General features: G+C 62.5%; 102 protein-coding genes and 2 pseudogenes (1 of these 104 cut by a window edge). 60 read left to right on the top strand and 44 right to left on the bottom strand.

Features of this window, described 5'->3' with window-relative positions; genetic code table 11:
* The 4 genes from IVB22_RS00515 to IVB22_RS00500 all read right to left on the bottom strand — a co-directional run.
* Nucleotides 1-106: the 5' portion of a DUF3551 domain-containing protein gene (locus tag IVB22_RS00515; protein ID WP_247515388.1), read on the bottom strand. 149 nt of this gene lie to the left of the window's left edge; 106 of the gene's 255 nt are visible here — the first part of the coding sequence; it begins with the start codon at nucleotides 104-106; its stop codon lies off the left edge, out of view.
* Nucleotides 107-209: 103 nt separating this feature from the next.
* Nucleotides 210-476, bottom strand: a complete 267-nt coding sequence (locus IVB22_RS00510) for a DUF3551 domain-containing protein (protein WP_247515387.1) — start codon at nucleotides 474-476, stop codon at nucleotides 210-212.
* Nucleotides 476-736: a DUF3551 domain-containing protein gene (locus IVB22_RS00505; RefSeq protein WP_247515386.1), complete on the bottom strand. Its 261-nt coding sequence runs from the start codon at nucleotides 734-736 to the stop codon at nucleotides 476-478. Before IVB22_RS00505 ends, IVB22_RS00510 begins: the two co-directional genes overlap by 1 nt.
* Nucleotides 737-888: 152 nt before the next feature.
* Nucleotides 889-1182, bottom strand: a complete 294-nt coding sequence (locus IVB22_RS00500; RefSeq protein WP_247515385.1) for a DUF3551 domain-containing protein — start codon at nucleotides 1180-1182, stop codon at nucleotides 889-891.
* A 303-nt stretch (nucleotides 1183-1485) separates the two neighbouring features.
* On the opposite strand from IVB22_RS00500, the gene IVB22_RS00495 reads away from it, so the two are divergent.
* From IVB22_RS00495 to IVB22_RS00480, 4 genes are all read left to right on the top strand, one after another.
* The gene (locus IVB22_RS00495) at nucleotides 1486-2223 is read left to right on the top strand and encodes an outer membrane protein (protein WP_247515384.1); all 738 of its coding nucleotides are present in this window, start codon (nucleotides 1486-1488) and stop codon (nucleotides 2221-2223) included.
* A gap of 940 nt (nucleotides 2224-3163) precedes the next feature.
* Nucleotides 3164-6673: a DNA polymerase III subunit alpha gene (gene dnaE, locus IVB22_RS00490; protein ID WP_247515383.1), complete on the top strand. Its 3510-nt coding sequence runs from the start codon at nucleotides 3164-3166 to the stop codon at nucleotides 6671-6673.
* Nucleotides 6674-6794: 121 nt separating this feature from the next.
* Nucleotides 6795-7091 carry a DUF2846 domain-containing protein gene (locus IVB22_RS00485; protein ID WP_247515382.1) on the top strand — a complete coding sequence of 99 codons (297 nt, stop codon included), beginning with the start codon at nucleotides 6795-6797 and terminating at the stop codon, nucleotides 7089-7091.
* On the top strand, nucleotides 7088-7354 hold the full coding sequence (locus IVB22_RS00480) for a hypothetical protein (protein ID WP_247515381.1): 267 nt from the start codon (nucleotides 7088-7090) through the stop codon (nucleotides 7352-7354). The genes IVB22_RS00485 and IVB22_RS00480 overlap by 4 nt, the downstream gene beginning before the upstream one ends.
* A 107-nt stretch (nucleotides 7355-7461) precedes the next feature.
* Here the strand turns inward: IVB22_RS00480 and IVB22_RS00475 are convergent, their stop codons facing one another.
* Nucleotides 7462-7701, bottom strand: coding sequence for a hypothetical protein (locus tag IVB22_RS00475; RefSeq protein WP_247515380.1), 240 nt, complete (start codon nucleotides 7699-7701; stop codon nucleotides 7462-7464).
* 12 nt (nucleotides 7702-7713) lie between these two features.
* Between IVB22_RS00475 and IVB22_RS00470 the strand changes: the two genes are divergently transcribed.
* Nucleotides 7714-8133: a CBS domain-containing protein gene (locus IVB22_RS00470; RefSeq protein WP_247515379.1), complete on the top strand. Its 420-nt coding sequence runs from the start codon at nucleotides 7714-7716 to the stop codon at nucleotides 8131-8133.
* A 123-nt stretch (nucleotides 8134-8256) separates the two neighbouring features.
* Here the strand turns inward: IVB22_RS00470 and IVB22_RS00465 are convergent, their stop codons facing one another.
* Entirely contained in the window at nucleotides 8257-8724 is a 468-nt protein-coding gene (locus tag IVB22_RS00465; RefSeq protein WP_247515378.1) for an aminoacyl-tRNA deacylase, read from the bottom strand.
* Nucleotides 8725-8964: 240 nt separating this feature from the next.
* On the opposite strand from IVB22_RS00465, the gene IVB22_RS00460 reads away from it, so the two are divergent.
* Complete coding sequence (locus tag IVB22_RS00460; RefSeq protein ID WP_247515377.1) at nucleotides 8965-11337, top strand: caspase domain-containing protein; 2373 nt, start codon at nucleotides 8965-8967, stop codon at nucleotides 11335-11337.
* A 340-nt stretch (nucleotides 11338-11677) separates the two neighbouring features.
* On the opposite strand, the gene IVB22_RS00455 is transcribed toward IVB22_RS00460, so the two are convergent.
* Nucleotides 11678-12007 carry an antibiotic biosynthesis monooxygenase gene (locus IVB22_RS00455; protein ID WP_256467354.1) on the bottom strand — a complete coding sequence of 110 codons (330 nt, stop codon included), beginning with the start codon at nucleotides 12005-12007 and terminating at the stop codon, nucleotides 11678-11680.
* A gap of 113 nt (nucleotides 12008-12120) precedes the next feature.
* Nucleotides 12121-13020 (bottom strand): LysR family transcriptional regulator, encoded by a 900-nt coding sequence (locus tag IVB22_RS00450; protein ID WP_247515376.1) that lies wholly within the window; start codon nucleotides 13018-13020, stop codon nucleotides 12121-12123.
* A 302-nt stretch (nucleotides 13021-13322) separates the two neighbouring features.
* Here IVB22_RS00450 and IVB22_RS00445 point away from each other — a divergent pair, with 302 nt between their 5' ends.
* The 16 genes from IVB22_RS00445 to lpxB all read left to right on the top strand — a co-directional run bounded on the left by IVB22_RS00445 (nucleotide 13323) and on the right by lpxB (nucleotide 29631).
* The gene (locus tag IVB22_RS00445; RefSeq protein ID WP_247515375.1) at nucleotides 13323-14321 is read left to right on the top strand and encodes a 30S ribosomal protein S2; all 999 of its coding nucleotides are present in this window, start codon (nucleotides 13323-13325) and stop codon (nucleotides 14319-14321) included.
* A gap of 133 nt (nucleotides 14322-14454) precedes the next feature.
* Nucleotides 14455-15381: a translation elongation factor Ts gene (gene tsf, locus IVB22_RS00440; protein ID WP_247515374.1), complete on the top strand. Its 927-nt coding sequence runs from the start codon at nucleotides 14455-14457 to the stop codon at nucleotides 15379-15381.
* 72 nt (nucleotides 15382-15453) lie between these two features.
* A complete protein-coding gene (pyrH, locus tag IVB22_RS00435; protein WP_247515373.1) occupies nucleotides 15454-16170 on the top strand; it encodes a UMP kinase in 717 nt (238 codons plus the stop codon).
* Between the two features lie 72 nt (nucleotides 16171-16242).
* Nucleotides 16243-16806 (top strand): ribosome recycling factor, encoded by a 564-nt coding sequence (gene frr, locus IVB22_RS00430; protein ID WP_247515372.1) that lies wholly within the window; start codon nucleotides 16243-16245, stop codon nucleotides 16804-16806.
* Nucleotides 16807-16848: 42 nt separating this feature from the next.
* A complete protein-coding gene (locus tag IVB22_RS00425; RefSeq protein WP_247515371.1) occupies nucleotides 16849-17604 on the top strand; it encodes an isoprenyl transferase in 756 nt (251 codons plus the stop codon).
* Nucleotides 17601-18443 carry a phosphatidate cytidylyltransferase gene (locus IVB22_RS00420; RefSeq protein ID WP_247515370.1) on the top strand — a complete coding sequence of 281 codons (843 nt, stop codon included), beginning with the start codon at nucleotides 17601-17603 and terminating at the stop codon, nucleotides 18441-18443. Before IVB22_RS00425 ends, IVB22_RS00420 begins: the two co-directional genes overlap by 4 nt.
* 3 nt (nucleotides 18444-18446) lie before the next feature.
* Nucleotides 18447-19670, top strand: a complete 1224-nt coding sequence (gene dxr, locus IVB22_RS00415; RefSeq protein WP_247515369.1) for a 1-deoxy-D-xylulose-5-phosphate reductoisomerase — start codon at nucleotides 18447-18449, stop codon at nucleotides 19668-19670.
* Between the two features lie 43 nt (nucleotides 19671-19713).
* Complete coding sequence (gene rseP, locus IVB22_RS00410; protein ID WP_247515368.1) at nucleotides 19714-20889, top strand: RIP metalloprotease RseP; 1176 nt, start codon at nucleotides 19714-19716, stop codon at nucleotides 20887-20889.
* Nucleotides 20890-21062: 173 nt separating this feature from the next.
* The gene (gene bamA, locus IVB22_RS00405) at nucleotides 21063-23606 is read left to right on the top strand and encodes an outer membrane protein assembly factor BamA (protein ID WP_247515492.1); all 2544 of its coding nucleotides are present in this window, start codon (nucleotides 21063-21065) and stop codon (nucleotides 23604-23606) included.
* Between the two features lie 139 nt (nucleotides 23607-23745).
* On the top strand, nucleotides 23746-24813 hold the full coding sequence (gene lpxD / locus IVB22_RS00400) for a UDP-3-O-(3-hydroxymyristoyl)glucosamine N-acyltransferase (protein WP_247515367.1): 1068 nt from the start codon (nucleotides 23746-23748) through the stop codon (nucleotides 24811-24813).
* Nucleotides 24813-25271, top strand: a complete 459-nt coding sequence (gene fabZ, locus IVB22_RS00395; protein WP_247515366.1) for a 3-hydroxyacyl-ACP dehydratase FabZ — start codon at nucleotides 24813-24815, stop codon at nucleotides 25269-25271. The genes lpxD and fabZ overlap by 1 nt, the downstream gene beginning before the upstream one ends.
* Before the next feature lie 146 nt (nucleotides 25272-25417).
* Complete coding sequence (locus IVB22_RS00390) at nucleotides 25418-26053, top strand: histidine phosphatase family protein (RefSeq protein WP_308200338.1); 636 nt, start codon at nucleotides 25418-25420, stop codon at nucleotides 26051-26053.
* Between the two features lie 234 nt (nucleotides 26054-26287).
* A complete protein-coding gene (locus tag IVB22_RS00385; RefSeq protein WP_247515365.1) occupies nucleotides 26288-26641 on the top strand; it encodes a hypothetical protein in 354 nt (117 codons plus the stop codon).
* 122 nt (nucleotides 26642-26763) lie between these two features.
* Complete coding sequence (gene lpxA, locus IVB22_RS00380) at nucleotides 26764-27567, top strand: acyl-ACP--UDP-N-acetylglucosamine O-acyltransferase (RefSeq protein WP_247515490.1); 804 nt, start codon at nucleotides 26764-26766, stop codon at nucleotides 27565-27567.
* A gap of 19 nt (nucleotides 27568-27586) precedes the next feature.
* A complete protein-coding gene (locus tag IVB22_RS00375; protein ID WP_247515364.1) occupies nucleotides 27587-28444 on the top strand; it encodes an LpxI family protein in 858 nt (285 codons plus the stop codon).
* Nucleotides 28445-28467: 23 nt separating this feature from the next.
* Nucleotides 28468-29631 carry a lipid-A-disaccharide synthase gene (gene lpxB, locus IVB22_RS00370; protein WP_247515489.1) on the top strand — a complete coding sequence of 388 codons (1164 nt, stop codon included), beginning with the start codon at nucleotides 28468-28470 and terminating at the stop codon, nucleotides 29629-29631.
* Between the two features lie 196 nt (nucleotides 29632-29827).
* Here lpxB and gltA read toward each other — a convergent pair whose 3' ends face one another.
* Together gltA and gltX are read right to left on the bottom strand one after the other, a co-directional pair.
* Nucleotides 29828-31132: a citrate synthase gene (gene gltA, locus IVB22_RS00365; protein ID WP_247515363.1), complete on the bottom strand. Its 1305-nt coding sequence runs from the start codon at nucleotides 31130-31132 to the stop codon at nucleotides 29828-29830.
* Between the two features lie 159 nt (nucleotides 31133-31291).
* Nucleotides 31292-32716 carry a glutamate--tRNA ligase gene (gene gltX, locus IVB22_RS00360; protein ID WP_247515362.1) on the bottom strand — a complete coding sequence of 475 codons (1425 nt, stop codon included), beginning with the start codon at nucleotides 32714-32716 and terminating at the stop codon, nucleotides 31292-31294.
* 141 nt (nucleotides 32717-32857) lie between these two features.
* On the opposite strand from gltX, the gene IVB22_RS00355 reads away from it, so the two are divergent.
* Nucleotides 32858-34540: a glutamine--tRNA ligase/YqeY domain fusion protein gene (locus IVB22_RS00355; protein WP_247515361.1), complete on the top strand. Its 1683-nt coding sequence runs from the start codon at nucleotides 32858-32860 to the stop codon at nucleotides 34538-34540.
* 111 nt (nucleotides 34541-34651) lie between these two features.
* On the top strand, nucleotides 34652-35044 hold the full coding sequence (locus tag IVB22_RS00350; RefSeq protein WP_247515360.1) for a nuclear transport factor 2 family protein: 393 nt from the start codon (nucleotides 34652-34654) through the stop codon (nucleotides 35042-35044).
* An 18-nt stretch (nucleotides 35045-35062) separates the two neighbouring features.
* Here IVB22_RS00350 and IVB22_RS00345 read toward each other — a convergent pair whose 3' ends face one another.
* The gene (locus IVB22_RS00345; RefSeq protein WP_247515359.1) at nucleotides 35063-35320 is read right to left on the bottom strand and encodes a hypothetical protein; all 258 of its coding nucleotides are present in this window, start codon (nucleotides 35318-35320) and stop codon (nucleotides 35063-35065) included.
* A gap of 452 nt (nucleotides 35321-35772) precedes the next feature.
* Here IVB22_RS00345 and IVB22_RS00340 point away from each other — a divergent pair, with 452 nt between their 5' ends.
* Entirely contained in the window at nucleotides 35773-38067 is a 2295-nt protein-coding gene (locus tag IVB22_RS00340) for a ComEC/Rec2 family competence protein (RefSeq protein WP_247515358.1), read from the top strand.
* Nucleotides 38068-38153: 86 nt separating this feature from the next.
* Here the strand turns inward: IVB22_RS00340 and IVB22_RS00335 are convergent, their stop codons facing one another.
* The 5 genes from IVB22_RS00335 to IVB22_RS00315 form a co-directional block, all read right to left on the bottom strand.
* Complete coding sequence (locus tag IVB22_RS00335) at nucleotides 38154-38411, bottom strand: hypothetical protein (protein ID WP_247515357.1); 258 nt, start codon at nucleotides 38409-38411, stop codon at nucleotides 38154-38156.
* Between the two features lie 58 nt (nucleotides 38412-38469).
* The gene (locus IVB22_RS00330; RefSeq protein ID WP_247515356.1) at nucleotides 38470-38886 is read right to left on the bottom strand and encodes a hypothetical protein; all 417 of its coding nucleotides are present in this window, start codon (nucleotides 38884-38886) and stop codon (nucleotides 38470-38472) included.
* Nucleotides 38887-39133: 247 nt separating this feature from the next.
* Nucleotides 39134-39835, bottom strand: coding sequence for a transcriptional repressor LexA (lexA, locus tag IVB22_RS00325; RefSeq protein WP_247515355.1), 702 nt, complete (start codon nucleotides 39833-39835; stop codon nucleotides 39134-39136).
* A gap of 212 nt (nucleotides 39836-40047) precedes the next feature.
* On the bottom strand, nucleotides 40048-41259 hold the full coding sequence (gene glp / locus IVB22_RS00320; protein ID WP_247515354.1) for a gephyrin-like molybdotransferase Glp: 1212 nt from the start codon (nucleotides 41257-41259) through the stop codon (nucleotides 40048-40050).
* Nucleotides 41260-41269: 10 nt separating this feature from the next.
* Complete coding sequence (locus tag IVB22_RS00315; RefSeq protein ID WP_247515353.1) at nucleotides 41270-41896, bottom strand: HAD family phosphatase; 627 nt, start codon at nucleotides 41894-41896, stop codon at nucleotides 41270-41272.
* Between the two features lie 131 nt (nucleotides 41897-42027).
* On the opposite strand from IVB22_RS00315, the gene IVB22_RS00310 reads away from it, so the two are divergent.
* From IVB22_RS00310 to IVB22_RS00295, 4 genes are all read left to right on the top strand, one after another.
* Nucleotides 42028-42330, top strand: a complete 303-nt coding sequence (locus IVB22_RS00310) for a hypothetical protein (protein WP_247515352.1) — start codon at nucleotides 42028-42030, stop codon at nucleotides 42328-42330.
* A gap of 54 nt (nucleotides 42331-42384) precedes the next feature.
* The gene (locus IVB22_RS00305) at nucleotides 42385-43548 is read left to right on the top strand and encodes an NADH:flavin oxidoreductase/NADH oxidase (RefSeq protein WP_247515351.1); all 1164 of its coding nucleotides are present in this window, start codon (nucleotides 42385-42387) and stop codon (nucleotides 43546-43548) included.
* Nucleotides 43549-43685: 137 nt separating this feature from the next.
* Nucleotides 43686-45020, top strand: a complete 1335-nt coding sequence (locus IVB22_RS00300; RefSeq protein WP_247515350.1) for a S41 family peptidase — start codon at nucleotides 43686-43688, stop codon at nucleotides 45018-45020.
* A gap of 175 nt (nucleotides 45021-45195) precedes the next feature.
* Nucleotides 45196-46362: a GAF domain-containing sensor histidine kinase gene (locus tag IVB22_RS00295; RefSeq protein WP_247515349.1), complete on the top strand. Its 1167-nt coding sequence runs from the start codon at nucleotides 45196-45198 to the stop codon at nucleotides 46360-46362.
* A gap of 100 nt (nucleotides 46363-46462) precedes the next feature.
* Here IVB22_RS00295 and IVB22_RS00290 read toward each other — a convergent pair whose 3' ends face one another.
* Nucleotides 46463-47149, bottom strand: a complete 687-nt coding sequence (locus IVB22_RS00290; protein ID WP_247515348.1) for a DUF4336 domain-containing protein — start codon at nucleotides 47147-47149, stop codon at nucleotides 46463-46465.
* Nucleotides 47150-47209: 60 nt separating this feature from the next.
* The gene (locus tag IVB22_RS00285) at nucleotides 47210-47695 is read right to left on the bottom strand and encodes an SseB family protein (protein WP_247515347.1); all 486 of its coding nucleotides are present in this window, start codon (nucleotides 47693-47695) and stop codon (nucleotides 47210-47212) included.
* Nucleotides 47696-47955: 260 nt separating this feature from the next.
* On the opposite strand from IVB22_RS00285, the gene IVB22_RS00280 reads away from it, so the two are divergent.
* Nucleotides 47956-48987, top strand: a complete 1032-nt coding sequence (locus IVB22_RS00280) for a hypothetical protein (protein WP_247515346.1) — start codon at nucleotides 47956-47958, stop codon at nucleotides 48985-48987.
* A gap of 100 nt (nucleotides 48988-49087) precedes the next feature.
* On the opposite strand, the gene IVB22_RS00275 is transcribed toward IVB22_RS00280, so the two are convergent.
* The 3 genes from IVB22_RS00275 to IVB22_RS00265 all read right to left on the bottom strand — a co-directional run bounded on the left by IVB22_RS00275 (nucleotide 49088) and on the right by IVB22_RS00265 (nucleotide 55878).
* Nucleotides 49088-49582 (bottom strand): hypothetical protein, encoded by a 495-nt coding sequence (locus IVB22_RS00275; protein WP_247515345.1) that lies wholly within the window; start codon nucleotides 49580-49582, stop codon nucleotides 49088-49090.
* Between the two features lie 9 nt (nucleotides 49583-49591).
* Nucleotides 49592-55408 carry an RHS repeat-associated core domain-containing protein gene (locus IVB22_RS00270; protein ID WP_247515344.1) on the bottom strand — a complete coding sequence of 1939 codons (5817 nt, stop codon included), beginning with the start codon at nucleotides 55406-55408 and terminating at the stop codon, nucleotides 49592-49594.
* Nucleotides 55409-55572: 164 nt separating this feature from the next.
* The gene (locus IVB22_RS00265; RefSeq protein WP_247515343.1) at nucleotides 55573-55878 is read right to left on the bottom strand and encodes an RHS repeat domain-containing protein; all 306 of its coding nucleotides are present in this window, start codon (nucleotides 55876-55878) and stop codon (nucleotides 55573-55575) included.
* Nucleotides 55879-56090: 212 nt separating this feature from the next.
* On the opposite strand from IVB22_RS00265, the gene IVB22_RS00260 reads away from it, so the two are divergent.
* Both IVB22_RS00260 and IVB22_RS00255 read left to right on the top strand, forming a co-directional pair.
* Nucleotides 56091-56993 carry a hypothetical protein gene (locus tag IVB22_RS00260; protein ID WP_247515342.1) on the top strand — a complete coding sequence of 301 codons (903 nt, stop codon included), beginning with the start codon at nucleotides 56091-56093 and terminating at the stop codon, nucleotides 56991-56993.
* Between the two features lie 1049 nt (nucleotides 56994-58042).
* Nucleotides 58043-59593, top strand: coding sequence for a Do family serine endopeptidase (locus IVB22_RS00255; protein WP_247515488.1), 1551 nt, complete (start codon nucleotides 58043-58045; stop codon nucleotides 59591-59593).
* Nucleotides 59594-59975: 382 nt separating this feature from the next.
* On the opposite strand, the gene IVB22_RS00250 is transcribed toward IVB22_RS00255, so the two are convergent.
* From IVB22_RS00250 to IVB22_RS00225, 6 genes are all read right to left on the bottom strand, one after another.
* Nucleotides 59976-62708 carry an EAL domain-containing protein gene (locus tag IVB22_RS00250; RefSeq protein ID WP_247515341.1) on the bottom strand — a complete coding sequence of 911 codons (2733 nt, stop codon included), beginning with the start codon at nucleotides 62706-62708 and terminating at the stop codon, nucleotides 59976-59978.
* A gap of 263 nt (nucleotides 62709-62971) precedes the next feature.
* Nucleotides 62972-63250, bottom strand: a complete 279-nt coding sequence (locus IVB22_RS00245) for a hypothetical protein (protein WP_247515340.1) — start codon at nucleotides 63248-63250, stop codon at nucleotides 62972-62974.
* Between the two features lie 108 nt (nucleotides 63251-63358).
* The gene (moaC, locus tag IVB22_RS00240; protein ID WP_247515339.1) at nucleotides 63359-63877 is read right to left on the bottom strand and encodes a cyclic pyranopterin monophosphate synthase MoaC; all 519 of its coding nucleotides are present in this window, start codon (nucleotides 63875-63877) and stop codon (nucleotides 63359-63361) included.
* A gap of 3 nt (nucleotides 63878-63880) precedes the next feature.
* Nucleotides 63881-64702, bottom strand: a complete 822-nt coding sequence (trpC, locus tag IVB22_RS00235; protein WP_247515338.1) for an indole-3-glycerol phosphate synthase TrpC — start codon at nucleotides 64700-64702, stop codon at nucleotides 63881-63883.
* A 17-nt stretch (nucleotides 64703-64719) separates the two neighbouring features.
* Nucleotides 64720-65733 (bottom strand): anthranilate phosphoribosyltransferase, encoded by a 1014-nt coding sequence (trpD, locus tag IVB22_RS00230; RefSeq protein ID WP_247515337.1) that lies wholly within the window; start codon nucleotides 65731-65733, stop codon nucleotides 64720-64722.
* Nucleotides 65734-65810: 77 nt separating this feature from the next.
* Nucleotides 65811-67712: a peptidylprolyl isomerase gene (locus tag IVB22_RS00225; protein ID WP_247515336.1), complete on the bottom strand. Its 1902-nt coding sequence runs from the start codon at nucleotides 67710-67712 to the stop codon at nucleotides 65811-65813.
* A 250-nt stretch (nucleotides 67713-67962) separates the two neighbouring features.
* On the opposite strand from IVB22_RS00225, the gene tpiA reads away from it, so the two are divergent.
* Nucleotides 67963-68715: a triose-phosphate isomerase gene (gene tpiA, locus IVB22_RS00220; protein ID WP_247515335.1), complete on the top strand. Its 753-nt coding sequence runs from the start codon at nucleotides 67963-67965 to the stop codon at nucleotides 68713-68715.
* Between the two features lies 1 nt (nucleotide 68716).
* Here the strand turns inward: tpiA and IVB22_RS00215 are convergent, their stop codons facing one another.
* Genes IVB22_RS00215 through IVB22_RS00205 form a run of 3 tightly spaced genes read right to left on the bottom strand, consistent with a single transcriptional unit; the run spans nucleotide 68717 to nucleotide 70218 of the window.
* Nucleotides 68717-69250 (bottom strand): N-acetyltransferase, encoded by a 534-nt coding sequence (locus IVB22_RS00215; RefSeq protein ID WP_247515334.1) that lies wholly within the window; start codon nucleotides 69248-69250, stop codon nucleotides 68717-68719.
* A complete protein-coding gene (locus IVB22_RS00210) occupies nucleotides 69250-69645 on the bottom strand; it encodes a hypothetical protein (protein ID WP_247515333.1) in 396 nt (131 codons plus the stop codon). The genes IVB22_RS00215 and IVB22_RS00210 overlap by 1 nt, the downstream gene beginning before the upstream one ends.
* Nucleotides 69646-69651: 6 nt before the next feature.
* The gene (locus IVB22_RS00205) at nucleotides 69652-70218 is read right to left on the bottom strand and encodes an XRE family transcriptional regulator (protein ID WP_247515332.1); all 567 of its coding nucleotides are present in this window, start codon (nucleotides 70216-70218) and stop codon (nucleotides 69652-69654) included.
* A gap of 226 nt (nucleotides 70219-70444) precedes the next feature.
* Between IVB22_RS00205 and secG the strand changes: the two genes are divergently transcribed.
* The 5 genes from secG to IVB22_RS00180 all read left to right on the top strand — a co-directional run bounded on the left by secG (nucleotide 70445) and on the right by IVB22_RS00180 (nucleotide 75274).
* Entirely contained in the window at nucleotides 70445-70831 is a 387-nt protein-coding gene (gene secG / locus IVB22_RS00200; protein ID WP_247515331.1) for a preprotein translocase subunit SecG, read from the top strand.
* Nucleotides 70832-70997: 166 nt separating this feature from the next.
* Nucleotides 70998-72629, top strand: coding sequence for a CTP synthase (locus IVB22_RS00195; protein ID WP_247515330.1), 1632 nt, complete (start codon nucleotides 70998-71000; stop codon nucleotides 72627-72629).
* A 184-nt stretch (nucleotides 72630-72813) separates the two neighbouring features.
* A complete protein-coding gene (locus tag IVB22_RS00190; RefSeq protein ID WP_247515329.1) occupies nucleotides 72814-73140 on the top strand; it encodes an NIPSNAP family protein in 327 nt (108 codons plus the stop codon).
* 92 nt (nucleotides 73141-73232) lie between these two features.
* Nucleotides 73233-74084 carry a 3-deoxy-8-phosphooctulonate synthase gene (gene kdsA, locus IVB22_RS00185; RefSeq protein WP_247515328.1) on the top strand — a complete coding sequence of 284 codons (852 nt, stop codon included), beginning with the start codon at nucleotides 73233-73235 and terminating at the stop codon, nucleotides 74082-74084.
* 14 nt (nucleotides 74085-74098) lie between these two features.
* The gene (locus tag IVB22_RS00180) at nucleotides 74099-75274 is read left to right on the top strand and encodes an MFS transporter (RefSeq protein ID WP_247515487.1); all 1176 of its coding nucleotides are present in this window, start codon (nucleotides 74099-74101) and stop codon (nucleotides 75272-75274) included.
* Here the strand turns inward: IVB22_RS00180 and IVB22_RS00175 are convergent.
* Complete coding sequence (locus tag IVB22_RS00175) at nucleotides 75271-75546, bottom strand: hypothetical protein (RefSeq protein ID WP_247515327.1); 276 nt, start codon at nucleotides 75544-75546, stop codon at nucleotides 75271-75273. The genes IVB22_RS00180 and IVB22_RS00175 overlap by 4 nt on opposite strands.
* 173 nt (nucleotides 75547-75719) lie before the next feature.
* Here IVB22_RS00175 and IVB22_RS00170 point away from each other — a divergent pair, with 173 nt between their 5' ends.
* The 3 genes from IVB22_RS00170 to IVB22_RS00160 all read left to right on the top strand — a co-directional run bounded on the left by IVB22_RS00170 (nucleotide 75720) and on the right by IVB22_RS00160 (nucleotide 78433).
* Nucleotides 75720-76187, top strand: coding sequence for a hypothetical protein (locus IVB22_RS00170; protein ID WP_247515326.1), 468 nt, complete (start codon nucleotides 75720-75722; stop codon nucleotides 76185-76187).
* Nucleotides 76180-77412, top strand: a complete 1233-nt coding sequence (locus tag IVB22_RS00165; RefSeq protein WP_247515325.1) for an HlyD family secretion protein — start codon at nucleotides 76180-76182, stop codon at nucleotides 77410-77412. Before IVB22_RS00170 ends, IVB22_RS00165 begins: the two co-directional genes overlap by 8 nt.
* Nucleotides 77413-77755: 343 nt before the next feature.
* The gene (locus IVB22_RS00160; RefSeq protein ID WP_247515324.1) at nucleotides 77756-78433 is read left to right on the top strand and encodes an HAD-IA family hydrolase; all 678 of its coding nucleotides are present in this window, start codon (nucleotides 77756-77758) and stop codon (nucleotides 78431-78433) included.
* A 60-nt stretch (nucleotides 78434-78493) separates the two neighbouring features.
* On the opposite strand, the pseudogene IVB22_RS41790 reads toward IVB22_RS00160, so the two are convergent.
* The 7 genes and pseudogenes from IVB22_RS41790 to IVB22_RS00130 form a co-directional block, all read right to left on the bottom strand.
* Nucleotides 78494-78668: pseudogene (locus tag IVB22_RS41790) on the bottom strand (NADPH-dependent 7-cyano-7-deazaguanine reductase QueF); the annotation flags it as partial.
* A gap of 12 nt (nucleotides 78669-78680) precedes the next feature.
* A pseudogene (locus IVB22_RS41785) lies at nucleotides 78681-78804 on the bottom strand (NADPH-dependent 7-cyano-7-deazaguanine reductase QueF); the annotation flags it as partial.
* On the bottom strand, nucleotides 78777-79334 hold the full coding sequence (locus tag IVB22_RS00150) for a hypothetical protein (RefSeq protein WP_247515323.1): 558 nt from the start codon (nucleotides 79332-79334) through the stop codon (nucleotides 78777-78779). The gene IVB22_RS00150 and the pseudogene IVB22_RS41785, both read right to left, overlap by 28 nt.
* A gap of 28 nt (nucleotides 79335-79362) precedes the next feature.
* The gene (locus IVB22_RS00145) at nucleotides 79363-80949 is read right to left on the bottom strand and encodes a M48 family metallopeptidase (protein WP_247515322.1); all 1587 of its coding nucleotides are present in this window, start codon (nucleotides 80947-80949) and stop codon (nucleotides 79363-79365) included.
* 171 nt (nucleotides 80950-81120) lie between these two features.
* Nucleotides 81121-81585, bottom strand: coding sequence for a preQ(1) synthase (gene queF / locus IVB22_RS00140; RefSeq protein WP_247515321.1), 465 nt, complete (start codon nucleotides 81583-81585; stop codon nucleotides 81121-81123).
* A gap of 55 nt (nucleotides 81586-81640) precedes the next feature.
* The gene (locus IVB22_RS00135) at nucleotides 81641-82015 is read right to left on the bottom strand and encodes a cytochrome c family protein (protein ID WP_247515320.1); all 375 of its coding nucleotides are present in this window, start codon (nucleotides 82013-82015) and stop codon (nucleotides 81641-81643) included.
* The gene (locus IVB22_RS00130) at nucleotides 82012-83004 is read right to left on the bottom strand and encodes a lyase (RefSeq protein WP_247515319.1); all 993 of its coding nucleotides are present in this window, start codon (nucleotides 83002-83004) and stop codon (nucleotides 82012-82014) included. Before IVB22_RS00130 ends, IVB22_RS00135 begins: the two co-directional genes overlap by 4 nt.
* A 176-nt stretch (nucleotides 83005-83180) precedes the next feature.
* On the opposite strand from IVB22_RS00130, the gene eno reads away from it, so the two are divergent.
* From eno to IVB22_RS00070, 12 genes are all read left to right on the top strand, one after another.
* On the top strand, nucleotides 83181-84464 hold the full coding sequence (gene eno, locus IVB22_RS00125; protein ID WP_247515318.1) for a phosphopyruvate hydratase: 1284 nt from the start codon (nucleotides 83181-83183) through the stop codon (nucleotides 84462-84464).
* 48 nt (nucleotides 84465-84512) lie between these two features.
* Nucleotides 84513-85649, top strand: coding sequence for a zinc-binding dehydrogenase (locus IVB22_RS00120; protein ID WP_247515317.1), 1137 nt, complete (start codon nucleotides 84513-84515; stop codon nucleotides 85647-85649).
* A 169-nt stretch (nucleotides 85650-85818) separates the two neighbouring features.
* Nucleotides 85819-86373: an NADPH-dependent FMN reductase gene (locus IVB22_RS00115; RefSeq protein ID WP_247515316.1), complete on the top strand. Its 555-nt coding sequence runs from the start codon at nucleotides 85819-85821 to the stop codon at nucleotides 86371-86373.
* Nucleotides 86374-86607: 234 nt separating this feature from the next.
* Nucleotides 86608-86925, top strand: coding sequence for a septum formation initiator family protein (locus IVB22_RS00110; RefSeq protein ID WP_247515315.1), 318 nt, complete (start codon nucleotides 86608-86610; stop codon nucleotides 86923-86925).
* Between the two features lie 209 nt (nucleotides 86926-87134).
* On the top strand, nucleotides 87135-88154 hold the full coding sequence (gene pdhA / locus IVB22_RS00105; protein ID WP_247515314.1) for a pyruvate dehydrogenase (acetyl-transferring) E1 component subunit alpha: 1020 nt from the start codon (nucleotides 87135-87137) through the stop codon (nucleotides 88152-88154).
* Nucleotides 88155-88255: 101 nt separating this feature from the next.
* Nucleotides 88256-89650, top strand: a complete 1395-nt coding sequence (locus tag IVB22_RS00100) for a pyruvate dehydrogenase complex E1 component subunit beta (protein ID WP_247515313.1) — start codon at nucleotides 88256-88258, stop codon at nucleotides 89648-89650.
* 6 nt (nucleotides 89651-89656) lie between these two features.
* Nucleotides 89657-89962 (top strand): DUF5076 domain-containing protein, encoded by a 306-nt coding sequence (locus IVB22_RS00095; protein WP_247515312.1) that lies wholly within the window; start codon nucleotides 89657-89659, stop codon nucleotides 89960-89962.
* Between the two features lie 2 nt (nucleotides 89963-89964).
* Nucleotides 89965-91311 carry a pyruvate dehydrogenase complex dihydrolipoamide acetyltransferase gene (locus IVB22_RS00090; RefSeq protein ID WP_247515311.1) on the top strand — a complete coding sequence of 449 codons (1347 nt, stop codon included), beginning with the start codon at nucleotides 89965-89967 and terminating at the stop codon, nucleotides 91309-91311.
* Between the two features lie 26 nt (nucleotides 91312-91337).
* Complete coding sequence (locus IVB22_RS00085) at nucleotides 91338-92003, top strand: pYEATS domain-containing protein (RefSeq protein ID WP_247515310.1); 666 nt, start codon at nucleotides 91338-91340, stop codon at nucleotides 92001-92003.
* A gap of 141 nt (nucleotides 92004-92144) precedes the next feature.
* Complete coding sequence (gene lpdA / locus IVB22_RS00080; RefSeq protein WP_247515309.1) at nucleotides 92145-93563, top strand: dihydrolipoyl dehydrogenase; 1419 nt, start codon at nucleotides 92145-92147, stop codon at nucleotides 93561-93563.
* Between the two features lie 47 nt (nucleotides 93564-93610).
* Nucleotides 93611-94852, top strand: coding sequence for a threonine synthase (locus IVB22_RS00075; RefSeq protein WP_247515308.1), 1242 nt, complete (start codon nucleotides 93611-93613; stop codon nucleotides 94850-94852).
* A 33-nt stretch (nucleotides 94853-94885) separates the two neighbouring features.
* Nucleotides 94886-95854 carry a tripartite tricarboxylate transporter substrate binding protein BugD gene (locus IVB22_RS00070; RefSeq protein WP_247515307.1) on the top strand — a complete coding sequence of 323 codons (969 nt, stop codon included), beginning with the start codon at nucleotides 94886-94888 and terminating at the stop codon, nucleotides 95852-95854.
* Nucleotides 95855-95863: 9 nt separating this feature from the next.
* On the opposite strand, the gene IVB22_RS00065 is transcribed toward IVB22_RS00070, so the two are convergent.
* Nucleotides 95864-98074, bottom strand: a complete 2211-nt coding sequence (locus IVB22_RS00065; RefSeq protein WP_247515306.1) for a lytic transglycosylase domain-containing protein — start codon at nucleotides 98072-98074, stop codon at nucleotides 95864-95866.
* A 577-nt stretch (nucleotides 98075-98651) separates the two neighbouring features.
* On the bottom strand, nucleotides 98652-99608 hold the full coding sequence (locus IVB22_RS00060) for a calcium-binding protein (RefSeq protein ID WP_247515305.1): 957 nt from the start codon (nucleotides 99606-99608) through the stop codon (nucleotides 98652-98654).
* An 896-nt stretch (nucleotides 99609-100504) separates the two neighbouring features.
* Between IVB22_RS00060 and ilvD the strand changes: the two genes are divergently transcribed.
* Nucleotides 100505-102229, top strand: a complete 1725-nt coding sequence (gene ilvD / locus IVB22_RS00055) for a dihydroxy-acid dehydratase (RefSeq protein ID WP_247515304.1) — start codon at nucleotides 100505-100507, stop codon at nucleotides 102227-102229.
* The gene (locus IVB22_RS00050; protein ID WP_247515303.1) at nucleotides 102216-103058 is read left to right on the top strand and encodes a tetratricopeptide repeat protein; all 843 of its coding nucleotides are present in this window, start codon (nucleotides 102216-102218) and stop codon (nucleotides 103056-103058) included. Before ilvD ends, IVB22_RS00050 begins: the two co-directional genes overlap by 14 nt.
* Nucleotides 103059-103154: 96 nt before the next feature.
* On the opposite strand, the gene IVB22_RS00045 is transcribed toward IVB22_RS00050, so the two are convergent.
* Nucleotides 103155-103655, bottom strand: coding sequence for a GNAT family N-acetyltransferase (locus IVB22_RS00045; protein WP_249804850.1), 501 nt, complete (start codon nucleotides 103653-103655; stop codon nucleotides 103155-103157).
* Nucleotides 103652-104443 (bottom strand): exodeoxyribonuclease III, encoded by a 792-nt coding sequence (xth, locus tag IVB22_RS00040; protein ID WP_247515302.1) that lies wholly within the window; start codon nucleotides 104441-104443, stop codon nucleotides 103652-103654. The genes IVB22_RS00045 and xth overlap by 4 nt, the downstream gene beginning before the upstream one ends.
* 203 nt (nucleotides 104444-104646) lie before the next feature.
* Between xth and IVB22_RS00035 the strand changes: the two genes are divergently transcribed.
* The 4 genes from IVB22_RS00035 (at nucleotide 104647) to IVB22_RS00020 (ending at nucleotide 110658) form a co-directional block, all read left to right on the top strand.
* Nucleotides 104647-105777, top strand: a complete 1131-nt coding sequence (locus tag IVB22_RS00035; RefSeq protein WP_247515301.1) for an efflux RND transporter periplasmic adaptor subunit — start codon at nucleotides 104647-104649, stop codon at nucleotides 105775-105777.
* Between the two features lie 3 nt (nucleotides 105778-105780).
* Entirely contained in the window at nucleotides 105781-108906 is a 3126-nt protein-coding gene (locus tag IVB22_RS00030) for an efflux RND transporter permease subunit (protein WP_247515300.1), read from the top strand.
* A complete protein-coding gene (locus tag IVB22_RS00025; RefSeq protein WP_247515299.1) occupies nucleotides 108903-109760 on the top strand; it encodes an amidohydrolase family protein in 858 nt (285 codons plus the stop codon). The genes IVB22_RS00030 and IVB22_RS00025 overlap by 4 nt, the downstream gene beginning before the upstream one ends.
* A gap of 421 nt (nucleotides 109761-110181) precedes the next feature.
* On the top strand, nucleotides 110182-110658 hold the full coding sequence (locus IVB22_RS00020) for a hypothetical protein (RefSeq protein ID WP_247515298.1): 477 nt from the start codon (nucleotides 110182-110184) through the stop codon (nucleotides 110656-110658).
* Nucleotides 110659-110787: 129 nt separating this feature from the next.
* Here the strand turns inward: IVB22_RS00020 and IVB22_RS00015 are convergent, their stop codons facing one another.
* Together IVB22_RS00015 and IVB22_RS00010 are read right to left on the bottom strand one after the other, a co-directional pair.
* Nucleotides 110788-111756, bottom strand: coding sequence for a tripartite tricarboxylate transporter substrate binding protein BugD (locus IVB22_RS00015; protein WP_247515297.1), 969 nt, complete (start codon nucleotides 111754-111756; stop codon nucleotides 110788-110790).
* 83 nt (nucleotides 111757-111839) lie between these two features.
* The gene (locus IVB22_RS00010; protein WP_247515296.1) at nucleotides 111840-112913 is read right to left on the bottom strand and encodes a tartrate dehydrogenase; all 1074 of its coding nucleotides are present in this window, start codon (nucleotides 112911-112913) and stop codon (nucleotides 111840-111842) included.
* Nucleotides 112914-113023: 110 nt separating this feature from the next.
* Between IVB22_RS00010 and IVB22_RS00005 the strand changes: the two genes are divergently transcribed.
* Nucleotides 113024-113929 carry a LysR family transcriptional regulator gene (locus tag IVB22_RS00005; RefSeq protein WP_247515295.1) on the top strand — a complete coding sequence of 302 codons (906 nt, stop codon included), beginning with the start codon at nucleotides 113024-113026 and terminating at the stop codon, nucleotides 113927-113929.
* The last annotated feature ends 126 nt before the right edge of the window (nucleotides 113930-114055 follow it).

Here is a 114055-nt window from a genome sequence, read left to right as displayed (position 1 = left end):
AGACATGCAGGCAGACCGGATATCCTCCGCCGTAGGTCTGGGCGCGCGCCGGCGCGGCGGCCGAAATCGTTCCGATTGCGAGAATTGCCAAAGCCAGAATGCGCATCAGAATCTCCTACGGAATTGGCGGCTGCGATCGGTCTGCATTTCCGTCTTGGCGCTGAAATAGGGATTCGCAGCGCAATATGCTCAAATCAAACAGAAAACGCTCAGTAGCCATTGTAGTACCGCTTGTAGCGGCGTGCCGACGGTCCTTGAGATGCAGGTGCGAAATACGGATTGATCACGCATTGCGCCGAGCGGCCCGAGGCCGACGCGTTGCATTGAGGCAGGGTGTAATAGGTACAGTCGTAATAGCTGATCCTGCCATAAACATGCAGGCAAACCGGAAAGTTGGGATCGTAAGTCTGTGCCTGCGCCGGTGTTGCGGCCGAGGCCGCTGCGATTGCCAAAATTGCCAAAGCCAGAATGCGCATCAGAATCTCCTTCGGGACTGGCGGCTGCGATCGGTCTGCATGTCCGCCCTGGCGTTGAAATAGGGATTCGCAGCGCAACTAGCATCCCGCCCGGAGGCGGTTGCCTGGCACTGCGCCAGCGACGAAAAACTGCAGTCGCCGGCACCGGCGCCGAAATCGCAGCCCTTGATGCAGTAGGGAAGCTCGCGCGCCGCCGCCGGCATCGCAACTGCTGCCGACACAGCTCCGGCCGCCATGAGCGCCAGCCATGCCCTTCGCATGCATCCTCCGCCGGTAGCCCCAAGAGTCTCAACTGGAAGCTTCACTGGAACCCTCAGCCGCTAACCAGACGATCCACCCACGCCCGCGTCAAATCACGTTCGCGCGTTGGATGTTCAGCGTGAGCATGCGGCGCGATAAGCCTCGGTAGCGCTCAGTATCTGCCGTAGCCGGGAGCGGGCGGCAGCGCGCGGCCGGGCAGCGGGCGATACGCTTCGGGCGGCGGTTCGCGCTCGCCGATATAATAGGGATTGGCGATGCAGTAGAGAAACCGTCCCGAAGCGGTTGCCTGGCACTGCTCGTAACTAGTGAAAGTGCAGTGGCTCAGCCCCGGATACTCGTTTCCCTGAAGGCAGAACGGATATCGGCTGCCGACCGCTTCGGCAGGCGCGGCGCCGAGTGCGGCCAATCCGCTCGCGGCCAGCACGGCTAGAATCACCTTATGCATTTCGAATCTCCTCATCGTACTTCCGCGCTTTGCCGGTTCCACTTTCATCGACACAAGCCGTACTCGCGTAGTCCCGTCAACCCATTCCACCCTGCAATACCGTCACAAAGTTGAATGTGAATTCTTTGCGGCGGGTTCCAGTGCAAAGTTTCGAAAAACGCCTGCAGCACAACATTAACTTGCGTTCACACTGCGGCCGTTTGATGTGCGTTGTTGCAGTGAGGTTACAGTAATTCGAACGAACGATGCTATGAGCAAGGCACGGCCTTGGGGGCTGTCAAAAACGGAACGGGAATAAAAAGAATGAAGAAGGTTTTGCTTGTTACTGCCAGTCTGATCGCGCTCGGCGCGACTGCGCCGGCTGTTGCTGCGGATCTCGCTGCGCGTCCTTACACCAAGGCGCCCCCGATGGTCGCTGCTGTGTATGACTGGACTGGTTTCTACATCGGTGCGAACGGCGGCTGGGGTTCGAGCCGCAACTCCTGGGATCTGGTTGGCTTTGGCCCCGAAGGCTCCCATGACTCGACCGGCGGAACCGTCGGTGGCCAGATCGGCTATCGCTGGCAGGCCGGCACGTTTGTGTTCGGCCTTGAAGCCCAGGGCAACTGGGCCGACTTCTCGGGCAGCAACACGAGCCTGCAGTTCCCGGCCTTCCGCAACCACACGAACGTCGATGCGTTCGGCCTGTTCACCGGTCAGGTCGGTTATGCCGTCAACAACGTCCTGCTCTACGTCAAGGGCGGTGCTGCAGTGACCTCGAACAGCTACCGCGTCACCAACGTTGTAGGCGGCGCGCTCGCTGGCGTCACCGGCGACGACACCCGTTGGGGCGGCACGATCGGCGCCGGCCTCGAATACGCCTTCGCCCCGAACTGGTCGGTTGGCGTCGAGTACAATCACCTGTTCATGCAGGACCGTACCTACAACTTCACCGACCCGGCCGGCGCTCCCTTCGGCACCGACCGCATCCGTCAGGACGTCGATCTCGTCACCGCCCGCCTGAACTACAAGTTCGGCGGCCCGGCGGTTACGAGGTACTGATTGCGCGCGACCTGCGACCAACAACGAAGCCCCGGGCATTGTCCCGGGGCTTTTTTGTTGCGGCGAGGAGCCGGTTAGCCTTCGCGAATCATCCGCGAACGCTGTCCTGCCTAGTTCGATTATGGCGCAGTTCCGGGGCTGGAAAACGGGCGGTTCCGGGCGCATATTTCGGGAATGGCGACAATTGTTCAATGCAATTGCGGCGCCGAGTACAGACGCACTGAAGAGAAGTTCTTGGTACCGCAAACGGGTGACGCGGTCTGCACGGTCTGCGGCGCTGCGCTGGAATCGTGGTTGGAGACCACCCACGTTCCCTCATACGAACTTATTGAACGTCCACAGACAGAAGGTGGGCATGACAAGCCACCCCATAAGCCCTAGCGACCCCAACCGGCTCGCCATCGCGATGCTGGAGCAGTGGAGCTAGCGAACTATAAGCCGGAATATCAATTCGTCGTCCGGCAACACGCTATCGGCAGAGCATTCCGTTGGGACATGCGCGGTGCGGCGCCGTGAGATCCGCCGCTAGGCCGTCACACAGGTCGAGAATTAACCACAGGGGTTATTCTTTAAGCTGACCCACTACCGCCGCTTGACTCCCAGAACAAAAAAGGAACAATGTTCCTCATATGTTCTCATATCGTAGGGAGTCGGACGATGTTGCGGATGTTCGTGGAAGAAGCGGCGGCGCTGGCGTCGATTACGCTGTTTGTCGCGATGATCGCGGTCTGGGCGCAGGTGATTCCGCAGCTTTGATGCGGGGGGCGGCCGACCCAAGCCGTCTAGCGGACGGGCTGGGGAAAAGCCGGATGGCGGGCGCAGAAGCTGCGTTCCGCGTGGACTCGGCAAGGCCAAGGCATCACCATTGCGGCGGCGAGTCGGTGCGCATCAGCGGCCGATGATCGCTCCCCACCATGATGCAAGAGCCCGTTAAGCGACCATGTCCAATGCCGGATTCGTTCATCTTCACGTTCATTCGGCATATTCGCTGCTGAAGGGCTCGATCAAGATCGCCAAACTCGGCGAATTGGCCAAGACGGACCGCCAGCCCGCGCTGGCGCTGACCGACACCGACAACATGTTCGGAGCGCTGGAATTCTCCGACAAGATGGCGGGCTACGGCATACAGCCGATCGTCGGCTGCGAGCTCGCTGTCGATTTCGGCGATCAGGACCCGAATGCACGCAATGCGCTGGCCTCAGCGCCGTCGCGAATCGTATTGCTGGCGGCGCGGGAGCGCGGCTACCGCAGCCTGATGCGGTTGAACTCGCGGGCGTTTCTGGAAACGCCGGTGCATCAATCCCCGCACATCAAGCTCGAATGGCTGGAAGACGATGCCGAGGATTTGATCGCGCTGACCGGCGGCCCCGACGGCCCGATCTCGCTGGCGCTGCATGCCGATCACGCAGCCCTTGCAGCCGCCCGGTGCGACCGGCTGGCGAGCCTGTTCGGCGATCGCCTCTATGTCGAATTGCAGCGCCACGGCATCGACAAGGAGCGCCGCGCCGAATCCGGCCTGATCGATCTCGCCTATGCCAAGGGATTGCCGCTGGTTGCGACCAACGAGCCATATTTCGCATCGAATGACGATTATGAGGCCCACGACGCGCTGCTCTGCATCGCCGGCGGCAAGCTGATCGCCGAGACCGATCGCGAGCAGCTCACGCCCGATCACCGCTTCAAGACGCGCGCCGAGATGGCGGTCCTTTTCGCCGATATCCCGGAAGCGCTCGCATCGACGATCGAGATCGCCGAGCGTTGCTCGTTCCGTCCAAAGACACGAAAGCCGATTCTGCCGCGTTTCACGGTCGGCGCCGCCTCGGGCTCGGACGCGGTGAGCGAGGAGGCCGCGGAGCTGGAACGTCAGGCCCAGGAGGGGCTCGCGCGGCGCCTGCAGGTGCATGGCCTGTCGCCCGGCACCACGGAAGAAGACTACGCGAAGCGTCTCGCCTTCGAGATCAACGTCATCAACCGCATGAATTATGCGGGCTACTTCCTGATCGTCTCGGACTTCATCAAATGGGCCAAGGCCCATAACATCCCGGTCGGTCCCGGCCGCGGCTCGGGCGCAGGCTCGCTGGTCGCCTACGCGCTGACCATTACCGATCTCGATCCGATCCGCTTCGGCCTGCTGTTCGAACGCTTCCTCAATCCCGAACGCGTGTCGATGCCGGACTTCGACATCGACTTTTGCCAGGACCGCCGCGGCGAGGTGATCGACTACGTGCAGCAGCGCTACGGCCGCGATCAGGTCGCGCAGATCATCACGTTCGGTACCTTGCAGGCGCGCGGCGTGCTGCGCGACGTTGGCCGCGTGCTGCAGATGCCGTATGGCCAGGTCGACAAGCTGACAAAACTGGTGCCGCAAAATCCGGCCGCGCCGGTGACGCTGGCGCAGGCGATCGAGGGCGAACCGAAGTTGCAGGCATTCCGCGACGAGGATCCGGTGGTCGCGCGTGCCTTCGACATCGCCCAGCGCCTGGAAGGGCTGACGCGCCACGCCTCGACCCACGCCGCCGGCATCGTGATCGGCGATCGCCCCTTGAGCGAACTGGTGCCGCTCTACCGCGATCCCAAATCCGACATGCCGGTGACCCAGTTCAACATGAAATGGGTCGAGCCGGCGGGGCTGGTGAAGTTCGACTTCCTCGGCCTGAAAACGCTGACCGTGCTCGACGTCGCTGTAAAACTGCTCAGGCAGCGCAACATCCACGTCGATCTGCCGACGCTGCCGATCGACGATGCTCCGAGTTACCAGATGCTGGCGCGCGGCGATGTGGTCGGCGTGTTTCAGGTGGAAAGCCAGGGCATGCGGCGGGCGCTGATCGACATGCGGCCCGACCGCTTCGAGGACATCATCGCGCTGGTGGCGCTCTATCGCCCGGGCCCGATGGCCAACATCCCGACCTATTGCGCGCGCAAGCACGGCGACGAGGAGCCGGAATATCTGCATCCGATCCTGGAGCCGATCCTGAAGGAGACGTTCGGCGTCATCATCTATCAGGAACAGGTGATGCAGATCGCGCAGGTGATGGCCGGCTATTCGCTCGGCGACGCCGACCTGCTGCGCCGCGCGATGGGCAAGAAGATCCGCGCCGAGATGGAAAAGCAGCGCGCGATCTTCGTCGCCGGCGCGGTCAAGAACGGCGTGCCGAAGGGGCAGGCCGATACGATCTTCGAGCTGCTCGCCAAATTCGCCGACTACGGCTTCAACAAGAGCCACGCGGCCGCCTATGCGCTGGTGTCCTATCACACCGCCTACATGAAGGCGCATTACCCGGTGGAGTTTCTGGCGGCGTCGATGACGCTCGAACTCAACAACACCGACAAGCTCTCGGAATTTCGCGCCGAAGCGCAGCGGCTCGGCATCAAGGTCGAGGCGCCGAACATCAACCGTTCGGGCGCCACCTTCGAGGTCGGCGAGAACACGATTTACTATGCGCTGGCCGCGCTGAAGGGGGTCGGCATCCAGGCGGTCGAGCAGATTGTGGAGGAGCGCAAGAAGGGCGCCTTCACCTCGCTCGCGGACTTCGCCGCGCGGGTCAATCCGCGCGCGATCAACAAGCGCATCATCGAAAGTCTCGCCGCTGCCGGCGCATTCGACACGCTCGAAACCAACCGCGCCCGGGTCTTTGCCGGCGCCGATGCCGTTCTCGCCGCCTGCCAGCGCAGCCACCAAGCCGCAACGATCGGTCAGAACGACATGTTCGGCAACGCCGCCGACGCGCCGACCATCATGCTGCCGCAGATCGAGCCCTGGCTTCCGGCCGAAAAGCTCCGCCGGGAATACGACGCCGTCGGCTTCTTCCTGTCCGGCCACCCGCTCGACGACTACGCGACGGTGTTGAAGCGACTGCGCGTGCAGACCTGGGCGGAATTCTCGCGCGCCGTCAAAACCGGCGCGACCGCGGGCAAGGTCGCGGCCACTGTCGTGTCGCGTATGGAGCGGCGCACCAAGACCGGCAACAAGATGGGCATCATGGGGCTGTCAGACCCGACCGGGCATTTCGAGGCGGTGCTGTTTTCCGAAGGGCTTGCGCAATATCGCGACGTGCTGGAGCCGGGGGCGGCCGTATTGCTGCAGCTCGGCGCCGAACTGCAGGGCGAGGACGTGCGCGCCCGGGTGCTGCATGCCGAGCCGCTGGATGACGCCGCGGCCAAGACCCAAAAAGGCCTGCGGATTTTCGTTCGCGACACCAAGCCGCTGGATTCGATCGCGCGACGGCTCAACATGCCGGAAGCTGCCGCGCCAAACGGTCTGGCAAAGGGCCTGCCGGCCAAACCTGCGCCCGCGCCATCGGGGGGCGCCGATGGTGACGTCTCGCTCGTCATCATGCTCGACCTCCAGACCGAGGTGGAGATGAAGCTGCCGGGGCGCTTCAAGGTCTCGCCGCAGATCGCGGGCGCGATCAAGGCGGTTGCGGGCGTGGTGGACGTGCAGACGCTGTAGGCCGTCGCGGATTTTGCAACCCCAAAGTGCAACGCGCTCGTTGCATTTTGATGACAACCTGTGATTTTGCGGGCGCGGAAACGCCAGCGCAGTTGCAACCATTTCGAGCTTTGGCTAGAGAATGGCCGGGGAATGGATTTTGGGGCGTAATGTGTTTTGGCGGGGCGTGGCGTTACTGATTTCGGTCTTGCTGCTGGGCGGCTGTGAGACCCAAAGAGACGGGCTGGATTACGCGGCGATAGCGCGGAAGGTGGGCCCGCCGAAAGCAGGGCACGCACGTATCGTGGTGCTACGCGAAAAAGGCTTTGGCGGCATCGTCGATGGGGCGTGGGACGTTCAGCTCGATGGAACGCCGATGATCGGCCTCAAGACCGGCACCTTCGCCTTCGCCGATCGTCCAAACGGCAAGCATGAATGACGGCTACCGAGGCCGCGTTCCCGGGCGTGACACGGCACGAAATCACGGCCCAGGCTGGCCAGACTCAATTCTTCGTGGCGCGGACAAGTAAGAGAAAAAACGCCATGATGGCCACCGCGGCCGGAACCGGAGGCGGATTGTTGGGGCTGGCGCTCGGCACCGCATTTACCTCGGGCTATGACAATCCCGGGCCGATCGACTTTTTTCCGCTGGACGAGGCGGCCGCGAGAACAACCATTGCGGAGCTGAAGCTGGCCCAATAGCGCCGGCCGTGGATAGGCCGGCGCGGCCTTGCCGTGACAGACCTGCATGAAGCCGTTGCTCCGGCCCGATGCGAACATGTTCGCCGGAAGCAACCGCTAGTTCTTGCTCATGCCGCCGCCGGAACGAACACGCGCAGGCGATGGCCATCGGGATCGGTTGCGACGAAGGTCGTGCCGAAATCCAAGCGCGTCATGAGGGTTCTTGAAGCAATGAAAATTTGCTCGGCCTCTTCTGGTTTCAAGAAGTTGTCATTGCTTTTGCGATGCCGTCCCGACTGATCCGTCGTATAGTCGTATCGAGGGGGAAACTGTTCTGCATCACGTGGATACCACTGAAATCGCAGCAACGGAGATCCGCCATGAAAGTCAAAGACGCGATGCACAAGGGCGTCGACTGGGTCAGCCCCGACACGCCGATTACCGAAATCGCGAAACTGATGCGAGCGCATGATATCGGCTGCATTCCGATCGGCGAGGACGACAAGCTGGTCGGGATGGTTACTGATCGCGACATCGTCTGCAAAGGGCTTGCTGGCAACGGTTTCGATGCCAGCCGCGCCAAGGCCAGCGACGTGATGACCGAAGGCATTCATTGCTGCCGGGAGGACGATGATCTTGCGAAAGCGGTGCATCACATGGAGACGCTGAAAGTCCGCAGGTTGCCGGTGATCAACAAGAACAAGCGGATGGTCGGCATGATCAGCCTGGGTGACATCAGCCATTCTACGTCAGGCGATTTGGTGTCCGGGTACGTGAAGAGCGTTGCGGCCCATCATTGAAGCGGCGGCCTCTTGCGATCGAATTCTCCCAAACGGCTCGCGCCCGTTCGACCGCGAACGGGTGCGGGGCGTCCTGCTTGAAGTCACGCGACCGCCGCGGCGCAGCCGGCGGCACGAGCGGCCTCAATCGTGCGTGCTGAAGTGGCCGCGCCAGGCCTTCGCCGTCAGTCGCGCGAATTGATCGCCGTCCATACGGATCAGCGTGGCATGATCGCCGGCTTCCAGGTAGATTTCCCGTCGCGCATCGATGCTGTTGTCGACGATGACGTCCAGCCCGTAGCACTCGCCGAGCGGTGGTATGGCCCCGCGCTCGCAGTCCTCGAACAGCCGTTCGATTTCGTCTTCGCTCGCCAGGTCGACCTTGTGGCCGAGCTGACTTTTCAGGGCCGACAGATGCAGGTGATGGGAGGCCGGAAGAACGGCCATCATGTAACCGCCGTCACGGCGCAGCACGACGGCCTTGGCCAGCGCCTCGCCCGGCACGTGGCAAGCCTCGGCCGTGCGTGTTGATGACATCGTAGGGGCATGAGGGATCACGTCGTAGGTGACGCTCTGATCCAGGTACTTCTGCAGGGTCGGGGAAACGGTCATGGCGATTTCCTCCATTGCATGAGCAATCCGCACACCGGGAGGAACTCGCGCAGTCGCCTCACGATGCGGGCGAACACGACAGACTTCAGGATACGCCCGCCGGAAGGCCGCGACAATCCGAATTTCGGTGCGGGAACCGGCGGAGCAGAGGCGCGATGCCTTGCTGAGAGCGCAATTATTCAAGAAATGTTCATCTCAACGCGCGTTTCATACAGCGCGGGCGGCGACAGGGTGGGATCCATGCGGTTAGCAAGAAGTTTGTCGATCCTCTCGGTGTGTCTCGTCGCGATATCAGGCTTGGCGGGACATTTGGACACCGCCGCCGCGCAGCAGCCGGAAAAGCGCATTGCGCTGGTGGTCGGCAATGCCGCCTATGCGAAGTCGCCGCTTGCGACGGCGGCCAACGATGCCGGCCTGATCGCGCAAACCTTGCAGGCGGCCGGCTTCGATGTGATCGGCGCGCGCGATCTCGATGGCGACACGCTGCGCAAAAGCTTTCGCGACTTCATCCAAAAAGCCGAAAGCTCGGGGCCGGATACGGTCGCGATGGTGTATCTGGCCGGTTACGGGCTGCAACTGGCGGGCGAGAACTATTTCGTGCCGGTCGATTCCGCGATCAACCGCGATACCGATGTTCCGATCGAGGCGCTGCGGACCGGCGACTACATCCGTCAGCTCGCCTCGCTGCCGCTGAAGGCCGGTATAGTCGTGCTGGACGCGGCGCGGCAGCAGCCTTTCGTCAACGGGCAGATCGCAAGCGGTCTGGCTTTGGTCGAAGCGGACCCGCACATGCTGATTGCGTTCAACGCGGCGCCCGGAACCGTGGCGCCGGCCGAGCAGGGACCGTACGGCATCTACGCCCAGTCGCTGGCCGAGATGATCCGGACCGGCGGATTGCCGCTGCCGGAGGTCTTCAATCGCCTGCGGCTTCGCGTCAACGAGGCAAGCAAGGGCGCGCAGGTGCCCTGGGACAGCCAGAAGGTCGATGCGGCCTTCACGTTCTTCGAGCGCGCACCGGATGCGCCCGCAGCTACGCCGCCGGATCAGGTCGCCGCCATCCGCAGCAAGCCGATCCGCGATCTCGGCGTGCAGGACGCCTACGCCGCGGCGCTGGAGCGCGACACGCTGCCGGCCTACGAGGATTTTCTCAGCGCCTATCCCGACGATCCGATGGCGAAGCGGGTGAGGGCGATCGCGGCGGCGCGGCGCGAAGCGATCACCTGGCGCCGCACCTACCGCGCCGACACCCCGAACGCCTACTGGTCGTATCTGCAACGCTACCCGCGCGGGCCCCATGCGGCCGACGCGCGCCGCCGGCTTGCCATTCTCACCGCGGCGCTGGAGCCGCCGCCAACCTTTGACGTCATCGACTACGACGTGCCGCCGCCGCCGCCGGAAGAGTTCATCTATATCGATCGACCGGTGCTCGCCTTCGGCGATCCCGAGTTCGATTTTGTCCCGCCGCCACCGGCGCCGATCTACTACCTGCCGCCGCCGCCGGATGATTTCGTGATCTTGGAGCCACCGCCGGCGCCGATCGGGCTGTTCATCCTGCCGCAGCCGATCTTTGTGCCGATACCGGTCTATGTGAGGCCTCCGCGTTATGTGGCGCCGCCGCCGAACAACATCATCTATGCCAATATCCACAACAGGGCCGTCATCAACAACGTGATCAACAGGCCGCCGCAGCAGGCCGTGCCTGCGGACAGACCTGGTGCCGGACGTGACGCCAAGGCTATCGGACGCCCCGGCGCCCCGGTGGCGCCGGGGCAGGGTGGCGCCACACCCGTGCTGCCGCCTGCGGTCGCGCAAAGGGCCACGCTGATCCAGCAGGGCAAAGCGCCGGTACCGCCGAGTGCCACGATCAATCCTGCCGTGAGGGCTAACTTGCCCGGCGCTCCGGCGGGGCAGACCAGAAGGCCGAACGCGACGCAGCCGGCCAATGCGCCAAGCGCATTGCCTTCGACCCAGCCTTTGCCAAGGACCAACGCTCTGCCGGTTCCAGGCGCCAGGGGCGCGCCACCCGCGCCTCCGAGCGCAGCAGTATCGCCAGGCGCAGTCAATCCGAACGCAAGGCTTGCACCGGGCGCAACGCGTCCGGGGTCGGCGGCTCCGGCCGCGCCCGGCGCAGCTACCGGCTCAAGGCCCGCTATCGGGGCAGTTGCTCCCGCAGCTCCGGCAGGCCAGCAAAGGGTCGTAGCCCCGCCGCCCGGCGTCGCCGCGCCGCCAAAGCCCACCGCTACGGTTGCCCCGAAACCTCAATTGCAGCCCGAGCTACGGCGAGCTCCGCCGCCCCCGTCTTCGGTGCATGTGGCAAGGCCACCACCACCACCGGCAGCCCGCGTCGCTCCGGCACCACCACCGCCGAGGATGGCAGCGCCGCCGCCTGCACCGAGGATGGCCGCGCCGTCTCCGCCACCGGCACGTATGGCCGCGCCGCCTCCGCCAAGGATGGCTGCACCGCCCCCGCCACCGCCGCGGATGGCAGCGCCGCCGCCTCCACCAAGGATGGCCGCACCGCCGCCGCCCCGGATGGCTGCTCCACCGCCACCAGCGCGTGCTGCGCCTCCGCCGGCTGCGGCCAGGGGGTGCCCGCCGGGTGCCCGATGCTGATGGCGTCGAAATGAAGCTTTCGCGCCGCTTCCGTTTCAAGGCCTCGCCACAGGTTGCGGGCTCGATCCAGGCGGTGCCCGACGTGGTTGACGTCCAGAGCTTGTAGGGCTTTGCCCGGGCCTCGGTCAGTTCGCGCAGGCCATCCGGCGTTCGGATCGAGGCTCGCAGCCGAATCGTGGCGCCGTGGGTAATCGTGACACGAGTATCGGAAAAAATCGGATCGAGCGCCGTGGTTAAGCGAACACTGTCAGGATGCTCGATAACGAGATGTTCAAGCCGACAATCAAGACAAGCGTCAGCGCCGCCACTGTGAGATGATCGAGCAACGCTGGCGATGCGATCATGCGGAGACCTCGGCCTTCGCCTTGCGCTTTGCCGTCCATGACCGGCCCCGGATTACGCTGCAGATTTGAAACTTGTAGTCGCTGAAGAAGCTTTCAATGCCGCGCCGCTTGGCCTTTCCGTGTTCGGGGTGGATCTGCCAGGTGCGCAAAGCCTCCTCGGACTCGAATTCAACGATGGTCACGCGTTCTCCGTCTTCGGCGACGAAGCCCTTGTGCGAAATGTAACCGGGGACCGCTTGAGCAAGCTCGCTCATTTGCTTCGCCATCGGACCATATTCTTCCTGGACCCCGGGGTTCATTCGGGTTCGAAACACGGTAATGATCATCGACGAGCTCCTGTTCTGACCGGACCGAAAATCGATCTGTCTGGCGCGAACGTGCGATCGCTCTCAAAATAAATCAAATGCATAATCTCTATTATGATTATGCGTGAAAATGACTAGTTGAATTTGGCCCTGAGTTCGCTCTCGAGCAGTCCGAGCACGGGATCGAAGCGACCGGGCGAGGCGCTGCGGACCAAAGAGACGGTCGCGGGCAGAACGAAGTCCGGCACGTCCAGGATCTGCAACGCCTGACGGTGCGGGCTGTGTTCGAACAGGCGCCGCGGCACCAAACCCAAGCCGCCGCTTTGGGTAAGCAGCGACAGTTGAAGGTCCTCGCCGAAAACCTCAGCCGCGATGTGAAGGGGAAGCTGCAGCCGGTCGAAAGCTTTCACCAGAGCGGCACGGCAGCCGCACCCCGGCGGATTCAGGAACCATTCCTTGTCCGCGAGATCGCGCAGCCGCCAGGGCTGGCCGCCGAGCTTTGCCGGCAGTTTGGCCGGCGCAACGATGACGACTTGTTCGGGGCCCAGCGCAATGGCGCTCACACCGGGCGGGACCGCATGAGCCTCGGTCAGCAGACCAACAGCGCAATCGAGTCCGCCGCTGCGGACATCCTCGATAAGAAATGTGCTCCAGTGCGAACTGACCTGTAGCCGGATCCGCGGGAACGTGCGCCGAACCGCATCGAGCGGCGTGGTCATGACGATATCTCCCAGGCCGTGCGCCACGCCTGCTTTCAAATGGCCCGCGGGATCAGCGGCCTTCGCAGTGCAGGCTTCGAGCTCCGAAACGGCGGTGAGCACCCGCCTGCAACGCTCCAGCACGTGGCTGCCGAGCGAGGTCAACGCTGCCGGCTTCACGGCCCGGTTGAACAGTGGGGCGCCGCCGATGGCGGCTTCGAAATTCTGGATGCGCCGGGTTGTCGCCGGCTGGGTCAAATTGAGCCGGGCGGCCGCGCGGTTGACGGAGCCCGCTTCGGCGACTGCAACAAAGGCTTCGATGTCCTGTAGATTCATGCGTTTGGAGTATAATCTGGATACCATTATGCGGGAAGTGCGGTTTTCTGGGTTCTTTTGGCCCGTTAGGCCGGTTTTAGGAGGCCGTTCCGGGGGGCCGCCGGCATTGGGGACGCGACTGGTCCAACCGACTGGTGGCCGGCTTGGAATCCGGCCTTATTTCCTTGCTTCTGGCTGGAATCCGGCTATACAGCGCGCCATCTCACACGGAAACATGGCTCAAAAGGCCGTCCGGTGGCAGCCGGGCCATAAGGCTCGTTTGCTCACACGTTTCCGGAGGAACCAACCGGAGAATCATCACTATGTCGCTACCCGATTTTTCTATGCGTCAGTTGCTTGAAGCTGGCGTGCACTTTGGCCACCAATCGCACCGCTGGAATCCGAAAATGGCGGAGTTCATTTTCGGCGCCCGCAACAACATCCACATCATCGATCTCGCCCAGACCGTGCCGATGCTGCATCGCGCGTTGCAGGCGGTATCCGACACCGTCGCCAAGGGCGGCCGCATCCTGTTCGTCGGCACCAAGCGCCAGGCGCAGGACGGCGTCGCCGAAGCGGCCAAGCGCTCGGCCCAGTATTTCGTCAATTCGCGCTGGCTCGGCGGCACGCTGACCAACTGGAAGACGATCTCGGGCTCGATCAAGCGCCTGCGTCACCTTGATGAGGTGCTGTCGGGGGGCGAGGCCAACTCCTACACCAAGAAGGAGCGGCTGACGCTGCAGCGCGAGCGCGACAAGCTCGACCGTTCGCTTGGCGGCATCAAGGACATGGGCGGGCTTCCCGACATGATCTTCGTGATCGACACCAACAAGGAAGACATCGCGATCCAGGAAGCGCAGCGGCTCAATATTCCCGTCGCCGCGATCGTCGATACCAACTCCGACCCCAAGGGCATCACCTTTGTGGTGCCGGGCAATGACGACGCCGGCCGCGCCATTTCGCTGTATTGCGACCTGATTGCCCGCGCCGCCATCGACGGCATCTCGCGCGCCCAGGGCGATCACGGCATCGACATCGGCGCCTCCGTCCAGCCGGCCCGCGAGGAAATTCCGGCAGCTCCCCAGCCGGTCGGCTTCCAGGGTCTGGCCGGTCCGCGCGGCACCGCCGACAACCTCAAGAAGCTTACCGGCGTGTCGGGTGCGATCGAGAAGAAGCTCAACGACCTCGGCATCTTCCACTACTGGCAGCTCGCCGAGCTCGACCACGATACCGCGCACAAGATCGGTGAAGAGGTCGGTCTTCCGAGCCGCGCCGATGCCTGGGTCACCCAGGCCAAGACGCTGACCGCGGAAGCGGAATAATTGGTACGCCGCGTGGCCGGGTCTTCCGGCCACCGGTTCTGCTCCCCAGATTACGGCATTCCCTGGAGCTAACGGCGACCCGGCGCAAAGTGTGCGCTGCGCCCGCGGCTAACAGGCAAGAAGGATATCGACGATGGCAACGATCTCTGCGGCGATGGTCAAGGAACTGCGCGAGTCGACCGGCGCAGGCATGATGGACTGCAAGGCAGCGCTCACCGAAACCAGCGGCGACATGACGGCCGCGCAGGATTGGCTGCGCAAGAAGGGCCTGTCGAAGGCTGCCAAGAAGGCCGGCCGCGTCGCCGCGGAAGGCCTGATCGGCGCGGTGACCTCGGGCGCCAAGGGCGTCGTGGTCGAGGTCAATTCCGAGACCGACTTCGTGGCGCGCAACGAGCAGTTCCAGGGCCTCGTCAAGATGATCGCGCAGGTCGCGCTCCACAACGGCGCCGACGTCGAAAAGATCAAGGCGGCCAAGGTTGGCGATGTCACGGTCGAGACCGCGATTTCGGACGCTATCGCGACCATCGGCGAGAACATGTCGCTGCGCCGTGCGGCTTTGCTCGAAGTCGGCCAGGGCGTGGTGTCTAGCTATGTCCATGGCGCCGTGATCGATGGCGCCGGCAAGATGGGCGTGCTGGTCGCGCTCGAATCGGCGGGCAAGACCGATGAGCTCACCCATCTCGGCCGTCAGTTGGCGATGCACGTGGCCGCGACCAATCCGCAGGCGCTGGATCCGTCCGGCCTCGATCCGGCGATCGTGACGCGCGAAAAGGACGTGCTGGCCGACAAGTATCGCCAGCAGGGCAAGCCGGAGAACGTGATCGAGAAGATCGTCGAGTCCGGCCTGAAGACCTATTACAAGGAAGTCTGCCTGCTGGAGCAGGCGTTCATCCACGACGAAAAGGGCAAGTCGGTAGCGCAGGCGGTGAAGGAAGCCGAAGGCAAGGTCGGCGCGCCTGTGAAGATTGCCGGATTTGTGCGTTATGCTCTCGGCGAGGGAATCGAAAAGCAGGAATCCGATTTCGCGGCCGAGGTCGCGGCGGCCAGCGGCAAGAAGTAACCGCTGCGGTCAAAAATCTTCCGGCGCAATCGCGCCGGAAGTCACCTGCGCGGGACAAGGAAGCGATAAGCAATGGCTCAGCCGGTCTATCGTCGCGTCGTGATCAAGCTCTCGGGCGAGTATCTCGCCGGCAGCCACTTCTTCGGTATCGACCAGCCCACCGTTGACCGTATCGCCGACGACCTGATTGCGGCCCAGAAGCTCGGTGTCGAGGTGGCCGTCGTGATCGGCGGCGGCAATATCGTTCGCGGCGTGGAAGTCTCCTCGCGCGGCGTGTCGCGCCCGACCGGCGACACCATGGGCATGCTCGCCACCATGATGAACTGCCTGGCGCTGGAGTCGGCCATCGAGCGCAAGGGAACGCCGGCGCGGACCCTTTCGGCGTTCGTGATGCCCGAGATTTCCGAGCTGTTCACCCGCCGTGCAGCGCACAAATACCTTTCCGAGGGCCGAATCATCCTGCTCGGCGGTGGAACCGGCAATCCGTTCTTCACCACCGACACGACCGCGGTGTTGCGGGCGGCCGAAATCGGGGCCCAGGCCGTGCTCAAGGCCACCAATGTCGACGGCGTTTACAGCGCCGACCCCAAAAAGGACCCGTCGGCCACGCGTTTCGATCGGCTGACGCATTCGCAGGCGATCGCAGGCGACTATAAGGTAATGGATGCGACCGCATTCGCGCTTGCCCGCGAGACGTCACTGCCTATCATCGTATTCTCGATCGCCGAGCCGGGTTCGATCGGCGCGATCCTGCGCGGGGCCGGCCACGGCACGGTGGTCGCCGGCTGAATTGGCCAGTGCTGCTTCGAACCGCGGGCTTTTGAAATGCCAGCGGCTGGTTTCTAAGGAGGGGAGAGTGTTATGCCCACGCCCGGTTTTGACATCAACGAATTGAAGCGCCGCATGCAAGGCGCCACCCAGTCGCTCAAGCACGAGCTGGGCGGCTTGCGGACCGGCCGCGCGGCGGCGTCCATGTTGGAGCCGGTGCAGGTCGAGGCTTACGGTTCGCACATGCCCCTCAACCAGCTCGCGACCGTCAGCGTGCCCGAGCCGCGCCTGCTCTCTGTGCAGGTATGGGACAAGTCCATGGTGAAGGCCGTCGAAAAGGCGATCGTCGATTCCAATCTCGGCCTCTCGCCCGCGACCGAGGGGCAGGTGCTGCGCTTGCGGATTCCCGAGCTCAACGAGGAGCGGCGCAAGGAACTGGTGAAAGTCGCGCACAAATACGCCGAAGCCGCCAAGGTGGCGGTCCGCCATGTCCGTCGCGACGGACTGGATATCGTCAAGAAGCTCGAGAAGAATCACGAGATTTCCGAAGACGATCAGGAACGGCTCGCCAACGATGTGCAGAAGGCGACCGACGGAACGATTGCGGAAATCGATCAGTTGCTTGCGGCGAAGGAAAAGGAAATCCTCACCGTTTGACGGCAACGTTCAAGAATCGAGATTGGTCCTGGAATTCAGATAATGCCGAACGCCGCCGCCCCCGCCACGGAAGGACCGGATCGATCCGTCCCGTTGCATGTGGCGATCATCATGGACGGAAACGGACGCTGGGCGGCAGCGCGCGGCTTGCCGCGTGCCGAAGGCCACCGCCGTGGCGTCGATGCGCTGCGGCGCGTCGTTCGCGCCGCCCATGAACTCGGCGTGCTCTATCTGACGATTTTTTCGTTCAGCTCGGAGAACTGGTCGCGGCCGGCGACCGAAATCGGCGATCTGTTCGGACTGCTTCGCCGCTTCATCCGCAACGATCTGGCGACGCTGCATCGCGACGGCGTGCGCGTGCGTGTGATCGGGGAGCGGGAAGGGCTGGAGCCCGATATCTGCACGCTCTTGAACGAAGCCGAGGAACTGACCCGGGCCAACACCAAGCTCAATCTCGTGGTCGCATTCAATTACGGATCGCGCCAGGAAATCGCGGGTGCCGCCCAACGGCTGGCTCGCGAAGTGGCGGAGGGCAAGCGCGATCCGGCATCGATCGACGCCGATGCACTCGGCCGCTATCTCGATGCGCCTGATCTTCCCGATCCCGACCTGATCATCCGCACCAGCGGCGAGCAGCGGCTGTCGAACTTCCTGATGTGGCAGGCGGCCTATAGCGAACTTGTGTTCGTGCCGATCCACTGGCCGGATTTCGACAAGGCCGCGCTCGAAAGCGCCATTGCCGAATATGCCAGACGGGAACGCCGTTTCGGCGGTCTGGCCGCGAAAACCGGATCGTGACCGAACGCGAAGCCGCACCGGCGGCAGCGCCCGAATCGCGCAATCTCGTCGTCCGTATCGCCGCAGCCGCCGTGCTGATTCCGCTGGCGGTCGCGATCGCCTATGCGGGCGGCTGGCTCTGGACCACGCTGGTGGCGCTGGCTGCCATCGGCCTGTTCGTGGAATGGCTCGCGATCGTGGGTCTCGCCGGCGCTACACGCGTGACGGTACCGGGTGTGGCCGCGCTTGCGGTCGCGGGGCTTTGTTTTGCGATTGGCCGGCTCGATGCCGCGCTGATCGCGCTGGCGGTCGGCTTCGTCGCCGTCGTATCGATCGCGCCGGAGCGGCGAGGCTGGGCGGCGGCGGGATTCTTGTACGCAGCGGCGGCCGAGATCGCCTCGGTTCTGGTGCGTCTCGATCCCGTGAAGGGATTCGCCGCGCTGATGTTCGTGCTGCTGATCGTCTGGGTGACCGATAGCGGCGGCTATTTCGCGGGCCGCGGCATTGGCGGGCCGAAACTGTGGCCGCGCGTCAGCCCGAAAAAGACCTGGGCGGGCGCCGCCGGCGGGTTGGCCGCCAGCCTGGCTGTGGCGGTCGGGTTTGCCGCGTTCGATCTCGGCAGGGTAGGGCCGTTATTGATGCTTTCCGGGGCTCTTTCGGTCGTCTCACAGCTCGGTGACCTCTTCGAATCCGCCGTGAAGCGGCGTTTTGGCGTAAAGGACTCAGGTCACATTGTTCCCGGCCACGGCGGGCTAATGGATCGCCTGGATGGATTTGTCGCAGCCGTCGTCGTGGCGGCTCTTTTCGGTCTTCTGCGGGGCGGCGCCGATGGCGTCGGCCGCGGTCTTATGGTTTGGTGAATTATGAGCGCAGTTCCATTGCGTAACAACAAGGCCGCTGTAGCGGATGCGCGCACGGTCACGGTGCTGGGCGCCACCGGCTCGATCGGCGACAGCACCATGGATTTGCTGCGCGGCGCGCGCGACCGCTATTCTGTCGAGGCGCTGACCGCGAATTCCAATGTCGAAGCGCTGGCCAAACTCGCCAGGGAATTCGGCGCGCGATTCGCAGCAATTGCCGACCCCGCGCGGCTTGGCGAATTGAAGGACGCCCTGGCCGGCACCGACATCCAATGCGGCGCCGGCGAAAGCGCCATCATCGAAGCCGCGGCGCGTCCCGCCGACTGGGTGATGGCGGCGGTGAGCGGTGCGGCCGGGTTGAAGCCCGCGCTGGCCGCGGTCGATCGCGGCGCGACGGTCGCGCTCGCCAACAAGGAATGTTTGGTTTGCGCCGGCGATTTCTTCATGCAGCGCGCGGCGAAAGCAGGGGCCTGCATTCTGCCGGCCGATTCCGAACACAACGCATTGTTTCAGGCGCTTTCCTCCGGCAACCGCGAAGAACTGGTGCGTGTGATCATCACCGCATCCGGCGGTCCGTTCCGCACCTGGGCTGCCACCGACATCGAACAGGCGACGCTGGCGCAGGCGCTGAAACATCCGAACTGGAGCATGGGCCAGAAGATCACCATCGATTCGGCCTCGATGATGAACAAGGGCCTCGAAGTCATCGAAGCCTCCTATCTCTTCGCGCTCTCGGCCGACGAAATCGACGTTCTCGTGCATCCGCAGTCGATCATCCACGGCATGGTCGAATTCTCCGATCGCTCCGTGGTTGCACAGCTCGGCGCGCCCGATATGCGCATCCCGATTGCGCATTGCCTTGGATGGCCCGACCGAATCGTCGGCCCGTCGGCGAGGCTCGATCTTGCAAAAATCGGACAGCTCACCTTCGAGGCACCGGATTTCGAACGCTTCCCGGGCTTGCGGCTGGCCTACGAGGCCTTACGTACCGGCCGTGGTGCGACCACGGTATTCAACGCTGCCAATGAGGTGGCGGTGGCGGCGTTTATTGCCGGACAGATCAAGTTCGGGTCGATCGCGCGCCTCGTCGAAGCCACCATCAATGACTGGATTCGCGCCGGGAACCTTGCGCCTTTGAGCTCGGCCGACGACGCGATTTCGGTTGACCATAACGCGCGAAATAGAGCCGCCGCCCTATTGCCTCAAATTGCCTTAAAGGCATCCTAGAGGGTTGGGGACGGAGCCTTTGGCTCTTGTCGAGGGGAACCTGATGTCAGAGTTTTTTCTAAGCAGTTTCAGTACGTTGGGCCATGGGCTCATCGGCTACATCATTCCCTTCTTGTTCGTCCTGACCATCGTCGTGTTCTTCCATGAACTCGGCCACTTCCTGGTCGCCCGCTGGGCGGGCGTGAAAGTGTTGACGTTCTCGCTCGGTTTCGGACCGGAACTCGTCGGCTTCAACGACCGCCATGGCACGCGCTGGAAGATCTCCGCGATCCCGCTCGGCGGCTATGTGAAGTTCTTCGGCGACGAATCGGAAGCCTCGACGCCGGCCTCGGCCGAAGCGCTCGCCGGCATGACCGAGGCGGAGCGGGCGGGCAGTTTCCATCACAAGAAAGTCGGCGCGCGAGCGGCCATCGTGGCCGCCGGTCCGATCGCGAATTTCATTCTGGCGATCGTCATCTTCACCTGTCTCTTCACCTTCTTCGGCAAGCCGAGCACGACGGCGCGCGTCGACAAGATCGAAGCCAGCAGCGCCGCCGAGCGGGCGGGCTTTCAGGTCGGCGACATCGTCACCGCCGTCGACGGCAAGAAGATCGGCAGCTTCGCCGACATGCAGCGCTTCGTCAGCGTTCGTGCCGGCGACACTCTGACCTTCACCGTCAAGCGCGGTGATTCGACGCTGCAATTGAAGGGCACGCCGGAACTGCGCGAAGTGAAGGATCCCTTCGGAAACACGCAGCGGCTCGGGATTCTCGGCATCACCCGAGCAACCTCGCCGGGCGAAGTGACGACAGAGAAGGTCGATCCGGCGAGCGCGCTTTGGCTGGGAATCAAGGAAACCTGGTTCGTCATCGAGCAGACGCTGGCCTATATCGGCAATATCTTCACCGGCCGGGCGAGCGCGGACCAGATCGGCGGACCGATTCGGATCGCGCAGATTTCGGGGCAGGTCGCCACGCTGGGGCTTGTTCCGCTGCTTCATCTGGCGGCGGTGCTGTCCATTTCGATCGGACTGCTGAACCTGTTCCCGGTACCGCTGCTCGATGGCGGTCACCTTATGTTCTATGCGGCCGAGGTGCTGCGGGGGCGGCCTTTGTCGGAAAAATCCCAGGAATACGGGTTCCGCGTGGGGCTTGTACTGGTGCTGATGTTGATGGTGTTCGCTTTCTATAACGACTTCCAGCAGGTGCCGTGGCTGAAGGGGCTGTTCGGGAGATCGTAGTAGCGGCTTTTTTGTGACGTTGCCCATTGGCAACGTCTTGGAATGAAAATGGAATCGCATCGCGATGTCTGGTTTGCCCCCCTGTCGAAATTAGCTACAAGCAATGCAACTTTGGGATTCTGCCGGTTCGTAGGGGTACGGGCCGGCACGGCAATGACGAGGGCGCGTTGCGGATGATGTTGGGAATGCGAGTGCGGGGGGCTCTACTGGGCGCTCTGATCATGGTGACCGTGCCGATGGGGGGCGCGTTGGTGTCTGTGCCGGCTGCGGCACAGACAGTGGCGTCGATCTCCGTCGAGGGGAACCGGCGTGTCGAGGTCGAGACCATCCGTTCCTATTTCAAGCCAGGCCCCGGCGGCCGGCTCGGGCAGGCCCAGATCGACGACGGCCTGAAGGCGTTGATCGAAACCGGCCTGTTCCAGGACGTGCGAATCAATCAGGTCGGCGGCCGGCTGGTCGTGACCGTGGTCGAAAACGCCGTGATCGGGCGCATCGCCTTCGAAGGCAACAAGAAGGTCAAGGACGAGCAGCTTTCGGCTGAAATCCAGTCCAAGCCGCGCGGCACATTCTCGCGCCCGATGGTTCAGTCGGACGCCCAGCGCATCGCCGAAATCTACCGGCGCTCCGGTCGCTACGACGTGCGCGTGACCCCTGAAATCATCGAGCAGCCGAACAACCGCGTCGACCTGATCTTCACGGTCACCGAAGGCAGCAAGACCGGCGTCAGGTCGATCGAGTTCGTCGGCAATGTCGCCTATTCGTCCTATCGCCTGAAGGACGTCATCAAGACACGCGAATCCAACCTTCTGAGCTTCCTTGGGGGCGCCGACGTCTATGATCCCGACCGGGTCGAGGCTGATCGCGACCTGATTCGCCGCTTCTATCTCAAGAACGGTTATGCCGACGTGCAGGTGATTGCCGCGCTGACCGAGTATGATCCCGACAAGAAGGGCTTCCTCGTCACCTTCAAGATCGAGGAGGGGCAGCAATATCGCGTGGCCTCCGTCGACTTCCAGACCTCCATCGCAACCCTCGATGCCGCCTCGATGCGCAGCTTCTCGCGCGTCAGCGTCGGCTCGGTCTACAATGCCGAGGCGCTTGAGAAATCCGTCGAGGAAATGCAGATCGAGGCCTCGCGGCGCGGCTACGCCTTCGCCGTGGTGCGCCCGCGCGGCGACCGCAATTTCGAACAGCACACCGTTTCGATCGTGTTCGCCGTCGATGAGGGCCCGCGAACCTATATCGAGCGCATCAACGTCCGCGGCAACACCCGCACCCGCGACTACGTGATTCGCCGCGAGTTCGACCTGTCCGAAGGCGACGCCTACAACCGCGCGCTGGTCGATCGCGCCGAGCGCCGGCTGAAGAACCTCGACTTCTTCAAGAGCGTGAAGATCCTGACCGAGCCCGGCTCGTCGACCGATCGCGTGATTCTGGTCGTCGATCTCGAAGAGAAGTCGACCGGCGACTTCTCGGTGTCGGGCGGCTATTCGACCACCGACGGTGCGCTGGCCGAAGTCAGCATTTCCGAGCGCAACTTCCTCGGCCGTGGCCTGTACGCAAAGGCGGCCGTGACCTACGGTCAGTACGCGCGCGGCGGTTCGCTGTCGTTCGTCGACCCGTATTTGTTCGACTACCGCGTCGCGCTCGGCCTCGACCTGTTCTATCGCGAGCAGCTCGCCAACAGCTACATCGCCTACGGCACCAAGACGATGGGCTTTAGTCCGCGGCTCGGCTTTACGCTGCGGGAAGATCTCGCGCTGCAGTTGCGCTACTCGATCTATCAGCAGGAAATCTCTCTGCCGAACCAGCTCGCGAACTGTAACAACAATCCGAACAACGGGCTGCTGGCATTCAACCCGTCACCAGCATTTATAAATTCGGTGGGCGGGCCAGGTGGTTTGCCAGTTCCTGCCACCGACCCCTCCGGCCAGGGGCTGTGGTGCTACAGCGATGGCGAAGCTTCGCTTCCGATCCGCAGGGAACTGCAGAGCGGCAAGGCGCTGACCTCGTCGGTCGGCTATTCGCTGAACTACAACACGCTGGACAACAATAAGAACCCGACCGACGGCTTGCTGATCGACTGGAAGCAGGACTTCGCCGGTGTCGGCGGCGACGTGAAGTACATCAAGTCGGCGGTCGACGCGAAGTACTACACCCCGCTGGTCGCCGATATCGTCGGCCTGATCCACCTCCAGGGCGGCATGCTGAACCAGTTCGGCGGCAGCGAGCTGCGCATGCTCGATCACTTCCAGATGGGCCCGAACCTGGTTCGCGGTTTTGCGCCGAACGGCATCGGTCCGCGCGATCTCAATCCGTTCGGTACACGTGACGCACTGGGCGGCACCAAGTACTGGGGCGCTTCGTTTGAATTGCAGATGCCGTTCTGGTTCCTGCCAAAGGAAGTCGGGCTCAAGGGCTCGGTCTATGCCGACGCCGGTGGACTGTTCGACTATAAGGGCCCGACTTCGTGGGCGGCGACGAATGAGATCAACGTGCCTGGCTGCATCCCGCCGACGCAATCCCCGAATGCCACTGCCGGAACTTGTACGGGATTGCAGTTTGACGATGGCAACTTGGTACGCACCTCGGTGGGTGTCGGTCTCATCTGGGCGTCGCCGTTCGGTCCGCTGCGCTTCGACTATGCGGTTCCGCTTACGAAGGGTCAGTTTGACCGCGTGCAGCAATTCAAATTTGGCGGCGGCACATCGTTCTAAGGTGGCTTGAAGCGAACGGACCCGATCGATCCAGCTCGGGTCCGCGTGACGAGAACGCCAGGGAATAAGAGGAGGGTCGGCTCCGTTTCTTCGGAGCCGGCGCTCTGATGTGAAGGCCGGCCGGACTGCGACGGGTGGAATGGCGCAGCCGATATTCTTCAAGCAACCCCCTGCCTCGACGCTGGCCGAATTGGCCGCGTTGACGGGAGCGGTATTGGTCGACCCCGCACGGGGTGACCAGGTGATCAGGGGCCTCGCTTCGCTCGACGAAGCCGGCCCCATGCATCTGGCGTTTTTCGACAACCTCAGATACGCCGATCAGCTCAAGGCGACCAAGTCCGGCGCTTGCCTGGTGAGCCCGCGCTTCGAGGCCCAGGTGCCCGCTCATGTAGCCGTGCTGCGGGCCACCCAGCCGTTTCGCGCCTTCGTGATGCTGGCGCGCGAATGGCACGCCGATGCGCTTCGCCCGCAATCCTGGTTCGACAATGACGGCATCGCACCGTCGGCCATCATCGACCCATCGGCCCACCTGGAAGACGGCGTCATCGTCGATCCGCTGGCGGTGATCGGGCCCAGGGTCGAGATTGGCGCCGGGACCGTGATCGGCGCGGGCGCGGTGATCGGCGCCGACGTCAAGATCGGCCGGGACTGCAATGTCGGCGCCCGCACGGCGATCCAGTTCGCCCTCATAGGCAACAATGTCCTGATCCATCCCGCCTGCAGCATCGGCCAGGATGGCTATGGCTTCATCTTCTTCGGTCCCGAGGGGCACATCAAGGTGCCGCAGACCGGCCGCGTCCTGATCCAGAACGACGTCGAGGTCGGCGCCGGCACCACCATCGACCGCGGCAGCCTCCGCGATACCGTGATCGGCGAGGGCACCAAAATCGACAATCAGGTCCAGATCGGCCACAATGTGACCATCGGCAGGCACTGCCTGCTCGCGGCCCAGATCGGGCTCGCAGGCAGCCTGACGATCGGTGACAATGTCGCGCTGGGCGCCAAGGTGGGCATCAACAACCATCTCAAGATCGGCGACGGCGCCCAGGTTACGGCGATGAGCGGGGTCAAGGACGACATCCCGCCCAACGGCCGCTGGGGTGGTTTCTTTGCAAAGCCGACCAAGCAGTGGTTCAAGGAGATTATTGCGGTGGAGCGGCTGGTGCAGGGTGGCACGGCGGGGCCGAAAGGCGAGGGGCGGGAGTAATGGAGGAGTCACCGGTCAGGTTTGAGCTCGTGGATATCAACGAGATCCTCAAGACGCTCCCGCACCGTTATCCGATGCTGCTGATCGACCGGGTGATCAAGATCCGGACCGATTACAGCGGCATCGGCATCAAGAACGTCACTTTCAACGAGCCGCCATTCCTCGGCCACTTCCCCGACCGTCCGGTCTATCCCGGCGTGATGATGATCGAAGCCATGGCGCAGACCGCCGGCGTCATCGGCATCAAATCGGTCGAGGGCACGGAGAAGCCGCGCGCGGTTTATTTCCTCACCATCGACAAGTGCAAATTCCGCAAGCCGGTGATGCCCGGCGATACCATCGAGTACCACATGCGCTCGATCGGCCGCCGCAAGGCGATGTGGTGGTTTCACGGCGACGCCAAGGTGAATGGCACCGTGGTCGCGGAGGCCGACGTCGGCGCGATGCTGACGGATTGAATCTGATTGAATTCATCCGTCACACAACCGACGTCTTCCTGATATCTTTGTTCAATCCCTGGTAGTGGAACTCGCCGCCGAGGTTGATTGAAGAAATTTGCAGATTAAATCCGGTTCGGGTCCGCGCCTTTTTAACGGAGGCGTCCGTGAACAAGCTTGCGTCCATCATTTCGTGTTTGGTCATTTTTCTGCTGATGTCGCCGCAAAGTTACGCGGCTGATCTGGAAGGGCTCGTATCGTCTCTCAAGGACGGTGGCTACGTCATCGTGTTTCGACACGGCGCCACCGATGACAGCCAGAAGGACATCTACCCCTTCAAGTTCGACGACATGACCGCGCAGCGGCAATTGAGCGAGAAGGGCCGCGATATGGCGCGCAAGCTTGGGGCTGCGCTCAAGAAATTGGGGGTGCCGATCGGCGAAGTCTACACGAGCCGGCTGAACCGCGCGGTCGAGACCGGCAAGCTGCTCGCCGGCAAGGACGTATTGCCCGTGGACGAATTGACCGACAGCGGCGCGGGCAGTTCGTCGGCGATGGCCAATCCCGACGGCAAGAACGCCAAGGCGGGACGCGCCGTGCGGGACCTCGTTAATGCGCTTCCGAAAGCCGGCCTCAACAATCTGGCGGTGACCCACAAGACCAACGTCGCCGACGCCTTCGGAAAGGAATTTGCCGATATCCGCGAAGGCGAGGCGCTCGTTTATAAGACCAGCGCCTCGGGTCCGGCCGTCCTGATCGCGCGCGTGCAGGCGAGCGAATGGATCGCGCTGGCCGGCAGCTAAAGAGACCTTGCGGGGTCGGGCAGTTGCCTGCGCGTGAGGAGCGCTGTTTGTGTGAGCTGTCACCGCGCACAGGCGTGACTATACGCTGGTATACTCGACAATGTCGGATCGTTGACAGAGCATGTGCTCAGTCACTCCGTGCGCCATGCCGTCAGCGTGAGCATGGCGCGATGGAACTTCGGTCCGTCGACTGATTTGTAATTTCCGGTGGCAGGTCGCTGTTGAGATTGCCGCATGAAACGCCTGAGAACCGCCGTTGTGCTGATAGGCTCGGCCGCTGTTTTCGCTGGGAGCGCAATGGCACGCGACGACGGCCGCTACGCCAACTCCCCCCTCAAGCAATGGTTCGATAGTCTCAGAAGCGGGAAGGGGCCCTGCTGTTCGGACGCCGATGGCTCGGTCGTATCCGACGTCGATTGGGAATCGAAGGACGGTCATTATCGCGTCCGGCTCGAGGGCCAATGGATCGACGTGCCGGACGATGCCGTCATCACCGTGCCAAATCGCTTCGGCCGGACCATGGTCTGGCCGATCAAGGGAGCCTATGGGATTTCGATCCGCTGCTTCCTGCCCGGCAGCATGATCTGAGGACATTCTTGACACCGACGCACCGCAACATGACGTAACGATACGTCACTGGACACCATTCGGACGCCGCGGTAACCACCGGAAAACGCGTGATATTCGCAACGGATGGGCTGGGCTGCTTGATGGGTACGATCGATCCAACCGCGCGGGTTGAGGATGGCGCTGTGATCGGCGAAGGAACAACAATCGGTCCCTATTGCACTATCGGCCGGAACGTCGTTATCGGCGCCAACTGCAATCTGATCGCGCATGTTCACGTTACCGCGCAGACCACGATCGGGGCCGGCTGCACGATCTATCCGTTCGTCTCGCTCGGCACACCGCCGCAATCGCTGAGCTACAAGGGCGAACTGACCCGGCTGGAGATCGGCGCGGGCTGCACCATCCGCGAGTCTGTAACCATGAACGCCGGGACGGTTGCGGGCGGCGGCGTGACGCGGGTTGGCGAGCGCGGCTATTTCATGAATTGCAGCCATGTCGGGCACGATTGCCAGGTTGGCAATGACGTGATTTTTGCAACTTCAGCTACGCTCGGCGGTCACTGCGAGATCGGCGATTTCGTTTTTATCGGGGGGCTGTCGGCCGTGCACCAGTTCACGCGGATCGGACCGCAGGTGATGGTCGGCGGCGTCTGCGGCGTGCGTGGCGATATCATTCCATTCGGCCTAGCCAATGGACAATATGCTGCTCTCGAAGGACTGAACATTATCGGCATGAAGCGCCGCAAGTTCACCAAGGAGCGGCTGGCGAAAGTGCGCTCGTTCTACCAACAATTGTTTCACGGCCCCGGCATCTTCGCCGAGCGGCTGAATGCGGTGCAGCCGTTGGCTGGAGAGGATCCGGCGATCGCCGAAATCCTCGCCTTCATCGAGCAAGGCAAGCATCGCGCGCTCTGCCTTCCCGCCGATGGCGGCGGCAAGCATTGATGACGGGATCGCCGCAGCCATGATTTCAGCGGCTTCTGACATTTCATCGCCCGTCGGCGTCATCGCAGGCGGTGGCGCCATGCCGTTCGCGGTGGCGGAGTCGCTTGCCGCACGAGGGATCGCGCCGGTGCTGTTCGCGCTCCGCGGCGCCTGTGATCCGGCTCGCGTCGAGCGCTTCCGCCATCACTGGATCTCGGTCGGGCAACTCGGCCGCGCCACAAAACTGTTCCGCAGCGAAGGCTGCCGCGATCTGATCTTCATCGGTACGCTGCTGCGCCCGGCGCTGTCGGAAATCCGGCTGGACTGGGGAACGATCCGCGTCCTCGGCCGCGTCTGGGCTGCGTTTCGCGGCGGCGACGATCACCTGTTGTCGGGGATCGGCCGGATCCTGGAACAGGACGGTTTTCGGATGGTCGGCATCCGGGATGTCGCCCCCGACATTCTGATGCCGGAGGGAAACATTGCCCGCGCCGCGCCCGATTCCGCGGCTGCGGCGGATATCGCCAAAGGGCGGGAAGTGCTGGGCGCGCTTGGGCCCTTCGACATTGGCCAGGCCGTGGTCGTGATCGACGGGCATGTGGTCGCGGTCGAGGACATCGAGGGCACCGACGGGCTTTTGACACGCGTAGCGCGGTTGCGCGAGGCCGGGCGCATTCGCGCCAAATCCGGCCGCGGCGTGCTGGTGAAGGCGCCCAAGAGTAGCCAGGATTTGCGCTTCGACCTGCCGGCCGTGGGCGCCAAAACCATCGAGGGCGCAGCCCGGGCCGGGCTCGCCGGCATTGCCGTGATCGCCGGCCATACCATTGCCGCGGACTCGCAAGCCATGATCGCCGCCGCAGACAGGACCGGCCTGTTCATCCAGGGTTTATCAGCGTGACGCCGTCTCGCGCCACCGCCGGGATGGAGCGGCGGATATTTCTGATCGCGACGGAAGAGTCCGGCGATCGCCTCGGCGCCAACCTGATGAAGGTGCTGCGCCAGCGCCTTGGCGACGGCGTGCGGTTCGAAGGCATCGGCGGCCGCGCGATGGCGCGCGAAGGCCTGGAGTCGCTGTTTCCGATCGAAGAGCTCTCGATCATAGGCCTCGCCGCCGTCGTCAAGGAACTGCCGAAGATCCTCGGGCTGATCAAGGAGACGGCCATCGCGGTGACGGAAGCCGCACCGGATATTCTCGTCATCATCGACAGCCCGGACTTCACCCACCGCGTGGCGAAGCGTGTTCGCGCCAAGGATCCCGGGATTCCGATCGTCAACTATGTGTCGCCTTCGGTCTGGGCGTGGCGGCCCGGCCGGGCGCGCGCGATGCTGAAATATGTCGATCACGTGCTGGCGCTGCTGCCGTTCGAGCCCGAGGCCTATCGGAGGCTGCACGGGCCGCCCTGCACCTATGTCGGCCATCCCCTGACCGAGCAACTGGCTTCACTGCGCCCGAATGCCGATGAAGCCGCGCAGCGGGCGCAATCGCCGCCGGTGCTCCTGGTGCTGCCGGGAAGCCGGCGCAGCGAAATTCGTCACCACATGGCGGTCTTCGGCCAGGCGGTCGCTCGGCTGCAGGAGCAGGGCGTGACGTTCGAACTGGTGCTGCCAACCATGCCGCATCTGCAGGAAGCGGTCGTGGACGCGGTGAAGGACTGGCCGGTGCAGCCCCAGGTCGTGATCGGCGAGCAGGAGAAGCGGGCGAAGTTCCGGATTGCGCATGCGGCGCTTGCCAAATCCGGCACGGTGACGCTCGAACTGGCATTGGCTGAGGTGCCGATGGTGACGGCCTACCGGACCGGCTCGGTGGAAGCCTGGATCCTGCGCCGCGCCATCAAGGTGAACTCGGTGATCTTGGCCAATCTCGTGATCGGCGAGAACGTCGTCCCCGAATTCCTGCAGGAAGATTGCACCCCGGAAAAGCTTTCGCAGGCACTACGCGATGTGATTGGCGACAGCGAGTTGCGGCGCAAGCAGCTCGAGGCGTTTGCAAAAATCGACGGGATCATGTCGACCGGCAACCAGCCGCCGAGCGCGCGCGCCGCCGATATCGTGCTCGCGACGATGTGGCAGGCGCGGCGGGGATAGAACACGACAGTTTCGTAGGGTGGGCAGAGCCACCGGGTCGCGCGAATGCGCGCCCGATGACAGGCTCCGCGTGCCCACCATCTCTCCTCAAGCGGTATCCGCTATGGTGGGCACGCTGCGCTTTGCCCACCCTACAAGAAAAAGCCGGACGCGACGATCGCATCCGGCTTTCCAATCTGTCCTATAGCGACGTTGCTTACTTCCGCTTGTCCATCGGCACGTAATCGCGGCGGGCGACGCCGGTGTAGAGCTGGCGCGGACGGCCGATCTTCTGCTGCGGGTCCTCGATCATCTCGCTCCACTGGCTGATCCAGCCGACGGTGCGGGCGACCGCGAACAGCACGGTGAACATCGAGGTCGGGAAGCCCATCGCCTTCAGCGTGATGCCCGAATAGAAGTCGACATTCGGATAGAGCTTGCGGTCGATGAAGTACTGGTCGCTGAGCGCGATCTTTTCCAATTCCAGCGCGACCTTCAGCATCGGGTCCTCGCCATGGCCGGTCTCGGCCAGCACGGCGTGACACATCTTCTGCATGATCTTGGCGCGCGGATCGTAGTTCTTGTAGACGCGGTGGCCGAAGCCCATGAGGCGGACTTCGCTGTTCTTGTCCTTCACCTTGGCGATGAATTCCGGGATCTTGTCGACCGAACCGATGTCGGCGAGCATCGCAAGCGCGGCTTCGTTGGCGCCGCCATGGGCGGGACCCCACAGGCAGGCGATGCCGGCGGCGATACAGGCGAACGGGTTGGCGCCCGAGGAGCCGGCGATACGCACCGTCGAGGTCGAGGCGTTCTGCTCGTGGTCGGCGTGCAGGATGAAGATCTTGTCCAGCGCGTCAGCGAGCACCGGGTTGATCTTGTAATCCTCGCAGGGCACCGCGAAGCACATGTGCAGGAAGTTCTCGGCAAAGGAGAGCGAGTTCTTCGGATACATGAAGGGCTGGCCGACGGTGTATTTGAAGGCCATCGCGGCCAGCGTCGGAACCTTCGCGATCATGCGCATAGAGGCGATCATGCGCTGCTTCGGATCGTTGATGTCGGTGCTATCGTGATAGAACGCGGCGAGCGCGCCGACGGCGGCGACCATGATCGCCATCGGATGGGCGTCGCGGCGGAAACCCTGGAAGAAGCGGGCCATCTGCTCGTGAACCATGGTGTGATGGATCACGCGGTGGTCGAAGTCTTTCTTCTGCGCCGGCGTCGGAAGCTCCCCGTAAAGCAGCAGATAGCAGGTCTCGAGGAAGTCGCCCTTTTCGGCGAGCTGCTCGATCGGGTAGCCGCGGTATTCCAGCACGCCGGCATCGCCGTCGATATAGGTGATCTTCGACTGGCAGCTGCCGGTGGAGGTGAACCCGGGGTCGTAGGTGAACATCCCGGCCTGGGCGTAGAGCTTGGCGATGTCGATGACATCGGGCCCCACCGTGCCGGTGAGGATCGGGAAATCGTAGGTCTTGTTACCCACCGTGAGCGTTGCAGTCTTGTTGCTGGATTTTGCGTCCATCGCGAGTCCCCGATGAAATCGTTACGAAAAACCGCGCCGACCCTCGTGCCATTTCGCGGCGACAGCAAGGGAAGCCGGATTGTCTAGAAGCGGCGCCAAAGGCGTAGCTTATTGCCCTGTGCACTGCAAGATGGCCGCGTCCCCCCATATGGTAGGGGCTTAACTGGCTGCCTGATCGCCGAGACGGGCCAGGCATTCCTCTCGCCCCAGTACCGCCAAAACATCGAAAATACCCGGCGAAGTCGTGCGCCCGGTCAGCGCCACCCGGAGTGGCTGGGCAACGGCGCCGAGCTTGAGGTTGTTCTGCTCTGCGAAATTCCGCATCGCGGCTTCCGTGGTCTCGGCGTGCCAGTCGGTGACGGTCTCGAGCGCTATCCGGAGTTTTCCGATCAGGACGCGGGTCTCCGGCGTCAGCAGCGCGGCCGCCTTCGGCTCGACCTGAAGCGGGCGGTCGGCAAAGATGAAGTAGGCGCCCGATATCAGCTCGATCAGCGTCTTGGCGCGTTCCTTCAGGCTCGGCATCGCCCGCAACAATTGCGCGCGCGTGGCGTCGTTGAGTTTTGCCTTCAGCTCGGCGCCTTCGGGGACGTAATCCAGCACGCTCTCAAACTGGGACACCAGCTCGCGGTCATCAGCCTGGCGGATGTAGTGGCCGTTGAGGTTCTCCAGCTTGGCGAAATCGAACCGCGCCGCGGAGCGCCCGATCGCGGGCAGATCGAACGCGTCGATCATTTCCTGCGTCGAGAAGATTTCCTGGTCGCCATGGCTCCAGCCGAGCCGGACCAGGTAACTGCGCAGCGCCGCCGGCAGATAACCCATCGCGCGGTAAGCATCGACGCCGAGCGCGCCGTGGCGCTTCGACAGTTTCGAGCCGTCGGGCCCGTGGATCAGCGGGATGTGGGACATGTTCGGAATGTCCCATCCGAGCGCGTCGTAGATCTGTTTCTGGCGCGCGGCGTTGATCAAATGGTCGTCGCCGCGGATGACGTGGGTGACGCCCATGTCATGGTCGTCGACCACCACCGCCAGCATGTAGGTCGGGTTGCCGTCGCCTCGCAGCAGCACGAGATCGTCGAGGTTCTCGTTCTGCCAGACCACGCGGCCCTGGACCTGGTCCTCTATCACGGTCTCGCCGGTCAGCGGCGCCTTGAGGCGAATCGTGGGCTTCATGCCCGCGGGCGCCTCGGAGGGGTCGCGGTCCCGCCACATCCCGTCATAGAGGCGGGTGCGGCCCTCGGCGCGCGCTTTCTCGCGCATCGCGGTCAGTTCCTCCGCCGTGGCGTAGCAGCGGTAGGCCTTGCCGCTGGCCAGCAGTTGCTCGGCGACCTCGCGGTGGCGGGCGGCGCGGCTGAACTGATAGATGACGTCGCCGTCCCAATCGAGCCCCAGCCATTTCAGGCCATCCAGGATCGCCGCAATGGCCGGCTCGGTGGAGCGCTCGCGATCGGTGTCCTCGATCCGCAGCAGCATCTTGCCGCCGGTCTTCTTGGCGTAGAGCCAGTTGAACAGCGCGGTCCGGGCGCCTCCGATATGGAGGAAGCCGGTGGGCGAGGGGGCGAAGCGTGTGACGACGGAATCTGTCATTTACCGAGGCGGGCTGAGGTGAATTGGCGGTGGTGTATAGCAGGAACATTGCATAACTAAAGCCTAGCCATTGGCAAAGTAGGCTTGGCTCACAAGGGCGAATTTGGCAGAAGGTTCGCCAATCCCTAACAGGAACTCGGAATGACCACAGAACCGGTAACGGCAGAAGCAGGGCGCGATTTCATCCGCGACATCGTCCAGGCCGATCTCTCTTCCAATAAACATAGCCGGATCGTGACCCGATTTCCGCCGGAGCCGAACGGCTACCTGCATATCGGCCACGCCAAGTCGATTGCCCTCAATTTCGGCATCGCGCAGGAATTTGCCGGCAAGTGCCACCTGCGCTTCGACGACACCAACCCGACCAAGGAAGAGCAGGAATATATCGATTCCATTCAGGCCGACGTGCATTGGCTCGGCTATGACTGGGGAACCGATCTCTATTACGCCTCGGACTATTTCGATCGCCTGTACGACTGGGCCGAGGGCCTGATCAAGACCGGCGACGCCTATGTCGACGACCAGTCGCAGGAAGAAATCCGCGTGAACCGCGGCACGCTGACGGAGCCTGGCAAGAACTCACCGTTCCGCGACCGCGCGGTGGACGAGAACCTCGACCTGTTTCGCCGCATGAAGGCTGGCGAATTTCCGAACGGCACGCGCGTGCTGCGAGCGAAGATCGACATGGGCGCCGGCAATATCAACCTGCGCGACCCCGTGCTCTACCGCATTCTGCATGCCGAGCACCCGCGCACCGGCACCAAATGGTCGATCTATCCGAGCTACGACTACGCCCACGGCCAGTCGGACGCCATCGAAGGCATCACGCATTCGATTTGCACGCTGGAATTCGAGGACCACCGGCCGCTCTATGAATGGCTGCTCGACAAGCTGCCGGTGCCGTCGAAACCGCGGCAGTACGAATTCGCCCGGCTGAACCTGACTTATACGTTGCTGTCAAAGCGGGTGCTGACGCAACTCGTGCGTGACGGTCATGTGTCGGGCTGGGATGATCCGCGCATGCCGACCATTGCCGGCCTGAAGCGGCGCGGCGTGCCGTCGGCGGCGGTGCGCGAATTCGTCAAGCGCATTGGCGTGGCAAAGGCCAACAGCGTGGTCGATGTCGGTATGCTGGAATTTTGCATCCGTGAACTCCTCAACAAGACCGCGCAGCGCCGCATGGCGGTCTTAAGGCCGCTCAAGATCGTGATCGAGAATTATCCGGAAGGCCAGGTTGAAGAGCTCGAGGCCGTCAATCATCCCGATGATCCCGCGGCCGGCACGCGAAAGATTTCCTTCGGCCGCGAGCTCTATATCGAGCGCGACGACTTCATGGAAAACCCGCCGAAGAAATTCTTCCGCCTTTCGCCGGGCAACGAAGTGCGGCTGCGCTACGCTTATTTCATCAAATGCACCGGCGTCATCAAAAATGATGCAGGCGAAGTCGTCGAACTCCGCTGCACCTATGATCCCGCGACCAAGGGCGGCAACGCGCCTGACGGCCGCAAGGTCAAGGCCACCATGCACTGGCTGTCGGCCGCGCAGTCGATGCCCGCGGAAATCCGCGTCTATAATCAGCTCTTCGCGAACCCCAGCCCGAGTGCCGCGAATTTCGCCGTCGACCTCAATCCGGAATCGCTGGAGGTGTTGCCCGACGCCCGGATCGAGCCTTCGGTCGCATCAGACAATTCCGGCGAAGTGATGCAGTTCGAACGCCAGGGCTATTTCGTGCGCGACAAGGATTCCACGCCGGGCAAGCCCGTGTTCAACCGCACCATCGGCCTGCGCGACACGTTTGCGAAGGAAGTCGGCGGGAAGGGGTGAAGCAGCGGAATGTAGGGTGGGCAAAGCGCAGCGTGCCCACCATCGCCTCCGCGTCGTGAATGGTGGGCACGCTTCGCTTTGCCCACCCTACGATTTCAGATTGGATCATCGATGCAACACGCGATCGACGACATCGTCTCTGGCATCACGCGCCGGTGGGCGGCGGCGTTCAGCAGGCTGGATGCCAAAGCTCTCGCCTCACTCTATTCGAAGAACGCATTCTTCTTTGGTTCGAACCCGAATTTCTATCGCGGCAATGACGGCATTAAGACCTACTTCGAGGGACTGCCGCGATGGCAGTCGCCATCCGTGCAATTCACCGATATCAGGACGGCGCCGGCGGCGGTCGATCTGATCAATGTCGCGGGCACAGCGACGTTTATCGTCGAGAAGGACGCCGAGCCGCTGGTGGTGAAAATTACTTGGGTGATCGTTCGCGAAGACGGAGACTGGAAGATCGTCAGCCATCACGTCTCGTCGAAGACGCCGCTGATCGCACAATAGGCGTCGGCCCGGCGGCGGCTAGCAGCCCCGGCAAATACCCCGGATGGCTTTTGCGAGCTGGGCATCTTCCTGCGTCATGGGCTCGTAGCTCTTTTGCTGTTCGGCCTCCCGGGCCTCGTTCGCTTTCTGACGGGCGGCGCGCGCAACCTCCTGGCGCTGGTAGCACGCCTCGCGCTCGGGCCTTGCCTCGATGAAACGACATTGTTCGGTCGCCGCGGCAGCAGTCGCCGAGGCGGTCATCATGACGGCAAATGAAAGGCAGGCGATTAGCTTCATGGCCGCGAGTGTAGCGCGGATGGCGGCGCGTTTCCTCAGGTTTCTGCATCCGCTCTGGGGATCTTTAACGCAGATCAATCAACGGCGGCAGGATGCTTCCCGTTACCTCCGATGCGTCACCGGAGAGGCGCCAAGCGGCTACTCCGAAGCATGCCGTGAGCATCAGAGCCGTCACAAGCAGAAACGTACAAGAAAACTGGCTCACGTCGTGCTCCGCAACCAGCCTCGAATTCTAGACACGAGCACGCTTTGCCGAGTCGGAAAATGCAGTTGGGCTGACTTAGCGGCAGTTTTCCACGCCAATGAATTATCTTTTGGCGGAAATCAGTCGGGGAAGGTCCCGTGGGTGTTGCGGCCCGCTTCTTCAGGTTTCTGCATCCGTTCCGCTAGCGGCCGCAATACACCGTCCGGTAGTCTCGTGCTCTCCACGGGATCGTAAGGTGTAGGCCGGGGTGGCTGAGCAGGGCGACATTTCGGGCCGGAAGCGGGGCTATGCCGGGACCTGGCCGCCACGCGCCGCGGCGCCCATTGGCGGCCTTGCTCCATCGCGTCCCGCTTTCTGGCCGCCGGTTGTCGAGACGCTGCGCGCGTGGGCGCGTGCGGAAGCTGGCGCGGGCCGATTGCTGCCCTGGATACCCGTGGCGTTCGGCATCGGCATCGCGTTCTACTTTGCCGCCGATCACGAGCCGGTGCTGTCGGTGGCCGCCGTCGTGGCGATCACGCTATGTGCGGTGGCGGCTCTATTGCGGCGGCAAAAATTCTTTCCGGTCGCGGTGATGATCGCAGCCGTTGCGGCAGGCTTTGCGGTGGCGACCTGGAAGACGGCGCGGGTCGCGCATGGCGTGCTGGCGCGGCCGATGTTTTCGGTATCGCTGACGGGTTTTGTCGAGACCCGCGACATTCGCGAGCGCACGGACCGTTTTGTGCTGCGCGTCGTCACCATGGAAAGCGCGCGCGGAACGACCAAGCTCGAACGCGTGCGGCTGTCGGTGAAGAAGGGCACGGCGCCCGCGGTCGGCAGCTTCGTCGAATTGAAGGCGCGACTGTTGCCGCCGCTCTCACCGGTGCGGCCGGGCAGCTACGATTTCAGCCGCGACATGTTCTTCGCCGGCATCGGCGCCTCCGGCTTCGTGATGGGCGCGATCAAGACCACGGAGCCGCCGGCCATGGGCGGCGGGCTTCGCCTGCGCTATTCGGCCGTGATGCAGGGCCTGCGCGATACGATCGACGCGCGGATCAGGACCACGCTGGAAGGTGACAAGCGCGCGATTGCCACGGCGCTGTTGACCGGGCGGCGCGACGCGATCTCGCCGCCGGTGAACGACGCCATGTTCATCTCTGGATTGGGCCATGTGCTGTCGATCTCCGGCTATCACATGGCCGTCGTCGCCGGCGTCGTGTTCTTCGCGGTGCGGGCGCTGCTCGCGCTGTTTCCAGCACTCACGGTCGGCTACGCCATCAAGAAATGGTCGGCCGCGGCAGCGCTCGCCGCCGCCGCGTTCTATCTGCTGCTGTCGGGGGCGGAAGTGGCGACGCAGCGCTCGTTCTTCATGACGGCCGTGGTGCTGATCGCGGTCATGGTCGATCGCCGGGCGATTACGTTTCGCACGCTCGCGGTCGCGGCCCTGATCGTGCTGGTGGTCGCGCCGGAAGCGCTGGTCCATCCGAGTTTTCAGATGTCGTTTGCGGCGACGCTTGGCCTCGTTGCCCTGGTGCAGATCGGCATGCCGCGCCTGTTCGCGACAGCAGATCATACCGCAACCGCGCGTGCGGCGCTGTGGGGCGGTCGTGAGATCACGATGCTGTTGCTGGCCTCGCTGGTGGCGGGGCTCGCGACCATGCCTTACGCGGCCTTTCACTTCCACCGGGTCACGCCCTATGGCGTGCTGGCCAATCTCGCGGCGATGCCGGTGGTCTCCGCAGTCGTGATGCCGGCGGGCCTGCTCGGCCTTGTCGCGATGCCGTTCGGTTTCGATCGCCTGTTCTGGGCGATCATGGGTGTCGGCATCGACTGGATGATTGCGGTGACGCAATGGGTCGCAGCTTTGCCCGGCGCGGTCGGCCGCGTGCCGGCGTTCGGCATCGGCCCGCTGATTGCGGCCAGTCTCGGCATCATCCTGCTCGGCCTGTTGCGCACCCCGCTGCGCTGGTCGGGCGCCGTACTGGTACTATCAGCGGCGCTGTGGGCGGCGAGGGCGCCGCAGCCGGATATCTTGATTTCCGCCGATGGCCGCAATGTCGGGGTGCGCGGCCAGGATGGAAGGCTGCATCTGATGCATGCGGCAAAGGGCTCCCGGGATGCCTTCCTGCTGAAGGAGTGGCTGGCGGCGGATGCGGATGCGCGTACGGCGGCCGATGCGTCGCTCACATCAGGCGTCTCATGCGACGACCTTGGCTGCGTGATGCAATCCGCCGGCGGCTTGGTCGCGCAGGCGCTCAGGCCCGAGGCGCTGGCGGACGATTGCGAGCGCGCGGCGCTCATCGTGACCCTGCGGCAGGCGCCCGCATCATGCGCGGCTTCCATCATCGATGCCGACCGGCTGCGGCGGCAGGGGGCGATGGCGTTGCGGCGAAGCCGTGAGGGATTTGTCGTCGAGGCGGTCAAACCCCGAGGGATCGACCGCCCATGGTCGCCGGCCGTCGCCGACGAGGGCGAGGCAGACACCGCCGTTCTTGCGCCGCGTGTCGTGCCACCGCGCGCCGTCGATGCCACGCCAGCTGAGGCCGACCTTCAGGCGGAGGAATAGAGCGTTTTCCAGGGAAGTGGAGACCAGTTCGCGTCAAGAAAACGCGTCAAATCAAAAGTCTAGAGCCCCAGGGGTCTAGACGACCTTCAGTGCTCGTCGACCGTGGGACTGGCTGGTATTTCGAATGCGCCGAGGTGGAATTCCTCAGGCGCGTCGGGGGTCGACGGCAGCTTGACCAGCGTGAACGACGCCGCAGGGAATTGCCGCCAGATCGCGAGATCTTCGGCCGTGATGGTGAGCCAGCCGTACCTGAACATGTACCGTCCAGGCTCGGTGACGCGTCCGGCTTTTTGCCAAGTAACCTTGTTGACCACCGACTGCCCCTCGGTGCCGAGTTTTCTCACAAAACTATATCACCATGATCCGCCGGCCTGAACCGGCGGATCGCATTCACGTTGCGTTTTATCCGGTCACGATGGATTCGCCCCGAGGCGCTTCCGTCACCTTCGGTGCACGTTCGCCCTCGGTCACCGGCAATTGCAGCACGGTCGCGCGCTGGCCTTCGCAAAGCTGCGTCACCAGCACATGGCTTCCGTCAGGAAATTCGATCGCATCATGGTGACGGTCGGATACTTCGGGTTCGATCTGGTTGAACTTGCCGACCCGCCATTCGGTGGTTCGGGTCCAGATCCACCGGTTGTCGTATTTGACGTCCTCGGCGAACGCCAGTTCAGTGCCGGGAAGCATGCAGACCGCCACTGCTGGTTCGCGTTCCGACGCGAAGCCGCGGGTTGATGTACCGCGGAATGTCGTGGTGATCAGCGTCTCGCCGACCTTGGCCGGACGCGTCGCCACAGCGTGCAGGCTATAGTCACACATCGGATGGCTCCCTCGTTTGAGATAGCGGACCGGTGTCTTGAAGGAGGCACAGGCCTCTATCAGAGTGGACGTATTCAGAGCGGACTTGGCGCAGAGTCTTTTCTTGTTTCTGGGCAATTCTGCGACTGGCCCACTGCGCCTAAATCACAAACGCGCTAACCCGCCTTGGTTCCATGCGCGCCACAAAAAACCCCGGCCGAAGGCCGGGGCGGGGTTGCCGTAGCAGTCGTGTCGGCAACCCGACCGTTCAATACTTCCGGTACAGCCCGATCAGTTTGCCCTGAATCCGGACCCGGTTCGGCGGCAGGATGCGGACTTCGTAGGCGGTGTTCGCCGGCTCCAGCGCGATCGAGGCGCCACGGCGGCGGAAGCGTTTTAGCGTGGCTTCCTCCTCGTCGATCAGCGCCACCACGATATCGCCGGTGTCGGCGGTCTCGTTGCGCTGGATCAGCGCCATGTCGCCGTCGAGAATACCGGCGTCGACCATGGAATCGCCGCGCACTTCGAGCGCGTAATGTTCGCCGGAGCCGAGCATGTCAGGCGGCACGCTGATGGTGTGGCTGCGGGTCTGCAGCGCCTCGATCGGCGTACCGGCGGCGATCCGGCCCATCACGGGCACGGCGACCGGGCGATTGCCGTCGTCCTCGGCAGCCGGCGCGCTCACCGTGCGCCTGCCGAGCGTGCCTTCGATGACGCTCGGCGTGAAGCCGCGGCGGCCGTTGCCGGCGGCCGCGAGCTCCGGCAGCTTGATGACTTCGATGGCGCGGGCGCGGTTGGGCAGGCGGCGGATGAAGCCACGCTCCTCCAGTGCCGTAATGAGACGGTGGATTCCGGATTTCGAACGCAGATCGAGCGCGTCCTTCATCTCGTCGAAGGAGGGCGGTACGCCGGCCTCTTTCAGCCGTTCATTGATGAAACGCAGAAGTTCATATTGTTTGCGCGTAAGCATCGCGAGCATTCCCCCGGTTGGCACAGTCTTTCGGTCCCGAATCTCCAGGGTCCATCGCGAGAGTCCCCAAAACTCCCAACCATAGACACTAGCAGTCGAAACAAATCATGAACGGACACTATATGTTCGATATGTGTTCCGCAACCACTTAATTTCAGGTGAACGCATTGCGGCTTCGGCTGAAGACACCCTTAAGGGCGCCGTTCAGGGCGTCATTCCGGCAGCCGGAGCAGCTCGCAACGCGAACCCTTGGCGGCAGCCGGCGCGAACGGCGGACGTATCACAAGTGCCCGTGCCGCAGCGAGATTCCCTAATAGCGACGAGTCCTGGTGGTTCACCGGCACTGCGATCAGCGTGCCGTCCGCGCGCTCTTCGAGGCGCGCTCGAAGATAGTCTTCGCGCTGGTCGTTGGCGGCGAGGTAGCGGCCCAGCTCGGCGCCTTCGCGCGGATGATGGATGGTGTCACGGCCCGATAATGCGCGAATCAACGGCACCAGAAACAGGAAGCCGCAGACATAGGAGGAGACGGGATTGCCGGGCAGGCCGATCACCCGCATCGCGCCCAGCCTGCCGTGCATCATCGGCTTGCCCGGCCGCATCGCGATGCGCCAGAACGCCATGGCCGTCCCCTCGGCCTCCAGCGACTGCTTGACGAGGTCATGGTCGCCGACCGAGGCGCCGCCCATGGTGATCAGGATATCTGCTTCAAGCTCGCGCGCCCGGCGGATGCCTTGCGCGGTGGCAGCGACCGTGTCGGCGGCGATTCCGAGATCGATGACCTCGGCGCCTTCCGACCGCGCCAGCGCACGGATTCCGTAGCCGTTGGAATAGACGATCTGGCCGGGGCCGGGGGTTGCGCCCGGCATCACCAGCTCGTCGCCGGTGCCGAGGACCGCGACTTTCGGGCGGCGGCGCACCGCAAGCTCCGGATAGTTCATGCCGGCGGCGAGCGACAAATCGCGGTCGGTGAGGCGGCGCCCGCGCGTGAGCAGCACATCGCCCTCCCGGAAATCGACGCCGGCGGGACGGATATGCCGCCCCTTCACGGCCGCCTCGGTGATGGTGATGTGGTCGCCATCGACGCCAGTGTCCTCCTGGATGATCACAGCGTCGGCGCCGTCGGGGATCACGCCGCCGGTAAAAATCCGCACCGCTTCGCCGCTGCCGACCTTCCGCTCGAACGGGCGGCCGGCCGCGACCTCGCCGATCACCCTCAGCCGTGCGGAGAGATCGGCGGCATCATCAGCGCGCACCGCGTAGCCGTCCATCGCCGACATCGCCTGCGGCGGTTGCGTCCGCCGCGCGGCGACGTCGCGCGCCAGCACGCGATACCAGGCATCGTCGAGCGAAATCATTTCCTCGGGCAACGGTTCGGCGCCGGCAAGGATCGCAGCAAGCGCATCGGCGACAGGCATCAAGGCCACGGGCGACCTCCTATACTTCAAGTGCGGTCAGTGCCCTCGCCACGTCATCCGTCGATGTCACGTGGATGGCACAAAGGCCGCGCGCCCGCGCACCTTCGATATTGGCGGCCGAGTCGTCGAAGAACAGGATCCGCGACGCCGGCACGCCGATCGCCTTTACCACATGATCATAGGCTTCCGCGTCGGGTTTGCGCAAACCGATGCTCGAGGACAGGAATACCTCGCGGAAATGGCCGAGCACATCAGCATAGGCCAGCGAAAAATGCGCCACGTGGGCCGGATTGGTGTTGGAAAAGGCATAGAGCGGCAGGCGTTGTGCGGCGCCAGCCAGCAGCGGCGCAATTCCGGGCATCTCGCCGGTGAAGATCGCGTTCCAGCCCTCGAGGAACTGCGCGTCTGTGATGCCGATGCCGAGCGACTGACGCAGGCTCGCAAAGAATGCCGCGTCGTCGATCTGGCCGATCTCGTGGTGCTTGAAACTGTCGTTGACGACAAAGCGGCTGGCGAGCTCGGCAGGCTCGCAGCCCGCGTGCGCGGCCCAGGTCGCCATCACCTTGTCGAAACTGATATCGAGCACGACACGGCCGAGATCGAACAGCAACACGTCGACGGAGGGGGGCGCTGGCGGCAAATTCATGGCAATCGTTTACAAAACTGGACCGGCCTGAGCAACGGCCGCCACGGGGATTCGCTTCGAAACCCAATCCGGCGCTTAAGCCCGTGCGCGAGCTGTGCTAAAGGCTTGGGCCTATTTCAGGGAGTAGTCGCATGCAAGCCGTTGGGAGAATTCTGGGCGCCGTCGCCGTGATCGCGTTATTCGCTGGACCTGCTGCGGCCCAAAAAGGTCCTGCCAAATACGGCGAGGAGGACAAGGCCAAGACGCCTGCGGAAATCGCGGCCGAGAAGGACGCCGAGCGGGCTTACCGGAGGTCACTCGGCAACATACCGGAACAGCAGAAGAGTGCGGACCCCTGGGGTACCGTACGCAGCGACAGTGCGTCGCCGAAAGCGGCGGCCAAGGCGCCGCCGGCCAAGCCGAAGGCCAAATCCGCCGAGGGTGCCGCAAAATAAGAGACTTCCTGGCGTCGTGCCGGGACAATGATGTCCAGATCGAGGAAACCACAGATGACGGAAACGCTGCTGTTTTCCCCGATGACGATCCGTGGCGTCACGCTGAAGAACCGCATCGTGGTGCCGCCGATGCATCAATATTCGGCCCAGAAGGGCTTTCCGGCCGACTGGCACCTGATGAACGCCGGCAAGTTCGCCGCCGGCGGCGCGGGCCTCGTCGTCGTGGAATCGACCAAGGTCGAGCGGCGCGGCTGCGGCACGGTCGGCGATCTCGGCATCTGGGACGACAAGTTCGTCGAGCCGCTCGGCCGCCTCGCAAAATTCATCAGGCAGCAGAATTCGGTCGCCGGCATTCAGCTCGGCCATTCCGGCCGCAAGGCGCGCGCGACAAGGCCGTGGGAGGGCGACCGTCCACTTGAGCGGACATACGATATCGAGGACTGGGAGGCATGGCAGCCGGTGGCCCCGAGCGCGATCGCCCATAGCGAGAAATGGCCGGTGCCGAAGGCGCTGGAACGCCATGAGGTGAAAGATCTGGTGCAGGCCTGGGGCAACGCGGCACGGCGCGCCCACGAAGCGGGCTTCGACGTCCTGGAGCTGCACGGCGCGCACGGCTATCTCGTGCATCAGTTCCTGTCGGAGCGGTCCAACGCCCGCACCGACGAATATGGCGGCTCCGAAGCCAACCGCATGCGCTTCATCACCGAAATCACCGAAGCCGTGCGCGCGCACTGGCCGGACTACAAGCCGCTGTTCGTCCGTCTCTCGGTCGAGGACAATGCCGGATGGGGGCCGGAGCAGAGCGCCCGGCTGGCAAAAATTCTGAAAGCGAAGGGCGTCGACGCCATCGACTGCTCGTCCGGCGGCATCACCGAAATGGCGCCGATCCTGGGCAAGGAAATCAAATTTGGCTACCAGGTGCCGCTGTCGGAATACGTGAAACGCCATGCCGACATCATGACGATGGCGGTTGGCCTCATCATCCATGGCGACCAGGCCGAGCAGATCCTGCGCGACGGTCAGGCCGATTTGATCGCGGTGGGGCGGGAAATCCTCAACAATCCCAATTGGCCGATGGATGCCGCGCTCAAGCTTGGAGTGGAGGGCGCATTCCGCAACGTTCCGCCGCAATTCGGCTACTGGCTGGGCACCCGCGCCAAGCGCGGTTTTGGAACCCCACCCTCGACCTGGCAAAACGGGCTGCAGAAAGCCGATTAGGTGCCTGATGAGGTCGTATTGGTTCGGGCCGGCGTGCCTTGATCCGACCAAAAAGCCATTGTGAGTTGGTTGCGCCGGGACAGGGCGCCGATTCACAGGGATCGCGGGCGTCCGTTAGCCAAAAGGGACGCCCCACGATGCGCAGGAATTTTTCCTTTCTTCTCGGCACGGTTACGGGCGCGTGTCTGACCGTTCTCGTGGTGGGACCGCCGGGGGCTAGTCTGGTCGCGGCGGCAAAGGCAGCGGCGCGTTCCGACGCCTACACCCAGCTCAATCTGTTCGGCAACGTGTTCGAGCGGATCAAGACCAGCTATGTCGAGAAGCCCGACGATTCCAAGCTGATGGAAGGCGCCATCAACGGCATGATCTCCGCGCTCGATCCTCATTCGCGCTACATGAATGAGAAGGGCTGGAGCGACATGCAGGAGACCACCCATGGCGAGTTCGGCGGGCTCGGCATCGAGGTCACGATGGAAGACGGCCTCGTCAAGGTGGTGACGCCGATCGACGATACGCCCGCGGCCAAGGCCGGCATGCTGTCGGGCGACGTGATCACCCAGATCGACGACGAGCAGATTCAGGGCATGACGCTCGAGCAGGCGGTGAGCCGGATGAAGGGCCCCGCCAACAGCAAGATCCGACTGAAGGTCGCGCGCAAGGGTTCCGCCGCGCCGATCGATGTTGCCATCGTCCGCGAGATCATCCGGGTGCGGCCGGTCCGCTACAAGACCGACAGTGGCGACATCGGCTACATCAGGATCACCCGCTTCAACGAGCAGACCACCGACGGCCTGAAAAAGGCCATTGCCAGCATCGCCAAGGAAATCCCGGCCGACAAGCTGGCGGGCTATGTCGTCGACCTCCGCAACAATCCCGGCGGGTTGCTCGACCAGGCCGTATCCGTGTCGAGCGCTTTCATGACAAGGGGCGAGGTGGTTTCGACGCGCGGCAGAACTTCGGAGGAAACCCAACGCTTCACCGCGCGTGGCGGCGATATCACCAAAGGCAAGCCGCTGGTCGTGCTGATCAATGGTGGCTCGGCTTCCGCCTCCGAGATCGTGGCCGGCGCCTTGCGCGACCACAAGCGCGCCACCCTGATCGGGACGCGCACCTTCGGCAAAGGCTCGGTGCAGACCATCATCCCGCTCGGATCAGGCAATGGCGCGCTGGCGCTGACCACGGCGCGCTACTTCACGCCGTCGGGCCGCTCGATCCAGGCTCAGGGTATCGCGCCCGACATCGAAGTGCTGCAGGATGTGCCGGATGAACTGAAGAGCCGTTCCGAGCTGAAGGGCGAAGCCTCGATGCGCGGCCACCTCGCCGCCGACGGCGCCGAACAAGCCGGCTCGCAAGCCTGGGTTCCGCCGAACGACAAGGACGACAAGGCGCTGAACGCGGCGTTCAATTTGCTGCGCGGGGTGACGGTGAACGCGAATGGTCCGGCGATGGCGAAGCGGGCGGTGCCGAATTGACGACTTCCACTAGGGCAACGTTGCCCAGATGATCGACTTGTCCGCCGTAGCTCAAGGAGCGCGGGCGGAAGCGACATCCAAGATTTGGTTTGTTCCCGCATATCGCTGCGTGTTGCGGCGCGCCTTGTGCCGTTCGTTTAGCGATAATAGCTTAGTGCCCGACATTGGGCCATGAATGAATTTTGATCGTGATATAGCCAAAGTAAGCGGTATTGCCGCGGTGCCGACCATCCTTGACGTGGTGAGCAAGACCACGGGGATGGGATTCACGGCTATCGCCCGCGTCACCGAGGACAGGTGGATTACCTGCGCGTCCAAGGACGATTTGGCGTTCGGCCTGAAGCCTGGCGACGAGCTGAAGGTCGAGACCACCATCTGCCACGAAATCCGGCAGAGCCGCGAGGCGGTCATCATTGATGACGTGAGCAAGGACGCCGCCTATTGCGGCCACCACACCCCGGCGCAGTACGGCTTTCAGAGCTACATCTCGATGCCGATCATCCTTCCCGATGGTTCCTTTTTCGGAACTCTTTGTGCCATCGATCCCAAGCCGCGCGCTTTGCGCACCCCCGAAACCATCGGGATGTTCAAACTGTTTGCGGAGCTGCTGGCGTTTCACCTGGACGCGGCCGACAGGGTCGAGATGAGCGAAAGGCAACTGGCGTCGGAGAAAAAGACGGCGGAGGTACGCGAGCAGTTCATTGCCGTCCTGGGCCATGACCTTAGAAATCCGCTTGCTTCAATCGCTGGCGGGTTGCGTCTGCTTCGCAAGAAGGTGGATCCGGAAGGCGAGAACTGGATCAGTCTCATGCAGGGCAGCGTCAATCGCATGTCCGGCATGATTGACAACGTGATGGACTTCGCGCGCGCCAGGCTCGGCGGAGGGATGCAGGTGAGGTTGAAGGAGGATCTGCTCGAACCGGTCATTGAGCAGATCGTTGCGGAGTTCAGGAGTGCGTACCCTGATCGCCTCATAGAGACGGGTGTCAAAATGTCCGGCAAGGTCAACATGGATGCCGGCCGGATGGGGCAGTTGTTGTCGAACCTGCTCGGTAATGCGTTGTCCTATGGTGCTCCCTCTGAACCGATCACCGTCATCGCGAAAAGCGCTGGCAAGGGCTTTGCGATCAGCGTGAGCAACCGCGGCGCGCCCATTCCGGCCGAGGCCGTGCCGCACCTATTCACGGCCTTTCAGCGCGGCGATGTCCAACCGAACCAGCAAGGCCTCGGCCTGGGCCTCTACATCTCCCAGGAAATAGCCAAGGCGCACGGAGGGATCATTTCCGTGGAATCAAATCCGCATGAAACCACGTTCAGGGCCGAGTTTTGGCAGGCGGATTGATGTGGCCGTCAACGCCGATCGCAACGCGTTTTGGTCAAATTGAGATATGCTGCAGCGCGGGCCCTTGCCGGTTCGATACGCATTGGTCGTCGCCGCCTCATCACGCGATCAACCAGTCAAAAGCACGGCGCAGGTATGCTCGGGCATCCTGCTCGATTGGTGTTCCGTGGGCCATCAGCACCTTTTCGGCGGGCCATGCGAGAATGTGTTGCAGGGAGTCTCGCGCGGCGCGGCGGTTGGCAAAGGCGACGCGAAACTTGCGCGGCACCGACGGCTCAGGTCCTGTCATGAGGTCCGGTTTCGCTACGATAGCTCGCCAGCCGGACAGTCGTTCGGCAGGGAACTGCTGGATCAGGTCAGTGAAGAGCACGGTGCCGCTCTTGACATGAAAGAACACGACCTCGGTAGTGATCAGGTTGCCGTGCATCAGGACCTGATCGATCTCCCCGATCCAGCCCGCGCTGGGCGCGCTTCCGAGATCAGCGTCAAATATTATGTCCTCGCGTTTCCTTCGCAATCCGGGCGGGGCGTGGACCTTGGCGCCGGGGTAGGCATGCTTCCACTCTTGAAGAAACAAGTGATGAAGTGAATTTGGCGCAACAATGTGCCGTACGTGACCGATAGCATCCACTGCGCGCAGGCCATCCGTGAGCTGGATCGGCGACCAGATGAAGAGGCTGCCGTCTGATAGACCTATTACGGCCATTCGGGTGGGGTAATGAAATCCAGCTACTGCAACGTCCGGTCCGTCCGCAGTCCAGATCTTCTGACCGAATTCCTTCAACATAACCGATCTAACGCAATTATAGCGATCCGGATCAAGATCCCCTTTTGAATCCCCCGCCGGTTACTTGCCGCCCTTCAGGTCCTTCCTGAATTCGGAAACGCCGGTTGGCGGAATGATGAGTTGTGAAACATAACCCGGGTTGAGAATAACGCCGTAGCTTTCCGGCATCCTCAGAAAGAACTCCCTCCCGTTCATTTGCAGCACGTACTCCGCCATACGGCTATGCAGCCCCGGCCGCGACAGGGCGGAAAAGACGGCGACAAAGGGATGGCCGTCCTTCTCGAACAACAGCGGATCAAGCCCGCTCCAATCAGACTGAACTTCTCCCTTGCTCGATATGAAGAGATTCGATCGGGCGATGAGCCCCATCAGATCGGCAACCGGGCGGACGCCTTGTTTGGCATTCACGATCGCGATCTCAAGTTCGTTCTCAGGTTTGAACTCTTGTAACTGCACAATGCGCCCCTGCGGCCTGTCGCCGACCAATTCATTCCGAATTTGTGGCAGGCGGCGGTCGCGAGCCGGGCAGCGAAAGGGCATCGTCAAGGCAGGCGAGACGATCCGGAAACAAAGACCTTTTTTGAAACCACGTCTCCGTCCAATCGTAGCTGGGGCGCCGTGATCTTTTACGAAGCCGGTTCCCGCTCCATGCGCGTTCAAACGGAGTAGTTATGTCGAGAAAATTTACTTTGCCGACCCTGATGTTGTTGCTCTGTTCGAGTGGGGCCCTGCAAGCAAACCCGCTCGATTCACCCGGCGTCGTTTATATCGATGGGTTGCCGTGCAACAGGGCGTGTCAATCCTATATGGCCTGGTCTGACCGGGCATTGTCTGCGCGGCATCGCGAAGAACGCGAGACCAGCGTCGCGGTACCGGCCGAGGCGGAAATAGAGCGATTAGAACCCGCGGCTCGGCCACGCGTGGCAAGGCACCCCGCACCGGTTTCCCGCCCGGCGCCGCGCGCCGAAAAGGCGGCGTCGAACGCCAAGGCATTGAACACCAAGGCATCGCACACCAGGAAGGCCGCCGCGCCCAATCCCGCCCCACAAGCAACCAGGAAAGATATTCCGGCGGCCACGGCGACAGTGACGCGAGATAAGGCTGCCGAAAAGGTCGTTGCAGGAGGCGAGGCGCCGGAGCGCAAATTGCAAAGCGCCGACAGGCCGGAACCGGCGCAAGCAGCCTCCATCGCTGCGTCGCAGCCCGCGGAGGTCCCCAAGTCCGAGGTGAAGTCTGACGTGAAGTCCGAAGTGAAGTCCGAGGCCACCCTGCCGCCGCCAGCCACGCTCGAGATCGCGGCGACGCCCGCTACCTCCGAGAACGCTGCGTTGCAGGCCGCGGCCGCCGCTGCTCCCGCTTCGGCCTCCCGAACAATCCAGCAGCAGGTCGTGGAAGCGACGGGATTGGCGGATCTCGTCACGGCCATCGGGACGGGACGGGAAGTAGCCAACAAATCGGACAATCCGGCAGCGGGCCCCGGTGAGGCCAGCGATACCGACAAGACGGCATCCGCATTACCAGATAACTCGGACAATCTGGTCGCGCTGGTCCTGGCGCGTCCGGAGATCAGTTCGTTATCAGACCTGAACAACAAGAGCATCGCAATCGAGGAGAAGCAATCCGCCGCGAGCGGAAGCGTCAGCGCCGCGCTGATGTCGGCGGGCGCTGCGGAAGTCCAGTTCAGCGAAGGACAGACCGGCGCGATCGAACGTCTGATCAGCGGCGAAGTCCCGGCCGCGGTCCTGACGCTGGCTTCGCGCGAAGCAGCAGAGGGGTTTCCCGACATCGAAGGCTTCAGGACGTTTCGGGTGCCGCTCGCGCTGAAGGCGCGGCTTTAGCGAGGGGAGCGCGGAAGAGCGAAGCGACATCCGGGGTTTTGGTTTATCCCCGCATGTCGCTGCGGGCTACTTGCTGTGACCGTAATCTTAATCGACGATGTCAATGCAAGAGCCGATTGACCAACCGTTTATGAACTTCACTCGCAATATCCAAGAGCGTCTTGCGATCTGAACTCGACAGATACTTATCCGGAATCCGTTCAATGGACTGTTTAATATTGTTTGCCAGCATGCTCAGCTTCTCTTCTCTTGAACCAGACGCCCAAGATAAGAAGTCAATGTTCAATCCGACGAACACTGACTTCTCCTTCTTCTTATACGTCACATAGTCGTTCGGCGCTGGGGCAATTGCGCCATCAAAAATTGTAGGAAAAATCGCAATCCCCGTGATGGGCGAGTCAAACGATAGATTTTCGATCGCTGAAAGTATCTCTTCTTCGAACCAACGAGCGAGATCTCGCGATTCAATCCCTGCGGTAGTAAAGAATCTCACGGTGAACTTAAACAGCGTATCGTCTTGGGCGCCCTTCAGCGAATGCCCGGAGTCCTTTAGTTGATCAATAATTTTCTGCTCTCTCTTGCTGAAAGTGCCCATGGCGAATTTCTATGGAACTAAGCTCAAAAGTGGCAGCCGACCATTATTGACGACGAATAGTCCAGAAGCAACAATTTCATGAGCCCGTGCGTAACCACGATTTGAATACACGGCAATTACTTCCATTTGAGAGTTCGTTGTTGCGTAGAAGCCTTGGGAATACCGGGCTGTTGGATTTGCCGCGGATGTTATCCCATATTTTAAAACCTCTCCAGTAGTTTGATCGGTTAGCTGGTACACATATGTTTGTCGTTGAGAACCGAAAGAGTTGCCGTGTGAAGGTGCCGCAGTTATAGCTTGGCCTTTACTGCCCATCGGTTGGTCGTCGGAGCCCATATTCGGCGACGGGCATAGCAGAACGCAGACGACCGCCGCGGCACCAGCCGCGCCAATAGCTACGGCCGCGCCGGCAGTTGCGGCCGCGCCGCTCGCACCACCCACAGCAGGCAAAGCGATGGTTGATGCGCTATTTGTGCTCGGATTATCTGACGCCAATCCAAACGGATCGATCAGATTGACCGGATCGTTGCCGACATAGGCATAGAGATGGTTGCCTCCGCGATACCCAATCGGGTCCGTCTGCAAGAACCGTCCCCATGCCGGCGAATAATGCCGCGCACGGTAATAATACAGCCCGCTGGTCTCCGGATCGATGCGCTGTGCCGTGTAACCGTACGTCGCGGGCGCGTTCGTACTCTTGCCGTAAGGCAGATAGCCGATCCTGGTCAGGGTGCCCGAACTTGAATCCTGTGAACCGATAACCGAACCCAGAATATCTGGAACGAAGGTCGCGCGCGTGGAGGCCACCACGTTCATTTGACTCAGCACGTCGTTGGAGCCAAGTCCATAGGCATACCAGCGCACGATCGCGCCGCTGGCACCGTCATATTCCAGCACCTCGCGATTGTTGGCATCGGTGACGAATACCGTCGTCGTGCCGTTCACGGTCTTCGTCTTGCGCCGGCCCTGCGCGTCAAACGTATAGCTCGCCGTGCTGCCGGCGCCGCTGGCCGAAATCAGCCGGTTCTGGGAATCGTAGCCGAAGGTGAAAGTGCCGTCCGAGGTGAGATTGCCGTTGCCGTCATAGCTCGGCGTCACCGCGCCGACCGTGGTATATTGATTGAGTGCGTTCGCGGTGTAGCCCACTGCGCTGGGTGTTGCAGCGGGATAATTGAACCAAGTGTTGTCGGTCACAGTCTGGCCGATGCGTTGGTTCACTCTGTTGTAGCTATGGCCAAAGGTGACGCTGCCGGCGACTGGCGCCGCCACGCTCGGGGCAGGGGTCCAGGTCACGGCGGTTGGCCGGTTCAGCGCATCATAGCTATAAGCCATGGAATACTGTGCCGACGATCCGGACGGCGGCACCGCGGACGCGATCGCCGCGCTGGTGTCGCTGATGCCGGTCAGGCGGCTGGCGAGGTCGTAGGTATAGCTCACCACGGGCGCGGGCGAGGGCGGCGTCTTGGTCTTCAGCCGGTTCAGGGTGTCGTAGGTGAAGCTGATGGCCTGATTGGCGCGGGTCTTGCGGGTCAAAATGTTGTTATTGGCGTCGTACGTTAGCGTTTCCGTGCTGCCAAGCGGATAGGTGGTGGTCGCGAGACGGTCGAGCCCATCATAGGCAAAGCTGGTGGTGCGGTTGTTCGCGTCGATTAGGGTCGCGAGCAGCCCATCCGGCGTATAGCTTTTCTGCAACAGCGGAGCGGTTTGTACCGCGAGGTTTGAAATCGACGTTTGCCGACTGAGCGCGTCATAACCATAGCTCGTCGTTCGACCCATCGCGTCCTTAACGCTCAGGACTCGATCAAGAAGGTCATAGCTAAAGGTGGTGATAAAGCCGTTGGCATCGGTCACGGTCGCGGGCTTGCCGGTAGCGGTATAAGTCGTGCCTGTGTTCCGCAGTACCGAGCCGTATAAGGTCTGCTTCACGTTGATGACGTGACCGTCCGGATCGTATTTGTAGGTGGTGATCAGGCCGTTCGCCGCAGTCGTCGTAATCAGCCGGCGGGCGTCGTCATAAGTATTTGTTGTAGTGTTTCCCTTCGGATCGGTGATCGAAACAACATCGCCACGCGGGTTGTAGGTGAATGTGGTTAGCTGATTGAGGCGTCCAGCGCCGGCGTCACGAACAATCGAGGTTTGGTTGCCAAGGCTGTCATAGGAAAATTGAGTTACGGAGCCGAGCGGATCGGTCGCAGTGACCGGCTGACCGGAGGAATTGTACGTGAATCGGGAAGTAGCGTTGAAGTGTCCTGCTCCGCCTGCGTCGTTAATTGCCGATGTGAGGTTCCCCGTGGACGGTTCATATCCCAAAGTGCCGATCAGCCCGAGTGAATCGGTGGTCTTCGTCACTTTGTTGTAGTTGGCGTCATACTCAAATTTCGTGATGGCCCCACCCGAAAAGCCAGGCTTCGGGAATTGCGTGTAGAACGAAACATTGTTAGCCCACGGATTGACGTTAGTGGCGTATTCGTAAGAAACTGCTCCCTTTTCCGGAAAAAAGGTCGCCTTTAAGCGATCCAGTCCATCATATTGATTGGTGGTAACATTGACCAAGCCATTCTGCTGGATAGTGTCGCCAAAGACATTGCCGAAGGCGTTGCTCAGCACCGACGCATCTTTCAGAACCCGCCCGCGATCTGTCTGATAGGTAACCTGACGATTTCCGAACGGGTCTACCTGCTCGGTGCGCGATCCTGCGAAATAGTACTGTGAGATTCCCCCGATGGCATTCGCCTGCCTGACGACCCTGCCGAGCGGATCGTACCAGTTGCTCACAAAGGCGTTCGTGGGAAAGGATGGATAGAAGATTTGGGTTAGGTGCCCGAGCGTGTCAAAGGTGCCAGAGGTGTCGTAGGCGAAGGTGGTTGTGGCGCCAAGGGGGTCTGTGAACCCCGTGAGATTGTGACTGCCGTCGTAAGTATAGGTTACGCTTCGACCGGAGTCATCGGTAACGCTTGAAACACGGCCGGAATTATACGCGAGATCAAAACTCCGTCCTAGATTGTTGGCGATACGGTTGAGCCGCAGGGGAGATCCAGAATAACTAAGACTGACGGTGACTCCGTTAGGGTAGACTATACTTTGCAACGCACCGGCCGGAGTTGAGCCGAAGTTCAAGACAACCCCGTCCTTGAGCGTGTAGGAAAACTGGCCTGCGTTCCGGGCGAGGCGAGCGGACGATCCAGGCGGTGCATTGTATGTCACGCTGCTGCTTCCATCGGCGTGAGGCAGCGCGATGAACTCTTCGGTAGTGTTGGGTAGCGTCACCATCGCTGCGTTGCCAGTCAATTGGTCGGTAAACCAGCGAGTGATCATCGATGAAATTGTCAGAGTCTGTGCCGTAGGGGTTGCCGACATCAGGTCTTGAATGATGAAAAGGGCAACGATCGATGTAGCGGCGCTGATCGCGGGCGAACTGGCCTTGCCGATACTGAGGTAAGGGTCACTCTGTATCGCGACGTTGCTGCTCCAATTGTGTGCCCAGCCATTTCCGATCCCGGTGTCGGCGGCGGTCGTCGTCAATGAACTGCCCGAAGAGGAGAGATAAGTCCTAGAAAAGTCCAGCGCGTAAGGAAATTTGCCGCTGCCGGTCACAAGGTCGTTATGCTTATACACGTACGCGCCTGTGATGCCGTCCACGGGGTCGGCGATCTGAGGATTGAAGGGAGAAGGAGTCGTGTTTATCAGCGGATTGGCCGTGTCCGAGTTTGCGGCCGGTGGCAAGGTCGTTTGCGAGTTCGGTGCCGGATTTGGGTCATTCACTCCCGTAAAGGCGCCCGACATGCCGCCGGTGATACTCAATGCAAATGTTACCGCGCTAGGTTGTGGAAGTACGCCAAGGAATCCACTACCCGTCCAGTGCCCCACTGCAAGAAGACCGTTTTGCGGAATCAGGACTTGGCTACCGCCCGAGACAGCAGCCGATATTTTGGCAAGATCAGTCGGGCTGTAGTTGGCCTGTATCAATGGAACGATTGTGTTGGTGTACGTTGCCTGACCCGCGGCCGTGGTGCCGTCGGCGAAGAATGTCCTGCCGAGCGCGCCCGGATAGGATGGATCCATGTTGGTATCGATCAGCTTGATCGTTGAGGCCGCGGTCATGCCCGGGACGGGCGCTTGTGTTTGCTCAAGGATTGCCGATTCAAAGGAGCTGGCGGGAAGCGCTTTCGAGAATCCGGAGGATACAACTGACGTCTGATACGTGTTTGGGCCGATTGTTGTTGTGGGACCACCGGAGTTCCAAGGGAAAGTGCCGCCGCGACTCAGCGGTAGGTCGATATAGGGTCCTTGGAAACCCGATTGTTGAATTTGCGATTGCCCTACTATTCCGATGTCAAAGTAGTATTGCGCGGAAACACGGATGAGTTGTTCGACGATGTCTTGCTGAGCGGAAAATTGGGCGAGATAGCCGAAGCCGATAGAAGCGAGGCTCTCTCCCAGAACTGGTTCGGAGCTATCGGAATTCCCGGTGGCGCGCGCCTGGGCAAGCAATTGTCGGTGATATTCAGCCATTCCGCGGCCCACTTTTCCGACGCCAAGATTAATTAAAAAAGAACCGCCGACCGCAATTTTCAGTGTGCCGCAGCCAGTTACACCGGATACACAGCCCGCAGATGAACCCTGGTTAGTTTGAGTGATCTCGGTGGATATCGACCACGTCAGGTTCGGTCCTGGCGCCGTCGCTGGGCCAACATTGGTGCAAGTCCCGCTGGCCACGCAGCTTGGTGCGAGACCATCAACCAGCAACGTCGGGACGAAATTTGCATCGCTGGATGTTGAGAATACTGTAATCCTGTGACCGTATGTCTGATCTGTATAGAGCTTGATCGCCTGACCAGCTGAAGCCCCAGGCATCGTTATTTTAACGGAGGTTCTGCATTCAACCACCGGAGACTGAAAGGGGCAGTTGGCGGGGAACGCCGATGTTGGAGTCACCGAAGGAATCTGCCAGCGGATCGGCGAGCCTGTTAACGGCTGTATCGATTTGCCGCCAATCAAATTGCTGATGGACCACGTACGGTCATGCTGATTTATGTAGTTGATCAAGTTCGTCGCGTATTGGACGAGGTCGGCTCTTAGATTGACGCGGTTAATGTTTGAAATGGAATTACTGTCGATAGTACCGCCTGCATGTGCAAGAAATTGCGTCTTGTCATAACCAAGCGCTGAAGCGAGGGACGAAGCGCCCGTGACGATACTGTGAAATTTGAAACTCGGGTCGAAATAGTACCACGTCCCATTGAGCTGCAAGGCCGCTAGAAAATGGAGTACCTGGATTGATGCAAGCGAGCCGTTCGGATTGACCACCGCGTTTGTGAACGGAATTCCGCCTCCGCTTAGAAGCGCTCCAATTGCGGTCGCATCGTTGGCGACCCCTAGCCAATTTGCGATCTGGGCCCCGGTCATTCCCAGCAGTACGCTTGCGTATCCGGTTTGCGAATATCCTGCGATGTTGAGCAACGTAACGAATAGAATTGCCTGGTCGGCGTCATTGCCCCGGCGATCGAGAAGTGTTCCGAGCGCTCCTTTGTTGCTGCCGTAGAGGGGCTCAAATTCAATGTTGTTGTAGACGTATTCGAAGATGAGATCTGCGTCGCATTTCAGAGCTGATGCCAGAGCAACGAGAGGCGCCGGCTGGGAACTAGCCGGGGCGCAGCCCACCGATCGCGCGCCGCCGGATTGAGTAGCCAACGCGAGTTGCGATGACGTTGAGGTTGGTGGGGTTTGATTTGAAGCGCCGCCGCTCTTCGTCTGCGTGACATACGGTATCACGACCGGAGCATCCTGCGTGATCGGATGCGCGACGCGTTCGGGGATGACGTTCATCCTCATGCCGGCGGGTGTTTCGTCCGCTCGGACTAGACCAATGGTAACCGCCTCCATTGCAAGAAGAGTGGGTAGCGAAAGAAGTATTGTCGCGAGCAACGTCCGCATGGTTCGCATGGAGTTTCCCTGGGCAGGAATTCACTGTTTCGTCGGACTTCCCACGATCACGATCCCCACTTCGCGCCTCCGCTGGCATTCCAGTTGAAGCAGCCCCATACGCCGGTGGCGCCCGCGGCAGTGACGTTGATGGTCTCGGAGAGACGGTTTCCGTTAGGATCGTACGTGTAGATGATGCAGACGCCGGTGTCGTAACTGGCCGTCGTGACGCGACCGAGCGCGTCATAGGTGTAGGCCACGGAGCCGTTGGCTGCGTATACCGGTGTCAATGTCATGACAGCCGCAAGAGCGCCGGTGACGAAGGTTGCCGATATCCGGATCAGAAATGCATTTGGATTGCACAGGGCAGTCATCGCTTCGTTCCTTCTTGGAGTTGGTCTTGTCCGGACGACGATCGATCAATTCTAGGAAGTGTGAGTGAGTGCGATCTTGCTCAGCTCCTCGTTTCACAAAAAGCGAACAGAGACGTGCGGGAATATTTTTTACACAGCTTGCTGGCGTTATCAATCCAAAAATGTTAGACGTGAACATACAATTTAAAATTGACAACGCATGGAGCCTTGTAATGATCCGTCCCTTGCTTGCCGCGTTTTCTTTTTTGCTGGTTCTCGGTCACGGTGCACACGCGCAGAATTGTTCGGTGCCAAACACTCTGGCCAATGGCACCAATGCCGACGCTACGCAGGTGATGGCTAATTTCAACGCGCTTCTGCACTGTTTGAACAATCAGTCCGCGCCGAGAGGCTATTTGAGCGGCCTAACACTCTCCACGGCTGGAAGCTCACCTAATTTTGGAATTGCTGCCGGCATAGCAACATCCAACGACCAGACGGTGTCGATGAAGCTGTCGACCGCCTATTCCAAGTCGACGGGCGCTTGGGCCGTTGGATCGGGTACGGGGTCATTGGATAGTGGCACTATAGCCAACAACACCTGGTATCATGTCTTCTTGATCGAGAGAGTCGATACCGGCGTGGTCGACATCCTGGTTTCGCTATCCGCGACGACGCCGACTTTGCCGGCAAATTACACCAAACAGCGCCGTATCGGTTCAATGAAAACTGATGGCACAGGCCAGTGGATCAGGTTTAGTCAGATCGGCTCTACGTTCCTTTGGTATGTTTCCGTCCAAAACGTCAACAGCTCCACAATTGGTACTACTGCCGTCAGTCAAGCGGTCACGGCGCCGCCCGGCATCAAAACGAAGGTCATTATGAATGTAGCGATGTCTGCCCCCGGCGCCGGCGTTGGTTTGTTGGTGTCGTCATTGGATATCTCCGATCAAGCCGTAGCCGCGGGAAACGCCAACGTGGGCTTCACGCAAGTCGCCGGCCAAGTTGCTCTTTGTAAGATTGAGGAAATTACGGACGTCTCAAGTCAGGTGCGCATGCGAGCATCAGCCGCTGGTTCAACCTATTGGGTTTGGACTATCGGTTGGACCGATGTCAGCTTGGCGCTCGGGCTTTAGCCGGATCCGAAAAAGTTTCGTCGCGCACGTAGATGGGGCGGAGCCGGGGTCTATTGGGCGTGCGCGGCCACGCGATTTTCCGTAACTACTTCAACGTGATTTGCCCCGTCCAGCCCTGTACGCAAAAATAATCCGCTTCGCCGCCACCCCAAATCACCACTACAACTCCCGCCATCCCGTCCCGAGAAGAGGGGCATTGGCCATCGTCACGAACGTTGGGGCGGGTTGCGGTGGACGCGGCAGCGTCAGGCGCGAGAGGTGTTCGCAGGGCGGGCTTCCGTGAGCGAACATCGCGCGCAGACGAACGGCGCTTAAACGCTTCCGCCAGATCTTCGGTCGGCCGGCACTTGGCTGCTTGAAGTTTTTTGGCGGAGGAAGCTGCGTACGGCAAAACCGTGTGGTCCTGGCGCCCGTTGCTGGTGTCAAGCCGGCGGAGGTTTGCAAAGCTCGACCGGGCAATGCGAGCCGTCAATTCGCTGGCGACGGAGGCAAGACGAATTCGTCTCCGGGGAGAGCGCGGCATAAGCCGTAAGACCACTGTGCAGGGAATGCCGGGCTGCTCCGGCTGTACCTGTATGCTCGTGTGCGCATTCTTAAGTGCATCTTGCACACGAGACCGCGGGTGCTAGCCGGCACCCGGCATTCCCTGCGCCCTCTCATGGGCGATCATTTTGCAAACCTCGGGCGCATCGCGTCGCGGGACTGCGGAGGCATACTCAGTGTCATCGTCCGCCTTGTGCGCGATTGCGCACTGGGGCGGACGATCCAGTATTCCAGAGACAGCAATGATAGAAACGATAGGCCGCGGCGTACTGGATGCCCCGCCTTCGCGGGGCATGACAGTCTTCGTTGTGGTAACAAGGGACGTCCGTCGAAAACGCTTTAAGCAGCTGCGCCGTCCGCGCTAGCGGCTTGCGATCCAAAGCGTCAGGCGATTTCGGCAGTTCATTTCCAAACATTAATTCCCCCGCCAGCGTCGTGTAATGCGGGAATCCGCATCTACAGCGGCGTGCGGCTTTGCGCTTAATCATCATCCTGGAGATTTTGTAATGGACCAACGTAACCTTGTTTCTCATGGGCAGCGGAAGCGCTCCCTGTTCTCGGCACGAAAAGTGGCATTGATGGCATCTGTCGTGACCGGGCTCGCAATGTATGGCTTCAGTGCTTCGCCCGATCGACTCGATATCTTTGGCAGCGCGGCCCATGCCCAGGCTGCTAACGCCGCATCGGGCGCCACCCAGCAGCCCCCTGGCTTTGCCGATGTGGCGGAGCGGGTGAAGCCGTCGGTGATCTCGGTCAAGGTCACAATGAAGGACAAGGCCAATGACGCGAGCAACAAGGACGACGCCGACGAGTCCGGGTCGCCCATGGAGCGCTTCTTCCGTCAGTTCGGCGGCCCGAATGGTGAGTATCAAAATCCCGGACGTAACGGCCGGCATGGCATGAAGGGGCAAGGCTCCGGTTTCTTCATTTCATCCGATGGATACGCGGTTACCAACAACCATGTCGTTGAGGGAGCCGACAAAGTCGAGGTAACGACGGACACTGGAAAGACTTACACCGCGAAAGTAATCGGGACAGATGCGCGGACAGACCTGGCCTTGATCAAGGTTGAGGGCGGTTCAGATTTTTCGTTTGCGAAGCTTTCCGCAGGCAAGGCCAGGATTGGAGATTGGGTGCTTGCAGTCGGCAACCCGTTTGGCCTGGGTGGCACCGTAACCGCCGGTATCGTTTCGGCCAACGGCCGTGACATCGGAAGCGGCCCTTACGACGATTTCATTCAGATCGACGCGCCCGTCAACAAGGGCAATTCGGGCGGCCCGGCCTTCAATATGCAGGGCGAGGTCGTCGGCGTAAACACCGCGATCTATTCGCCATCCGGCGGCAGCGTCGGCATCGCATTTTCGATCCCGGCAATGACCGTGAAGAATGTGATCGCTCAACTGAAGGACAACGGAAGCGTCAGCCGCGGCTGGATCGGTGTTCAGGTTCAGCCGGTAACCCAGGACATCGCCGACAGCATGGGTTTGAAGCAAGCGCAGGGTGCGTTGGTAGCTGACCCGCAGAAGGATGGACCTGCAGCAAAGGCCGGCATCGAGGCGGGCGACGTCATTACTGCGGCAAATGGCCAGTCGGTCAAGGATGCCCGTGAACTCGCCCGCATCATCGGCGGATTCGCACCTGGCAATGCTGTCAAGCTTGACGTTCTGCGCAAGGGCCAGAGCAAGGTCGTCAGTCTGACCCTTGGGCAACTGCCAAATGATCAGCAAGCCAAGGCCAACACTGAAGGCGATGCCAAGCGGTCACTCGATGGTATCGACGTTCCGCATCTGGGCCTTAAGCTTGCCCCGAGCAAGGCAGATGGCGCAAGCAAGGAAGGCGTCGTTATCGCGAAGGTAGAACCGAAGAGCGCGGCGGCCGAACGCGGGCTTAAGAAGGGCGACGTTATTCTGGAGGTCGCCGGAAAAAGCGTTGCGAAACCCGGTGACGTTGGCGACGCGCTTGAAGCTGCGCGTACCGACAAGAAAAGTAGCGTGCTGATGCGGCTTCGCTCCGGCGACGCGTCCCGTTACGTCGCTTTGCCGCTCGCAAACGGTTAAGCAACTCCAATGGCTGGCAGCGGCTGTGTTGCCGCTGCCAGCCGTCCTGTTGCCGCGGCGCCCGGTTCAGCGTCCTTCGGATATCAGGGATCACTGATGGCTAACAGCAGCGATGTTAATTCTGCCGTACGTTCGGATCTGGGGCAGGCGTGGTCTGATGCCTGGCATCTCTGGCGGGTAATCATTCCGAGGCGATCGATTACCGGTCGGCTCGTCTGGGGAATGGTATGGCGGCGCAACCATGGAGGGCGCTGGGTATACAAGAAGTTCGTCGAGTATTCGGATGATCGTGATCAGAAATCTGTCTCCTAGATCGAGACTGGTTTGTGTAGAGAGCTCGCAAAGCGGCCGCGACGCGTGCCTACTTTCATGGCGCTGAACTTCACGCCGTCCGCACGACGGGTTTTTGCTTGCGGGCGCGGCTCGGGCTTTTCGCCGCGGGCTCTTGCCGGTGCGCCGACAGCAGCGGCCTGATCTCCGCCGCCGGCTTCGGCGGGCTGAACAAATAGCCCTGCATCTCCGAACAGCCGAGTTGGCGCAGCAAGTCTCGCTGCTGCTCGGTCTCGACGCCTTCAGCGGTCGTCGTCATGTGGCGATCGGCGGCGATGTTCACCACCGCCTGCACGATGCTGGACGAGCCTTCCGGCTCAGCGATATCTGTGATGAAGCAGCGGTCGATCTTGATCTTGTCGAAGGGAAAACGCTGCAGATAGCTCAGCGAGGAAAAGCCGGTCCCGAAATCGTCGAGCGCGATGCGGACGCCGATGGTGCCAAGGTCGTGCAGAACGGCGAGCGCCGCCTCGTCGTCGCGGATGAGAACGGCTTCGGTGATCTCGAGCTCCAGCCGGCTCGCGGCAAGGCCGGATGCAGCCAGCGCTGCCATCACCTTCAGCGCCAGCATGCCGCTCCTGAATTGAACCGGCGAGACGTTGACCGCGAGCCTGATATTGCCGGGCCAGCTCACTGCTTCCTGGCAAGCCGATGTCAGCACCCACTCGCCGAGCTGGTTGATCAGGCCGGTGTCCTCGGCAAGCGGGATGAACTCGGCGGGCGAAATCATGCCGCGCTGCGGATGGCGCCAGCGCACCAGCGCCTCGCAGCCGGTGATCGCGTTGGTCTGCAGGTCGAGGCAGGGCTGGTAGTAGACCTCGAAGCCGCCGTCGACGATCGCCTGGCGCAGGTCCATTTCCAGGCTGCGGCGGGCGCGAACCTCGGCCTCCATTTCCGTTTCGAAGAAGCGATAGGTGCGGCGACCGGCGGCCTTGGCCGCGTACATCGCCAGATCCGCGTTCTTCAAAATCTGGTCGATATCGGAACCGTCTTGCGGCGCCAGCGCGATTCCGATGCTGGCGTCGGTGGTCACCTGATGGCCGAAGCATTGATAGGGGATGCGGATCGCCTGGAAGATGCGGCTGACGAGCATCATCACGTCGTCGGTATCCTCGATCCCGGTCTGAACGATGGCGAACTCGTCGCCGCCGAGCCGGGCCACGAAATCGGTTTTCCGTGCACAAGCAGCGAGGCTGGTGGCGACCGATTTCAGAAGCTCGTCGCCGATCATGTGGCCGAGCGAATCGTTGACGCTCTTGAATTCGTCGATGTCGATATAGAGCACTGCCAGTTGCCGGTCCGGCGCGGCGTGGGACAGTTCGCGCTTGAGCCGTTCGTGGAACAGCGTGCGGTTCGGCAGGTCGGTCAGCGCGTCGTAATGGGCGAGGTGGGTGATGCGCTCCTCGGCGCGGCGGCGCTCGGTGATGTCTTCATGGGTCGCCAGCCATCCGCCGTCCGGCACCGGCTCGTTGACGATCTGGATCGAACGTCCGTCGGGCGTCGATATCACCATGACGTTGCGGTGCGAGATGTCGCGCATCACCACCTCGACGTAATGGTCGATGTCGCCGACGAACGAGCCGGTATCCTTGCGGTGGGCGATCACCTCGCGGAAGCTGCAGCCCGGCTTCACGATGTCGGCCGAGAGGCCGTACATCTCGAGATATCGCTTGTTGCAGATGATGAGATGCTGCTTCGAATCGAAAAGCAGCAGGCCTTGCGTCATGTTGTTGACGGCGGTGTCGAGACGCTGCTTTTCCAGCGACAGCCGCTGCTTGGACGCGCGGTGCTGCTGCGAAAGCTTGCGGACGACAAGAAACAGCAGGGCGGCAATCGCCAGCACGGAAAGTCCGGTGATCGCGATCAGGATTCCGATCTGCTCGCGCCAGTCCGCCAGTGCGGCCGATGTCGTCGTCGAAGCGATGATCACGATCGGAAAATTCGTGAGTGCGCGCGACGAGATCAGCCGGTCCTCGCCGTCGATCGGGCTGGTGAGGCGCGAGGTACTGCGGGGCTGCTCGAATATCTGCCGCTGGGCGGCCGGACCGGTCTTGAAGTTCTTGCCGAGAAGCTCGGCCACATGCGGGTAACGGGCCAGCAGCGTGCCGTCGCTGTGGTGCATGGCGATAGAGGCGCCGGGTCCGAGCGCTACTGTCGCGAGGAATTTTTCGAAGTTGACGGGTTCGATGCCGCGGCCGATTGCGCCGAGGAATTCGCCTTTCGGCCCGGTGATCTTGCGCGCGATCACCGTGGTCCAGACGCCGGTGATGCGGCTGTAGACTGGCTCGACCAGCATCTCCGGCGATTGCGGACTGGACTTGAAGGTCCTGAAGAAGGCGCGGTCCGCCGAGTTGACCAGCGGCGCCGGCCAGGCGACCGATGCGTTGATCAGGTTGCCCTCGGCGTCGAAGACGTTGATGCCGCCGACGTAGGACAGCGCCTCGATCTTGGATTTCAGCATCAGATGGATGTCATGGCCGGACATCCGGCGCTTGTAGTTCTCGGGCGTCGCGATCCCGCTGGAGCGCATGAACGCGATCAGGTCCTTCTGAACGACCTGGAAGTCTTCGAGCTGCTGGTCGAAATGGCGGGCGAGCAGCAGCACGGTGTTTTCCAGCTCGCGTTCGCTGTTGCGCAGCGCGCGCTCGCGGAAATTGCCGGCCATGATGGTCGCGCCGATGGCGATGGTGGCGATCAGGAGCGTGCCGCCCAGGATCAACCAGCGGATAGGGCCGCCGCGAAAGACGGACGCAATCCCGAATGAGCTGGTGCCGGTTGAAGCCATTGGACGCGGTCGCTGCCGAGAAATGAACTTCCGGAAGCGGAGTTCTCCCAACCCTCGGCCCATGACTTCGATAGCGCGCCGAAATGGAATTGACGTTAGGAAGTCTGGTTAATGAAGTGCTAACCGGTGGTAGCGGGCTCCGCCGGCAACCACAGGGGAGCATCGAACCGGCCAGGTGCGACCGCGAAAAAAATCGGCGCACCGGATGCTCGCGGTTCGCCGGTCAGAAGTATGCGAGCATGGGCTTGTTGAATTCGGGGCCGTCACCGCGTGCGGGTTGCGGATTTGTGCGCGCGTTTCCTCGCGATGCCGACCGTCTGGCCGCTGTCCGGCAGGGCGTAGTCGTGCGAATAGCCTTGGGAGTAACCTTGGTTGAACCGTCGCGGGTCGGTGTAGGGATTGCCCGGGCCCTTGTTCTGGCAATTGGCGTTTGGATAGTAGAACGCGCAATAGCCGGGTTCGCCCATGACCTGCTGTGCCATGGCGGGTGCCGTCATCACGGCCAACGCAGCCGCCGCGCCCACAAGCTTGTATCTCGCCATCGGATTCCTCCTTGTGAAGGTCCCGAAACAAACAACCCCGCGCGTCCGATGCGCATTCCTTACCGCGCCGGTCACACAAGCGTGACGACGGCAGCACGGTCGCCAGACTCAAGGCGCCGCGCGATAATGGCCGGACTTGCCGCCGATCTTCTCAACGAGATGAATGCCGTCGATGCGAACGCCGCGTTCGACCGCCTTGATCATATCATAGATTGTGAGGCACGCGACCGACACCGCCGTCAGCGCTTCCATCTCGACCCCCGTAGGGCCGTTGACCTTGACGGTGGCGCGGACGATGCAGCCGGGCAGTTTTTTGTCGGGCGTGATGTCGAGCGTCACCTTGGACAGCGCCAGCGGGTGGCACAGCGGGATCAGCTCCGATGTGCGCTTGGCCGCCATGATGCCGGCGATGCGGGCCGCGCCCAGCACATCGCCCTTCTTGGCGTTGCCGGAGACGATCAGATCGAGCGTCGCCTTGCCCATGACCACGCGTCCCTCGGCCACGGCCGTGCGCTCGGTCGCTGTCTTGGCCGAGACGTCGACCATCCGCGCTTCGCCGGATGTATCGATATGGGTGAGGGCGGAGCCGCCTTTGGAAGCCTTATCTTTGGAAGTCTTGCCGGCCATCTGCTAGCCGGTCCCGGTGGCGCGCGGGCTATCGGTGCGCGCCAGCAGCGTGCGCGTCGCTGCTGTCACGTCGGCCTGCCGCATCAGGCTCTCGCCGACCAGGAAGGTCGACATGCCGACGCGCGCGAGCCGCCCAAGATCCTCAGGCGCAAAGATGCCGCTTTCGCCGACCATCAGGCGATCGCGCGGGATCAGCGGCGCCAGCGCCTCGCTGGTCGCCAGCGTGGTCTCGAAGGTTCTCAAGTTACGATTGTTGACGCCGATCATCGGCGAACGAAGCTTCAGCGCGCGATCGAGCTCGGTGCGGTCGTGGATTTCGATCAGCACGTCCATGCCGAGCGCGATGGCCGCGTCCTCAAGATCCTTCGCGACGGCGTCATCGAGCGAAGCCATGATGACCAGGATGCAGTCCGCGCCATGGGCGCGGGCTTCCACCACCTGATAGGTGTCGAACAAAAAGTCCTTGCGCAGCACCGGCAAGTTGGTCGCCGCGCGCGCCGCGACCATGAAATCGAGATGGCCCTGGAAGGAGGGCGTGTCGGTCAGCACCGACAGGCACGCCGCGCCGCCGGCCTCATAGGCCTTGGCCAGCGCCGGCGGATCGAAGTCGGCGCGAATGAGCCCCTTGGACGGCGAAGCCTTCTTCACTTCCGCGATCAGGGCGTAGTCACCACGCGCAAGCTTATCGCGGATCGCGCGCAGAAAACCGCGCGGCGGCGATGCCGTTTTGGCGCGGGCTTCGACCTCGGAAACGGGACACGCCCGCTTGGCCGCGGCGATCTCCTCGCGCTTGTAGGCCTCGATCTTGCTCAGGATATCGGACATCTCTGGCGTCCCCCGGATCAGCCGCGCGAAACCGCGATCAGGTGTTTCAGCCGCGCCGCTGCCGCGCCGCTATCGAGCGATTTGGCGCCGATCGCGACGCCGTCCTTCAGGTCCTTGGCGCGGCCGGCCACGATCAACGCTGCCGCGGCGTTCAACAGCGCGACGTCGCGATAAGGGCTAGGCTTGCCGTTGAGCACGCTCGAGAGTGCTACCGCATTGGCGTCCGCGTCGCCGCCCCTAAGCGCGTCGACATTGCAACAGGTGAGGCCCGCGTCCTCCGGCGTCACCTCGAAGGTGGTGACCTTGCCGTTGTCGAGGCTGGCGACGAAGCTCGGGCCGGTGAGGGTGATTTCATCGAGTCCGTCGGAGCCGTGCACAACCCACACGGATTCGGAGCCGAGATTTTTCAGCACCTGCGCCAAGGGCTGCACCCAGTGCCTGGAGAACACGCCGACCATCTGCCGCTTCACGCCGGCTGGATTGGAGAGCGGTCCGAGCAAATTGAAGATCGTGCGGGTGGCGAGTTCGACCCGAGTTGGGCCGACGTTCTTCATGGCCGGATGATGCGCAGGCGCGAACATGAAGCCGATGCCGGCCTCGGCCACGCAGCGGCCGACCTGGTCGGGCGTGAGGTCGATCTTGACGCCGAGGGAAGCCAGCACGTCGGCGGCGCCCGAGCGCGATGACAGCGCGCGGTTGCCATGCTTGGCGACGGTCACGCCGGCGCCCGCGACGATGAAGGCCGCGCAGGTCGAGACGTTGACCGAACCGGAGCCGTCGCCGCCGGTGCCGACCACGTCGACGGCGTCCGCGGGCGCCTGGACCCGGAGCATCTTGCCGCGCATCGCCGACACCGCGCCGGTGATCTCGTCGACGGTTTCGCCGCGGACCCGCAGCGCCATCAACAGCCCGCCCATCTGCGAGGGCGTGGCCTCGCCGGACATCATGCTGTCGAAGGCGGAGGCCGCCTCTTCACGCGACAGCGTCGCGCCGGTGGCGACTTTTCCGATGATAGATTTGAGGTCGTCCATCGCTTGGGCTTTCAGGATTGGGTGTCGTCTTGAAGCATGACCGGCGCAAACCTTGGATTAGTCTGGGCCGATCATGCTCAGTTGTTAGCGCCCGTCACCTGCGCGAAGGCGGCCTGGTTGATGGAGGTGCCGATCTCGGATTCGATCTTCGTCACATATTGAGCGACCTGTTCGTCGGTCAGGCCGCGCTCCAGCATGTCCTTCAGTTTCTTCATCTCATCGGATGCGGCGTCGACCGGCGGCACGGTCACATCGGTGACGCGGAACACGATCCACTCGCTGCCACCGGCGCCCGGCGTTTGCCCGACGCCGTCCTTGGCCGTCCGGAATGCGGCCGTGATGGCGGCCGAGGGGACACCTGAAAGCGAGGCGTCGCGGCGGAAGCCCGTCGCGGTCTCGACCTTCGATCCGACCGCGGCCGCTTCGGCCGCAAGGGTGCCCCCTTGCTCGACCTTCTGCACCATCTCGGTCGCTTTCGCCCGCAGCTTGTTCGAAATCTGGTCTTCGCGCCATTTCGCCTCGACCTGGCTGCGAACCTCATCGAGCGGGCGCTCGCGCGAGGGAGTAATGCCGAGCACGTCGTACCAGACATAGCCCCCGGCAAACTGGATCGGCTCGTTATCGACGCCGACATCGCTGTTGAAGGCCTGCGAGACCACGTCGAGGCCGCGCGGAATGTTGGCCACGGGCTGGCCGTCGGGCGTGCGGCCGGAGCGATCCACGGCGTCGATCGTGACGGCGGTCAGGCCGAGCTTCTGCGAAGCCTCCACCACATTGGCGCCGCCGCTGCGCTCGTCTTCCATCTTGTTCTGGATTTCGTTGACCTTGGCGCGCGCGCGTTCGGTCGCGATCTCCTTCTTCACCTGGGCTGCGACGCTTTCAAAGGTCGGCGTCACGGCTGGCTCGATCTTGCCGATCTTGACCAGCGCCACGCCAAACCGCCCCTGCACAGGCTGGCTGACTTCGCCCGATGGCAGCGAGAACGCCGCATCCGCAATCGCCGGATCGATGATCGCGCTCTTTGCGATCAGGCCGAGATCGACGTCGGCCAGATTGAGATTGCGCTCCTTGGCGAGGTCGTCGAACGACGTTCCCGAAGTGATGCGGCTGCGTGCGGCCAGGGCGTCGCCTTCGTTGGGAAAAAACATCTGCGACACTTCGCGCTTTTCCGGCGTGCCGAGCAGCTCGCGGCGCTGCTCGAAGATCTTCTTGGCGTCCTCGTCGGAGACTTCGATCCACTTGCCGATCTCTTCGGGGCTGATCACGACAAAGGACAGTTTGCGATATTCGGGTGCGCGGAACTGGGTTTTGCGCTCCTCGAAATAGGCGGCCAGCGCCTCGGGCGAGGGAGGATCGATCGTGCCGGCCTGTGCGGCGTCGAGTTTGACGTACTCCATCGAGCGCTGCTCGTTCTGGAATCGGGTCATGGCGTCGATCAGGACCTTCGGCGGCTCCACCCCGGCCGAGACGGTGCCAGCGATCTGGCGCCGCAGCCCGAGGCGCCGCTGTTCGGCAAGATAGCGTTGCTCGGTGTAGCCGAACTGCCGGATCGTGGCCTGGAAGCGCTGTGGGTCGAACTTGCCGCCCAATCCACTGAAGTTGGGATCGTTGTAGATCAACCGCATGGTTTCTTCCTGGGACTGGGCGAGCCCCATGCGCCGGGCTTCCTCATCCAGTGCGGCTTCGGCGATGGTCTGTTGCAGCACCTGCCGATCGAGCCCGAAGGCGCGGGCCTGTTCCGAGGTCAGTGGACGGCCGAAACTGCGGCCGAGCTGCTGCAGCTTGTCCGTGTAGATCTGGCGGAATTGCTCGATCGAAATCTCGGTCTTGCCGACCTTGGCGAGCGACGACTGGCCGAACCCCTTGAAGATGTCGGCGATGCCCCAAACTGCGAAACTGACAATCAAAACGCCCATCACGACGGCCATGACAATCTTGCCGAGCCAGTTTGATGAGGCTTTCCGAATTCCTCGAAGCATGGGTCCAACTTGTTTTTACAGGAGAGGGGGAACCGGGTCGTGCCTAGGGAATTCGATCCGGGATCGAATCCGCAACAAGGCGTCACCGAGTTGAAAACGCATCATAAAGTGGCCGCAGCCCCCCCGCAACCTCGCCCGTGTGGGCTAATTGAAGCGGTTAACGGCCGGGGGACCGCCCGACCGGTATCTGGAACTGGCAGCGTGCCTCTGCTAGCGCATCTATAACGCTGACATTTGCGGGATAATCGACATGACCGACGCCCTCCGACCCCTGATCGCCGGCAACTGGAAAATGAACGGCCTGAAGTCCGCTTTGGGTGAATTCGAGGCCATGATTGCGGGGGCGGGTGCATTGGCCGGCAAGGCCGACCTGCTGGTCTGTCCCCCGGCCACCCTCATCTCCGGTTTCGCCGACAAGGCGCTCGGTTCCAAACTCGCCGTCGGTGCCCAGGATTGCCACGTGAAGGCCTCGGGCGCCCATACCGGTGATCTCTCGGCGGAAATGCTCGCGGATGCCGGCGCCAGCGCCATTATCGTCGGGCATTCCGAGCGCCGTGCCGACCATGGCGAGACCGACGCGCTGGTCCGGCAGAAGGCGGAGGCGGCCTGGCGGGCGGGCCTGACAGCAATCGTCTGCATCGGCGAGACCCAGAAGCAACGCGATGCCGGCCAGACGCTGGATATCTGTGGCGGGCAGCTCGCGGGCTCGTTGCCAGATGGCGCCACGGCGGCCAATCTGGTGGCGGCCTATGAGCCGGTCTGGGCGATCGGCACCGGGCTGACGCCGACGCCTGGAGATGTCGAGCAAGTTCACCGCTTTATCAGGGGTGTTCTCACCAGCCGATTTAAGGCGGAAGGTGGCAGGATCCGGATTCTCTATGGCGGATCGGTAAAACCCTCCAACGCGGTGGAGCTGATGGCGGTCGCCGATGTCAACGGCGCCCTGATCGGCGGTGCCAGCCTGAAAGCGACAGACTTTTTGGCGATTGCAGAGGCGTGCTAGCTCAGGCCGGCACTGCGTCCTGCAACCGCTTCCAGTAGATCAGCGTGCCCGTGAGGCCGCCATGGGGTTTGAGCGCGTAGTCCGGAATGAGGCCGGTCAGCTTGAATCCCATCCGCTCATAAAGTCCGGCCGCGCCTTCGTCCTCGGCGGTATCGAGCACCAGCAGCCAGCGCCCGCGTGCGATCGCGATGCGCTCGGCCTCGCGCAGCAGCAGCGTGGCAATGCCGCGATAGCGGTGACTGACCCGCGTCATCATCTTCACGATCTCGGCGCGATGCGGCTGGTTCTGCGCGAGGTTGAGCACCAGCGTCACGGTGCCGATCAGGTCTTCGCCGTCAAAGGCGCCGAGAACGATCCGCTCGCCCCGGTCGGCCGAAGCAAGCGAGTTGCGCCAGAATTCGTTGGCCGCTTCGAACGGAAGAGGGTGCATGAAGCTGACCGAGCCGCCATTCGCGACGGTTTCGACCAACATTTCATTGAGCGCCGCGCAGGTATCAGGCGAGGTTCTCAGTGTCTTGATCTGGATGTCAGGCATCAACTATCGGCTCCGGGCGAATGAGATGCGTTTCCGCGGGTTTGGCTTCGATTCCTGGCTGCGCGGGCGGCGCGCGCCTGCTTGATTTCTGCGATCCGTTCGACATCCTCGACCTGCAGGTGACGGCCGCGTTCGAGAATTTCCAACGTGTACTCCTCGTAGGTGAGGCCCAGCCGTTCGGCTTTCCGGATGCGGAACGCGACGATGCCGGGCGAGGGGTTTTTCCAGGCCGCGCGATGCGCCGCCTTCCAGTAGAAATAATTTCCGATTTCCCCGTCGCCCCATTCAGGCCGGTGCTCCTCGTCGAGCGGCGGGCCGCCATTGTGGCCGGCGGGAGCGGAGTTTGCCGGACTCGCCGGGTCGGCCGGAGAACGCCTGGTTTCGATCTCCGTCATCGCCAGCTAGCTCCGGGCAAGGGCAACAACGTATGTGCAGGGTGCGGCGCTTTCGTTGGCAAACGTCACTTCCGCCGGCGGACCGAATCCGAGGCAATCGCCGGCACGGAGTTCGTGGCGTTCGCCGCCATCGATCAGGACGAGCGCGCCCGACAACACCCAAAGGATCTGGCGGATGTGTGCGTAGGACGAAGCGGGCAGCGTCACGCGCTGCTTCGCCGGCATCTCGACCTTGATGATCTCGACGGGATGATCGGGGCGGTTGAATACCTGGGTGCGCAGATAGCCGGTTTCGGGATCGCGCCACACCGGCTGGTCGGCGGCACGTGAAAGACGTTCGCCCTGGCCTTCGGCGCGCAGCATCAGGCCGGCGAGGGTGAGGTCGAAGGCGCTGGCGAGCCGAACCAGCACCACCGCGGTCGGGCTGACCTCGGCGCGCTCGATCTTGCTGATGGTGGCCTTGGAGACCCCGGAACGCTCGGCGAGATCAGCCAGCGACCAGCCGCGGCTGTCGCGCTCGAGCCGCAGGCGATGGGCGAGCCGCGTGCTGAGATCGTCTACTATAGTATACATTTGTCTATTATAAGAGAAATTGTCTCAGGCTCAAGTCCGGATTCGAAGTCGGCCGGGAGCTGGGGACAGCCTTGCCATCACCCCTGCGGCAATTATCTCCGGGGCTGCGGTTGGGGGTGACAATGCCCCGTCCGATCGTGTAACACCGCGCAACTTCAGGAAAACCCGCAAGCTCTTGGTGCAGCCGAAGACCGGCGCCCTTCGCTTGTGACGGAAGGTTTTTAAGATGCAGACCGTCATTATCGTCGTTCACCTCATCATCGTCTCGGTGCTGATCGGCGCCGTGCTGCTGCAGAAATCCGAAGGCGGCGGCCTCGGCATGGGCGGCGGTGCCGGCTTCATGTCGAGCCGTGGCACCGCCAACCTCTTGACGCGGACGACCGCGATCCTGGCGGGGCTTTTCTTCCTGACCAGCATGACGCTGGCCTGGCTCGCCGGCGTCGACCGCAAGCCGGCTTCGATCCTCGGCACCCCGGCGACGCAGTCCCAGCCGGGTGGCGCAACGCCGGTTGCTCCGCCGACCTCCGGCGGCGTGCTCGATACGCTCAAGAAGGTGGATGAACAGCAGGGTCAGCCGGCACCGTCGGGTCCGCAGGCGCCGCGTTCGCAATAAAGCAGGGTGGCTATGCAGGACGGCCTCTACCGTCCTGCATTAGAACTTCCCATCAATGCTCTGATATCGCTCTAAATTTCACGTCACCCACAGCCCGGCGAAATGTTCGCCCGCAGATGCGATTCGTTTTGGCGAATCGGGGCGGTGGCCTTAAAGGTTGAGTCCCATGGCGCGGTACATATTCATCACCGGCGGCGTGGTTTCTTCGCTCGGAAAGGGCCTGGCTTCGGCGGCACTCGGTGCCCTGCTGCAGGCTCGCGGGTACAAGGTCCGACTCCGCAAACTCGACCCCTATCTCAACCTCGATCCCGGAACGATGTCGCCGTATCAGCACGGCGAAGTGTTCGTGACCGACGACGGCGCCGAGACCGATCTCGATCTCGGCCACTACGAGCGCTTCACCGGGCGGCCGGCCACCAAGGCCGACAACATCACCACCGGGCGCATCTATCAGGACATCATCACCAAGGAGCGCCGCGGCGATTATCTCGGCGCGACGATTCAAGTCGTTCCCCACGTCACCAACGCGATCAAGGAATTCGTTCTCTCCGGCAACGACGAATACGATTTCGTGCTGGTTGAGATCGGCGGCACCGTCGGCGACATCGAAGGCCTGCCGTTCTTCGAAGCGATTCGTCAGCTCAAGAACGAACTGCCGCGCGAGCACGCGGTCTACATTCACTTGACGCTGCTGCCGTTTATTCCGAGCGCAGGCGAGCTGAAGACAAAACCAACCCAGCACTCGGTGAAGGAACTGCGCTCAATCGGCATCCAGCCGGATATTTTGCTGTGCCGCACCGATCGCGAGATCCCGAAGGAAGAGCGCCGCAAGCTCGGCCTGTTTTGCAACGTGCGCGAAAGCGCCGTGATCGAGGCGAGGGACGTCGACAACATCTACGCCGTGCCGGAGGCTTATCACGCTGCCGGCCTCGACGACGAGGTGCTGGCCGCGTTCGGCATCGCGCCGAAAATTCCGCCGGCGCTGCAGAGCTGGAACGTCATCAACGAACGCGTGCGCAACCCGGAAGGCGCGGTGACCATTGCCATCGTCGGCAAGTACACCGGCATGAAAGACGCCTATAAATCGCTGATCGAGGCGCTCTCCCATGGCGGTATCGCCAACAAGGTGAAGGTCAATCTCGACTGGATCGAGAGCGAGGTATTCGAGAACGAGGATCCGGCGCCGTTCCTCGAACACGTCAACGGCATCCTGGTGCCCGGCGGATTCGGCCAGCGCGGCGCGGAAGGCAAGATCCGCGCAGCGCAGTTCGCGCGCGTCCGCGACGTGCCGTATTTCGGCATCTGCTTCGGCATGCAGATGGCGGTAATCGAAGCCGCGCGCAATCTCGTCGGCATCGAAGAGGCGAACTCCACCGAGTTCGGCCCGACCAAGGAGCCGCTGGTCGGCCTGATGACGGAATGGCTGCGCGGCAACGAACTGGAGAAACGCTCGAAATCCGGCGACCTCGGCGGCACCATGCGGCTCGGCGCGTATCCTGCAGCGCTGAAGCGCGGCAGCCGGGTGTCGGCAGTCTATGGCGGCGCGACCGAAATCTCGGAGCGTCACCGCCACCGCTATGAGGTCAACACCGCGTATAAAGACCGGCTCGAGCAGCACGGCCTGCGCTTCTCAGGCCTGTCGCCCGACGGCGTGCTGCCGGAGATCGTCGAATACGAGGACCATCCCTGGTTCATCGGCGTGCAATTCCACCCCGAGCTGAAGTCGCGGCCGTTCGAACCGCATCCGCTGTTTGCGTCGTTCATTCAGGCGGCAGTGGTGCAGAGCCGGCTGGTGTAGAACTTTGTAGGGTGGGCAAAGCGCAGCGTGCCCACCATCTCACCGCATGTTGGATGGAATGGTGGGCACGTCGCTTCGCTCCTTTGCCCACCCTACGACTGCCCTGCCGCTACACCTTTGACGAACGCGCCAATTGTTGCGACAAACCGCTTCCGCAAGAACAATAACCTTGGGAGCAAAGTCGATGATCATGGAAATGCGCGTTTATCGCTGCCTGCCGGGGCGCCTGCCGGCGCTGATGAAGCGCTTCGATACGCTGACGCTGAAACTGTGGGACAAGCACGGCATCAAGCAGGCCGGCTTCTTCACCACGCTGATTGGCACCTCCAACCAAGAACTGACCTATTTCGTCGCGTGGGACTCGCTGGCCGATCGCGAGAAGAAATGGACCGCATTTCAGTCCGACCCCGACTGGATCGCCGGCCGCGCCAAGAGCGAGGAGGATGGCCAGATCATCGACAACATCGTCAGCCAATTGCTGGTGCCGACGGCGTTCTCCGCGGTAAAATAGGGCGGCGGCGCAACCCTGATATTCGGGGATAAACGGGGTTGATCCTGGAAGCGCGGACCGGCATGGTCCGCGCCAACACGAAGGAAAATCCCTTGAACGCGAAAGTAGATGCAGCCCCGGTCGTCTCGGTCGGCCCGGTCAAATTTGGCAACGACCTGCCGATTTCGATCATTGCCGGGCCGTGCCAGCTCGAGAGCCGCGCGCATGCGCTTGAGGTGGCTTCCGCACTGAAAGAGATCGCCGGCCGGCTCAAGGTCGGCCTCGTCTACAAGACCTCTTTCGACAAGGCCAACCGCACCAGTGGCTCTGCCGCGCGCGGCATCGGGCTCACGCAGGCGCTGCCGATCTTCGCCGAGATACGTTCTTCCCTCGGACTGCCCGTGCTGACCGACGTCCATGAGGCCGCCCAATGCGCGGAAGCCGCGCAAGCGGTCGACGTGTTGCAGATTCCGGCGTTCCTGTGCCGTCAGACGGATCTGCTGCTCGCGGCCGCCGCGACCGGCAAGGTCGTCAACGTAAAAAAGGGCCAGTTCCTCGCGCCGTGGGAAATGACGAACGTAGTCAGCAAGATCACCGGCGGTGGCAATCCAAATGTGCTGGTGACCGAACGCGGCGCCTCGTTCGGTTACAACACGCTGGTGTCTGATATGCGTGCGCTGCCGATCATGGCGCAGACGACGGGGGCGCCGGTTATTTTCGACGCCACCCATTCGGTGCAGCAGCCGGGCGGGAAGGGCACCTCATCCGGGGGCCAGCGCGAATTCGTGCCCGTGCTCGCGCGTGCGGCCGTGGCCGTCGGCGTCGCCGGCGTGTTTATCGAAACCCATCCCGATCCCGATCGCGCGCCGTCGGACGGACCCAACATGGTGCCGCTGCGCGAGTTCGAAGCGTTGGTGAAGCGGCTGATGGAATTCGACGCGCTGGCCAAGAACGCTTCGCCGTGACCGCCAGCAGCGGCATGCCGCCGGCGCTCAACATCATCGCACTCGCGACCTTTTCTGCAGCCCTGTCCGCCCGCGCGCTCGATCCGGTGCTGCCGCACGTGGCCGAGGATTTTTCCGTCAGCATCGCCACCGCCGCCAGTTTCGCCGCCGCCTTCGCCTTTACCTTTGCCATCATCCAGCCGGTGCTCGGCGCCATGGCCGACATGTTCGGCAAGGCGCGGCTGATGATCGTCTGCCTGGTGCTGCTCGGGCTTGCCAACATTCTCGGCGCGATGGCGACCTCGTTCCCGCTGCTGTTCGCAAGCCGCATTCTCGCCGGCATCGGCTCCGGCGGCGTATTTCCGGTCTCACTCAGCCTGACCAGCGATCTCGTCGGCCCGGAAAAACGCCAGGTCGCGATCGGTCGCACGCTGGCGGGCGCGATGACGGGAAATCTGCTGGGGGCCTCCGCGTCCGGCCTGATCGGCGACTTCCTCGGCTGGCGCGGCGTGCTCGCCGTGCTCGGCGTTCTTGTGGTGCTGGCTTCGATCGCGGTGGCGGCCGGGTTTCGCGGTGCCGCGCTGACGCGTCCGCCGCGCACAGGCCTGTCAGCCCTCATGCAAGGCTATCGCACGATTTTCACGAACCCGAATGCGCGCATCTGCTACGGGGCCGTGTTCATCGAAGGCTGCTGCGTGCTCGGACTGTTTCCGTTCCTCGCATCCTTCCTGTTCGAACTCGGTGAAACCTCGCTGTCGATCGCCGGCATCGTCATCGCCGGCTTCGCCGTCGGCGGCCTGTTCTACACCATGACGGTGTCGCGGCTCTTGCCGAGGATCGGCGTCAACGGGATGATGATCGGCGGTGCGGCCATGGTCGGCGTGCAGCTCATCGCGGTGGCCATCGGGCCGGAATGGAGGCTGCAAACGCTCAGCCTGATTTTTATGGGCTGGGGGTTCTACATGATCCACGGCAGTCTGCAGGTCTTCGCCAGCGAATTATCGGCGGAGGCGCGCGCGACCGCGCTGTCGCTGCACGCGTTCTTTTTCTTCATGGGCCAGACCATCGGCCCGATCGCCTATGGTTTCGGTATCCAGCATGCCGGCAAGGTCCCGACCTTGCTTGCCGCAGCAGCCGTCATGATCGCGCTCGGCTTTGCCTGCGCGAAGCTGCTGCGCCAGACGCGGCCGGCGGACGCGGCGGCAACCTAGCTGGCCTGCCGCAGACCGCGTGCGGACTCATTGAGAATAGCGCGCATCTGCGCGCCGAGGTCGGCAGTCGCGGCTTCCTCCACTTTTCGCGCCGCGTCATCCGAATTGCGGGCATCGTAGATGGCGGAGATTTTCTCGATGGCCGCGTCTCGCGCGACGATGTAGCGATCCTCTGCCGTCCGTGCCGGCGGTGCGGCTGTTGCGTTCGAGATCGTTGCGGCGAGAAAAACCGGGGCAATCAGCCCGAGAATGGCGGAGAAGGCATTTTGCATGTGCGGTGGTCGGTCGCAGGAGCCACTCGGTTCAAGAAAATGGAGCTGAAGTCAACCTCGCCCGCGCTGCAGCACGCCGCGCCTTAGTGCTTGCCAAGTTTTCACAGTGTGAAAAGATCGAACCGGTCGCGTGACCCATTGCGTTGATGTCCATTGCGAACGAGAGGATTGCCGTGACCGAGTCACTTCATCCCGCCGCGCCCCATCATCTGCCGGGATTCATCGCCGCCCCGGGTGAGAGCGATGTGCTGATGATTGCGGTCGGCATTTTCCTTCTTCTCGCCATTTTGGCCGTCGGCAACATCTATCTGCATCTGCACACGCTGCCGGAGCGAATGGCGCACAAATCGCAGAAGCTGCAGTTCGAGATCGTGGCGGTTCTGGGGTTGCTCGCGCTTTTCACCCACATCCACCTGTTTTGGATAGCCGGTTTGCTTCTTGCCATGATTGATCTGCCGGACTTCGGCACGCCGCTGCGCAGGATCGCCGGATCGGTCGAAAAGATGGCGGGCGTGCCGCCTGAACAGGACTCAACCGAGCCCCCAGTCGAGAAGGCTGCGCACGCTGCCGCAACTGACGAGGCCAAGGCCCGCATCGAGAAGGCCGGTGGCGCCAAGAGCGAGGTGCACGGCCATGCTTGAACTGCTCCTCTGCTCGCTGCTGACGATATTTCCGGACTACCTCTACCGCCGCTACCGGCAGGGCAAGCGGATCGGCAAGGAGATCACGCTCTTTTCGGTCTGGTTCGAACTGCGATTTGGCATCATCGCCTGCCTGATGCTCACGGTCGCCCTGATCACGATGATCTTCTACTATCACCCGTCGACGTCGACCGCGACGTTGTTCTATCGCACCGTACCTATTCTTCCCGAAACCAACGGCCGGGTGGCGGAGGTGCACGTTGAATTGAGTGCCCCCGTCAAGAAGGGCGATGTGATCTTCAGGCTAGACAATTCAAAGCAGCAGGCGTCGCTGGAAACGGCCAGGCGCAAGATCGCCGAGATCGACGCCGCCAAGCTGGCAGCGGAGGCCGATATCCTGAAGGCGGAAGGCCAGCTTCAGGAGGCCAAGGGCGCGCTGCAGCAAGCGAACGACGAACTGGATGTGAAGCGCGAGTTGCAGAAACGCAATCCGGGCATCGTGCCGCAGCGGGATATCGAGAAACTCGAAGTGGCCGTTGCCGGCCGTCAGGGCTCCGTCGATGCCGCGACCGCCGCCAAGCAGTCCGCCTCGGTGCGCGTGAGCGCGCTTTTGCCGGCCGAGAAGGCAAGTGCCGAGGCAGCGCTGGCGGAAGCGCAGGTTGATCTGGACAAGACCTTTGTCCGCGCCGGCTTCGATGGCCGCGTCGAACAATTCCTGCTGCGGCCGGGCGATGTCGTCAATCCGATGATACGGTCGGCCGGTATCCTGATTCCCGAGGGCGCCGGACGGCGCGCGCTGGTGGCGGGGTTTGGGCAAATCGAAGCGCAGGTCATGAAGGTCGGAATGGTCGCCGAAGCCACCTGCATCTCAAAGCCCTGGACCATCATTCCGATGGTGATAACGGGCGTCCAGGATTACATCGCGGCAGGCCAGTTCAGGGGCGGCGAGCAATTGATCGACGCGCAGAACACCGTGCGCCCGGGCACGGTCCTCGTCTATATGGAGCCGCTCTACAAGGGCGGGCTGGAGGGCGTGACGCCCGGCAGCAGTTGCGTTGCCAATGCCTATACCAGCAACCACGACCGCATTGCCTCGGGGCAGCTCAGCGCGTTCAAGAGCTTCGCGTTGCACGTCGTCGATGCCACCGGAATCGTGCACGCGATGCTGCTGCGGATTCAGGCCCTGCTGCTGCCGGTCAAGACGCTGGTGCTGAGCGGGCATTGAGCTGCCCGCCGCGAACCGTCGAAAGCGTGCCAACCCCGCGCGTTTCCGCATTGGATTCGATCACTGATGCAGGTTGAGCGCGAAGCGCTGAACAAGCATAAGAAAAAATTTTGCTGTCCATTAGAATTTCAAAGTCGCAATTCCAGGGCGCGTGGGTCAATTTCGCTTCGCGATCTTCGAACGGGCATCGGGCATGGATGTTTCGCCGGAAGCCACGCCGCGACTGGATGCCTCGGCTTCGCCTGTCGGGAGTCGCGGTGATGGTCGGCGCTAGCGCGGCCGATCTCCGAGGACGCTTGTGCAGCATGGGAGCGAGGCCAACTTGAATCGATTCAGGGCGATCATGTTCGACGTCGACGGAACCATGGCGGAGACCGAGGAATTTCATCGACGCGCATTCAATGAAGCTTTCAGCTATTTCGATCTGCCGTGGAACTGGGATGTCGCAACTTACGGCAGGCTGCTGCGGATCGCAGGTGGAAAAGAGCGGATCCGGTATTTTGTGGAGTCGCTGCCCGAGGATAGCTTCGATCTGTCAGATAGCCGCATCAACGAGCTGCACCGCTTCAAGACGCGCAGATATGCGGAACTGGTTGGCAGCGGCGCTTGCGGACTGCGACCGGGAGTAGCCGACCTGATCCTTCGAGCCCGCGATGGGCGATTACGGCTGGCGATCGTTACGACCACGTCGCGGGACAATATTGGCGCATTGTTGAGCCGAAATCTGGGACCAGACTGGAAGCAGAATTTCGATGTGATCGTTGCCGGGGACGACGTGCCCAACAAAAAGCCGGAAGCGGACGCCTATCATGCGGCTCTCGACGCTCTCGGTCTGCCTGCCGCGTCTTGCCTGGCCATCGAGGACTCTCGCAACGGGCTGGTTGCAGCGGTCTCCGTCGGCGCCCCGGTCCTGATTACCCGCAGCCTGTACTTTCGAGACGAGGATTTCACGGGCGCAGCCAGCGTCACTGATGATCTAACTGATCTACCCGACAACTTCTGGTTCGATCCTGACCTCTGATCCGCCACTGGCGCTTTTGCGAAGTGCCGACCGGATCCGAGGGCCGGGACATGCGATGGTTCATCCCCGCCCGCGATAGGGCGCGACGCCTTGGTCGGGCATCCACATGCCCTTGCAATTTGCCGGTCTGTCAGAACACGTCGATCGGAATGCCGCCGCGCGGATACCAGTAGCCGCCGATGCGAAGCCATTTCGGCTTGATCTCGGCGGCAATCTGCTTGCCGATCAAGACCGTGCCCGCGACATGGCATATCGAAGTGAATTCCGGCGCGGTGAAGCAGGCCAGAGAATTGGTGCCGGCTTGCGGATTGGGCAGGCGGTCGAGCTTTGCCTTCTCGAGGTATTAGAGGCCAAGCGTGATCTCGGCCCAGCGCATCACAGTGCTGCCATTGAGGAACTCGATCACGCTGGGCTCGATAGCTACCGGCCGGTCGTGACCGAGTACAGCCGTCGCTGCGATCATATCGCAGCGTTCCCTAAAAACGACCGATATCGCCGTCTTGCCAGGCGGATTACGAGCGTTGAGCGTGTAAGCGCGGCTGCGACCTTCCATCGACGCAATTCTGACTGGACGACTGGTGCCGAGCGGCGAGGCTTCGCCGACGAGAACAATATCTCCCATGCGGTCCACATCATCGTCATCGGCTACGCCAGTCGTGCAATTGCAAAAGCCAATCTTGGCGCGCAGATAAACGTTCACTTCGGCACCACAGTCCGCAGCCCTGCAGCGGAACGCCTTTCCTTTGCCCCACGGATCGTTGGGGAAGGGCCAGGCTATCTCGGTCCATACCGGCGCGGTCGCAGTTGCGGCCGTGTGCCGTGGCAGACCGGACCATGCCAGCACCGCCGCCAGGATACTTCCCAGCGACGCTGCGACAATGGCGACACGACCCACCCTCATTGCACCACCGTTCCAGTTTCTGGTTGGACTAGTTGCTGGCGAGATACTTCTTCGCCGCCGCCAGTTCCGGCCGCTCCGCGTCGGCGTTTGCCGTCAGCGCCATGAGTTGTTGATAGCTCTGTCGCGCCGCAGCCTTGTCACCGAGCGTGTCAGCGGCCTTGGCGGAGCCTGCGTAAGCTTGGAAGCGGTTCGGCTCCTTGGCCTTGGTGGCCTCGAAGGCCGCAAGCGCCTCCTTGGCCAGGTTGCGATCGAGCAGCATGAAGCCGTAAAGCTCGCGCGCCGGCGCCAGCGGGCCTGGCGTGATCACATGCTTTTCGGTCTTGTCCTCAGCGTCCGCTGCAGCGCTCATGGCCTTGAGAGCTTCATCGTATTTGCCCTCCGCGTGAAGCACCCAGGCAGCAGCCACCTGACGCTGGACGTCGACGATCTCCGACCAATAATTATCCTTGGCTTCGCGCAACTTGTCGCGCAATTCTGCGAGCTTTTGGACGTCGGCCTTGGCGGCTTCGGGCTTGCCAGAGCGTGCGGCGCCGATGGCACGGGCGAAGTGTGAGGTTGCCATCGCGAAGTTCAAGCCGCTCGGCCTGACGGGCAGTTGCGAGGCGGCATCCCAGTCACCGCGCTCGATCGCATAGCGGGCCGGCGAAGCCGCCAGCGCGTAGTCGGCGGCCGCGACCGTGGCCTTGAAGTCGGTCTCCCTTGCCATGTCGTCGATGACGGCGCGCGCCTGCTGGTCCTGGGCAAGCTGAAGGTGGGCATAAACCATATAATCCTGGGCGTGCAGATAATTGCCGACCGACTTCTCGGTCTTGGCTGCCTTTACGGAGGCGACGTTGGAGTCGATCGATTCCTTCCAGTACCCGACGCGGGTGTAAATGTGCGACGGCATGTGCTGGGCGTGCGGCGCGGCCGGCGCGATCTTGGCGTAGCGGTTGGCGGCGTCGAGGCCTTTTTGCGCGGTTGCCGGATAATCATAGAGATGGATCAGGTAGTGCGTTACGCCTGGATGCTTCGGCAGCCGTACCGACATTGGCTCCAGAATTGCGGCGCCCTTGGCCTGCTGCGCATAGGTCTTGTCATTCAGGTCCGCCGAGGTGTTGAGCGTAATCGCGTAGGCGATCTGGGCCTCGTCGTCATCTTGATATTTCGCTGCGACTTGCGCTTGGGCATCGCGCAAGGCGCGCATGCGCTGGGCGTGCGGAACTTTGTCGTAATCCGTGTACATCACCATAAGCGCGTCGATATAGTCGCGTTCGCGCTCGGTCTTGGCCCCGATTTCCTTGGCCGTCGTGATGGCGGCAAGGCCGGGCGCGAGGTTCGGCCGCGGGATTGCTGCATGCGGGTTGTCCATCAGTGTAAGCGCGATGCCCCAATATGCCATAGCGCATGTGGGGTCGGCCTTGATGACTTCGTCAAAGATTTCTTTGGCGTTGACGTACCAAAAAGAGTGCTGATAGCGCATCGCGCGATCGAAGCGGCGCTGCGCCACGTCGTTGCAAGAGGTTTTGAAGTGCACGCTACCAAGCTGCTGATCCACATCATCTTGCGCAAACAGCGGCTGAGATGTCGATAGGGCAATAGCCGCGATGGTAAACCCGAGGAGAGACTTCCGCATGGCCTTCCTCCCTTTGTCGCAATTAGAAAAGATTAGATTGCACTATACGACTTTCCTGCGTGTGCTTGAACGAATATGTGGATCGTGGCAGCGCGTCTTACCTTTCGGCCCCTCGAGCTTAAACAGTTCTCGGAGGTCCGCTGCGAGTGCACGCTGCTGATTGTTGCGTGCTTACCCGCGCCCGCGATAGGGCGCGACGCCCTGGTCGGGCACCCACATGCCCTTGGGCAGTTTGCCGGTCTGCCAGAACACGTCGATCGGAATGCCGCCGCGCGGATACCAGTAGCCGCCGATGCGAAGCCATTTCGGCTTGATCTCGGCGGCAATCCGCTTGCCGATCATCACCGTGCAATCCTCGTGGAACGCGCCGTGATTGCGGAAGCTCGCGACATAGAGTTTCAGCGATTTGGATTCCAGGAGCCACTGGCCCGGCACATAGTCGATCACAAGATGCGCGAAATCAGGCTGGCCCGTCACCGGGCAGATCGAGGTGAATTCCGGCGCGGTGAAACGAACCAGATAATTGGTATCCGCTTGCGGATTGGGCACGCGGTCGAGCTGCGCCTTTTCAGGGCTGTCCGGCCATTCCACGGCGCGACCGAGCTGCAATGATTTATTCAAAGATTTTTTGGCCATCATGATCGTCCTTTGCGATGGCTGACATGGACGCAACCAGCGTGGCCGTCAACCGCTAGCGCGAGGCAGGATCTTCCAGAAACCGCACCAGCGCCTGCCGTTCGGCGGCATCCTCGATCCCGCGGATCGACATCCACAACCCCGGAAACATCGCAGCGGGATCGGCGAGGAAGGTCTCCAGGCGCTTTGCATCCCAGCGCAGCCCGTCTTCGCGCGCCTTGCGCAGCACCGGCGAATAGTCGAATTCCGCGGCTCCGCCGACGGCGCGGCCGATCAGGCCTGAAAGATTGGGGCCGGGCAGGCCGCGCTCTGCGGGATCGAGGCTGTGGCAGGCGCGGCAGGGCGTGAACGCCCGCGCGCCGTCTTCCTCCGCGGCGGAGGAAGCGGGCAGGAGAAGGGACAACAGCAGCAGGACGGCGAACGATCTCACGCAGGCGCGACCGTCTGAATCACGACGAGGCGGTCATTGCCGGATTCGCCGCCCCAGGTTTCGCCGGGCCGGCCGTCGAGCTGGCGCACATTCGCGCCCGATTTGTCGCTCGGGAACGCGTTGAACTTTTCCGTCACGGGATCGAAGCGCACGATCGCATTCGCCCCGAAATCGGTGACCCAGACCTTGTCCTTGTCGTCGACATAGACGGCATAGGTGCGCGGATTGCTGCCGGGCAGCTTCCAGGCCTTCCAGGAGCCGTCGGCGGGATCGTGAACCGACACATTGCCGCTGTTCCACTCGCTGACCCAGATGCGACCCTTCGAATCCGACCACACCCGCCGTGCACCCTGATTCGGCGTCGGCGGCTCGACCACGGTCGCATTGCCGGTAGCGGTGTCGATTTTGGCGATGTGGTTGCCTGCGAGCGAGGCGTACCAGATATCGCCCTTCGGCGTGACCGTCATGCCGTAGGTGCCGCGCCCGCGCGGCGACTTGAACACGGCCATGTCGCCCGATTTCGGGTCGAGCCGGCCGTAAATGCCGGATTGGCCGGTGAACCAGTAGATGCCGCCTCTGTCGAACACGGCGGTGTTGAGGTTGGCGTAAGTCTCATTTTCGGGCAGGCGGAACAGCGTCACCTTGTGATCACCGGGATCGACGCGCGCGATCGCGTTCTGTCCGCCCTCGGTCACCCAGGGCGCGCCATCGGGACCGATGATGACGCCATGGGGCGCCGCGCCCTTGCCGAGATCGACCAGTTTGTAGGACCCGTCGCGCGGATCGAGGCGGCCCAGCGTGCCGTTGCGCTGGCCGCAGAACCAGATCGAGCCATCGGGAGCGGGGGTGGTGTCGCGCGAGCCCATGCCTGAGGTGACCGGATAGTATTTGACGCGGAACGGACCTTCCTGGGCGTTCGCGTGGCGCAGGAGGGCGGGCGCAGCGAGGATTCCAGCGGCGGCGGTTCCAAGAAACTTGCGGCGATTCATTGCGTTACCCCGACTTGTGAACGTGAAGGTTTGGACGCTGAGATCAACCTTGAAGCAGTCTATCCTGACCCGCCTCCATAGTTCGGAAAAGGCCACAGCCGAAGCGTTCACATTTGCTTGCTTGCCGTGTAAGACGCCCCCGAAACCTGACCCACCATCCCAGGAAAGTGCAAGACATGACCGCCATCGTCGACATCATTGGCCGCGAAATTCTCGATAGCCGGGGCAATCCCACCGTTGAAGTCGATGTGGTGCTGGAAGACGGCTCGATCGGCCGCGCGGCGGTGCCATCGGGTGCTTCGACCGGCGCCCACGAGGCGGTCGAGCTGCGGGACGGCGACAAGAAGCGCTATCTCGGCAAGGGCGTGCAGAAGGCGGTCGAGGCGGTCAACGGCGAAATCTTCGAGGCGCTGAGCGATCAGGCCGTCGAGGAACAAGTGCAGATCGACCAGATCATGATCGATCTCGACGGTACACCTAACAAGAGCCGGCTCGGCGCCAACGCCATCCTCGGCGTCTCGCTGGCCTGCGCCAAGGCGGCGGCCGAATCCTTCGACATGCCGCTCTATCGCTATGTCGGCGGCACCTCGGCGCGGACGCTGCCGGTGCCGATGATGAACATCATCAACGGCGGCGCGCATGCCGATAATCCGATCGACTTCCAGGAATTCATGATCCTGCCGGTGGGCGCTGCGAGCTTCGCCGAAGCGCTGCGCTGCGGCTCGGAAATCTTCCACACGCTGCGGGGCGAGCTGAAAAAGGCCGGCCACAACACCAATGTCGGCGACGAGGGCGGCTTTGCGCCGAACCTGCCGTCGGCAGACGCCGCGCTCGAATTCGTGGTGAGCGCAATTGGAAAGGCCGGTTACAAGGCGGGCAGCGACGTGATGCTTGGCCTCGATTGCGCGGCAACCGAGTTCTTCAAGGACGGCGCTTACGTCTATAGCGGCGAGAACAAGACGCGCTCGCGCTCCGAGCAGGCGAAATATCTCGCCGATCTCGTCTCGCGTTATCCGATCGTCTCGATCGAGGACGGCATGTCCGAGGACGACATGGATGGCTGGAAGGAATTGACCGATTTGATCGGCAAGAAGTGCCAGCTCGTCGGCGACGACCTGTTCGTCACCAACGTCACGCGGCTTGCCGACGGCATCAAGAACGGCCGCGCCAATTCGATCCTGATCAAGGTCAACCAGATCGGCACGCTGACGGAAACGCTCGCCGCCGTCGAACTGGCGCACAAATACGGCTACACCTCCGTGATGTCGCACCGTTCGGGCGAGACCGAGGACTCCACCATCGCCGATCTCGCGGTCGCCACCAATTGCGGCCAGATCAAAACCGGCTCGCTCGCGCGCTCCGACCGCACCGCCAAGTACAACCAGCTGCTGCGCATCGAGCAGCAGCTCGGCGAGCAGGCGAAATATGCAGGGAAGGCGGCGTTGAAGGCTCTGGCGTAACGCGTCAGCGTATCCAGATATAACCAACACAATCGGGGGAGACGTGCGATGAGCGACGGCAATAGCGGGCTGCAACTGCGTTCGCTGCTCAAGAAGAGCGGCGAACTCGAACTGTCGCTGGTGGATATCCCGACGCCTGAGCCGGCCGACGACGAAGTCGTGGTCCGCGTCGAGGCGACGCCGATCAACCCGTCCGATCTCGGACTCCTGATCGGCCCGGCCGACATGTCGACCGCCAAGGTTTCAGGCAGCACGGACGCTCCCGTGGTCACCGCAAAAATGCCGGAAGCCGCCCTGCGGATGATGGCGGCGCGGCTCGATCAGTCGCTCCCGGTGGGCAATGAAGGCGCCGGCGTCGTGATCAGGACCGGATCCTCGGATGCCGCCAAGGCGCTGATGGGCAAGACTGTCTCGATGATCGGCGGCGCGATGTACTCCCAGTATCGCACCATGAAGGTGCGGGACGTCATGGAGCTGCCATCAGGCACCACGCCGGCCGACGGCGCGTCATGGTTCGTCAACCCGCTGACCGCGCTCGGCATGACCGAGACCATGCGGCGCGAAAATCACAAGGCGCTGGTGCACACCGCAGCCGCGTCGAACCTCGGGCAGATGCTCAACAAGATCTGCATCAAGGACGGCATCGGCCTCGTCAACATCGTGCGCAGCAAGGAGCAGGCGGATATCCTGCACAAGATCGGCGCCAAACATGTCGTCGATTCCACCGCAGATAGCTTCATGGACGATCTGACCAACGCGCTGGTGGAAACCGGCGCAACGATTGCGTTCGACGCCATCGGCGGCGGCAAGCTCGCGGGGCAGATCCTCACCTGCATGGAGATCGCAGCCAACAAGACCGCCAAGGAATACAGCCGCTACGGCTCGAACGTATACAAGCAGGTCTACATCTACGGCAGCCTCGATAACCGTCCGACCGAATTGAGCCGGGCGTTCGGCCTGACCTGGGGCGTCGGCGGCTGGCTCCTGACGCCGTTCCTGCAGAAGATCGGCCCCGCCGAAATCGGCCGGCTGCGCCAGCGCGTCGCGTCCGAACTCAAGACCACCTTTGCCAGCCATTACACGCAAGTGGTGTCGTTGCAGGAGACGCTGCAGCTCTCCAACATCGCGATCTACAACAAGCGCTCCACCGGCGAGAAATTCCTGATCAACCCGAGCAAGGGCTGACCTGCCCGTGTTTATCTGCGCGAACAGGCCGCCCTTCAGGCGGCCTGTTTTTTGTATGGGGAGCAGGGAATTCTCCCGAGCCGGTCATAAAGATAAGTTGATGCACTTGCATCTTTTTGTCGATCTGGCTTAAGTGCGCCCGGCGCTTTTGCTTCACAAGGGATATCCAATGGCCACCCATACCATCGTCACCATCGTCGGCAGTCTTCGCAAAGAGAGCTTTTCGCTCAAGGTCGCCAACGCGCTCGCAAAACTGGCGCCGGCTTCGCTGAAGCTCGACGTCACGACGCTCGGCGATATTTCCTTCTTCAACCAGGATCTGGAAGCCGCACCCCCGGCCGACTGGCTGGCGTTCCGCGAGAAGCTGCAGAAATCGAACGGCGTGCTGTTCGTGACGCCGGAATACAACCGCTCGATCCCCGGCGTATTGAAGAACGCCATCGATGTCGGCTCGCGTCCCTATGGCAAGAGCTCGTTCCTCGGCAAGCCCGTTGGCATCATCAGCAATTCCCCGGGCGCGCTCGGCGGCGTCAACGCGGCCAAGCATTTGCAGAACATCCTGCCGGGTATTGCCGGCCCGATCCTCGGCCAGCCCGAAATCTATCTCAACGGTGTCGGCGACGCTTTCGACGACAAGGGCCAGCTCACCAAGGAAGCGGTGCAGAAGGTGCTGCAGCAATATATCGATGCCTTCGCGGCGTTCATCGAGAAGCAGAACAAGTAACCGCTCTCTCGCCGTCATTGCGAGCGAAGCGAAGCAATCCATAGCGCGGCATAACCGAAAGATGGATTGCTTCCGCCTTCGCTCTTCGAGCTACGGCGGACAAGTCGTCGCTGTCGCTCCCTTGCGCAAACGCTTCGCGTTTGTCGCAGGCAATGACGGGAAGAGGGCGGGGTCCTCGTCGCTCACACCCGCCGTCTTAGGATTCCATTAACCCGACCGTCGCATCTTAGCGCCATGGTCTCCCGCACGCGCCTAAAATCCATTCTGACAGGCCTCGCCCTCTACACGATGGCGGCGCTGATGGTCGGCTATTTCGGTGTCAACGCCTATACCGGCAAATACGGGCTGAACGCGCGCCAGGAACTCGATCAGGAGATCGTCGCGCTGACCTCGGAGCTGGCGCGGCTGAAGCGGGAGCGGGCGCAGGGCGAGCAGCGGGTTTCGCTGTTGCGGTCCAACCGGGTCGATCCTGATATGCTGGACGAGCGCGCGCGCTTCCAGCTCGACTACGCCAATCCGCGGGACCTGATCCGAACCATCAAGCCGAACTGATTGTCAAACCGGTGTCATGGACACCGTCGTCGTTGGCTTGACGTCCGCACGCTGGTCCGCAAATTTCAAAAAAACGCGAAATCGATTTCGAAAATGTCGCGCCGCGCTGCAGTGCGGCATAGCAATATTTTCTCCAGCGCACGCAATCCTTTCACGCCGGTTTGACTTGGGTTAGAGAGGGCTGATCGTCTCTCTCATCCGGATTTGCCATGGCCGCACCCAAGAAAAGCGTCGAAAAGGAATCAGGGCAAAAGGCAAACGCATCCCCACCGGAATTCACCAAGGCACAGGAACTGGCGGCGCTGCGGGATATGCTGCTGATCCGGCGCTTTGAGGAAAAGGCCGGCCAGCTCTACGGCATGGGCGCAATCGGCGGCTTCTGCCATCTCTACATCGGCCAGGAGGCTGTCGTGGTCGGGATGCAGATGGCCCTCAAGCAGGGCGATCAGGTCATAACTGGATACCGCGACCACGGCCACATGCTGGCCTGCGGCATGGACGCCAACGGCGTGATGGCCGAGCTCACCGGTCGTCGCGGCGGCTATTCCAAGGGCAAGGGCGGCTCCATGCACATGTTCAGCATGGAAAAGAATTTCTACGGCGGCCATGGCATCGTCGGCGCCCAGGTCTCGCTCGGGACGGGTCTGGCCTTCGCCAACCGCTACCGCGGCAATGATTTCGTCAGCGTCGCCTATTTCGGCGACGGCGCTTCCAACCAGGGCCAGGTCTACGAAAGCTTCAACATGGCGGAGCTGTGGAAGCTCCCGGTGATCTACGTGATCGAGAACAATCGCTACGCCATGGGCACCTCGGTGACGCGCTCCTCGGCCCTGACCGATTTTTCCAAGCGCGGCGCTTCCTTCAACATTCCGGGCCAGCAGATCGACGGCATGGACGTCCGCGCCGTGAAGGCCGCGGGCGACGAGGCGGTGGCCTGGTGCCGCGCCGGCAAGGGGCCGTTCATCCTGGAAATGCAGACCTACCGCTACCGCGGTCACTCGATGTCGGACCCGGCCAAATACCGGACCCGCGAAGAGGTCGAGAAGATCCGCACCGACCAGGACCCGATCGAGCAGGTTCGCAACCGCCTGTTGGCCGCCAAGGTCAGCGAGCAGGAATTGAAGGCCATCGACGCCGAGGTGCGCGAGATCGTCAACGCGTCGGCGGATTTCGCCCAGCGCGATCCCGAGCCCGATGCGTCCGAGCTCTGGACCGACGTCTACAGGTAATTCAACAAATATATCGCAAAAGCGGGACCGGTTTTGCGACTCTGGCTACGTTCCAACCAAACGAGCGCAGAACCAACTGACGAGTGATTTCGGGAGCCGATATGCCCATTCAAGTGCTGATGCCTGCGCTGTCGCCCACCATGGAAAAGGGCAACCTTGCGAAGTGGCTGAAGAAGGAAGGCGAGACGATCAAGTCGGGCGATGTCATCGCCGAGATCGAGACCGACAAGGCGACGATGGAAGTCGAGGCGACCGACGAGGGCACGCTCGGTAGGATATTGATCCCCGAAGGCACCGCCGACGTCGCCGTCAATACGCCGATCGCGACCATTTTGTCCGACGGCGAGAGCGCCGCCGATCTCGGCAAGGCGCCCGCCGCGGCGCCCAATGTTGCGAAGGAAGTCGAGGAATCCCGCTCGCCGGTCGGCGAGGGCAAGCCGATGATTTCGGCACCGCCATCCGCCCCGGCCGCAGTCGTCGCGGAGCCCGATCCGGAAGTCCCTGCCGGCACCGAGATGATCACCCAGACCATCCGCGAAGCGCTGCGCGATGCGATGGCCGAGGAGATGCGTCGCGACGGCGACGTGTTCGTGATGGGCGAAGAGGTCGCCGAGTATCAGGGCGCCTACAAGGTGACACAGGGCCTGCTACAGGAGTTTGGCGCGCGGCGCGTGATCGACACCCCGATCACCGAGCACGGTTTTGCCGGCGTCGGCGTTGGTGCTGCGATGTCAGGGCTGAAGCCGATCGTCGAATTCATGACGTTCAACTTCGCCATGCAGGCGATCGACCAGATCATCAACTCCGCGGCCAAGACGCTGTACATGTCGGGCGGCCAGATGGGCTGCTCGATCGTGTTCCGCGGACCCAACGGTGCGGCCGCCCGCGTCGCCGCCCAGCACAGCCAGGATTACTCGGCGTGGTACTCGCAGATTCCGGGGTTGAAGGTGATCGCACCGTTCTCGGCCGCCGATTACAAGGGCCTCTTGAAAGCTGCGATCCGCGATCCCAACCCGGTCATCTTCCTCGAAAACGAGGTTTTGTACGGCCACACCGGCGAGGTACCGAAACTCGACGATTACGTGATCCCGATCGGCAAGGCGCGGATCGTGCGATCGGGCAAGGACGTGACGCTGATCTCGTGGTCGAACGGCATGACCTATGCGCTGAAGGCTGCCGATGAACTCGCCAAGGAGGGCATCGAGGCCGAGGTGATCGACTTGCGCACGCTGCGCCCGATGGACACCGAGACCATCATTGCATCCGTGAAGAAGACCGGTCGCGCGGTTACGGTGGAAGAGGGCTGGCAGCAGTCTGGCGTCGGCGCCGAGATCGCCGCCCGCATCATGGAGCACGCCTTCGACTATCTGGATGCGCCGGTGGCGCGGGTCTCCGGCAAGGACGTGCCGATGCCCTATGCGGCAAACCTCGAAAAGCTCGCATTGCCCAACGTGGCCGAGGTGGTCGCGGCCGCCAAAGCCGTTGCCTATCGGTAGGTCGATATGGCCGGTCCCAACGAACAGCCGTTGCCGCCCGACGTCATCGGCCGCGAGGACGCCGTCGAAGTGCTGCGCGCGTTCGTCGTCGATGGCGGGCTCTCGATCGCGTTCCAGCGCGCATTCGAGGAGCCTGACTTGTGGGGCATGCTTCTGGTCGATATCGCGCGCCACGCTGCCCGCGCCTATGCGCGCGAGAGCGGTTACACCGAAGACGAGGCGCTGACGCGTATCGTCGACATGTTCGAAGCCGAGATCAACCGGCCGACCGATATGGGCTCAACCACGCCCCGGTCGCAACAGGGTCACTGACAATGCCGATCAACATTTTGATGCCCGCGCTGTCGCCCACGATGGAAAAGGGCAACCTTGCCAAGTGGCTCAAGAAAGAGGGCGACAAGGTCAAATCCGGCGACGTGATCGCGGAGATCGAGACCGACAAGGCGACCATGGAAGTCGAAGCGGTCGACGAGGGCACGATTGCAAAAATCCTGGTGCCCGAGGGCACGCAGGACGTGCCGGTCAACGATATCATCGCGGTCCTGGCCGGCGACGGCGAGGACGTGAAGGCAGCAGGGGCCGCGCCGGCACCAAAGGCCGCCGAAGCGCCTGCCGCAAAACCGGCAGCCGCACCGGCACCTGCCGCCGCGCCCGCGCCAAAACCCGCGGCAACCGGGCCGACGCAGGCCGCGGCGCCGCAGGCGGCGGCTTCCGCTTCGCAGGGCAACGGCCACGCCCGCATCTTCTCGTCGCCGCTCGCCCGCCGTCTCGCCAAGGACGCCAGCATCGATCTGTCGCGCATCACCGGCTCCGGCCCGCATGGCCGCGTCGTTGCGCGCGACGTCGAAGGCGCGAAATCCGGCAAGGGCCTGAAGGCTCCGGCTGCAGCGCCCGCGGGCGGCCCGAGCATTGCACCGTCGATGTCGGACAAGCAGATCCTCGCTTTGTTCGAGGAGGGCTCCTACGAAATCGTGCCGCATGACGGCATGCGCCGCACGATTGCGCAAAGGCTCACCGCATCGGTGCAGACCGTGCCGGTGTTCTACCTGACGATGGACTGCGACATCGGCAAGCTCCTGGTTGCCCGGGAGGAGATCAATGCCGCAGCACCGAAGGACAAGGAAAAGAAGCCGCTCTACAAGCTCTCGGTCAACGACTTCGTCATCAAGGCGATGGCGGTCGCGCTGCAGCGGATTCCCAACTGCAACGTGAGCTGGACCGAAGGCGGCATGCTCAAGCACAAGCATTCCGACATCGGCGTGGCCGTCGCGATGCCCGGCGGCCTGATTACGCCGATCATCCGCAAGGCCGAAACCAAGACGCTGTCGGCGATTTCCGCCGAGATGAAGGATTATGCGGCGCGCGCCCGCGCCCGCAAACTGAAGCCGGAAGAATATCAGGGCGGCACCACCGCGGTGTCGAACCTCGGCATGTACGGCATCAATCACTTCACCGCCGTGATCAACCCGCCGCAGGCGACGATCCTCGCCGTTGGCACCAGCGAGGAGCGCCCCGTGGTGCGCGCCGGCAAGATCGAGATCGCGCAGATGATGAGCGTCACGCTGTCCTGCGATCACCGCGCCATCGACGGCGCGCTCGGCGCCGAACTGATCGGCGCCTTCAAGCAGCTGATCGAAAACCCCGTGATGATGATGGTCTAATTTGGCCGTACCAGATTGGTGGACGAATGTCTGACAAGCCGTTGCTCTCCCAGGGCGCAGACTTACTAACAGCGCTTGCGCCCTTCAGTTGGCCAGTGGTTCTTGTAGGTGGCGTTTATCTTCTGCGCGACAGACTGCAGGAAATTGTGACCATAGTTTTGCGACGAATAGAGTCGGCTACGGATATCGAATTTGGATCGTTGAGACTTAAGGGCGCGACCATCACCCTGAGCGGCGAGGTGCTCAAGAATGAAAGCGGAGCACTAAGGCTCGACTCGGCCCTCAAGGCGGATGTTGCTAGACGAGATCGGGTGTATTCCTCGCGCAATAACCTAATGCTCGTACATACGATCAAGCCTGTTGAGCCAGCTAGGTTTGAGGAAAATAAGTACCGCGTTTTTGGAGTGTCTGTCTTTCTTCATTCACACAGGCAGCGTGGACGTTTTAACGACGTGAAGCGAGTTACTTACTTTCTGGGAGAGCATTGGGGTAACGCGGATCAAGACTTTGGGGCGAAGTACGTAATCGAGAACGGAAACGAACAATTTGCCATGACAGCAGAGATGTATGGCTCTTGCCTATGCATGGCCGAGATTGAACTCCACGACGGAACAAAGATAGAAATGGACCGGTATCTCGATGTAGAGATGGCCCCCTTATTCGGGATTCCGCTTTCGAAGGCGCGCGAATAATTCGAGCGGAGGATATCGTGACGCGTCAAGGATATCTCGAATGGCGTTCTGGCTGATGGTTCCCACTTTTATCCACGCATGGATCGCGCATGCAATCCGCGTGCTCGGTCTCCTCTGTTCTTCGGTTTAAGCGGAGCCTTCATGGCCGACACATCCTTCGACGTCATCATCATCGGCTCCGGCCCAGGCGGCTACGTCACCGCGATCCGCGCCGCCCAGCTCGGTTTCAAGACCGCGATCGTCGAGAAATCCTATCTCGGCGGCATCTGCCTGAACTGGGGCTGCATCCCGACCAAGGCGCTGCTGCGCTCGGCGGAAATCTACCATTACATGCAGCACGCCAAGGATTACGGGCTTTCCGCCGAGAAAGTCTCGTTCGATCCCAAGGCCGTGGTGGCGCGCTCGCGGGGCGTTTCAAAACGCCTCAATGACGGCGTCGGCTTCCTGATGAAGAAGAACAAGATCACGGTGATCTGGGGCGACGCATCGATTGATGCGCCCGGCAAGGTCACGGTGAAGAAGTCCCAGGTTGAAGCGCCGAAGGGCGCGCTGGGCGAGGGTGCCTATCAGGCCAAGCATATCATCCTTGCCACCGGCGCGCGGCCGCGCGTGCTGCCGGGACTGGAGCCCGACAAGAAACTGGTCTGGACCTATTTCGAGGCGATGGTGCCGGAGCGGATGCCGAAATCGCTGCTGGTAGTGGGCTCGGGCGCGATCGGCATCGAGTTCGCTTCGTTCTTCCACACCATGGGGGCCGATGTTACTGTGGTCGAGGTGCTGCCGCAGATCCTCCCTGTTGAGGACGCGGAAATCGCCGGTCTCGCCCGCAAGCAATTTGAAAAGCAGGGCATCAAGATCCTCAGCAACACCAAAGTCACAAAACTCGAGAAGAAGGCCGACAGCGTCGTCGCCACCATCGACGACGGCAAGAAGCCGCAGACGGTCGAGTTCGAGCGGGTCATCTCGGCGGTCGGCGTGGTCGGCAACATCGAAGGCCTCGGGCTGGAGAAGGTCGGCGTCAAGACCGATCGTGGCGTGGTCGTGATCGACGGCTACGGCAAGACCAACGTTCCCGGCATCTACGCCATCGGCGACGTCGCAGGTCCCCCGATGCTGGCGCACAAGGCCGAGCATGAAGGCGTGGTTTGCATCGAAGCCATCAAGGGGCTGCATCCGCATGCCATAGACAAGAACCTCATTCCGGGCTGCACCTATTGCCATCCGCAGATCGCTTCCGTCGGTCTGACCGAGGCCCGGGCGAAAGAGGGCGGCCGCGAAATCCGCGTCGGCCGCTTCCCGTTCGTCGGCAATGGCAAGGCGATTGCGCTCGGCGAGGATCAGGGCCTGATCAAGGTGATCTTCGACAAGAAGACCGGGCAATTGCTTGGCGCGCACATGATCGGTGCCGAAGTGACCGAGCTGATCCAGGGCTACGTGGTCGCCATGAACCTGGAGACCACGGAAGAAGAACTGATGCACACGATATTCCCGCATCCGACCCTGTCGGAGATGATGAAGGAAGCCGTGCTGGATGCTTATGGGCGCGTGCTGAATATGTAAGGCGTGATCCCACCGGTCGCGCCCAACAAGAAACGAAAGAGCAATCCGTGAAAGACAACGACAATCTGACCATCGAACGTCCGACGTTCGTGACCCATCTCGAATGCGCGATGGAAGGCGATCATTATCCTGCCGACGAGATCCACAACCTCTCCAAGGCCGGCAAGCCGCTGCTGGTGCGCTATGACCTCGCAGGCGTGAAGAAGGCGCTAACCAAGGACGCGCTGTCGCAACGGCCCGCCGACATGTGGCGCTACCGCGAATTGCTGCCGGTCCGAAAAGTCTCCGATATCGTCAGCCTCGGCGAAGTCACGACGCCGCTCATTCGCCTGCCGAAGCTTGCAAAGAAGCTCGGCGGCGGGGAGATCATCGTAAAAGATGAAGGTCGGCTGCCGACCGGTTCGTTCAAGGCCCGCGGCCTCGTGATGGCGGTGTCGATGGGCAAGGCGCTCGGCATCAAGCACATGGCGATGCCGACCAACGGCAATGCGGGCGCGGCGCTCGCAGCCTACGCCACCTCCTGCGGCATCAAGACCACGATCTTCTGCCCGGCCGATACGCCGGAAGTGAACGTCAGCGAGATCGAGCTGCAGGGCGCCACCGTCTATCGCGTCAACGGCCTGATCGACGATTGCGGCAAGATCGTCGGCGAGGGCAAAGCAAAAGCCGGCTGGTTCGACACTTCGACGCTGAAGGAGCCGTACCGGATCGAAGGCAAGAAGACGATGGGCCTCGAACTCGCCGAACAGCTCGGCTGGGAGGTGCCCGACGTGATCTTCTATCCGACTGGCGGCGGCACCGGTTTGATCGGCATGTGGAAGGCTTTTGCCGAACTCGAGGCCATCGGCTTCATCGGCTCGAAGCGCCCGCGGATGGTGGCGGTGCAGGCCTCGGGCTGTGCGCCGATGGTGCGCGCCTTCGAGAACGGCAGCGAGCACGCGCCGCGCTGGGAAGATGCCCACACCATAGCATCAGGCATTCGCGTGCCGCAGGCGGTCGGAGATTTTCTGATCCTTCGCGCGGTCCGCGAGAGCAAGGGATTTGCGATCGCGGTGCCGGATGAGAAGATTTCTGCTGCGCTCAACGAAGTGGCGCGCGAAGAGGGCTTGTTGTTGTGTCCGGAGGGGGCGGCGACGTATGCTGCCTACCAGCAAAGCCTTGCCGACGGCCGCGTGACGAAAAACGATCGCGTCATGCTGTTCAATTGTGCGACAGGGCTTAAATATCCGCTGCCGCCGGTCACGCGTACGCTCGATCGACACAAGCCGATCGACTACGCAAAGCTCTGACTGTCGCGCGGCGGGATGTGATGGGAGCATGAGATGCGAAAGATCATTCTGGCCGCGGCTGCAGTGTTGGCATTCGGCGGCTTCGCGGCCGCGCAAAACTTTCCATCGCGTCCCATCACGATCATTGTGCCGTTCTCCGCCGGCGGCCCGTCGGATGCGATGGCGAGAATTCTCGCCGAGCGCATGAAGGTCTCGCTCGGCGAGCAGGTCCTGGTCGAGAACGTGACAGGGGCGGGCGGATCGGTCGGGGTCGGCCGCGCGGTGCGCTCGCCGGCTGACGGTTACGCGATCAGTTTCGGCCATCTCGGCACCCACGTTGCCAACGGCGCGATCTACAAGCTCGGCTATGATCTCGTCACCGATCTCGAGCCGGTCGCGTTGCTGCCGAGCAACCCGATGATCATCGTCAGCAAGAACGCGGTCCCGGCGAAATCCCTGAAGGAATTCATCGCTTGGCTGAAGGCGCAGCCAGCGCCGCCGACGGCGGGCACCGCTGGTGCCGGTTCCGGAAGCCACATCGCCGGGCTCTATTTCGAGAACGTCGCCGGCGTCAAGCTGCAATACGTGCCGTATCGCGGCACCGGACCTGCGATGAACGATCTCGTCGCCGGCCAGATCGATCTGATCGTCGACCAGACCTCGAATTCGATCGGGCAAGTGCGCGCCGGCAACATCCGCGCCTATGCCATCACCGATTCCAAGCGCGTGGAATCCGCGTCCGACATTCCGACCGTCGACGAGGCGGGGTTGCCGGGATTCCACATGACGCTGTGGTCCGGCCTTTGGGTGCCCAAGGGCACGCCAAAGGACGTCGTCGCAAAGCTGAATGCCGCGGCGGTTGACGCTCTGAATGATCCGGCCGTGCGCAAGCAGCTCGAAAACCTCGGTCTGCAGATGCCGTCAAAGGACAAGCTCACGCCGGACGCGCTCGGCGCCTGGCAGAAGACCGAGATCGAAAAATGGTGGCCGATGATCAAAGCCGCCAACGTGAAGGTGGATTGAGCCGCCGCTTCACCGGCCGGCAGCCGCCTGGGCGGCTGGTAGCGGTGCCGCGTTCGTCTCCCGCGTCACGGCGCGCGGGTCGGTCTTCGACGCCACCGCGGTGTCGTTGCCAAACCGCACGCGGTAGACCGCCAAATTCTCCATCACCCGCTGGACATAGTTCCGCGTCTCCGAAAACGGAATCCGCTCGACCCAGTCGACCGCGTCGACCGTGGGGTCACGCGGATCGCCATGGGCCTTGACCCAGTCCCGCACCCGGCCCCGGCCGGCATTGTAGCCGGCAAAGGTCATGATGTGATTGCCCTTGTATTCGCTCAGCAGCGCGCTCAGTTCGGCGGCGCCCATTTGCGTGTTGTAGACCGGGTCGGAAACCATGCGGTCCCAGTCATAGCTGATGCCAAAGCGCTTGGCGGTATCGCGTGCCGCTTCCGGCGTCACCTGCATCAGGCCGACCGCATCCGCCGTAGACTTGTCGCGCTGGTCGAACGCGCTCTCCGTGCGCGCCACCGAATAAATCATGCCGTGCTCGATTTCGGGGGCGAGCTGGCGGTGCGGCGGAATCCCGATGGTGGGAAAGGCATAATGGTCGAGCGGCAGTCCGCGGCCGAGGGAGGGCTTCCCGACCTGCAGCATCGCGCGGGCGTCGTTGCGGCGGCCGGTGAGCTCGCCGAGCGCTTCGAGCAGGGCAACATCAGAGCTTTGTTCGCCGAGATCAGCGGCAAAATAGAGCACGACATCGCGTTCGCCGATCTCGTAGAGCATGTCGGCGGCGCGCACGCGTTCGTCCGTGGCCGAAGCATCGGCGGAGGCGAGAACGGGCGAGGGCGCGCGCAGTTCGATCTGGTCACGGCCGAGCCTGGCGCGCGCCAGCTGGCCGTAATAGGCGGTCGGGTAGCGGGCGGCCGCCTCATAGCTCGCACGCATCGCATCCGTCTGGCCAAGAGCTTCGGCCGCGCGTCCGCGCCAGTAGTGCGCCCGCGCCAGCACGGTCGGATTGACCTGTCCCTCATCGATGCGGGCGAAATGCCGGGCCGCGGTGGCGGGGTCGTCAAGGTAGCGCAGGGCGATCCAGCCGCACATGAAGTGGAAGTCGGACCGGTAGTATTCATTGGCCGGCAGCGCGGCGGGGCGGATCACCTGATAGGCGGTCTGGAATTTGCCCTGATCGAGCAGCTTGCGCGCGAGCCAACGCCGCTCGCGCCACCATTGATCGGTGTCCTGCAGCGCCATGGTCTCGGGTGCCGCGGCCAGCATCAGGCGGGCCGCGTCGTCGATGCGGTCTTGGGCGAGCATCCACTGGATGCGGCAAAGGGTGTACCCGAGATCCTGCCGTGCCTCGGCTGCGACATCGTCGAGCGCATCCAGCGCCTTGTCCGCTTTTGCCCTGACCGCGGCACAGGCCTTCACGATCGCAAGCTCGTCGTCGCCGAGGCGCTTTGCGGCGCGCTTCGCGCCGGCGAGGTCTTTGGCGCCGATGCGCTTGTCCATACGCGCACGGTGGTCATCGCGGTTAACAAGATCGCGGAACATCTCGAGCGCTACGGTCTCCAGGCGCTCCGACAATTCGTCCGATCGCCACGCGTCGCGCACCAGCCGAGCCGCGCCGTCCCGATCACCCTCTGCGAGCAGCACGCGCGCCAGCGCCAACTTGCCCTTGGCATAGGTGGGCCGATCGCCGGTGAAGCCGCGGACCGTTGCCGCATCGCTGCGCTCCTCCCACAGCCGCGCTTCTGCGCGCCGGCGCAGCAACGGCGTGCTCGGCCATTCCGGATTAGCGGCGATGAACGCCGCGTAGCGGCCGAAAGTTGCTGTCGTCGCCGGGTGGCGCAGGGTGAACCATTCGACGAGCTTTTGCGCCGCCGGATCCGCGATCCTGTTCCTGATGTCCGTCGCCTCTTGGGTCTTTGCCTTGCGCGCGAGATCGATGGCTTCCTTCACCAGCGCAAGATCGCCCGTCAGCGGAGCGACGGCCTCCATGGGAGCAGGCGAAGCCTTCGATGGCTTCGGCTTGCGTTGTGCGGAAGTGTGTTTGGCGTGCCGGCGTTTCCCGGACGCAGCGCTGCGATGAGGATGAGCCTCCTTCACGTGCGACTTCCTGGTCGCTTCGTGCGCCTTCTGGGTGTGTGGCTTATGGCTGGCCCGCGCGGTCGCATCCGTCGAGAAGAGGGCGAGCCCAGCTACCGTGAAAAAACAAGACAGCGAGCGTATGCACCGGTTCATTCCATGGTCCCCTGCGAAACCCACTTCACAAACGCTGTCAAAGCCAAGAGATCGCATCAAGAGATCACATGATGCGTGCGGCCCTGACCTGTTCGAAAGATGCCACAACCCTCGATTTGCAATTGTCACTTCAAGGCAACAAACGCGTGCAAAATGAGGCGAATGGGAATGGAACCCAACATTTCCCGGCGTAGCGCCGCGCGGGCGTGTGAAATAAGAAGCTTTAAGGCTTACGCCATCGATAGCGCGTGGCATCGATTGGCCGCTGCGCGCACGTGGAGAAGCGAATATCGCCATCTTAGCCAGGACGAGCCAACGGGTCGCGCGAATGCGCGCCCGGCGACGAGCGCAACTGCGCTCGCGCAGTGATGACAGGCTTCGCAACATCCGGGATCTTTGAAGCTTCCCGCATATCGCCGCGTTCATGCGGGCTACGTGATCGATAACTAGCGGCGCGTGAGCAATGGGACCCATCCACGCAGTCCAGCGCCCGGTGACGATTGAATCGACACCGGACGCTGGAGGACAAGGGCCGGGAGGCGGCCCTTGTCCGTGATCGTGTCTTGTTGTTTTCGGCTTACCCGTACATGGCCATGTTGGCCATCGCCGTCGATTCATTGTGATGGCCGCCGTCGGTGCCGCCACCGGCCAGTACGCCGTCGTCCTCCAGATCGAAGTGCGCTCCACCGAGCTCGCCGACCTTCTCGTAAGCGCCGTACACCGTCTGGGTAACGGCGATATCGCTTTGCTTCACCAAATTGCCGTAGACGGTGATGGTGCCGAGCAGATCCTCGTCATGGGCGCCGGCATTGCCTTGCTGGCTGATGACGGTGATCACGCTGTAGTCGTTTCTGCCGTCGCCATTGCTGTCCTTGTGCTGGATCGACTGCACCTCGCCGGTGTGCGCCGAGATTTCGATCTTGTCGCCCTGGGCGCGATTGAAGTCGCGGATCACGTCGTTGCCCATGCCGTCAACCCAGTGATCGTGGGTGGCGTTGTTCTCGCCGGTAACGCCGACCCAGTCGATGGTGCCGTCGGCATTGACGTGTTTGGCGACGATCTCGTCCTTGGCGTTCACCATCATTTCGAAGCGGAAGGTGTCAGCACCGCTGCCGCCGGTGAGGGTATCGTTCACCGCCTTGAACGCAGCAGTTTCAGCACCGAAGATCTGCGTCGTGCCGTCCTGGGCTGCGACCATCTCGCCGGCGTCCGACCGGCTGAGCAGGACGTCGTTGCCGGTGCCGCCATCCATCCGGTCGGCGCCGAAGCCGCCGACCAGAAGGTCGGTGCCGGAGCCGCCCAAGAGGTTGTCGTTACCCGAGCCGCCCCACACCTTGTCGTCGCCGGAGCCGGCATTGAGCGTGTCGTTACCGGCCATGCCGGCGAGCGTGTCGGCTTTGGCGCCCGCGTACAGGGTGTTGTTGCCTGTCGTCCCGTTCATATGATCATGGTCGGCACTGCCGCCCGTAAACCTCGCGAGGAAATCCTCGAAGTTGTTATTGTTGAGGAAGCCGTTCAGATTGAAGCGTGCCATTATTCAAACCTCTTACTCAGAGGCCTCACGGAGTACAAACGACCACCACGGATTTTGGGAATCGTGAAGTGATGCGCGCGGGCAAGACGTGAGGCGTGACTCCTCACCCGCATCGAAGGAAGAACAGCAAAACGGGTCCGTGACTGGACGTGCGCGCGGCGGATTTGCGCAGGCTAGGGGCAATACGGTGACGCGAAAGGCATTCGTGCGGTCGGCCCTTCAACGCATGCCTCAATTCCGGCGGCGATCAAAAACGTCTGCGACAAATCGCGTACGACGTTGTTCTGTCTTGCGTATGAAAGATAAGTCCGCTGTCCGCGCGCGTGCCGCGGGCTGCATCATCGCGTGACGAAAACGCGCGCAAAAAGTGCCGGCCGCACAAAAATGTCGCGATCCCTTTCGAGCGCGATGGATTTAAGGCGTCGTAGCTTCGGAGAGCGTAATGGCGGCGATCGCAAGATCAGGCGCCACAAAGTTCGTGCGAATCGTGTTGTCCGATTCTCGGCAACGCTCGGGCCGTTCCTAAATTCAGTCTGGTCGCGCGATGACGTGCGAGGCGATTCTCGCGTTGTAGAAACTCAGTTGCCGATCGCCCTCAGGTTGTGACCGGCTGGGAGGCCCGGACGCTTCCGAGGGTGGGTTTGCGGAGTGGGCAGTGCTCCGGCTTCAAATAAGCCCGAATAATGGTTGCCTCTCGGCCACGATTGTTGCGTGACCGCAACAGTAGGCGAACATTTGGTTAACCGCCCCGCCTGCCTCTTGCTTGCGCCGCTTTTTAGCCACACCCCTCCATGAAACCATTTCTTTCATAGCTGATTGGCCTCAGCACCGGTGAAGGCGACGGGAAATTGCTCCCGAGACCGACACGAGATGGCTGGGGAAAGCAGGTTTCGCGGATGGACGCCAAAACCGACATCAAGAAGAGGTTGCCGAGCCGTCACGTGACGGAGGGGCCGGAGCGCGCCCCCCATCGGTCCTATCTCTATGCGATGGGCCTGACGACCCAGCAGATCCACCAGCCCTTTGTCGGCGTGGCGTCGTGCTGGAACGAGGCCGCCCCCTGCAATATCTCGCTGATGCGCCAGGCGCAGGCGGTCAAGAAGGGCGTCGCGGCCGCCGGCGGTACGCCGCGCGAATTCTGCACCATCACCGTCACCGACGGCATCGCCATGGGCCATGACGGCATGCGCTCGTCGCTGCCGTCCCGTGAATGCATCGCCGATTCGGTCGAACTGACCGTCCGCGGCCATGCCTATGACGCGCTGGTCGGGCTTGCCGGCTGCGACAAGTCGCTGCCGGGCATGATGATGGCGATGGTCCGGCTCAACGTGCCCTCGATCTTCATTTATGGCGGTTCGATCCTGCCCGGCAATTTCCGCGGCCAGCAGGTCACGGTGCAGGACATGTTCGAGGCCGTTGGCAAGCACTCGGTCGGCGAAATGTCGGACGAGGATCTCGATGAAATCGAGCGGGTGGCTTGCCCCTCCGCCGGCGCGTGCGGCGCACAATTCACCGCCAACACCATGGCGACGGTGTCCGAGGCGATCGGGTTGGCGCTGCCGTATTCGGCTGGGGCGCCAGCTCCTTACGAAATCCGCGACGCGTTTTGCTCGGCCGCCGGCGAGAAGGTTCTGGAGCTGATCGCCGCCAATATCCGGCCGCGCGACATCGTCACCCGCCGGTCGCTGGAAAACGCCGCTGCCGTGGTCGCCGCCTCTGGCGGGTCGACCAATGCTGCACTGCACCTGCCGGCCATCGCGCATGAGTGCGGCATTAAGTTTGACTTATTCGACGTCGCCGAAATCTTCAAAAAGACACCGTATGTCGCGGATTTGAAGCCGGGGGGCCGTTATGTCGCCAAAGACATGTTTGAAGTTGGCGGCATACCGCTTCTGATGAAGACGCTGCTCGACAATGGCCACCTCCACGGAGATTGCATCACCGTCACGGGCCGTACGATCGCCGAAAACCTCAAGAGCGTGAAATGGAATCCGCACCAGGATGTGGTGCGGTCCGCCGACAACCCGATCACCGTCACGGGAGGCGTTGTCGGGTTGAAGGGTAATCTCGCGCCGGAGGGTGCGATCGTGAAGGTCGCGGGCATGTCGAAGCTGAAATTTACCGGTCCGGCGCGCTGCTTCGATCGCGAAGAGGACGCTTTCGAGTCGGTCCAGAAGAAGACCTACAAAGAGGGCGAGGTCATCGTGATCCGCTACGAGGGGCCGCGCGGCGGTCCCGGCATGCGGGAGATGCTCTCGACCACGGCGGCGCTGACCGGGCAGGGGATGGGCGGCAAGGTCGCCCTGATCACCGACGGCCGATTCTCCGGCGCCACCCGCGGCTTCTGTATCGGCCATGTCGGACCGGAGGCGGCCGTTGGCGGTCCGATCGCCCTGTTGCAGAATGGTGACATTATCGAGATCGACGCCGAGGCCGGAATACTTAACGTAAAATTGACCGACGCCGAACTCGCCGATCGTAAAACCAAGTGGGCACCTCGACAGACTAACCATACGTCGGGTGCGCTGTGGAAATATGCCCAACAGGTTGGGCCGGCGGTGGACGGGGCTGTGACCCATCCTGGCGGTGCGCACGAGAAACAGTGTTATGCGGACATCTAGGCGTATCATTCTTGCGTTGATGATAGGGGCCATGCCGGTGGCGGCTCCCGGATTCGCATTTGACGGTGCGCCGGTGAAGCCGGACGCCGCTCTGCCCGTGATGAATCAGCCCGCCGCGCAGGCCGTCACTGCGCAGGCCCTGAAGAAGGCTCCGCCGGCGCCCGCGACGGCAACGGCGGTTGCGGCCTCCTCGCTGACTTCGCTGCAATACGCCGCCGAGGGTGGCCATCCCGTCGCGCAGTGGAAGCTCGGCCGGATGTATGCCGATGGCAATGGCGTCATCCAGGACGATCTGCGCGCCTTCGAATATTTCAGCCGCATCGCCAACGCGCATGCGGAGGACAGCCCGTCGGCGCCGCAGGCGACGATCGTTGCCAACGCCTTCGTGGCGCTGGGGCGCTACTACCTCAACGGCATCCCGAATTCCAAGATCAAGGCCGACACCGACCGGGCGCGGGAGATGTTCTCCTATGCCGCGTCCTATTTCGGCAACGCCGACGCGCAGTACGATCTGGCGCGGCTTTACCTGAAGACGCCGGACGCCTCGCGGGACGATTTCCGCTATGGCGCGCGCTGGCTTGGTCTGGCCGCCCAGAAGGGTCAGCATCAGGCGCAGGCCATGCTCGGACAGATGCTGTTCAACGGCGACCGGCTGCCGCGGCAGGCCGCCCGCGGCTTGATGTGGTTGACGCTGGCGCGCGACAACGCCGCCCCCGAGGAGACCTGGATCCGCGAAAGCTACAACCGTGCTTTCGCCAAGGCCTCCGACGACGACCGCGCCTCGGCGCTGCAGATGCTCGAGCACTGGGTGCAGGGCAAGAAGGAGTAAGCGGCCGTAATTGGTAGGGTGGGCAAAGCGAAGCGTGCCCACCATTTCACGCCAGCGATTTCCGAGAGATGGTGGGCACGCTTCGCTCTGCCCACCCTACGATTCCGCGACAATCTCCTTCGACATCGGATGGCCACCGGCCGTGCCGAACCCACCTGTCGGCGCATCGTCGTCGAGATAACCAGCCGACCGATAGAACCGATGCGCTGTCTCGGTGCTCGTGAGCGTGCAGCGGCTGTTGCCTCGCTCCATCGCCCTGGCTTCGAGTGCGCTTAGCAAGGCACGGCTAACGCCGCGAAATCGTGCATCGGGTGCCACATAGTTCAGCGTGATCTCGCCCGCGTCCGTCACCGATCCCACCCCGAGGATGGCATCGCCCTCGACGGCGAGCAGGAGCGAGTTTCCCTTCTGCGCAGCCCATGCGGCCACCGTTTCCGGCGTCTTGTTGGCCAGCCACGCATTCAGGATCGCCGGCTCGTTGCCGTGATCAGCAACGCATAGACGGGTGATCGATTCCCTCAGGACATGGCAGGCTGCGACGGCATCGTCGGGCGCAGCATCCCGAATCGCCACCGTTGCCGCGCGGGTCGCGCTCAAGCCGTCTCCAGGTCGAAATCCGCCCAGACCGGCACGTGGTCTGATGGCTTCTCCCAGGCGCGCACATAGCTGTCGACGCCGACATTGGTCAGGCGGTCGCTGGCCTGCGGCGACAGCAGGAGGTGGTCGATTCGAAGGCCCCAGTTCTTCTGCCAGGCGCCGGCCTGGTAGTCCCAGAAGGTATAGAGGTTCGGCTCGTCGGTGACCGCGCGCAGGGCGTCCGTCAGCCCGAGGCCGAGCAGCGCCTGGAAGGCCTCGCGCGTCTGGGGGCGGAACAGCGCATCGTTGGCCCAAGCGGCGGGGTTATAGACGTCGGCGGCTGCCGGAATGACGTTGAAGTCGCCGGCGAGCACCAGCGGTTCTTCTGCCTTAAGCCGCTCCTTCGAGTACTCAAGAAGCCGCGACATCCATTTGAGTTTATAGGGATATTTGTCCGTATCCGGCGGGTTGCCGTTGGGCAGATAGAGGCAGGCGATCCGCATCACGCCGGTTTTCAGCGTCACCACGCCTTCGAGGAACCGGGCATGGGCGTCCTCATCGTCGCCTGCCAAGCCCGATTTGGTCTCGTCGAACGGCAGTTTCGACAGCAGCGCGACCCCATTGAAGGTCTTCTGGCCGTGGGTGACGACGTTATAGCCGAGCGCCTCGATCTCCAGCCGGGGGAACGCCTCGTCCACGCATTTGATTTCCTGCAGGCAAACGATGTCCGGGGAGGTCTCCTTGAGCCAGGTCAGGAGATGGTCGACCCGCTGCCGGATCGAATTGACGTTCCACGTGGCAATACGCATGAAGGGGACCTTGGCTGGAGCATATCCGGGAAATCCCGGTTTTCGTGTTCGAACAAGAACTCGTAACTACACATTTTCCGGCAGTGGCATACCATGTGCAGGAAGGCTGTGATAACCGTCTAGAAATAAGGCGCAAAATCGCCGTCGAGGGGCAGGAGGAATCGTCCCGTCCTTTTGGAGGACCGGCGAGCGTGAAGAAAATTATGAAAAAGCGTAGCTTGATACTTCTTGTCGGCGCCATTGGCATTCTTGCGGCGGCCGGTTTCGTTACCCGCTCCTCGTGGATGGGCGGCAGCAGCAGCGCCCAGGGCCCGCAGCGGCCGCGGATGGTTTCCGTCGAGATGGCAAAGGCGGAGCGCAAATCCATGCCCGTCGATGTCGATGCGATCGGAATGGTGACGCCGATCTCCAGCGTGGCGCTGAAGTCGCGGCTGGAGACCACCATCCTCGCGGTGCATTTCGCGGATGGCGCCAAGGTCAACGAAGGCGATCTGCTGTTCACGCTGGACAGCCGCCAGATCGACGCCCAGATCGAGCAGGCCGAGGGCGTGCTTGCCAAGGATCAGGCGCAGCTCGAGGGCGCGCAGCGCGACCTCCGCCGCTTCAACGATCTCGTCGCCAAGGGAGCGACCACGCAGGTCAACGTCGACAACGCGAGAACCCAGTCCGACATCCTGACCGGCACCATCAAGGCCGATCAGGCTGCGCTCGACAATCTGAAGGTCCAGAAAAGCTTCACCACGATCCGCGCGCCGTTCTCGGGGCGGGTCGGCGCCGCCAATGTCAAGGTCGGCAATTTCGTGCGGCCGGCCGATACCGCCCCGCTTGCGGTCATCAACCAGATGGCGCCGGTCTACGTGACCTTCTCGGTTCCGCAGCGCGTGCTGGTCGATCTGCGCGAGTCGATGGCCAAGGGCGTCTCCGGCGTCACCGCCACCATCCCAGGCCATCAGCGCTCCGAGAGCGGCAAGGTCGCGATGGTCGAAAACACCGTGGATATGGCCACCGGCATGGTCACCGTGCGCGGCATCATGAACAACGAGAACGAGACGTTGTGGCCGGGGACGCTGGTCGCGGCCAAGCTCATCATCCGAGCTGAGGATTCGATCGTGGTTCCGACGGTCGCCGTGCAGCGCAGCCAAAGCGGTAATTTCGTTTTCGTCGTCAAGGACGGCGTTGCCAAGATCCAGCCGGTCACAGTCGACCGCACCTCGCAGGGCGTGTCGGTGATCTCGGAAGGGCTCTCCGGCGGTGAGAGCGTCGTGGTCGATGGTCAGTTGCTGCTGTCGGATGGCACGAGGGTGGAACCGCGGGCCAACAAGGCCGGGGCATAACCGATGACACTGTCCGAACTCTGTATCCGCCGGCCTGTCATGACGACGCTGATCACGGCGTCGATCATCGCGTTCGGCATTTTCGGCTTCCGCCTGCTGCCGGTATCGGCGCTGCCGCGGGTCGACTTCCCGACCATTGCCGTGACGGCGACGTTGCCGGGCGCGAGCGCGGAAACCATGGCGGCATCGGTCGCCGGCGTCATCGAGCGCCAGCTCTCGACCATTGCCGGCATCTCGTCGATGTCGTCGAACTCTTCGCAGGGCACCAGCCAGATCACGATCCAGTTCGATCTCAACCGCAACATCGATTCCGCCGCGCTCGACGTCCAGACCGCGCTGACCATCGCGCAGCGCCGGTTGCCGATCGAGATGAGGATCCCGCCGAGTTTCCGGAAAGTGAACCCGGCCGATTTCGCGGTGCTGTTCGTGGTGCTGACCTCGAACACGCTGCCGCTGTCGGCGGTCAACGAGTATGGCGAGATCACCATCGGCCAGACCCTGTCGCAAATTCCCGGTGTCGCGCAGGTCAGCGTTTACGGCGCGCAGAAATTCGCGGTTCGCGTCCAGGCCGATCCAGAGGCCGCCGCGGCGCGCGGGCTTTCGCTCGAGGATATCCGTAGTGCGGTTTCGGCCGCCAATTCCTCGACCCCGGTCGGCACCCTGAACGGACCGAAGCAGGACGTGGCGTTGCAAGCCTCCGGCCAGATGGACAAGGCGATGGACTATCGCCACATCGTGGTGGCCTGGCGCAACGGCTCCCCGGTCAAGCTGGATGAGGTCGCGAGGATCTACGACAGCGTCGAGAACGAGCGGATCGCGAGCTGGCTGAATGGCGAGCGTGCCATCGTCCTCGGCATCCAGAAGCAGCCGGATGCCAACACGGTGGCGGTGGTCGACGGGATATTGGCCAAATTACCGGTGTTGCGGGCGCAGATCCCGCCATCGGTCTCGATCAACGTCCTGATGGACCGTTCGACCTCCATTCGCCAGGCGGTGGCCGACGTCGAGGAGACGCTGCTGATCGCGATCGGGCTGGTCATCCTGGTGATCTTCCTGTTCCTGCGTTCGGCCTCGGCGACCTTCATTCCGGCGCTGGCGGTTCCAATTTCGCTGTTCGGCACCTGCGCAGTGATGTACGCGCTGGACTATTCCATCAACAACATGACGCTGCTGGCGCTGACGCTGTCGGTCGGCTTCGTGGTCGACGACGCCATCGTCATGTTGGAGAACATCGTCCGCCACATCGAGCACGGCATGCGGCCGTTCGAGGCCGCGCTGAAGGGCGCGCGCGAGATCGGCTTTACCATCATTTCGATCACCTTCTCGCTGATCGCCGTGTTCATTCCGGTGCTGCTGATGGGCGGCATCGTCGGCCGCGTCTTCCGCGAATTCGCGGTGACGGTATCGGTCGCGATCATCGTGTCCGGCTTCGTTTCGCTGACGCTGACGCCGATGCTGTGCGCGCGCGTGCTGCGGGCGCACGACGCGACGAAAAAGCCGAACATCGTGCTTCGCGTCTTCGAGGCGATGTTCGAGTCCTGGCTGCGCGCCTATGAGTGGACGCTTGACTGGGTGCTGGCCCGGAAATTCCTGATGCTGATGGTGACGCTGGCCACCTTGGGCGGCACCGTCTACCTCTACATGATCGTGCCGAAGGGCTTCTTTCCGCAGGAAGACACCGGCTTCCTGATCGGCGTGACGGAGGCCGCCACCGATACCTCCTTCGACGCGATGAAGGAGCGGCAGCAGGCGCTGGTCGAAGTGCTGAGATCCGACCCCGCGATTGACTACATCAATTCCACGGTCGGCGCTGGGGGACCGAACGCGACAGCCAATTACGGGCGCCTGTTCATCGCGCTGAAGCCGAAAAAGGAGCGCGACAATCTTACCACGATCATAGGACGGCTGCGCACCCAGGCCCGCGAGATCCCCGGCATGCAGGCGTTCTTCCAGCCGATCCAGAACCTCAATATCGGCGGTCGGATTTCCAAGAGCCAGTATCAATATGTGATGCAGAGCGGTGACACCGACTCGCTGTACCGTCTGGCGCCCGAGATACGCGACAAGATCGAGAAGCTGCCGGGCCTGCTCGACGTCACTACCGACCTCTACATCAAGAACCCGCAGATGACGGTCGACATCGACCGCGAGAAGGCGGCCGTCTACGGTGTCACCGTCGATCAGGTGCGCAACCAGCTCTACAACGCCTATGGCTCGCGGCAGGTCGGCACCATCTACATGCCGTCGAACGACTACCAGATCATCCTGGAAGTGCAGCCGCAGTTCCGGGTCGATCCGTCTGATCTCTCCAAGCTCTACGTGAAGACCCAGAACAACCAGACCATCCCGCTGTCGGCGGTGGCAAAGCTGGTTCCGACGGTGGGTCCGCTGCAGATCAACCACCAGGCCCAGCAGCCGGCGGTGACGATCTCGTTTAACCTCGCGCCCGGCTATTCGCTGGGCTATGCGGTCGACAAGATCACCGAGCTTGAGCAGAGTTCGAACCTGCCTGCGACCATTGCCACCGGCTTCTCCGGCACCGCGCAGGTGTTCCAGGATTCGCTGCGCGGGCAGGGCGTCCTGATCCTCGCCGCTGTTTTCGCCGCCTTCGTCATTCTCGGCATCCTCTACGAGAGCTTCATCCACCCGATCACCATCATCTCGGGTCTGCCATCGGCCGGCATCGGCGCGATCCTCACGCTGATGCTGTTCGGGATGGAGATGTCGGTGATTGCGATGATCGGCATCGTGATGCTGGTCGGCATCGTCAAGAAGAACGCCATCATGATGGTCGATTTTGCGCTGGAGCGCCGCCGCGTTGGCCTCAGCGCCGAGCACGCCATCCGCGAAGCTGCGCTGCTGCGCTTCCGCCCGATCATGATGACGACGTTTGCCGCGATCTTCGGCACATTGCCGATCGCGCTCGGCGCGGGTGCCGGCGCCGAACTGCGGCAGCCGCTCGGCGTCGCCGTGGTCGGCGGCCTGTGCCTGTCGCAGTTGCTGACGCTCTACATCACACCGGTCGTCTACATCTATCTCGACCGTATCGACCGCCGCCTGCGGCGCAAGCTCGAACCGCAACTGGAAGAAGCGGGCGACGAGCGGCCGCACGTGGTCGCCGCCGAATGACGACCTTCGGACGCATGGTGCGGTCAGCCACGCGGGGCGTCGCGATGCTGATCGCGCTGGCGTTCATCGCCGGCCCGGCCCGCGCCGACGAGCCGATCGAAATCTTCGACGCCCATATGCACTACAATTGGGAGCCAAAACCCTTTTACAGCGTCGACGAAGTGCTGGCGCTGTTTAGAAAACACCGCGTCACCGGCATCCTCGCCACCAGCCGCCCGAACACCGGCACGCATGCCCTGATGGATGCGAAGCCACCGGGCCTGCAGGTCGTCCCGTTCATCCGGCCGTATCGCGTGCGCGCCGACATCCAGACCTGGTTCGGCGACCCCTTTATCTTCGACCTCGTGCAGGACGAATTCAAACGCGGCTATTACCGCGGCATCGGCGAATTCCACATCTCGGGCAAGGCCGCCGAGGGTGAGTGGGTGAAGAAGACCGTCGATTTCGCGGTCGAACACGATCTTTATCTGCACGCCCATGCCGACGACGTCGCCGTCGAAATCCTGATGCGCCACAATCCGCGCGCCCGCATCATCTGGGCCCATACCGGCTTCGGCCTTTCGACAGACCGCGTGGCGGAGATGCTGTCAAAGTACCCAAAGCTGTGGGGTGAATTGTCCTATCGCGGCGGCATCGTCGATGGCAGCGGCAAGCTGACACCGGAATGGCGCGCGTTATTCGAGCGCTACCCCGACCGCTTCCTGCTCGGATCCGACACCTGGATCAACGAGCGCTGGGCAAGCTATGGCGACATCATGGCCGGCTATCGCGCCTGGCTGGCGCAGTTGCCGCCAAAGATCGCGGCGCAGATTGCACACGGCAATGCGAAGGCGCTGTTCGGCGGCGAACGCTGAGCGTGAAGGTCGCCTCAATCCGCAAACTCGCAGCCAAAGCTCGCATCCGGCGATATCGTCGGAGCGAATTTCCGAAGTGATCTGACGTACAGTGACGTTCTGCGGGACACCAATGGGCGTGGCGGTTCCCACGCTGTGAAGGCGGGTTTCATCGCCGAAATGGCAGGACAAGGGAGGTTACCGAAGGTTTCCCGGAACCATTGACGGCGATCATGCTCCGCTTTCCTGAATTGGCATGGAATTGCTTTTGGGATCGCCCCGGCTGGTGAGATCACGAGATTAAGCGCCTGAACCTTTCTTGCATCGCTAAGACCTACAGTTGTGTCCGAGCCTGCATGCTGGACAATCCCAGGAACGTCAGCCGCTGGCGAGGCACGGGAAGCATGCCACATTTTAGTTCCAGCAAACGCAGGAGGAGCACATGCGCAAGTCTCTCTCCGTTTTCCTTTCTGGCGTGGCTCTGGCCATTGCGGCGTCGACCGCTCAAGCCGGAGAGCAGGTACTCGAGTTCAAGCTCGTCACCAAGCCGATCGACTACAAAATAACAGAGGCAGCAAACATCGAAGGCCAGACGGTCGCGTCCGGCAAACTGTTCGGCGTCGCCGTCTTCAAGGACGGCCGTATGGGGGTGAAGGACTTCGTCAATTCCGCAGACTTGCTCAAAGGCGCGGGAACCTTCTACGGCTACAGCACCTACACGTTCGAGGAAGGCTCGATCACGGCGCGTTACAGCGGCTCGGCGAAAGACGGCCGGTCAACCGGCGAATATACGATCCTCTCGGGCACGGGTGCCTATGCGAACGGGACGGGGACGGGCACCATCGAAAACGCGCTGAACCCGTTCAAGGACGTCAACCTCTTCAACATAAAACTGGTCGTCAAAACGCCCGGTACGTAAGAGTCCTACACAAAGACGCGCCTCCGCCACTCCAGTGCCGTGAGGCGCGGCTTTGGTCGTGCGCATGAGTTCACACTGCGCAACGCCGCGCTGTTCGGCGGCGAGCGCTGAAGCTTTTCAGGTGCTTTCTCAATCCGCGAACTGACCGGCCGCCTTGATGATCGGCGCCCAGCGATCGACCTCGCTGATCAATTGTGCCTTCAAAACCTCGGGCGTGGCCTGATCCTGCGGGACAGGTTCCGTGTTGATGTCGTTGAATCGCTTCACCAAGTCCGGATCGCGCAGCGCCTCCTGAAGCGTTTTGGATAGCTTCTGGACGATCTCATCGGGCGTTCCCTTCGGCGCATAGATGCCGTGCCAGGCGCCGACCTCAAATCCCTTCAGGCCGGCCTCATCAGCCGTTGGAAGATCGGGCATCGATCGAAGCCGGCTCTTTGTCGTGATGGCGTAGCTCTTGATCAGCTTGGAGGCGATCGGCGCCGTGGTGTTGGTGGTCTGGTCGCAGGAGAGGTCGATCTGCTTGGCGATCAGATCGTTCATGACGGGTGCATTGCCCTTGTAGGGCACGGTGAGGATTTCCTTGCCGACGGCGGTCATGAACAGCATGCCGCAGAGATGCGACGCCGCGCCGAGCCCCGCATTGCCAAAGGTCATCTTGTCGCCATTGGCCTTGATGTAGGTGACGAGTTCGGCCAGCGTGTTCGGCGGCAAATCAGGACGGCCGATGATCGTCATCGGGGCGTTGGTGACGAGTCCAACAGGCGCGAATGCCGTCTTGGTGTCATAGGCGAGCTTGCGGTAGAGCGTCGCGGCCGTGGAGATGCCGATGTGGTGGATCAACAGCGTGTAGCCGTCCGGTTCGGCGCGTGAGGCCCGTGTGGCTGCGATCGTGCCGCCGGCTCCCGTGGCGTTTTCGATGACGATGGTCTGGCCCAGCAGTTTCGACATCGACTGCGCCGTCACCCGCGCCACCGTGTCAGTCGCGCCGCCGGCGGCGAACGGGACCAGCAGCGTGATCGGCCGGTTCGGATAATTCTGCGCCAGGGCCGCGGAGCTGACCAAGGCGAACGCAAGCGCAATGGTGGCTGTCTTCTTCATTCGCATGGGTGTCTCCTCGAATTCTTTTTCTGATTTGTCTCGCGGTCTTTTTGCTTCGCGACCGATCCACCAGTGATCGGCCGTCACACGTTGGAGCTATGGATCGCCTCCACGACCGCCGCGGTGACATCCTTCGTCGTCGCGGTGCCGCCGACATCGGGGGTGGTAATGCCGGCGCCCGTGACCTGCTCCACGGCGCGCATCAGCCGCGACGAGGCCTCGGCCTCGCCGAGATGATCGAGCATCTGCGACGCCGTCCAGAAGCTGGCCACTGGGTTGGCGATGCCCTTGCCGGTGATGTCGAACGCCGAGCCATGGATGGGCTCGAACATCGAGGGAAAGCGGCGCTCGGGATCGATGTTCGCGGTCGGAGCCACGCCGAGGCTGCCGGCCAGCGCGCCGGCGAGGTCGGACAGGATATCGGCGTGGAGGTTGGTTGCCACGATGGTATCGAGGCTCTGCGGCTTCAGCGTCATCCGCACCGTCATCGCATCGACCAGCATCTTGTCCCAGGTGACATCCGGGAATTCTTTCGAGACCTCGTCGGCGATCTCGTCCCACATCACCATGCCATGCCGCTGCGCGTTCGATTTTGTAACGACGGTGAGGAATTTTCGCGGCCGCGACTGCGCCAGCCTGAACGCATAGCGCATGATGCGCTGGACGCCGACGCGGGTGAAGATGGCAACTTCCGTGCCGACTTCCTCCGGCAGCCCGCGATGCACCCGGCCGCCGCAGCCGGCATATTCGCCCTCGGAGTTTTCGCGCACGATTACCCAGTCGAGATCGCCGGGGCCGGCATGGCGCAGCGGCGAGGTGATGCCGGGCAGGATCCGGGTCGGCCGCACGTTGGCGTACTGGTCAAAGCCCTGGCAGATCGGCAGGCGCAGGCCCCACAGCGTGATGTGGTCGGGAACATCGGGAGCGCCAACCGCACCGAAATAGATCGCGTCGAATTTCTTCAGCGTGGCGAGGCCGTCGGCCGGCATCATCACGCCGTGCTTGCGGTAGTAGGCCGAACCCCAATCGAAGGTTTCGACGTTGAATTTCACATCGCCCAGGCGCTTCTGCAGGCTTTCGAGCGCCTGAACGCCGGCGGCAATGACCTCGGGACCGATCCCGTCGGCGGGAATTGCCGCGATCGAATATTCACGCATCGAAATCTCCGTGAGCCACTTTCAAGAGCGCAGCTTGCGGCCCAGGACGAGGGGAGGCAATTGCCTCGCGTTTATACAAAAAATTGATATAATCGGAGACGGGAGGGCCGATGGATCTTCATCAACTGCGCTGCTTCGTGGCGGCGGCCGAGGAATTGCATTTTGGCAGGGCAGCGCAGCGGCTCGACATGCTGCCGTCCGCGCTTGGCCGCTTCATCAGGCTGCTCGAAGACGATCTCGGCACGCGGCTGATGACGCGCACGACGCGAAGCGTCGCGCTGACGGACGATGGTGCCGTGCTGCTGAAGGAAGCGCGGACGCTATTGGTGCAGGCCGATGCGCTGGCCGGCCGGTTTCGCACGCGTGGCCGCAAGCGGGCCGCGATCATTCGCGTCGGCGCCATCGACAGCGCCGCCGCAGGACTGTTGCCGCGGCTCTTGCACGATTTCCGTCAGCTTCAGCCTGATGTCACCGTGCAACTGGTCGAGGACAAGACCGTGCGCCTGCTGCCGCGTCTGTTGTCCGGCCGGCTCGACCTTGCCTTCGTGCGCCCGCCGGAGCGGCCCGACAAGCGGCTGGAGTTTCTGTTGCTGCTGCATGAGACGGCAGTCGTCGCGGTGGCCGACCGTCATCCGCTGGCATCGCGGAAGCGGGTGTCCATCGCCGATCTCGAGAACGAGCCGTTGATCGTACCCGAACGCCGCTCGCGTCCGCACAGCCATGATCTCACCATGAAGCTGTTCGCCGAGGCCGGTTTTGAGGCGCGCGTGGCGCAAATCGCCGACGAGAAGCAGACCATCGTCAATCTGGTCTCGGCAGGACTGGGCGTCGCCATCGTCCCGCGCTGGACCTCGCGCATGGCAACGCGCGGCGTTCGTTTCATCCGCCTTGCAGCCTCCGACATGAACAAGCTGCCGCTGGCGGCGGTCTTCACCCGAGGCACCCGCGATCCCGTGCGCGATGACGTGCTGGAAATGCTGAAAGCCGACCTGCCGCGCTACGCGCGCGAGGCGTAGGGCGAGCGGTTGTTGCGAGAAGCGTAGTTCGTAGATTCCATGGGGCGGTGAGCGTGTCCCTTCCGATAGGTTTGGGTTTCCACACTCGAACCATCGGAGAGTCAGATGCAAGCATCGACCGTAGAC

The sequence above is a fragment of the Bradyrhizobium sp. 190 genome, from assembly GCF_023073415.1.
Classification (GTDB): domain Bacteria; phylum Pseudomonadota; class Alphaproteobacteria; order Rhizobiales; family Xanthobacteraceae; genus Bradyrhizobium.
The sequence above is the reverse complement of the archived record's forward strand: the minus strand, read 5'-3'. Positions and strand labels throughout refer to the sequence as shown.

What these genes read in the sequence shown, in the direction of transcription:
- IVB22_RS00510 (WP_247515387.1), bottom strand. Translation starts at nt 476, where the DNA reads ATGCGCATTCTGGCTTTGGCAATTTTGGCAATCGCAGCGGCCTCGGCC.
- IVB22_RS00505 (WP_247515386.1), bottom strand. Translation starts at nt 736, where the DNA reads ATGCGAAGGGCATGGCTGGCGCTCATGGCGGCCGGAGCTGTGTCGGCA.
- IVB22_RS00500 (WP_247515385.1), bottom strand. Translation starts at nt 1,182, where the DNA reads ATGCATAAGGTGATTCTAGCCGTGCTGGCCGCGAGCGGATTGGCCGCA.
- IVB22_RS00495 (WP_247515384.1), top strand. Translation starts at nt 1,486, where the DNA reads ATGAAGAAGGTTTTGCTTGTTACTGCCAGTCTGATCGCGCTCGGCGCG.
- dnaE (WP_247515383.1), top strand. Translation starts at nt 3,164, where the DNA reads ATGTCCAATGCCGGATTCGTTCATCTTCACGTTCATTCGGCATATTCG.
- IVB22_RS00485 (WP_247515382.1), top strand. Translation starts at nt 6,795, where the DNA reads ATGGCCGGGGAATGGATTTTGGGGCGTAATGTGTTTTGGCGGGGCGTG.
- IVB22_RS00480 (WP_247515381.1), top strand. Translation starts at nt 7,088, where the DNA reads ATGACGGCTACCGAGGCCGCGTTCCCGGGCGTGACACGGCACGAAATC.
- IVB22_RS00470 (WP_247515379.1), top strand. Translation starts at nt 7,714, where the DNA reads ATGAAAGTCAAAGACGCGATGCACAAGGGCGTCGACTGGGTCAGCCCC.
- IVB22_RS00465 (WP_247515378.1), bottom strand. Translation starts at nt 8,724, where the DNA reads ATGACCGTTTCCCCGACCCTGCAGAAGTACCTGGATCAGAGCGTCACC.
- IVB22_RS00460 (WP_247515377.1), top strand. Translation starts at nt 8,965, where the DNA reads ATGCGGTTAGCAAGAAGTTTGTCGATCCTCTCGGTGTGTCTCGTCGCG.
- IVB22_RS00455 (WP_256467354.1), bottom strand. Translation starts at nt 12,007, where the DNA reads ATGATCATTACCGTGTTTCGAACCCGAATGAACCCCGGGGTCCAGGAA.
- IVB22_RS00450 (WP_247515376.1), bottom strand. Translation starts at nt 13,020, where the DNA reads ATGAATCTACAGGACATCGAAGCCTTTGTTGCAGTCGCCGAAGCGGGC.
- IVB22_RS00445 (WP_247515375.1), top strand. Translation starts at nt 13,323, where the DNA reads ATGTCGCTACCCGATTTTTCTATGCGTCAGTTGCTTGAAGCTGGCGTG.
- tsf (WP_247515374.1), top strand. Translation starts at nt 14,455, where the DNA reads ATGGCAACGATCTCTGCGGCGATGGTCAAGGAACTGCGCGAGTCGACC.
- pyrH (WP_247515373.1), top strand. Translation starts at nt 15,454, where the DNA reads ATGGCTCAGCCGGTCTATCGTCGCGTCGTGATCAAGCTCTCGGGCGAG.
- frr (WP_247515372.1), top strand. Translation starts at nt 16,243, where the DNA reads ATGCCCACGCCCGGTTTTGACATCAACGAATTGAAGCGCCGCATGCAA.
- IVB22_RS00425 (WP_247515371.1), top strand. Translation starts at nt 16,849, where the DNA reads ATGCCGAACGCCGCCGCCCCCGCCACGGAAGGACCGGATCGATCCGTC.
- dxr (WP_247515369.1), top strand. Translation starts at nt 18,447, where the DNA reads ATGAGCGCAGTTCCATTGCGTAACAACAAGGCCGCTGTAGCGGATGCG.
- rseP (WP_247515368.1), top strand. Translation starts at nt 19,714, where the DNA reads ATGTCAGAGTTTTTTCTAAGCAGTTTCAGTACGTTGGGCCATGGGCTC.
- bamA (WP_247515492.1), top strand. Translation starts at nt 21,063, where the DNA reads ATGATGTTGGGAATGCGAGTGCGGGGGGCTCTACTGGGCGCTCTGATC.
- lpxD (WP_247515367.1), top strand. Translation starts at nt 23,746, where the DNA reads ATGGCGCAGCCGATATTCTTCAAGCAACCCCCTGCCTCGACGCTGGCC.
- fabZ (WP_247515366.1), top strand. Translation starts at nt 24,813, where the DNA reads ATGGAGGAGTCACCGGTCAGGTTTGAGCTCGTGGATATCAACGAGATC.
- IVB22_RS00385 (WP_247515365.1), top strand. Translation starts at nt 26,288, where the DNA reads ATGAAACGCCTGAGAACCGCCGTTGTGCTGATAGGCTCGGCCGCTGTT.
- lpxA (WP_247515490.1), top strand. Translation starts at nt 26,764, where the DNA reads ATGGGTACGATCGATCCAACCGCGCGGGTTGAGGATGGCGCTGTGATC.
- IVB22_RS00375 (WP_247515364.1), top strand. Translation starts at nt 27,587, where the DNA reads ATGATTTCAGCGGCTTCTGACATTTCATCGCCCGTCGGCGTCATCGCA.
- lpxB (WP_247515489.1), top strand. Translation starts at nt 28,468, where the DNA reads ATGGAGCGGCGGATATTTCTGATCGCGACGGAAGAGTCCGGCGATCGC.
- gltA (WP_247515363.1), bottom strand. Translation starts at nt 31,132, where the DNA reads ATGGACGCAAAATCCAGCAACAAGACTGCAACGCTCACGGTGGGTAAC.
- gltX (WP_247515362.1), bottom strand. Translation starts at nt 32,716, where the DNA reads ATGACAGATTCCGTCGTCACACGCTTCGCCCCCTCGCCCACCGGCTTC.
- IVB22_RS00355 (WP_247515361.1), top strand. Translation starts at nt 32,858, where the DNA reads ATGACCACAGAACCGGTAACGGCAGAAGCAGGGCGCGATTTCATCCGC.
- IVB22_RS00350 (WP_247515360.1), top strand. Translation starts at nt 34,652, where the DNA reads ATGCAACACGCGATCGACGACATCGTCTCTGGCATCACGCGCCGGTGG.
- IVB22_RS00345 (WP_247515359.1), bottom strand. Translation starts at nt 35,320, where the DNA reads ATGAAGCTAATCGCCTGCCTTTCATTTGCCGTCATGATGACCGCCTCG.
- IVB22_RS00330 (WP_247515356.1), bottom strand. Translation starts at nt 38,886, where the DNA reads ATGTGTGACTATAGCCTGCACGCTGTGGCGACGCGTCCGGCCAAGGTC.
- lexA (WP_247515355.1), bottom strand. Translation starts at nt 39,835, where the DNA reads ATGCTTACGCGCAAACAATATGAACTTCTGCGTTTCATCAATGAACGG.
- IVB22_RS00315 (WP_247515353.1), bottom strand. Translation starts at nt 41,896, where the DNA reads ATGAATTTGCCGCCAGCGCCCCCCTCCGTCGACGTGTTGCTGTTCGAT.
- IVB22_RS00310 (WP_247515352.1), top strand. Translation starts at nt 42,028, where the DNA reads ATGCAAGCCGTTGGGAGAATTCTGGGCGCCGTCGCCGTGATCGCGTTA.
- IVB22_RS00305 (WP_247515351.1), top strand. Translation starts at nt 42,385, where the DNA reads ATGACGGAAACGCTGCTGTTTTCCCCGATGACGATCCGTGGCGTCACG.
- IVB22_RS00300 (WP_247515350.1), top strand. Translation starts at nt 43,686, where the DNA reads ATGCGCAGGAATTTTTCCTTTCTTCTCGGCACGGTTACGGGCGCGTGT.
- IVB22_RS00295 (WP_247515349.1), top strand. Translation starts at nt 45,196, where the DNA reads ATGAATTTTGATCGTGATATAGCCAAAGTAAGCGGTATTGCCGCGGTG.
- IVB22_RS00290 (WP_247515348.1), bottom strand. Translation starts at nt 47,149, where the DNA reads ATGTTGAAGGAATTCGGTCAGAAGATCTGGACTGCGGACGGACCGGAC.
- IVB22_RS00280 (WP_247515346.1), top strand. Translation starts at nt 47,956, where the DNA reads ATGGCCTGGTCTGACCGGGCATTGTCTGCGCGGCATCGCGAAGAACGC.
- IVB22_RS00275 (WP_247515345.1), bottom strand. Translation starts at nt 49,582, where the DNA reads ATGGGCACTTTCAGCAAGAGAGAGCAGAAAATTATTGATCAACTAAAG.
- IVB22_RS00270 (WP_247515344.1), bottom strand. Translation starts at nt 55,408, where the DNA reads ATGAACGTCATCCCCGAACGCGTCGCGCATCCGATCACGCAGGATGCT.
- IVB22_RS00265 (WP_247515343.1), bottom strand. Translation starts at nt 55,878, where the DNA reads ATGACTGCCCTGTGCAATCCAAATGCATTTCTGATCCGGATATCGGCA.
- IVB22_RS00260 (WP_247515342.1), top strand. Translation starts at nt 56,091, where the DNA reads ATGATCCGTCCCTTGCTTGCCGCGTTTTCTTTTTTGCTGGTTCTCGGT.
- IVB22_RS00255 (WP_247515488.1), top strand. Translation starts at nt 58,043, where the DNA reads ATGGACCAACGTAACCTTGTTTCTCATGGGCAGCGGAAGCGCTCCCTG.
- IVB22_RS00250 (WP_247515341.1), bottom strand. Translation starts at nt 62,708, where the DNA reads ATGGCTTCAACCGGCACCAGCTCATTCGGGATTGCGTCCGTCTTTCGC.
- IVB22_RS00245 (WP_247515340.1), bottom strand. Translation starts at nt 63,250, where the DNA reads ATGGCGAGATACAAGCTTGTGGGCGCGGCGGCTGCGTTGGCCGTGATG.
- moaC (WP_247515339.1), bottom strand. Translation starts at nt 63,877, where the DNA reads ATGGCCGGCAAGACTTCCAAAGATAAGGCTTCCAAAGGCGGCTCCGCC.
- trpC (WP_247515338.1), bottom strand. Translation starts at nt 64,702, where the DNA reads ATGTCCGATATCCTGAGCAAGATCGAGGCCTACAAGCGCGAGGAGATC.
- trpD (WP_247515337.1), bottom strand. Translation starts at nt 65,733, where the DNA reads ATGGACGACCTCAAATCTATCATCGGAAAAGTCGCCACCGGCGCGACG.
- IVB22_RS00225 (WP_247515336.1), bottom strand. Translation starts at nt 67,712, where the DNA reads ATGCTTCGAGGAATTCGGAAAGCCTCATCAAACTGGCTCGGCAAGATT.
- tpiA (WP_247515335.1), top strand. Translation starts at nt 67,963, where the DNA reads ATGACCGACGCCCTCCGACCCCTGATCGCCGGCAACTGGAAAATGAAC.
- IVB22_RS00215 (WP_247515334.1), bottom strand. Translation starts at nt 69,250, where the DNA reads ATGCCTGACATCCAGATCAAGACACTGAGAACCTCGCCTGATACCTGC.
- IVB22_RS00210 (WP_247515333.1), bottom strand. Translation starts at nt 69,645, where the DNA reads ATGACGGAGATCGAAACCAGGCGTTCTCCGGCCGACCCGGCGAGTCCG.
- IVB22_RS00205 (WP_247515332.1), bottom strand. Translation starts at nt 70,218, where the DNA reads ATGTATACTATAGTAGACGATCTCAGCACGCGGCTCGCCCATCGCCTG.
- secG (WP_247515331.1), top strand. Translation starts at nt 70,445, where the DNA reads ATGCAGACCGTCATTATCGTCGTTCACCTCATCATCGTCTCGGTGCTG.
- IVB22_RS00195 (WP_247515330.1), top strand. Translation starts at nt 70,998, where the DNA reads ATGGCGCGGTACATATTCATCACCGGCGGCGTGGTTTCTTCGCTCGGA.
- IVB22_RS00190 (WP_247515329.1), top strand. Translation starts at nt 72,814, where the DNA reads ATGATCATGGAAATGCGCGTTTATCGCTGCCTGCCGGGGCGCCTGCCG.
- IVB22_RS00180 (WP_247515487.1), top strand. Translation starts at nt 74,099, where the DNA reads ATGCCGCCGGCGCTCAACATCATCGCACTCGCGACCTTTTCTGCAGCC.
- IVB22_RS00175 (WP_247515327.1), bottom strand. Translation starts at nt 75,546, where the DNA reads ATGCAAAATGCCTTCTCCGCCATTCTCGGGCTGATTGCCCCGGTTTTT.
- IVB22_RS00165 (WP_247515325.1), top strand. Translation starts at nt 76,180, where the DNA reads ATGCTTGAACTGCTCCTCTGCTCGCTGCTGACGATATTTCCGGACTAC.
- IVB22_RS00160 (WP_247515324.1), top strand. Translation starts at nt 77,756, where the DNA reads ATGTTCGACGTCGACGGAACCATGGCGGAGACCGAGGAATTTCATCGA.
- IVB22_RS00150 (WP_247515323.1), bottom strand. Translation starts at nt 79,334, where the DNA reads ATGAGGGTGGGTCGTGTCGCCATTGTCGCAGCGTCGCTGGGAAGTATC.
- IVB22_RS00145 (WP_247515322.1), bottom strand. Translation starts at nt 80,949, where the DNA reads ATGCGGAAGTCTCTCCTCGGGTTTACCATCGCGGCTATTGCCCTATCG.
- queF (WP_247515321.1), bottom strand. Translation starts at nt 81,585, where the DNA reads ATGGCCAAAAAATCTTTGAATAAATCATTGCAGCTCGGTCGCGCCGTG.
- IVB22_RS00130 (WP_247515319.1), bottom strand. Translation starts at nt 83,004, where the DNA reads ATGAATCGCCGCAAGTTTCTTGGAACCGCCGCCGCTGGAATCCTCGCT.
- eno (WP_247515318.1), top strand. Translation starts at nt 83,181, where the DNA reads ATGACCGCCATCGTCGACATCATTGGCCGCGAAATTCTCGATAGCCGG.
- IVB22_RS00120 (WP_247515317.1), top strand. Translation starts at nt 84,513, where the DNA reads ATGAGCGACGGCAATAGCGGGCTGCAACTGCGTTCGCTGCTCAAGAAG.
- IVB22_RS00115 (WP_247515316.1), top strand. Translation starts at nt 85,819, where the DNA reads ATGGCCACCCATACCATCGTCACCATCGTCGGCAGTCTTCGCAAAGAG.
- IVB22_RS00110 (WP_247515315.1), top strand. Translation starts at nt 86,608, where the DNA reads ATGGTCTCCCGCACGCGCCTAAAATCCATTCTGACAGGCCTCGCCCTC.
- pdhA (WP_247515314.1), top strand. Translation starts at nt 87,135, where the DNA reads ATGGCCGCACCCAAGAAAAGCGTCGAAAAGGAATCAGGGCAAAAGGCA.
- IVB22_RS00100 (WP_247515313.1), top strand. Translation starts at nt 88,256, where the DNA reads ATGCCCATTCAAGTGCTGATGCCTGCGCTGTCGCCCACCATGGAAAAG.
- IVB22_RS00095 (WP_247515312.1), top strand. Translation starts at nt 89,657, where the DNA reads ATGGCCGGTCCCAACGAACAGCCGTTGCCGCCCGACGTCATCGGCCGC.
- IVB22_RS00090 (WP_247515311.1), top strand. Translation starts at nt 89,965, where the DNA reads ATGCCGATCAACATTTTGATGCCCGCGCTGTCGCCCACGATGGAAAAG.
- IVB22_RS00085 (WP_247515310.1), top strand. Translation starts at nt 91,338, where the DNA reads ATGTCTGACAAGCCGTTGCTCTCCCAGGGCGCAGACTTACTAACAGCG.
- lpdA (WP_247515309.1), top strand. Translation starts at nt 92,145, where the DNA reads ATGGCCGACACATCCTTCGACGTCATCATCATCGGCTCCGGCCCAGGC.
- IVB22_RS00070 (WP_247515307.1), top strand. Translation starts at nt 94,886, where the DNA reads ATGCGAAAGATCATTCTGGCCGCGGCTGCAGTGTTGGCATTCGGCGGC.
- IVB22_RS00065 (WP_247515306.1), bottom strand. Translation starts at nt 98,074, where the DNA reads ATGAACCGGTGCATACGCTCGCTGTCTTGTTTTTTCACGGTAGCTGGG.
- IVB22_RS00060 (WP_247515305.1), bottom strand. Translation starts at nt 99,608, where the DNA reads ATGGCACGCTTCAATCTGAACGGCTTCCTCAACAATAACAACTTCGAG.
- ilvD (WP_247515304.1), top strand. Translation starts at nt 100,505, where the DNA reads ATGGACGCCAAAACCGACATCAAGAAGAGGTTGCCGAGCCGTCACGTG.
- IVB22_RS00050 (WP_247515303.1), top strand. Translation starts at nt 102,216, where the DNA reads ATGCGGACATCTAGGCGTATCATTCTTGCGTTGATGATAGGGGCCATG.
- xth (WP_247515302.1), bottom strand. Translation starts at nt 104,443, where the DNA reads ATGCGTATTGCCACGTGGAACGTCAATTCGATCCGGCAGCGGGTCGAC.
- IVB22_RS00035 (WP_247515301.1), top strand. Translation starts at nt 104,647, where the DNA reads ATGAAAAAGCGTAGCTTGATACTTCTTGTCGGCGCCATTGGCATTCTT.
- IVB22_RS00030 (WP_247515300.1), top strand. Translation starts at nt 105,781, where the DNA reads ATGACACTGTCCGAACTCTGTATCCGCCGGCCTGTCATGACGACGCTG.
- IVB22_RS00025 (WP_247515299.1), top strand. Translation starts at nt 108,903, where the DNA reads ATGACGACCTTCGGACGCATGGTGCGGTCAGCCACGCGGGGCGTCGCG.
- IVB22_RS00020 (WP_247515298.1), top strand. Translation starts at nt 110,182, where the DNA reads ATGCGCAAGTCTCTCTCCGTTTTCCTTTCTGGCGTGGCTCTGGCCATT.
- IVB22_RS00015 (WP_247515297.1), bottom strand. Translation starts at nt 111,756, where the DNA reads ATGAAGAAGACAGCCACCATTGCGCTTGCGTTCGCCTTGGTCAGCTCC.
- IVB22_RS00010 (WP_247515296.1), bottom strand. Translation starts at nt 112,913, where the DNA reads ATGCGTGAATATTCGATCGCGGCAATTCCCGCCGACGGGATCGGTCCC.
- IVB22_RS00005 (WP_247515295.1), top strand. Translation starts at nt 113,024, where the DNA reads ATGGATCTTCATCAACTGCGCTGCTTCGTGGCGGCGGCCGAGGAATTG.